Genomic DNA, 82,737 nt, shown 5'->3' with positions numbered 1-82,737 from the left:
GGCGTTGACTTTTGGCACGCTGTTGAGTTCTCAAGGAACGGACGCTTCCTTTGTACTCACCCTCTCGGGCTTTCCTCCGGGCGCTTCCCTTCGGTGTTTCTTTTTGTTCTTCGTTCTTGCGTTTCCGACTCTATCAGACTCTTTCGTGTCCGATTTTCCTCGGTGCCTTTCAGGTTTCCGCTCCTGCCTTTCGGCTTTCGCGTTTCCCTTTCCGGCGGTTCCGACTTTATCAGAAGTTTTCGGCCGGTCTTACCGGCTGGAGTTTCCGATTTATCGGGTGCGGCTTCTTGGCTTATGAGATTCAAGAAGCAGGCAGACTTTAACTGCCGCCGCTGGACTTGTCCAGCTCTAGGCAACTGTTCGAATCTACCTCCCCAGTCCCTCCGTGTCAACGGTTTTTCTGGGGCGTCGAGGACACTAGCAGGTCGGCAGGGGCCGACGCACATCACGCTGCAGTGGGGACCGTGGCGCTGCGTTCTGTGGGGTCCACGTCGCCTGTGGCGCCGGCTCGTGCCGCCCTGCCGCCCAGGACGTAGACGTATGCCAGGAAGGCCAGTTCGGCGGCGATGCCGATGCTGATGCGGGCCCAGGTGGGCAGGCCGGAAGGGGTGACGAAGCCTTCGATGGCGCCGGAGATGAACAGGACCAGAGCCAGGCCCACAGCCATGCCGAGGGCCGCTCTGCCCTCCTCGGCGAGGGCTGTCCGGCGTGAGCGGGGGCCGGGGTCGATCACGGTCCAACCGAGGCGCAGGCCTGTGCCCGCGGCCACGAAGACCGCGGTCAGTTCCAGGAGGCCGTGTGGGAGGACCAGGCCCAGGAAGGTGTCGAGGCGGCCGGCGTCGGACATCAGGCCGATGCCCACGCCCAGGTTCAGCATGTTCTGGAAGAGGATCCAGATCACGGGGAAGCAGAGGAAGGCGCCCAGGACCAGGCACATGGCCGCTGCTTGGGCGTTGTTCGTCCACACCTGGGCGGCGAACGATGCCGCTGGGTGGCTCGAGTAGTACGTCTCGTACTCGCCGCCCGGACGGGTGAGCTCGCGCAGTTCGCTGGGGGCCGCGATGGAGGACTGGACCTCGGGGTGCGTGGCTATCCACCAGCCGATGATCGCCGCGAGGACCGTCGAGAGCAGGGCCGTGGGGACCCACCAGTGACGGGAGCGGTAGACCGCTGCCGGGAAACCGTGGGTCAGGAAGTGCGTGGCGTCGCGCCAGGAAGCGCGGCGGGTGCCTGTCACCGCACTGCGCGCGCGTGCCACGAGGTGGGTGAGGCGGCCGGTGAGCTGCGGGTCCGGGGCGCTGGACTGGATCAGCGAGAGGTGTGTGGCCGTGCGTTGGTACAGGGCGACGAGTTCGTCGGTCTCGGCTCCGTTGAGGCGGCGCTGGCGGCGCAGCAAGGCATCGAGTCGGTCCCACTCGGCTCGGTGGGCGGACACGAAGACGTCGAGGTCCATCAGGTGGCTGCTCCTCGTACTGCGGCGCGATGCTGCCTCAGCTTGGCAGACTGGCCGTTCCGAGGGCAGGGCAGGGAAGGGCGGCTGGCGTGAGTGAGCTTGTGACGGGCGAGGCGGTGGCGCTTGAGCTGCGGCCGGCGAAGCTGCCGAGTCGGGGGCTCGCCGTACTGATCGACTTGGTGGTGGCGTGGGCGGTCTACCTGGGGGTGACCGTGGGGATCGTGGCCTCTACGTCCTCGTTGGACGACGCGGCGGCCGCGGCGGTCGCCGTCGCCAGCTTTGTGCTGATCCTGGTCGGCGGGCCGATCGCGGTGGAGACGCTCAGCCATGGGCGGTCGCTGGGCAAGATGGCGTGCGGGCTGCGGGTGGTGCGGGACGACGGGGGGCCGATTCGTTTTCGGCACGCGTTGGTGCGGGGTGCGGTGGGGGTCGTCGAGATTCTGCTGACGTTCGGGGTCGTCGCGTGCATTGCTTCGCTGGTGTCCGCGCGGGGGCGGCGGCTTGGGGATGTGTTCGCGGGGACGCTTGTCGTGCGGGAGCGGGTGCCCGCCGCGCATTCGGCGTTCATTCCTCCGCCGCCGCCTTGGCTTGCGGGGCGGTTCGCCGAGCTTGATCTGTCCGGTGTGCCCGAGGGGCTGTGGCTGGCGATCAGGCAGTACCTGACGCGGATGGGGCAGTTGGATCCGCAGGTGGGCTGGGCGATGGCGGAGCGGCTTGCGGGGGATCTCGCGGAACGTACGGGGGCACCGGCTCCGCAGGGGATCCCGCCCGCTGCGTATCTGGCCGCGGTCGTGCAGGAGCGGCAGGCGCGGGACGCTCGGCGGGCGTTCGGCGGGGGTGGGAGCGGGAACGCGGGGGCGGCTGGTCCGGGGTACGCGATGCCGACGGGCTACGCGGTGCCTGTGCCGGGTGTCTCCGCGCCTGTGGCGTATCCGGGCGGCGCCGTGCCGCCGGGGCCTGATTACCCGGCCCAGCCCGCTCGTCCGGCCCAGCCCGCTCGCCCGGCCGGCCCGGGCTCCGGGCAGCAGGATGCGGAAGCCTCGCCTCCCGGCACCGGGTTCGTGCCGCCCGCATAGGGCCGGGGTCAGGCGAACGCCGAGGGCGGGGATTCGAGGTTCTCGAGTTCGATGCCGGGGGCGGACAGGACCACGTCGCCGGTGATGTGGATGGCGTGCTGTTCGCCGGTGTCCAGGGCTGTGACCTGGTATTCGTCCACGACGAGCGGGCCGTTGTCAGTGGTGTGTGCTTCGCTTTTCAGCAGGGCCCAGGACTGGTCGAGGGTGCGGGGGGCGAGGACCGGGTCGGTGAAGGCGACGAGGCGGACGCGGGTCGCGGGGGAAGCGGGGGTGAGGCGCAGCAGGCGTGTGGTCGCGATGAGGAAAGCGGGGGATGTGCCGGTGAAGGCGTGGGCGGGGGCGTTGTCCTCGGTGGCGTGGGTGCCGGTGGGGTCGGTGCGTACCCACGTGACGCCGTCGATCGCGGCGGCGCGGATCTGCCAGTCCCCCGCGTGAAGTTCGAGGCGGATGGGACGGCCTAGTTCGTCGAGGGCGAGGTCGACGGAGCCGGTGGGATCGCCCGAGGGGGCGGTCCGCTGCGAGACGTAGCGCCAGCCGGAGGGGCCGGGGGCGCAGTGGAAGTGTTCTTCACCGAGGGGGGTGTGGTCGTGCGTGTCGTGAAGCGAATAGTGGCCGCGGGGCATGGGGCTCGGTCCTTGTCGGGGGCGGGTTCCGGGCGTCGGGCTTCGGGTGGGCCCAGCTGGGGTCAGGTGGGGTAATTCTGTCGGCGGGCCATGTCGGGCATGCGTCGTCGGGTGCGCCTCGTCGAGTGGGCGTCGTCGGGCGGGCGTCGTCCAGTGGGCATCGTCCAGTGGGCGTCATCTAGTGCGCATCGTCGAGTGGGCATCGTCCAGTGGGCACGTCCAGTAGGCGTCGTCGGGTGCGCATCGCCGAGTGCACGTCGTCCAGCGGGCGTCGTCGAGTGGGCGTCATCCAGTAGGCGCCGTCGGGCGGGCAACGCCAAGTGCACGTCGTCCAGTGAGCGTCGTCGAGTGCGCGTCGTCGAGTGGCGTGTCGCTGGTGTGGTGTCTTCCGCTCGCCGCTTGTGCCATGGTCCGCCCCGCGGTGGGCGGTCATGACGGCTCGCTCCTGCGCCCGCGTCTGCCTCTGCCTGTGCCGCGCGTCCCCGTCTGCCGTGTCCGCGTCCGCCTCTGCCGCGTCCCCGTCCGCCGTGTCCGTGTCCGCCTCTGCCGCTTCCCCGGCTGCCGGGCCGGCGCCCGCATGGGCGCAGGCCCCCGTCCTGGTGGGCGAGGGCCTGCGGTGAGCGTGGTGCCGGGGCCGTGCCCCGTGCGGCTCGGTCAGTAGCGGTAGTGGTCCGGCTTGTACGGGCCCTCTACCTCGACGCCGATGTACGAGGCCTGCTCGGGGCGGAGCGTCGTGAGCTTCACGCCGAGCGCGTCCAGGTGGAGGCGGGCGACCTTCTCGTCGAGGTGCTTGGGGAGCACGTAGACGTCGGTCGGGTACTCCTCCTGCTTGGTGAACAGCTCGATCTGGGCCAGGGTCTGGTCCGCGAAGGAGTTGGACATCACGAAGGACGGGTGGCCCGTCGCGTTGCCCAGGTTCAGGAGGCGGCCCTCGGAGAGGACGATGAGGACCTTGCCGTCGGGGAACGTCCAGGTGTGGACCTGCGGCTTGACCTCGTCCTTGACGATGCCGGGGATCTCGGCGAGGCCGGCCATGTCGATCTCGTTGTCGAAGTGGCCGATGTTGCCGACGATCGCCTGGTGCTTCATCTTGGCCATGTCCGAGGCCATGATGATGTCCTTGTTGCCGGTCGTCGTGACGAAGATGTCGACCTTGTCGACGACATCGTCCAGCGTCGCGACCTGGTAGCCGTCCATCGCCGCCTGCAGTGCGCAGATCGGGTCGACCTCGGTGACGATCACGCGCGCGCCCTGGCCGCGCAGGGACTCGGCGCAGCCCTTGCCGACATCGCCGTAACCGCAGACGAGGGCGGTCTTGCCGCCGATCAGGACGTCCGTGGCGCGGTTGATGCCGTCGATCAGGGAGTGGCGGCAGCCGTACTTGTTGTCGAACTTCGACTTCGTCACGGCGTCGTTCACGTTGATCGCCGGGAAGAGGAGGGTGCCGTCGCGGTGCATCTCGTACAGGCGGTGGACGCCCGTCGTGGTCTCCTCGGTCACGCCGCGGATCTCCGAGGCGAGCTGGGTCCACTTCTGCGAGCCCTCGGTGATGGTGCGGTTGAGGACCTGCAGGACGACGCGGTGCTCGTCGGACTCGGCGGTGTCCTCGGACGGGACCTTGCCGTCCTTCTCGTACTCGACGCCCTTGTGGACGAGCATGGTGGCGTCGCCACCGTCGTCCAGGATCATGTTCGGGCCGCCGGTGGGGGTGTTCGGCCAGGTCAGCGCCTGCTCCGTGCACCACCAGTACTCCTCCAGGGTCTCGCCCTTCCAGGCGAAGACCGGGATGCCCTGGGGGTTGTCCGGGGTGCCGTTCGGGCCGACGGCGATGGCCGCGGCCGCGTGGTCCTGGGTCGAGAAGATGTTGCAGGAGACCCAGCGGACCTCGGCGCCCAGGGCGACCAGGGTCTCGATGAGGACGGCGGTCTGCACGGTCATGTGCAGCGAGCCCATGATGCGGGCGCCGGCCAGCGGCTGGGTGGCGGCGAACTCCTTGCGGATCGACATCAGGCCGGGCATCTCGTGCTCGGCGAGGGTGATCTCCTTGCGGCCGAAGTCGGCCAGGGAGAGATCGGCGACCTTGAAGTCCTGGCCGTTGATGAGAGTCGACATTGGTGAGCTGCTCCTCGTGGGATTGTTCGAGGGTGGGTGGACATGGCTGACCTGCGACGACGGCGCGGAGAAGCACCGGCACGCAGCAGCGCAGTCCGTCGGAGGCCCTCTCTCCCTCGGACGGCACCCGTGCAGGCACCGCCCGACCGCCATCAGCAGCGACGTCTGGCTCGGTCACAAAGCTACACCGATTGGCCCAGCGAGCCCCAGCCCGCCTCCCCGGGCGTCCGCGCGGGCGGGGCAGCTGCGGAGGAGCTGTGGAGAGGCCCACAGACCTGCCCATCTGGGACCTTTGCGCTTTTGAACCTGTGCTCAGGTGTTGCAGGATGCCTTGAGATCGGGAACATTTGCGCGATCTTGTTTGACGAAGGTGTTAGGAGATCCACGTGACCCATCCGGCCGATCCCCCCATAGGCGGGAGCGAGGGCGAGCGGAAGAAGCTCAAGCTGCTCGCGGTGACCGCCTGTCCGACCGGTATCGCCCACACGTACATGGCGGCGGAGAAGCTCTCGCAGGCGGCGGAGAGCCTCGGCATCGACATGAAGGTGGAGACGCAGGGCTCCATCGGTGCCGAGAACGTACTGACTGACAACGATGTCAGGGATGCTGACGGCATCATCATCGCCGCCGACAAGGACGTCGACCGCGGCCGATTCGTGGGCAAGCGCGTGCTGTCCGTCGGGGTGTCCGAGGGCATCAGCCACCCCGAGCGGCTGATCGAGCAGGTGCAGAGCGCGCCGGTGCACGGCGGAGGCGGTGGCGGCGGGGCCGCCGAGCCGCTCTCCAGCGGTGGCGGGGGCGGCAAGGAGCGGAGCCTCGCGTACAAGGCGCTGATGAACGGCGTCTCGTACATGATTCCGTTCGTCGTGGTCGGTGGTCTGCTGATCGCGATCTCGCTGTCGCTCGGCGGGCACACGGACCCCCAGGGCGGGCTCGTCATCCCCGACGACACGTTCTGGAAGCACGTCAACGACATCGGTGTCATCGGCTTCACGCTGATGGTGCCGATCCTCTCCGGCTATATCGCCTACGCGATCGGCGACCGGCCCGCACTCGTGCCGGGCATGATCGGCGGCTGGATCGCCAACACCGGCGAGCTGTACGACTCCAAGGCGGGCGCGGGCTTCATCGGGGCCATCGTGACCGGCTTCCTCGCCGGTTATCTGGTGCTCTGGATCAAGAAGGTCAAGGTCCCGAAGTTCGCCCAGCCGATCATGCCGATCATCGTGATCCCCATCGTCGCGACGACGGCACTCGGGCTCTTCTTCATCTACGTCATCGGCAAGCCGATCGCGTGGGTCTTCGAGCATCTGACCGACTGGCTCAGCGGCATGACCGGGACCAGCGCGATCCTGCTCGGCGCGATCCTCGGGCTCATGATCGCCTTCGACATGGGCGGTCCCGTCAACAAGACAGCGTTCCTGTTCGGCGCGGGACTCATCGCGACCGGCAACCAGACCGTCATGGGCATGTGCGCCGCCGCCATCCCCGTCATGCCGCTCGGGCAGGGCCTCGCGACGCTGATCCGCAAGCGCCTCTACAGCGAGCAGGAACGCGAGACCGGTCTGGCCGCCTTGTTCATGGGCTTCTTCGGCATCTCGGAGGGTGCGATCCCCTTCGCGGCCGCGCGGCCCGCGCAGGTCATCCCGGCGAACATGCTCGGTGGCGCCGTCGCCGGTGCGATCGCCGGTCAGGCGGGCGTCGAGGACGCGGTGCCGCACGGCGGTCCGATCGTGGCGGTCCTGGGTGCCGTCGGCGGCGTACCGATGTTCTTCATCGCGATCGCCATCGGCTCCGTCGTCACGGCGCTGACCACCGTCACCCTGGTCGACATCAGCGAGCGCAAGCGGCGCGGGGCGCCGGTCGTCGACGTGCCGGGCGGGCCCGAGCCGGTGCTCGCGGGAGTGGGCGCGGGGGCCGTCGCCACAGGCGGTGCCGGCACCCTGCAGAAGGCGCCCGCGCCCGCCCCCGCGGCGACGGCCGCCCCCGAGACCGAGAAGGCCGGGAAGGCCGAGCAGGCCGAGGACGAAGTCCTCTCCGGCTATCTCACCGAGCAGACCGTGAAGGTCCAGCTGGACTCCGCGGACAAGGACTCGGCGATCCGTGAGATGGCGAACCTCCTTGCCTCCACCGGCAAGGTGAACGACGTCGAGGAGCTCGTGCGGACCGCTCTGCGCCGCGAGGCCCAGGGCACCACGGGGCTCGGCGAGGAGATCGCCATCCCGCACGCCAAGACCGATGCGGTGACCTCGCCGGTCGTCGGGTTCGCGCGGTCGGCCGAGGGCATCGAGTGGGGTGCGCTCGACGGTACGAAGGCCAAGCTCATCTTCATGATCTCCGTGCCGGAGGCGGCCGCGGGCGACGAGCACCTGCGGATTCTCGCGCTCCTCTCGCGCAAGCTGATGGACACCGGCTTCCGGGAGCGGCTGACGGCGGCGCCCGACGAGGCGGCGGTCATCGAGGTGCTGCGCGAGGTCCAGTAGCCGCGACTGTCCTTACGTCGATGGGGCCCCGCACCTGCACGGTGCGGGGCCCCATCGGCGTACGTACTCAGAAGATCCGTCGTACTCGGAAGGTCAGTGACCGCCCGGCGACTTCGCCGGGTTCGTGCCCTCCGCGGCCGCCGTCTCGTCGTAGATGTCCGGCTCCAGGTAGATCACGCGGGCGATCGGGACCGCCGCGCGGATGCGCTCCTCGGCTGCGTTTATGGCGACGGCCACCTCGGCGGCCGTCTCGTCGTGCCGCACGGCGATCTTGGCGGCGACGAGGAGCTCCTCGGGGCCGAGGTGCAGCGTGCGCATGTGGATGACGCGGGTGACCGTCTCGCCGTCGACCAGGGCCTTCTCGATCTTCTCCACGTCCTCCACGCCCGCGGCCTCGCCCAGGAGCAGGGACTTGGTCTCGGCGGCGAGGATGATCGCGATCAGGATGAGCAGGATGCCGATGCAGAGGGTGCCGATGCCGTCCCAGACGCCGTCGCCCGTCGCGAGCGCGAGGCTGACGCCGACGAGGGCCAGGATCAGACCGACCAGCGCGCCGAGGTCCTCCAGGAGCACGACCGGCAGCTCGGGGGCCTTCGCACGGCGGACGAACTGCGTCCACGTGAGGTTGCCGCGCGTGTGGTTCGACTCCTTGATGGCCGTACGGAAGGAGAAGCTCTCGGCGATGATCGCGAACACCAGGACGCCGACCGGCCAGTACCAGGCCTCGATCTCGTGCGGGTGCTTGATCTTCTCGTAGCCCTCGTAGATCGCGAACATGCCGCCGACCGAGAAGAGCACGATGGAGACCAGGAAGGCGTAGATGTAGCGCTCGCGCCCGTACCCGAACGGGTGTTGCGGGGTCGCCTCGCGCTGCGCCTTCTTGCCGCCGAGGAGCAGCAGCCCCTGGTTGCCCGAGTCCGCGAGCGAGTGCACGCTCTCGGCGAGCATCGACGACGAGCCACTGAAGATGAACGCGACGAACTTCGCCACCGCGATCGCGAGATTCGCGGCGAGTGCCGCGACAATCGCCTTTGTTCCGCCTGACGCGCTCATGTGTGCCCGTTGTCCCTTCGCCTGCGTACGTTCATGACCCACCGCCGGCTTCACTGCCGACCGGGCGGTGCTTTGCCCGCCCTTTGCGGTGGGTCATTGTTGCAGCACGCGGCTCTGGTGGTGAGTCAGGCCACCACAGTGGCACGGAAGAGCGTGCCGACTCCGGACACTTCGACCTTTTCGCTCGCGGGGACGAAAACGGACTGTCCGGGCGTGAGTTCCCCTGCGTCGCCCACCCGGACCGAGCCCGCCACGCAGAGCAGGATCTGCGGCGTGGCAGCGGTGAGGTCGTGCGGTGCCGATCCATCGGCGAGGACGAAGCGGGAGAGGCGGAACTCGTCGATCGGGGTGTCGTAGACCTCTTCGCCGTCGGGCGATGCCTCGGGGCGCAGGACGCCGGGGTCGGTCGCCTCGAAGCGGACGATGCGCAGGAGTTCGGGCACGTCGACGTGCTTGGGGGTCAGGCCGCAGCGCAGCACGTTGTCCGAGTTCGCCATGATCTCGACGCCGAGGCCGTCGAGGTAGGCGTGCGGGACTCCGGCGCCGAGGAACAGGGCCTCGCCGGGCTGCAGTCGGACGTGGTTGAGGAGCATGGCGGCGATGACGCCCGGGTCGCCGGGGTAGTGGTGCGCGATGCCCGCGTACGGGGCGTAGGCGCCGCCCAGGCGTCCGGCGGCCTCGGTCACCTCGGTGACGGTCGCGGCCATCTCCTCGGGGTCCGCGGTCAGGACGGCCGTCAGGACCTCGCGCAGCGCGGCCTCCTGGGGCTTGGCGTGCAGCAGATCGACGTACGGCTTCAAGGAGTCGACGCCCAGACCGGCCAGCAGATCCGCGGCTTCGACGGGGTCGCGGAAGCCGCAGAGGCCGTCGAACTCCGTGAGGGCGCAGATCAGTTCGGGCTTGTGGTTGGCGTCCTTGTAGTTGCGGTTCGGGGCGTCGACCGGGACGCCGGCGCGCTCCTCGTCCTCGTAGCCCTCCCTCGCCTGCTCCAGGTCGGGGTGGACCTGGAGGGAGAGCGGGGCGCCCGCGGCGAGGAGCTTGAGGAGGAAGGGCAGGCGCGGGCCGAACTTGGCGACCGCCGCCCTGCCGAGCTCGTGCCCCGGGTCCTCGTCGATCACCTCGTCGAGCGGGCCGCGCCCGGTGCGCGAGGGTGCGCCGGGGTGGGCGCCCATCCACATCTCGGCCTGCGGTTCACCGGTCGGCTCGACGCCGGTGAGCTCCGCGATGGCGGTGGTGGAACCCCAGGCGTAGGGGCGGATGGTGTTGGTGAGGCGGTCCACGGAGGGGTTCTCCCTTACGTACGTACGTGATGCGAGGCGGGGCCTGCTGTCATGACCGGGCTGGGGTCATGATCCGTCCCTCGGGGCGAGCGCCAGGTAAACGGCGGCGAAATCCGTGACGGCGATCAGCTCCGCGAGGGTCTCGAGCTCGTCGCCGTCCTCCGGCTCCAGCTCGCTGATCGCGATGTCGTGGCCGTGGGCGAGCTCGCGGGCCGCGGGCGCGGCGCTGAGCCCTCCGGCGTCCACCGGGCGGTCGCGGAGCAGGACGACGCGGGCGCGCAGCTGCTGGGCGTCCTCGACGCGGTCGCGGAAGAAGTCGTCGCCGTCGCCGCCGCTCGGGGCGAGGTTGCCGGAGAGCAGGGCGCCGTGCGCGGGCAGCGACTCCGGGAGCTCACCCGCGACCGCGGGGTGCCCGGCGAGCTCGGCGAGCGTGGCGGCGAAACGGCGGCCCACGGGGCCCGCAAGCTGTCCCTCGGTCCAGATCACCGGGAGGGCTTCGGCGAGCTCGGCCGCGAGCGTCTTGGCGGGGTTGCTGTACGTCGCGACGACCGGGCCGCAGCGTTCGGCGACGTGGTCGAGGCGGTCGGCGATCTTCTCCAGGGTCTCGGCCGGTGCGGTGATCAGGCCGGTGCGGTCCAGGAGGATGAGCAGGGGGGTGAGCAGGGCCCAGAGGGTGGCGGGGGCGGACGAGGCGGCCTCGTCGTCCACGCGGCGCGCCTCGTAGCTCCCGGAGGCCCGCTCTCCGTCGTGCGGGGCTTCGTACTCCCCGTACGGAGAGGTGGCCATCGCGACCGTGAGGCCGTGCGAGCCCTCGACGCCCTCGGCGAGCGGGGAGCGGGCGGGGGCGACGGCCACGACCGTGCTGCCGCGGCGGTAGGCCTGCTCGGCGAGGAGTTCGAGGCCGGGTTCCGTGCCGTCCGGGGTGGCGATGAGCAGCAGGTCCAGGGGGCCCGCCCAGCCGGGGAGCGTCCAGCGCAGGGCGCCTGCCGCGGGGGCCACGCCCGTGGGGGCGAGGCGGATCACGGGGCAGCCCGTTCCGGCGAGGGTGCCGAGCAGGTCGGCCACGCAGGTGGCGGCGGTGCCGGGGCCCGCGATCAGGATGGCGCGGGGGCGGCCGTCCGGCTTGAGCTGCGTGAGCCCGGCCTCCGTCGCGTGCCGCACCGCTGTACGGACGCGGGCGCCGGCCTCTGCTGCGCCGCGGAGGAGGCCGCGGCGGTCGGCCACGGCGAGGGCCTCGGGGGCGTCCAGGAGGGATTCGTCGAGCATGGGATGGGGCCTCCGATTCGCCGGGCGACCTGTGCGGGGCGCGGGCTCATGCGCCGCGGGTCGCGCTTCTTGTCGTTGCGCGGGGCCTTGCGGGGCCTTTGCTGGGCCTTACGGACCCTGCGGCGCCCTGCGCAGGCTTGCGCCGGGCCGGGCGCGAGGGCCTGGCGCCGGCCTTGCGAGGCCCTTACGCGGGGCGGCGGGCCTCGTCGACGAGGAGGACGGGGATGCCGTCGCGGACGGGGTAGGCGAGGCCGCAGTCCTTGCCGTCTGCCGTGCAGACCAGCTCCGTGTCCGCCTCCTTGAGGGGGGCGTGGCAGGCCGGGCAGGCGAGGATCTCCAGGAGGCCGGCTTCGAGCGGCATGGGGTGGGTCCCTTCGAGCGGGTGGGGTGCGGAATGTCGCCTGGTCAGCCTACCGCTGGCCCCGGGGCCTTGGGTGTGTGTACTGGCTGGGGCTTCGCCCCAGGTCCCCTGGGTGGGGCCTGGGGTCGTTCTTCGGCTGTGGCCCGGTCGGCGACCGCTGGCCCCGGGGCCTTGGACGCGCGTACAGGCCGGGGCTTCGCCCCGGGCCCCCTGGGCGGGACCTCACGGTCGTTCTTTGTCCGCGGCCCGGTGGGCGTTTGTGCCCACCCGTTCCGCCGTGCGGAACGCCTGCCCACAAACGCGGGCGGTGGGCTTCTTCAATCAGCCCCTGATGATGGCCAGGGCTTCGTCACGGGCCCTTGTCATGGTGGCCTCGTCCCGCGCCTCGACGTTCAGCCGCAGCAGCGGCTCCGTGTTCGAGGCCCGGACGTTGAACCACCAGTCCGCCGCCGTCACCGTCAGACCGTCCAGGGTGTCGATCGTGACCCCCTCTGCGGCCTCGTACTTCGCCTTGATCGCCGCCAGGCGAGCCGTCTGGTCATCCACCGTGGAGTTGATCTCCCCGGAGGCCGCATAGCGGTCGTACTGCGCGACGAGCTCCGACAGCGGCCCCTCCTGACCCCCCAGCGCCGCCAGGACATGGAGCGCGGCCAGCATGCCCGTGTCCGCATTCCAGAAATCACGGAAGTAGTAGTGCGCCGAGTGCTCACCACCGAAGATCGCACCCGTCTTGGCCATCTCCTCCTTGATGAAGGAATGCCCCACCCGGGTGCGGACCGGCGTGCCGCCGTTCTCCCGCACCACCTCGGGCACCGACCACGACGTGATCAGATTGTGGATGACCGTGCCCTTGCCGCCGTTGCGCGCCAGCTCACGCGACGCCACCAGAGCAGTGATCGCCGAAGGGGAGACCGGATCACCGCTCTGATCGACGACGAAACAGCGGTCCGCGTCACCATCGAAAGCGATACCCAGGTCCGCGCCCTCCTCCCGCACCCGCTTCTGCAAGTCCACGATGTTGGCCGGGTCCAGGGGGTTGGCCTCATGGTTGGGGAACGTGCCATCCAGCTCGAAGAACATCGGCACCAGCGTGAGCGGCAACCCCTCAAAGACCGTCGGCACCGTGTGCCCGCCCATGCCGTTGCCCGCATCCACCACGACCTTCAGAGGGCGGATGGACGTCAAGTCCACCAGACCCCGCAGATGCGCCGCGTAGTCCTTGAGGGTGTCCCGCCCGGTCAGCGTGCCGGGCGTGGCCGCCGCCTCCGGGGCACCCGCCTGCGACCAGCCCTCCACCAGAGCCCGGATCTCCGCCAGACCGGTGTCCTGACCCACCGGAGCCGCACCCGCACGGCACATCTTGATGCCGTTGTACTGCGCGGGATTGTGCGAGGCCGTGAACATCGCACCCGGCAGATCCAGCGCACCCGACGCGTAATACAACTGGTCCGTCGAACACAGGCCGATCTCCGTCACATCCACACCCAGCGCCGCCGCCCCACGCGCGAAAGCCCGCGAGAGACCCGGCGACGACGGCCGCATGTCATGCCCCGTCACGATCGCGTCCGCACCCGTCACCCGCGCGAAGGCCGCACCGAACAACTCGGCCAGCGACTCGTCCCACTGATCCGGGACCACCCCGCGCACGTCGTACGCCTTCACGATCTGGGACAGATCAGCAGTCACGGCCAACCCTCTCTGCAGGTTCTGCGAGTTCAGCGGATTTCGGTGAGCACCAGTCAAGTGCTCGTCGGTCACCCCAAACTACCCGCAACAACTGACAACCAGCTGTGAGCGCCGCCAAGCTCCGTCATGCTCCCCCCACGGCAAGCATCCAGCCGGTCACGGCAGCATCCAGCCGAGTACGACCGTGCTCTGTCCCACCACGATCAGACACATCACCAGCAACAGGCCGAGACTCCAGGGCAGCACCTTGCGGAGCAGATCGCCCTCCTTGCCCGCGAGGCCGACCGCCGCGCACGCGATCGTCAGGTTCTGCGGGGAGATCATCTTGCCGAGCACACCGCCCGAACTGTTGGCGGCCGCGAGCAGTTCGGGCGAGAGCCCCGACTGCTGAGCCGCCGTCACCTGGAGCGCGCCGAAGAGCGCGTTGGCCGAGGTGTCGGAGCCGGAGACCGCGACGCCGAACCAGCCGAGCACCGGCGAGAGGAAGGCGAGCCCCGCGCCCGCCGCCGCCACGAAGTGGCCGATGGTGGCGGCCTGCCCGGACAGGTTCATCACGTACGCGAGCGCGAGCACGGAGGTCACGGTCAGGATCGCGAACCGCAGTTCGTGCACGGTCGCGAGCCATTCCTTCACCGCCACGCGCGCGTGCACCCCGATGACGGCCGCCGTGCCCACACCGGCGAGCAGCACGAGCGTCCCGCCCGTCGCCACGAGCGGCAGCGAGAAGACATTGCCGCCGACCGGGTCCCCGTCGGGACCGGCGACGTTCAGGAAGGGCCAGTCGAAGGTCTGCGTCGCCTTGGCCAGGAGGTCCTTCACCGGCGGGATCTGGGCGACCGAGAAGATGGCGACGATGAGCGCGTACGGGGCGTAGGCGCGCAGGATCTCGGGGCGCGGGTCGTCGTGGTCCAGGTCCTCGCTGCGTACGCCGGTGAGGACCGCGACGCGTACGGGCTCAGCGGCGGGTTTGCGCGCGCTGGGCACCGCCACCAGTGCGCCCGCGCCCGCCAGCGCCGCCCCGATGTCGGCCAGCTGGGCGGAGACGTAGTTGGACGCGGCGAACTGCGCGGCGGCGAAGGCGAATCCGCACACCAGGGCGGGCACCCAGGTCTCGCGCAGGCCGCGCCGCCCGTCCACCAGGAACACCAGGAGCAGCGGCACGACCAGGGCTAGCAGCGGCGTCTGGCGGCCGACGACCGAGGCGACGGTGTCCAGCGGGAGCCCGGTGACCTGCGCGAGCGTCACCACGGGGGTGCCCATGGCGCCGAAGGCGACGGGCGCGGTGTTGGCCACGAGGGCGACGACCGCGGCCTTCACGGGGTCGAAGCCGAGCGCCACCAGCATCACGGCGGAGATCGCGACGGGCGCCCCGAAGCCGGCGAGCGCCTCCAGGAGCGCCCCGAAGCAGAAGGCCACGACGAGCGCCTGGATGCGCGGATCGTCCGAGAGCCGCCCGAAGGAGCGGCGCAGGATGTCGAAGTGCCGGGTGCGGACGGTCATCCGGTACACCCACAGGGCGTTGACGACGATCCACAGGATGGGGAAGAGCCCGAAGAGTGCGCCTTGTGCGGCACCGGAGGCTGTCTGACCGATCGGCATCCCGTACGCGCCCCAGGCGACCAGGGCGGCGACGCCGAGTCCGATGAGGCCCGCGTGGTGCGCCTTCATGCGGACCACGCCGAGCAGGACGAGGACGGTGAGGAGGGGCAGGGTCGCGATGAGGGCGGACAGGCCGAGCGAATCGGCCACGGGCTCCAGCTGCTGCACGTACACGGACGGCTCCCCGGTTTCCGTGATGCGGAAAGTGATCTCTCACGAGTGGGGGAATGGTCGTGTCGACGACATGGGCACGTCAATGGGTCGTGCGCGAGAAGTCGTTAAGAAGTCAACGACAGGGGTCTACGTAAGCGACAGGGGCCCTACGGAGAGGCAGGGATCAGGATCAGGAATCCGGTGAGCGCAACACCCGCAGATGACCGCGGCGCGCGACCTCCATCGGGTCCGCCCTGCGCGCACCGCCGCCCGCCTCCGCCGCGCGCTCCTGCGGGCGGGCCGCCTCGCGCACCGCGTTGGCGAGCGCTTCGAGGTCGTCGCCGCTGGGGCGGGCGGGACCGGAGGCGTCGGCGAGGCGGACGACCTCCCAGCCACGGGGCGCGGTGAGGCGCTCGGAGTGCTCGGCGCACAGGTCGTAACAGTGGGGTTCGGCGTAGGTGGCGAGGGGGCCGAGGACCGCGGTCGAGTCGGCGTAGACGTACGTCAGCGTCGCGACGGCGGGACGGCCGCAAGCGGTGCGCGAACAGCGACGTACAGGGCTCACGATGTTGGACGGTACCGCACTCTTGAGCGGGCCGCGACGACTCCCCGGGAGGTCACCCCACCGTGTCGTGCTGTGATCCCCGCCACGGCCCGTTCGCGCGACGCCTCGCTGACCTGCGGTGACACAAGGGGCCTGGGTGACCAGTGGTGTTGAATCCGGTCACCACTTGGCGCAAATCCCGTCATTCATCGCGAGATCGACGGTCCTGGAGAGATCCGAAATCGGGCCCGAGCCTGGCCGGAATGGTCATCGGGCGACATGCCGCGCGCCACGCGGAATCCGCACGGAAGCCGTACGGAAGGCAGGCCGAAGCTGTGCGGAAACGCCGATCTCGAGGACTACTCTTCGTCAGTGATGGACGACCCCGTACAGCCCCGCACCGCAGACCCGAGGCCCCGCCGCCGCGACCGCCACGGCCGGGGCATGCGCGGCCCCGTGGCACCGCCCCAGGTGCCGCTGTCCGCCAGCCGCGCCGAGGTCTTCACCGACCTGGTGCAGGACTCCGTGGAGCGGATCGAGCGGCGGTGGCCGCAGCTGAGCGAGATCGAGTTCCTGGTGCTCGAGGTTCCCGCGCTCGGGCGGGGCGGAGGTTCGGGCGAGGACGACTGGAGCGATGACGTCGTGCCACTGGGGGGCACGATCGAGGCCTCCGACGGGCGGCCCGCCCGGGTGGTCATCTACCGGCGCCCGGTGGAGATCCGGACCAAGGGGCGCGACGAGCGGGCCGCGCTCGTCCACGAAGTGGTGGTCGAGCAGGTCGCCGAGCTCCTCGGCCTCTCGCCCGAGTCGGTGGACCCGCGGTACGGGGAAGACTGACCCTCCCTGGGAGGACTGCCCCCTCCCCGGGAAGACCGGGATTCCCGTCCTCTCCCGGGAAGACCGGGACTCCCCCGCCTCTCCCGGGAAGACCGTCTCTCCCCCGCCCGGCCTACTTCTGCAGCACCTTCAGATCCTGTTCCGCCTTCGGCACCGAAACGGTGCCCCTGTCGTCCGGCAGGGTCTGGACGGTGAACATCGGGACGCCGTCCTCCGGCTCCTCCAGCATGCGCGAGGCGTAGACCTCGGCCCCCGACACCGGCTCCACCGTGAGTGCGTACGTGCCCTTGAGGCCGCTCGGGACGGGAGGCTTGACCCCCAGCGTCGTGCCGCCCTTGACCGTGTACGTCTTGCTCGTCGACGAGCCGCCCTCGCTGCCCTCCGACGCCGTGACCTTGACCTTGCCGGTCTTGCCGGGGGCGACGAGCGACAGCGTGGAGCCCTTGGCGCGGTTGTCGGCCGCCGTCGCGCGCGTGCCGATCGTGTTCGTGGCGGGGATGAACGCCGTCTCCTGGTCGGCGCCCTTGCCACGGGTGACGCGCAGGGCGGCCACCACCGGTGCGGCGTCCTCGGTCGGCGTCAGGATCAGTGATCCCGGCTCGCCCTTTGTGACGTCGCCGAGGTCGACGGCGGTCGTCATGCCGGACTTCACGTGCAGGTTCGCGTGTCCGGCCGGGCTGATCGAGCCGGTGGGCGACGCCAGTTGGACCTTCAGGTCGGCGTCGTCGGCGCCGGGCGCGAAGGCCACCAGACGTACCGACGTGGCGTCCTTGGGGATGCCGGGCAGGACCAGGCGGCTCGCGGGGTCGGCGGACGCGGGCAGCCAGTCGCCGCCGAGCTTGTCATCCGACGACTGCACGGCTGCGGCGACCCGGCCGCTGCGCGCGGTCACGTGCATCGTGAGGTTGGTCTGCTCCTTGGGCGAGAGGGTGGACAGCAGGACCGGGACGCTGGAGTGCGGCTGGACCTGGATCGCCTCCCCCACCTCGGTCTTGAGGGCGCCGTCCTTGCCGTACAGCTCGACGTCGACGACGGCCGCCGAGTCGTCCGGGTTGGTCAGGTGGACGTAGTCGCTGCGGTCCTTGTCGGTGCTCGCGCCCGGGAACCAGAAGTCCGTGTCGGGTGCCGTGCAGTTGGCGCCCTGGAGGCCGCGTCCGCTGCCCACCGAGTACTTGGTGGTCTGCTGGACGGTCCAGCCGGGGGCCAGCCGGCCGTCGGCGGTGCCGAGGAGCGCGGGCGACTCCCCGCCGGACTCCTCGCCGGTGACGGGCTTGCCCGGTGCCTTCGGGGTCAGGAAGGGCTTGACGGCCTTCTTCTTGTCCTTGCCGCCGTGCTTCGGAGCGTCCGTCAACTCCTGCGTGGCAGGCAGCAGCTCGGCCTTGCCCGCGTCGCCGGAGTCCGTGCCCTTGGGCGTGAACGCCGTGTACGAGGTCTCGGCGAGGTCGGACGAACTGGGCACCGGGCAGAGCAGGCTGGTGCGCTCGACGGGCAGCCGCGCGGCCGCCTTCGCGCCGTCGTCGCCGCTGCCGTCGGGCGCGTTGGCCGCGGCGAATCCGGTGACGGCGGCGAGCGCGGCCGCGACGGCGATCAGGGACTGGGTCGTGCGGTTCACTGCTGGCTCCCGTCGGGGCGCTCACTGTCGGTGCCGTGCGGCGGCTGCGGGGGCTGTGGCGGCATCGGGGGCTGCTGCCCGTACGTGGCGTCGAACGACTGCCCGTACTGCTCACCGCCCTGCTGCGCGCCTCCGTAGGCGTACGGGTCGTACTGGCCGCCCTGGTAGGGGTCCTGGTACGCGGCCTGGTCGTAGCCACCCGCCGGGTACTGCGCGTCCTGGTACTGCTGCTCGCCTTGGTACGTGCCGTACTCGGCGCCCGCGTGGGCGGGGGCCTCCCACTCGTCGTACGACTGCTGCTGGGGCACGGCGGCGAAGGCCTCCTCCTCCGGAGGAGGGGGCACCGCACCGGCGGTGTCGTCCTGCCCGGCGGCCGCCTGCGCGGCCTCCTGCTCGGCCTGTGCGGCCCGCAGCCTGCGCGCCCTGCGCCCCTCGCCCTCGACCGGCTGGGCCGGGATGACGGGCTCGTCCGGCAGGTCGTCGTCCACGTCGCGGCGCCGTCCCGGAAGGGCGAGGACCACCAGGACCACGGCCAGCGCGCCCTGTGCCCACAGCCATCCCGTGTGGCTCGCGGGCGATTCGTAGGCGACGTCCAGGCGGCCGCCCGTGGCGGGCAGGTCGAAGCCCTGCGCCCAGCCGTCCAGCGTGGTCCTGGTCAGCGGGGTGCCGTCCAGGGTGGCCGTCCAGCCGTCGTCGGCCGCGTCGGCGAGCCGCAGGGTGCGGCCCTCGTCGCCGGCCGGGATGTTCGTGTGCAGCTCGACGGGGCCCGCGGCGACCGGCAGGGGGTCGCCGGACTCGGGCACGATCGCGGCGCGCGAGACCTGGCGGTCCACGCGCCACAGGGCGCTGCCGTCCTCCTGGCTGAGCCGGGTGAGGCCGGGCGTGGAGTCCAGGGTGCGGCTCATCTGGCGGGGTGCGCCGTCGCGTACGAGGACGTAGCGAACGGCGAAGCCGCCGAGCTGGTCGGCCTGGTCGGCGCCGGAGCCCGCGAGGAGCCTGGCGACGATCTTGTCGAGGTGCTGGTTCGAGCCGCCCGCGTCGGCGAGCTCGGCGTCACCGAGCCGGGCACCCGATCCGCGCACGAGGGTGTACGCGACCTGGGCGGCCGAGTCGCTGTCCAGGACGAGCGTGCGGGCCTGGTCCTGCGTGCCGCTCTCCTCGGCGACGAACGCGGGCACCTGCACCGGGTCGCGCCGCTCCAGGGGGCCGTCGGCGCCGCGGATCATCCACCCCGCGGCGACGAGCAGCGGTCCGGCGGCGGCCGCGAAGGCGATGAGGACGGCCACCGGCTGACGCCACCCGAAGCTCTGCTCGGCGACACGCGTGCGTGCGCCGTCGGCACCGAGCGCGGCGGCCGCCAGGAGCGCGATCCCGTACCCGAGGGTCGCGGGGCCTGCCCACGCCGAGCCGTTCGAGAGCGCCGCGAAGACGAGCGAGACCAGTGCGACGACCCAGGCGGTGCGGACGGCGAGCTGCCGCTCGGTGCGAAGGAGCGCGGCCAGGGCGGCGAGCACGATGCCGATGAGCAGCAGCCCGTCCACCGTCCCGGGACCGCCGGGGCTGCCCCCGAGCAGGTCGAGGCCGGTCGCGGAGCCGGCGGCGAACTCCAGGCCCGCCTCTCCGAAGAAGCCGAAGGGCAGCAGCGAGAGCGACCAGGGCGCGAGCATCAGGAGCGGGGTGCCGAGCGCGGCGAGGAAGCGCAGGCCGTACGCCGTGATGTCGCCCCTGCGCACCACGAGGAGCGCGAGGCCGAGCACCAGGGCGATCGGCCACATGATCGGCGTGAAGGCGGTGGTGAGCGTCAGGAGCAGGGCGAACGCCCAGGAGGCGCGCCAGCTCCCGCGCGAGCCCTCCGAAGAGGTCAGCCCGCTCGCTGCGATGCCCGCGCGCGCCATCAGCGGCAGCAGGACCGCCAGGACGGCGGTGCCGATGCGCCCGCCCGCGAGCGCGCCCGTGGCGGCCGGCAGGAAGGCGTACGCGACCGAGGCCCAGGCGCGCAGCAGGCGCGACTCGACCAGCGGCCTCGATGCGAAGTAGGCGGCGAATCCCGCGAGCGGCACCGAGCCGACGAGGAGCACCGTGACAGCGAGCCCGGTGGACCCGAACAGCAGGGAGCTGAGCCCCGCGACGAGCGCGAGGTAGGGCGGCGCCGACTGCGTGCCGCCGGTCCCCACGGGGTGCCAGGCGTCCAGATAGCGCGACCAGAGGGCGGAGGAGTCGCCGGGTGCGGGAAGCAGCGCGCCGCCCGCGAGGGCACCGCCGCCGAGGAGTTCGCGGCAGGCGATGAGCGAGACGAACAGGAGCACCACGAAGAGCATCGGCCCCGGCTTGCGGGCCATGCGCTTCAGCCGTGCGAACTGCTCGACCTGAAGGAAGTCGGCGTCGTCACCGCCCGGTCCGGACTCGACGCCGCCGTGCCGTCCCGCGCCGGTGACGGCCTCGGGGTCGGAGCGGCCGACGACACTGCCCGCGACCTGTTCGACGGTGGCGCGCACGGTGGCGCCCGGCGGCGGGAACAGCGGCCGCATCTCGGCCGGTTCGAGCGCCGACTTGCCGCGCTGCTTGCGGGCGCTCGCGATCCGTCCGGGCCGCAGCAGCGTCCCCAGGAGACCGGCGACCTCGTCGACGGCCTGGCCGGGAACCTTGCCGACCAGATACGCGACGGTACGCAGCAGGGTGCCCACCACGAGCCGCAGGAGCACCCAGGGCAGCACGGCCGTACGGGCGTTGACGAGCAGGGTGTAGGCGGCGCCCGCCTTGTCCACGCGGTGCGGCGACGTCGACGTACGCCCGACGCAGTCGACGGTGCGGCGCTCGCGCGAGGAGGCCTCGGCGTGCCGCACGACGGCTTCGGGGGCGATGAGGACGCGGTGGCCCGCGTTCTGCGCGCGCCAGCACAGGTCGACGTCGTCCCGCATGAGCGGCAGGCGCCGGTCGAACCCGCCCAGTTCGGCGAAGACGTCACGGCGGATCAGCATGCCCGCGGTGGAGACCGAGAGGACGGGCCGTACGTGGTCGTGCTGGCCCTGGTCCTGTTCGCGGCGGTCGATGCCGGTCCAGCGGCGGCCGCTGTTGGCGATGGAGACGCCGACCTCGAGGAGCTGGCGGCGGTCGTACCAACCGCGCAGCTTGGGGCCGACGATCGCGACGTCCTTGCCGACCTCGCGTTCGTTCTCCACGACGCGCAGCAGTTCGGCGAGGGCGCCCGGCTCGGGCGCGCAGTCGTCGTGCAGCAGCCAGAGCCACTGCTCGGGCTCGCCGTGCGGCAGTTCGGGGAGGTCGTAGGCGTCGTCGCGCCAGGACCGGCTGACCGGGTCCCAGCCGCTGGGGCGCTTCAGATAGGGCAGCTCTTCCGGGGTCAGCACGCCGGCGGTGCGGTTCGCCTCGTCGACGGCGGTGCCGAAGCCGGAGCGCCGGGCCAGGTGCAGGACGCGGTCGGGGCCGAGTGCCTCGGTGACCAGGCGGGCGGAGTCGTCCGCGCTGCCGGTGTCCGCGGCCACGGCGTTCTGCACCGGGCGCTCCTGGCCGAGCAGGCCGGCCAGGGCGTCGGGCAGCCAGCGGGCGCCGTCGTGGGAGACGATCACGGCGGTGACGACGTGCCGCGGGAACTCAGGGGCGGCAGCGTCGTGGTGAGCGGCTGCCGAATGGCTGTGCACGGACATCGAGGTACGGGCCCCGGTTCGATGGACTGCGGTGGACGCCTGCGCTTCATGGGGGCGCCGGGGCGTCTCGGACGGGGCCCCACACTAACGGCTGGCATCACAACAGCCCGCCGCCTGTGGATAACCCACGGGCGACGGGCCGTTCCTTACGTAGGGGTGTGTGCCGTTTGGTCGGGCGGATGGTCGGGCGGAACCAGCTGGTGTTCAGACGGCGGCCTTCTTCAGACGGCGGCGTTCACGCTCCGAAAGGCCGCCCCAGATACCGAACCGCTCGTCGTTCGCCAGTGCGTACTCAAGGCATTCCGAGCGAACCTCACAGGCGAGGCAGACCTTCTTGGCCTCTCGCGTGGAGCCGCCCTTCTCGGGGAAGAAGGACTCGGGATCGGTCTGGGCGCACAGCGCGCGCTCCTGCCAGCCGAGTTCCTCGTCCGCGTCCTCGACCAGCAGTTCCTGAACCAGCTCGGTCATGTGCGCCCCTCGTCTGTCTGTGCGTCCCCGTGGTGCTTGCCGTTACCGATTTCGGCTGAACGACACGAGTGAAATTACAAGTGTGCCGATCCGGGCCAGTCAAGCCGAGATCTGCTATTGGGTCCCTTATTCACCCTGCGGAACCAAGGTAATGCGGAAAGTGTTCAAATCGGCATAAACCCTGACACTTGCCAGCGGCCCATCCCGAGGTACCCCGTGGCGCCCTCATCAGGGAAGGACGTCACGGAGATCGATCCCGTTGCGGCCGGTCCACCGAAGCGAAGGGGATCACATTCGGGTCACGGGTTCACGCCGGGGTTTACGCGCCGGTTGAAGCGCGATGTGTCCCGTGTGCTCACTGCACAAACCTTTCCCCTGACAGAACAACCGGATGAGGTGAAACATATCCCACATACCGGACATAGAGTTGACAGGGAAGGTGTGAGCCGCTGTCCTAGTGGGCATGCTCGCAAACTTGGCACTCTCGACGACCCGCACCAGCGGGCTCCTCGGTGCTGTCCACGCGCGCTGTCGCTGTTCCTGTTCCAGCTGTTGAGGCATACCGCTTCCAGCTGTTGAGCCCGCTCCGGCGCCGTATCGCCGCCCGAGCCGCTTTCCCTTCTCCGGCCTCGCAGCCCCCTTCTGTTCCCTCGCATTTGCTCCCTAGCGACTCCTGACACTCACGTTGAGGAACCACCGCACCATGAACAGCGACAGCGACCTCCAGATCGCCGGCGACATCCTCGAAGTCACCCACCTCCTGCAGCCCGCCCGCGAGCACCCGGCCACCGTGGCCGAGTTCGTCGGCCTGGCCCGCACCATCGCGGCCGACCGCGCGCAGTGGTCCCACCTCGTCGAGTACGACGCGACGAGCCGCTGGTACCACCGCCTGCGCACCGGACCGGGATACGAGGTCTGGCTGCTCTCCTGGGTGCCGGGACAGGGCAGCGGTTCGCACGACCACGGCCGCTCGTCCGGCGTACTGACGGTCCTGGAGGGCGAACTGACGGAGCGTACGGAGCGCGGTCAGCGCGCGCTCGGCGCCGGGGCGCAGCGCGTGTTCGCGCCCGGGTACGTCCACGACGTGGTCAACGACTCCCTGGAACCGGCCGTCAGCCTGCACATCTACTACCCCGGCCTGACCGACATGCCGATGCACGCGGCGCAGTGCGGCGTGCGGGCCACCGCTCCGGCGGCCGGAGATGTCGTAACCGCCTGACGCGCTGTCGTACCTGCCTGACATGCTTGGGCTCATGCGCATTGTGGTCCTGGCCGGCGGTATCGGCGGCGCCCGTTTCCTCCGCGGGCTCAAGAAAGCCGCGCCTGACGCGGACATCACGGTCATCGGCAACACCGGTGACGACATTCACCTGTTCGGCCTGAAGGTCTGCCCCGACCTCGACACCGTGATGTACACCCTCGGCGGCGGCATCAACGAAGAGCAGGGCTGGGGACGTACGGACGAGACGTTCAAGGTCAAGGAAGAACTCGCGGCGTACGGAGTCGGTCCCGAGTGGTTCGGGCTCGGCGACAGGGACTTCGCGACGCACATCGTGCGGACGCAGATGCTGGCCGCCGGATTCCCGCTCAGCGCGGTGACGGAAGCGCTCTGCGAGCGCTGGCAGCCGGGCGTGCGGCTCATCCCGATGTCGGACGACCGCGTCGAGACGCATGTCGCCGTCACGGTCGACGGCGAGCAGAAGGCCGTGCACTTCCAGGAGTACTGGGTGCGGCTTCGGGCCTCCGTGGACGCGCACGCCATCGTGCCCGTCGGCGCCGACCAGGCCAAGCCCGCGCCGGGCGTCCTGGAGGCGATCGCCGAAGCGGACGTCGTGCTCTTCCCGCCGTCCAACCCCGTGGTGAGCGTCGGGACGATCCTCGCCGTGCCGGGCATCCGCGAGGCCATCGCCGACGCGGGCGTGCCCGTCGTCGGGCTCTCCCCCATCGTCGGGGACGCTCCCGTGCGAGGCATGGCCGACAAGGTGCTCGCCGCGGTGGGCGTGGAGACGACGGCCGCCGCGGTCGCCGAGCACTACGGAAGCGGGATGCTCGACGGCTGGCTCGTCGACACCGTGGACGCGGGGGTCGTGGAGCGGGTCGAGTCGGCCGGGATCCGGTGCCGGGCGATTCCGCTGATGATGAGCGACATCGACGCGACCGCCGAGATGGCGCGTGCGGCGCTCGCCCTCGCGGAGGAGGTGCGGGCGTGACCTCTTCCGGGACGGCGACTTCCGGGGCCGGGACGTCTGGGGCCGGGGCTTCGCCTTCGTACCGCGTGTGGGCCGTTCCCGGGCTGCCCGAGGTGCGGCAGGGGGACGACATCGCCAAGCTGATCGCCGCCACGGAACCGGGGCTCGCCGACGGTGACGTCCTGCTCGTCACCTCGAAGATCGTCAGCAAGGCCGAGGGGCGGATCGTCGGGGCGAGCGACCGCGAGGCGGCCATCGACGCCGAGACCGTGCGGGTCGTGGCGCGGCGCGGGACCCTGCGCATCGTCGAGAACCGGCAGGGCCTCGTGATGGCCGCCGCCGGTGTCGATGCCTCCAACACTCCTGCCGGGACCGTCCTGTTGCTGCCCGAGGACGCCGACGCCTCGGCGCGTGCGGTGCGGGACGGACTGCGGGACGCGCTGGGTGTGGACGTGGGGGTCGTGGTCACGGACACCTTCGGACGGCCCTGGCGCAACGGCCTGACGGACGTCGCCATCGGGGCGGCGGGCGTGCGCGTGCTCGACGATCTGCGGGGCGGGACCGACGCGTACGGCAATCCGCTGAGCGCGACGGTCGTGGCCACGGCGGACGAGCTGGCCGCCGCGGGTGATCTCGTCAAGGGGAAGGCCGGGGGGCTGCCGGTCGCGGTGGTCCGCGGGCTGCCGCACGTCGTCGGGGAGTCCGGTGAGGCCGGGGAGACCGACGAGGGGGCCCGGGTCATGGTGCGGAGCTCCCGTGACGACATGTTCCGGCTCGGCACGTCCGAAGCCGTCCGGGAGGCCGTGACGCAGCGGCGGACCGTGCGCGAGTTCACGGACGAGCCGGTGGACCCCGGGGCCGTGCGGCGGGCCGTGGCGGCGGCGGTGACGGCGCCAGCGCCGCATCACACGACGCCGTGGCGGTTCGTCCTCCTTGAGTCGAAGGAGTCGCGGGTGCGGTTGCTCGACGCGATGCGGGAGGCGTGGGTCGCCGACCTGGAGCGGGACGGGAAGTCCGCCGAGTCCGTCGCGAAGCGGGTGCGGCGGGGGGATGTGCTGCGCAAGGCGCCTTATCTGGTGGTGCCTTGTCTGGTGACGGACGGCTCGCACACGTATGGGGATGCGCGGCGTGACGCCGCCGAGCGGGAGATGTTCGTGGTCGCGGCCGGGGCCGGGGTGCAGAACTTCCTCGTCGCCCTTGCCGGGGAGCGTCTTGGGTCCGCCTGGGTCTCGTCGACGATGTTCTGCCGGGATGTCGTACGGGACGTGCTCGGGCTTCCGGGGTCGTGGGATCCGATGGGGGCGGTGGCTGTGGGGCATGCGGCGGCTGAGCCCGTCGCTCGGGCCGAGCGGGATGCGGAGGACTTCGTCCTGTTGCGGTAACCCGACTCGCCGGGGCGTCGGGCGGGGCGCCGGGCGCTTCTCTTTCGGCTCTCTTTCGGCCGCGGGTCCGTGGGGGCTGGTCGCGCAGTTCCCCGCGCCCCTTACGGGGGCGCCCCGTGCGGGGGCACCCCGTGCCCTGCGGTCCTACAGCGCCCCGATGTCGGTCTTCGGCATTTTCGGCTGTCTGCGGGCCGGGGTGCGGCCGCTCAGGAGGATCAGGCGGGCCGCTCGGTGGCGCTGGCCCGCGTAGGGCTCCAGGAGGCGCAGCATCTCCTCGTCGTCCGCCGTGCGGTCGCCTGCCAGCGCGTAGCCGATGATTCCCGGCAGGTGGAGGTCGCCCACCGTGACCGCGTCCGGGGCGCCGTTGCTGCGCTGGATCGTCTCCGCCGACGTCCAGGGGCCGATGCCCGGGATCAGCTCCAGGCGGGCCTGGGCTTCGGGCGGGGACATCGTCGCCGCCTCCTCCATGCGCGCGGCCACGCGTGCCGCGCGCAGGATCGTCGACGCGCGTTTGTTGTCCACGCCCGCCTTGTGCCACTCCCAGGACGGGATCAGGGTCCAGGTCCTGGGGTCCGGCATGACGTGCAGGCGGAGCTGGGCGGGGGCCTGGCCCGGTGCCGGTTCGCCGTACTTGCGGACCAGGAGGCGCCAGGCGCGGTAGGCCTCGTCCGTCGTGACCTTCTGTTCCAGGATCGACGGGATCAGGGACTCCAGGACCAGGCCCGTGCGGAGCAGGCGGAGGCCGGGGCGGCGGTGCGCTGTTGCTGCGAGCAGGCGGTGGCGGGGGGTGAAGTCCTCCGGGGTGTCCGACTCGCCGAGCAGCTGCGGGAGTTGGTCCAGGAGCCAGGTGGCTCCTGGGCCCCAGGCTTCTGCCTCCACCGTGTCCGCGTGGAGGGCGACCCTGAGCGTGCCGGGGCCCTCCGGGGTGCGGCTGGCCCGCCAGGCCGAGCCGTCGGGGGTCACGCGGAACGTGGGGTCCGCGGGGCCCCTTCGGAGGGGGCCGAGGGTCAGGCCCAGGTTCAGGGGGTGGGGTGGGGTCCACGTGCGGGTGTGAGTGTGGGTGCGCGCCGCTGTGGGTTGGCGGGGCATGCCCTGGGGGATCGCCGTTTCGCCGCCGCGCACTGTGGTGCGGGTGGGGCGGGGGGCGAAACGGGATGACATCTGTACGAGGGTAGGGGCTTTTTTGTCCCCTACCCCGCCCCTTCCCGAAAACCCGCTCCGGCGCGGGGGCCTTGCGTGCCGTCGATCACCGGCTCCGCCGAGTTCGTCCTCAAACGCCGGACGGGCTGAGAACCCAGCCCCCGCCCCAGCCGAAAACCCGCCGCCCCAGAGCCTTGCGCGCCGCCATCACCAGCCCCGCCGAGTCGTCCTCAAACGCCGGACGGGCTGAAAACCCAGCCCCCGCCCCAGCCGGGGACCGCGTAGCCCAGCCGGCGAAAGAGCTACTGGTCCGACGAGAACCGCACCGCCCCCGCCGGCAGCCTCGCCCCGCACCACACCCGTACTCCGTCGCGCAGTTCGTTGTCGGCGCCGATCTCCGCGCCGTCGCCGATCACCGCGCCCGCCAGGACCGTGCGTGCGCCCACCTTCGCGCCCGCGCCGATCAGTGAGTCCGTGATCACCGCGTTCGGTTCGATGACCGCGCCCGCCAGGACCGTGCTGCCGTCCACCCGTGCGCCCTCGCCGATCACCGCGTCGTCGCCGACCACCGTGCCGCCCGTGAGCTTCGCGTCCGGGGCGACCGTGGCGGTCGGCAGGACCAGGCGGTCGCCGCAGCGGCCGGGGATCGCGGGGGACGGGGCGCGGCCGAGGACCAGGTCGGCGGAGCCGCGTACGAAGGCCTGGGGTGTGCCCAGGTCCAGCCAGTACGTCGAGTCGACCATGCCCTGGAGGTGGGCTCCGGATGCCAGGAGGTCGGGGAACGTCTCGCGTTCCACCGAGACCGGGCGGCCTGCCGGGATCGTGTCGATGACCGAGCGCCGGAACACGTACGCGCCCGCGTTGATCTGGTCGGTGACGATCTCCTCGGGGGTCTGCGGCTTCTCCAGGAAGGCCTGCACCCTGCCCGTCGCGTCGGTCGGCACGAGGCCGTACGCGCGGGGGTCGTCGACCTTCGTGAGGTGCAGGGAGACGTCCGCCCCCGACTCCTCGTGCGTGGTGACCAGGGCACGGATGTCCAGGCCCGTGAGGATGTCGCCGTTGAAGATCAGGACCGGGTCGTCGGGGCCCGAGCGCAGGCGCGATGCCACGTTGCGGATCGCGCCGCCCGTGCCGAGGGGCTCGGTCTCCGTGACGTACTCGATGTGGAGGCCGAGCGCCGAGCCGTCGCCGAAGTACGGCTCGAAGACCTCGGCGAGGTACGAGGTCGCCAGGACGATGTGCTCCACGCCTGCCGCGCGGGCCCGCGCCAGCTGGTGGGTGAGGAACGGGACACCCGCCGCCGGAACCATCGGTTTGGGGGTGTGCACCGTGAGCGGACGCAGCCGGGTTCCCTTGCCGCCGACCAGGAGGATCGCTTCTGTCACCTGTCGTCTCTGCTTCCTGCTGGGGCCGGCCGAACTTGAGTCGCGGCCGGCCAGTGTATGCAGATGGCTTTGCAGATCGTGCAGTGCGCTTTGCGGGTCGTGCGGTGTGCCGTGTGGTACGGGTCGTGCGGTGCGGCCCCGCCTCAGAGGCCCGGTGCCGCCCCGTCTCAGAGGCCCGGTGCGGCGCCGCCTCAGCGGCCCCCCTCAGCGGCCCTGGAAGCGGGCCGAGGTGGACCGGGCCTTGCCCAGCTTCTTGTACAGGCGGCTGCCGGGGCATTCCGTGGCGAAACCGTCACGGTGCCCGGAGATCACATGGAGCCGGACGTTCTTGCCCTTCCTGTACAGATTGCCACCCCCGGACTTCAGATATGTCATTCCTCGCGGGTTCGCGCCGTACAGGCCGAGCTTCCAGGCGGTCAGCCGGGCGATGGCGTTCACGGCGGCCGCGGGCGGTTCGGAGTAGCCGAAGCTGCCGAGGACGGCGATGCCCATGCTGTTGGTGTTGAAACCGAGAGTGTGGGCCCCGAGGACGGGCTTGGCCACACCTCCGGCACGTCCTTCGTAGATGTTTCCGCACTTGTCGACCGCGAAGTTGTAGCCGAAGTCACGCCAGCCGCTGCTCTTGACGTGGTAGCGGTAGATGCTGCGCAGCACGGAGCCCGCCTGTGAGCAGCGGTAGTTGTTGCCGGACGCGCTGTGGTGCACGAAGGCGGCCTTCACGGACTTGGTGTACCCGAAGTTCTTCTCGCGGAGCTTCTCGTCCGCGCCCCAGCCCTTGCGCGTGATGATGCGCGGCCGGGGGCCCACGTAGGGCCTCGCCTTCCCCACGGAGTCCTCCGGGCCGCCGCGGGCCGCGATCAGGTCGTCCTGCGTCTCCTTCCTGCTGAGCGCGGGGATGGCGGACGCGCCCATCGGGGCGAGGTCGGCGTTGACCGCGGAGGAGGCCGCGGTCTCGGCGGTCAGGGCCGTGGTGCGGGGGCCTTCGGGCACGGAGCCCTGCGGGGGCGGCTCGGCGCCGGGGTCGACGAGTTCGAGACGCAGGCCCGCCGGAAGGGCCTGCCCCGCGGGAGATCCCGCGCTCGCGCGGTGCTGCGGCGCCTCTCCTCGTACGCGGATCTCGACGCCGTCCGAGTCGCCGACCCACAGCGGCGCCGTGGAGCCGCGGACCTTGCCCGTGGCGCGCTCCGGGTCGTCCGGGTCGGCCGCGTGCTCGTGGTTGTGGGTCTCCACGGGCTGCCAGTCGGACCAGCTGCCGGTGCCGCTGGCCCGCGTGCGGACCTGGACGCTGCCGAGCAGTTCGTCGTCCGGGTCGTCCCAGATGACGCCGACGAGGGAGAAGGGCCGGACATCGCGCTGGAGCAGGCCCTGTTCGCTGGACGCGCCGCCGCCGACGGAGCGGTCGGAGCCGAGTGGGGTGAGCGGGAGTGACTGTGTGCTGCCCGGGACCGATGCCGCGGATCGCCCGGCCGGCGGCTGAGCGTCCGGGGTCGCGGCGCGGGCGCCGGACGACGGCAGGGTGAGGGGAAGGGCCAGGGCGGCCGCGCACGTGACGCCGATCGAGGAAGCTAGAAATCCACGCATACGATTGATAGTTGGCATAGACGGACAATTCTGTCCATTGGGGAATTGACGGACCGTCGGTTCATGTCCGCCGAACCGGTGGCCCGCACTCCCCCGCCACGCCCGGGGGGCGCAAGGGCACCCGCGTACCCTTGCGCCCGTGAACGCCACCGACCGCACCCCTGCCGACCTGCTGCGATCCGCGCTCGCCGCGGACCCGGGCCGCCCGCTGATCACCTTCTACGACGACGCCACGGGCGAGCGCGTCGAATTGTCCGTGGCCACCTTCGCCAATTGGGTGGCCAAGACCGCCAACCTGCTCCAGGACGATCTCGCCGCACAGCCCGGCGACCGGCTCGCGCTGCTGCTTCCCGCGCACTGGCAGACGGCGGTCTGGCTGCTCGCCTGTTCGTCCGTCGGTGTCGTCGCCGACGTGGGCGGCGATCCGGCCGGCGGAGACCTCGTCGTCAGCGGGCCCGACTCGCTCGACGCGGCGCGGGCCTGCTCCGGGGAGCGGGTCGCGCTCGCGCTCCGGCCGCTCGGCGGGCGCTTCCCGCAGGCCCCCGAGGGCTTCGCGGACTACGCGGTCGAGGTGCCGAGCCAGGGCGACCGTTTCGCTCCGTACGCTCCCGTGGACCCGGACGAGCCCGCGCTCGCCGTCGGCGGCGCCGGTGAGCTGACGGGTGCCGAGCTGGTGGAGCGGGCCCGCGCCGATGCCGGGGCACTGGGGCTCGCGCCCGGCTCCCGGCTGCTCTCGGGGCTGTCGTACGACACCTGGGAGGGCCTGAGCTCCGGCCTGTACGCCCCGCTGGCGGCGGGCGGCTCCGTGGTGCTCTGCCGCAACCTGGACCAGCTCGCCGACGACGGCCTCGCCAAGCGCGTCGAGGACGAGCGGGTCACCGCCACCGCCAAGTAGCCGCCCGTCCCCGGTCGGCCCTCCCCGCCGCTCCCCCGCCGCTCCCCCGCCGCCCCTCGCCGTCCCCCGTTCGGCCCACACGAGCCCCTGGCCCGCAGGCCCCCGGCGTCACGCCGGTCCATGGTCGTAGGAGCGCACCATGCACCGACGTCGCTATGAGGGGTGGCCGTACACGTGTCCGACACCGCAGGCACGCCCGCCGGACCGGACCGACCGGACCCGGACGGCGCCCCGCCTGAGCCGCCCACGACGTACGCACCCGGCGCGGGCTCCAGCCCCACGGGTGCGGGCGTCGCCCGGCGCAGGCGGCGCTGGCTGCGCTGGACGGCCATGGGGGCTGCCGGGCTCGTGCTGGCCGCCGCGGGCGCGGGCTGGGCGGTCTACAACAAGCTCGACGGCAACATCACCGAGGACACCGACGCCGCCGCGGAGCTGGCGCGCTACGAGAAGGAGCGCCCCACACCGCTGGTGCACGACGCGCAGAACATCCTCCTGATCGGCTCCGACACCCGCTCGGGCCGGGGCAACAAGAAGTACGGCCGCGACAAGGGCACCCAGCGCTCGGACACCACGATCCTGCTGCACCTCGCGGCCGACCGGCAGAGCGCGACCGCGGTGTCGATCCCGCGGGACGTGATGGTGGACATCCCCAGCTGCCGAAAGTCCGACGGATCGCGGACGCGGGCGCAGTTCGCGCAGTTCAACTGGGCGTTCCAGTTCGGCGGGACGGCCTGCACCATTCGTACGATCGAGAAGATGACGAAGATCCGCGTCGACCACCACATGGTCGTGGACTTCGCCGGGTTCAAGGACATGGTCGACGCCGTCGACGGCGTACAGGTCTGTCTCAAGGAACCCATCAACGACGCCGACGCCCATCTGAAGATCGCCGCGGGCAAGCAGACCCTCAACGGCGAGCAGGCGCTCGGCTACGTGCGCGCCCGGAAGAGCATCGGCAACGGCAGCGACACCGACCGGATGGACCGCCAGCAGCAGTTCCTCGCCGCACTCGTCAACAAGGTGCAGAGCAATGACGTCCTGCTCAATCCGGCGAAGCTCTATCCGGTTCTCGACGCGGCCACTTCTTCGCTGACCACGGACCCCGCGCTGGCGAGTTTGCGTGGTTTGTACGAACTGGTGCGCGGCATGCGCAACATCCCCACAGAACAGGTGCAGTTCCTCACCGTGCCCCGGCGGTCGTATGTCTACGACGCCAATCGGGATGAACTCGTCGAGCCCGCGGCGGAGGAACTCTTCACGCGACTCCGAACGGACGCACCCCTCCAAGTGACGCGCAAGGAGCCCGAAACCGCGCCCGTCGACGAGCAGGCGGAGGGGTACGACGACTCCGAGGACCACGACGGCTCCGAGAGCGACGAGAAGCCGGACGACCCTTCTCATACGCCAAGCCCCGCTCCCACATTCCGCGGCAACACGGCCGCGGGTACGACCTGCGAGTAAAGCCATCCCCAAGCGCAAGACCGCCCGCACAAAGAAATAGGGCGTATTGCCCAGTTGTAGGGGAGTGGAATTTGTCACCGGCGTCGTTCGACGCCGAACTGGCCGGATAGTGTGAGCGATCCGGTGCGCCGGGCCCTTCCGGGCTGCGCACCGCTGGATGACTGACCGAGCGTCTTTCTTGAGGGGGGAAAGGCGCCGCGTGGCCCCGACGGAGGACGCAGCTAACCGTGGACGCGCAAGGCCGTGGGCGGGCGGAGAACATCGACCCCGCAGACCAGTGGGTGCTCAACCCGAACACCGGCGATTACGAACTGCGACTGAGCCCTTCCGCAGGGCAGTCGGCAGTGCCAGGACCGCGCAGATCGTCGCGGTCCTCGACCCGCCAGGGAGCGCGCGGCCGCGATGGCCGACGCGACGAGCCCCGTGACGAACAGCGCGAGGTGCCGCCTCAGCGCAGACGCCGCAATCCGCAGCCGGAGGCGGCGGGCGGGCGGCGCAAGCAGAAGCCGAGGAAGTCCAAGGGCAAGAAGGTCCTGATGTGGACGGGCGGCACGCTCGCCTTCGTCGTCGTCGCGGCCTCCGCGGGTGCGTATCTCTACTACCAGCACCTCAACGACAACATCACCTCGGTCGACGCCGACGGTGCCGGAACCGGCGGCTTCAGCAAGGACCGCGCCATCAACATCCTGGTGATGGGCACGGACAAGCGCAGCGGCAAGGGCAACGAGAAGTACGGCGACAAGGGAAGCGTCGGCCACGCCGACACGACGATCCTGCTGCACGTCTCCAAGGACCGCACGAACGCCACCGCGTTGAGTATCCCGCGCGACATGATCACGGACATCCCGGACTGCCCGACGAAGCAGGAGGACGGCAGCGAGAAGGTCATCCCCGGCACGCAGGGCGCCCGCTTCAACGAGAGCCTCGGCCAGAGCGACCGCACACCGAGCTGCACCATGCGTACGGTCACCGAGATCACCGGCATAAAGATGGACCACTTCATGGTGGCCGACTTCAACGCCGTGAAGACGCTCTCCAGCGCGGTCGGCGGCGTGGACGTCTGTCTCGCCAAGGACATCGACGACCCGGACTCGCATCTGAAGCTGCCCAAGGGCAAGCACACGATCGAGGGCGAGGACGCGCTGGCGTTCGTCCGTACGCGGCACTCCGTGGGCACCGGCGGCGACTTGAGCCGGATCGAGCTGCAACAGCAGTTCCTCAGCTCGCTGATGCGCAAGCTCAAGTCGAACGACACGCTGACCAACCCGAAGAAGATGATAGATCTCGCCGAGGCGGGCACCGAGGCGCTCACCGTCGACTCCACGATCGCGGACATCATGAAACTCCGTGACCTGGGCATGGAGCTCGGCAAGCTCGACATGAAGAACCTGAGCTTCGCGACCGTGCCCGTGATCGACAACCCGGCGGAGAAGGTCCACACGACGGTTGTCCCGGACGAGGCCAAGGCCGACCAGCTCTTCTCCATGATGCGCGCCGACGAGTCGCTGACCGCGGTGAAGAAGAAGGAGAAGAAGGAGAAGGCCGCGGTCGCCGCCCGCCTCAAGGGCAGCAAGTCCGAGGCTTCCGAGGTGCGGGTCAACATCTACAACGGCAGCGGGAAGACCGGCGCCGCTCAGGCAACTCTCACGTACTTGCAGAACACTGAGGGCATGTCCAAGGCAAGCCAGCTCGGCAACGCGCCGTCCGACCTCAAGAAGACGACGCTGGAGTACGCCCCCGACCAGGCCGATCAGGCCCGGCGCCTCGCCGACGTCATGGGGCTCTCCGGCTCCGCGATGAAGCCCGGCAAGAGCGAGAAGAACTCGCAGGGGCTCCCCGCCATCAAGCTGACGCTCGGCAGCGACTTCAAGGGGGCCGGGGTGCCCATCAGTACCCCGTCGAAGGCGCCGGAGGGCATCCAGAAGGTCGAAGCGGACAAGACTGTGTGCGCCAAGTGACCTGAAGCGGCCATTCTGCGTCTGACTAGGCGCAGGATGGCCGTAATTCGGGGTAGCGCGGGGAGCGCGGGGAGGGGCAGGGGATGGGGAAAAGCAGCGTGCGTGGGGAGGGGGCGCGACCACGCGCCCCGCACGCAAGTGATCATGGCTTGGAAGAAGGCCCGCCGCACGAGGGAGGGGAGCCCTCGGCGGACAGCGGGCACCACAGGCGCAGGCATGGGGGTGGTGGCGGCCGGACTCCGCGTCCAAGACGCCGGATACTCCGCTGGTCGGCGACGATTCTCTCGGTGCTGATACTCGGAACGGCCGGCGCCGGATATCTCTACTACCAGCACCTGAACAACAACCTGGAGACCGACGACCTGAACCTCGGCGACCACCGGGCCCCGGAGCCCACGCCGAACGCGGCGGGCCAGACCCCGCTGAACATCCTGCTGATCGGTTCGGACGCGCGGGACTCCAAGGAGAACCAGAAGCTCGGCGGCGCCAAGGAGACGTTCGGGGGCACACCGCTCGCCGACGTCCAGATGCTCCTGCACCTGTCGGCCGACCGCACGAACATGTCGGTCATCAGCATGCCGCGCGACACGCTGCTCGACATTCCCAAGTGCACCGACCCGGACGACGGCAAGGTCTACGAGGCGTCGACGCAGCGGACGATGACGAACCAGTCGCTCGGCCGCGGCGGCCCCGGCTGCACGGTCGCCACCTGGGAGAAGCTCACCAACATCCGCATCAACCACTTCATGGAGGTGGACTTCTCGGGTGTGGTCTCCATGGCCGACGCCATCGGTGGCGTACCGGTCTGCGTGGACGCCAACATCCACTCGCGCGACAGCCAGGGCCACGGCTCCGGCCTGAAGCTCGAGAAGGGCACCACGTACGTCAAGGGCGAGCAGGCCCTGCAGTGGCTGCGCACCCGCTACGGCTTCGACGGCGGCACCGACATCAGCCGGGCCAAGGCCCAGCACATGTACATGAACGCACTCGTGCGCGAGCTGCGCGAGAACGCCAATCTGGGCAGCCCCAACAAGCTGCGCAAGCTCGCCGAGACGGCCACCAGCGCGCTCAAGGTCGACGACGGCCTGGGCAGCGTCAAGGCGCTCTTCGACCTGAGCAACGAGCTCAAGAAGGTCTCGCCGGAGCGGACCACGATGACGACCATGCCCTTCGAGTACGTGGGCGCGCGCGTGATCCCCAAGCCGGGCGACGCCGAGCAGCTCTTCCGCCTCGTACGCGACGACATCTCACTGGACGGCAAGGGCAAGAAGAAGCCCGCCAAGGAGAAGGTCTCGGACGATCCGGCGGCCGACGACGGCGAGATCGCGGTGCAGGTGCAGAACGGCACCCGCACGGACGTCGAGCCCCCGGTCAGCGGGCGCGCGAGCACGGTCACCCAGATCCTGGCGGGGAAGGGCTTCGCCAAGGCGGCGGCCGACACGACGACCGTCCTCGCGCAGGAGAAGACCGTCGTCAAGTTCCCCAGCGCCGATCTGGAGGGCGACGCCCAGCGGGTCGCCAAGTCCCTTGGCATGAAGCTGAGTTCTGTGAAGAAGTCGACGGACGTCTCGGGGGTCACCCTGGTCGTCGGTGCCGACTGGCGGGAGGGGAACGCCCCTCCCAAGTCGAAGCAGGACGACAAGACGCCGGATTCGGCCGAGGCGCTCAACGGCTCGGACAAGAAGGCGTGCATGCACGTGGATCCGAACTTCACCTGGAAGTGAGCCCGGCCCACGGGAGATGAGCCCGGCCCACGCGAAGTGGGCCGGGGCTCGTCCGGCTGTGCTCAGGCCTCGCTGAGGACGGCAGGCCGCCGGGAGGCGATGACCCTCTTGGCGAGCGAGCGCGGGCTGGTCAAGAAGCCCCAGCCCCACGACATGTGCATGGTCGCGAGGGCCACCGGGATCTGCAGGCGCGCCTTCAGCCCGAGCCCCTTGCCCGCGGGCAGCGAGCCCGCGGTGATCGCCGCGACATAGCCGGCGGGGACGACGAAGCCCCAGGGCGTGACGAGCGCGCCCACGACGACGCCTGCCGCGATCGCGCAGACCGCGGTCGGCGGGGCGAGGTAGCGCAGGTTGATGGAGCCCTCGTGGTACCGCGCGACGACGTGCCGCCAGCGGCCGTAGTCCTTGTACTGCTTGGCGAGCGCCTTCACGCTCGGCCGCGGGCGGTACTGCACCTTCAGCTCGGGCGAGAACCAGATGAGCCCGCCGGCCTCACGGATGCGGAAGTTCAGCTCCCAGTCCTGGGCGCGGATGAACTCTTCGTTGTAGCCGCCCTGCTGTTCGAGGGCCTCGCGGCGGAAGACACCGAGGTAGACGGTCTCCGCCTGCTGGGCGGCGCCACCGGTGTGGAAGGCCGCGTTGCCGACGCCGATCTTCGACGTCATGGCGGCGGCGACCGCGTGCTCCCAGTCGTTCTCGCCCTCGGCGTGCATGATGCCGCCGACGTTCTGCGCGCCGGTCTCCTCCAGGAGGCGTACGGCCGTCGCGATGTAGCCCTGCGACAGGATGCCGTGGCCGTCCACGCGCACCACGATCGGGTGACTCGACGCCTTGATGGCGGCGTTCAGGGCCGCGGGCGTGCGCCCCGTGGGGTTCGGGACGGTCTGCACCTTCGCGCGGTGGCCCGCGGTCTCGGCGACCAGTTCGGCGGCGATCTCGTCCGTCCGGTCCGTGGAGGGACCGAGCGCGACGACGACCTCCATCTCACCGTCGTACTCCTGCTCAAGGATCGCTGAGACGGCAGCACGCAGATGCCGTTCCTCGTTGAGCACCGGCATGATCACGGATACGGCAGGAAGCTGCACGTCGGGCGTCGCGTTCATCGGCGCCACGTTACCGCGAATGGGGGACACCGGCGCGCGCCGCCCGGCCTGCTGCCCCGGGTCGCAGATCGTATGGGCCTACGGTTCTCGCATTCCCCGGCCCATCGCGGGTCCCCCTACCCCGTCCCGGACAGGCCCGTCACCGCGGAGGTGTCCCTTCACGTGCCCACACCGCCCCGCCGCTCCCCCACCCCGCCGCCGCGTGGCCCGCGCCCGCCACGTGCGAGGCAGCCTGTGCAGCAGCCCGCGGGGCGGCCGGTCAAGCAGCGCAGGCGGCCACGCTGGGCCATGCGGGTGGCGACCACGTTCTCGGTGACCGTGCTCGCGGCGGCCGGGATCGGGCACGGTGTGGTCACCAGCCTCGACACCGAGATCAGCCGGGTCGACGCCTTCAAGGACATGAAGAACCGGCCCAAGGGCGGCAACGGCATGAACGTGCTGCTCGTCGGCACCGACGGCCGCGACAAGATCACCAAGGCCGAGAAGCAGAAGTACCGCCTCGGCGGAGCGCCCTGTCACTGCACGGACACGATCATGATCGTGCACCTCTCGGAGGACCGGGACCGCGCCAGCGTCGTGAGCCTGCCCCGCGACAGCTACGCCGAGATGCCCGAGCACGTCGACCGGAACTCCGGGGACAAGCACAAGCCGCACCCGGTCAAGATGAACGCCGCGTACGCGGAGGGCGGCCCCAATCTGACCGTGCGGACCGTCGAGAACATGACGAAGGTCAAGATCGACCACTACATGGAGGTCGACTTCACCAGCTTCATGAAGACCGTGGACGTGCTCGGCGGCGTCGAGATCTGCACGGCCCGCCCGCTGAAGGACTCCTACACGGGGCTCAATCTCCCCGTCGGCACGCACAAGCTGAACGGCGGTGCCGCGCTGCAGTACGTCCGCACACGGCACGTCGACGGCACGTCGGACCTGGGGCGGATGCAGCGCCAGCAGCGGTTCCTCGCGGCGCTCATCTCGAAGGCCACCAGCAGCGGGGTGCTGCTCAACCCGCTGAAGTTCCGCGACGTGTCCAGGACGCTGCTCGGCTCGGTCCGGGCCGACAAGGGCTTCGGCACGAACGAGATGCTCGCCCTGGGGCGGGCGATGCGCGGCTTCTCGCCGTCGTCGTCGGAGTTCACCACGGTGCCGCTGCGCAGCAAGGGCGTCCTTGTACCGGGCATCGGGTCGACGCTGAAGTGGGACCCGCAGAGGTCAGCGAAGCTCTTCAAGGCGCTGCGCGAGGACCGCCCGCTCGCCGCGCACGGCGCCAAGCGCAAGGCGATCGTCGACGTGTCGCCGCAGCAGATCCGGGTGCAGGTCGACAACGCCGCGGGCACTCCGGGCCTGGGCAAGCGGGTCGACAGCGCACTGCGGTCCACCGGCTTCCGCACGACGCGGGCCCCGGGCAACTTCGTGGGCAAGCCGCTGCCGCGCACGGTCGTCGCGTACGACCCGCGCTGGGACCGCTCGGCGAAGTCCCTGGCGACGGCGCTGCCCGGCAGCCAGATGCGGGCGGTGAAGGGTCAGGGCGCCACCCTGAAGGTGTTCGCGGGCCAGGACTTCAAGCAGGTCAGGCCGGTGCGCGCGGAGGACGCCTACCAAGGCGAGTTCGGGGCGCTGACGGGCGACCAGGTGGTGTGCCAGTCGTAGGGCGGACGAGCCGTGGTGGGCGGCGGGACGAACGAGCGGGCGCTCAGTCGTCCAGGCCCTCGGCGGCGCGCGCCTGCCGCAGTTCCTTGATGGCCCGGCGGCGCGCGAGGCGGTGCGTGCGCCGGATCTGCGCCTCCTGATACCGGCGCCGGTCCCGCTCGGTCTCCGGAAGCACCGGCGGCACGCCCCGCGGCTTGCCGTCCGCGTCGACGGCGGCGAAGACGAGGTACGCCGAGCCCACCTGCTGCGCGGGCGTCGACTCGTTCCAGCGCTCGGCGAGGACTCGGACGCCGACCTCCATGGAGCTGCGCCCGGTCCAGTTCACCTGCGCCTTCACATGGACGAGGTCACCGACCCGCACCGGCTCCAGGAAGGCCATCTCGTCCATGGACGCGGTGACCGCGGGCCCGCCCGAGTGCCGTCCCGCGACAGCCCCCGCCGCGTCGTCCACCAGTTTCATGATCACGCCGCCGTGCACCGTGCCGAGGAGGTTGGTGTCGCCGTGGGTCATGATGTGGCTGAGAGTCGTGCGGGATGCCGAGGTCGGCTTGCCCGGAATCTCCGATTCCGTGCCAGGGGCCAGGTCTGTCATGGGCTCTACCTTAAGTCTGAGGAATGTCCCGGCCGCGCCCCGCGGCTTTGCATCAGGTCTGCAACAGCCCTGAACCGAAATCCCGCCTGCCCTGTGAGGCGCATAGGCAGAGACGGCACACTGGGCCACATGAGCGATTGGCCTGACGACCAGGGCAACGGCCGAGGATACGGCCGTGGCAGCGGGAGCGCGCAGCCTGAGGGCGCCCGCAGGATGCGGCATGTCCAGCGCGGCGGCCCGTCCGGCCGACCGGGCCAGCAGCAGGCGGGAGGCGTCCCCCAGCAGCAGCCGTACGACGACGGGTACGGCCAGCCGTACGGCGACGCGCGCGACGACATGTTCGAGCCCCGCAACTCCCGCCAGGACGGCTACGACAGCGGCTACAACACCGGCCAGGTCTACGGCTCCCCGAACGGCCAGGGCAACGGCGCGGGCCAGGGCGGCGACGACGGCTACGGAACCCGCGCGCCGCGCCCCGCACCGAACTGGCGCCGGCGCATCAAGATCGGCTCGATCACCCTCGTCGTGGTGCTGCTCGCGGTCTCGATCGGCACGTATTTCTGGGCCGACTCCAAGCTCAAGCGCGAGGTCGACCTCTCCAAGGTCATCGAGCGCCCCGAGGGCGGCGCGGGCACGAACTACCTGATCGTCGGCTCCGACAGCCGCGAGGGTATGTCCGACCAGGACAAGAAGGACCTCCACACGGGCTCCGCCGAGGGCAAGCGCACGGACTCGATGATGATCCTGCACGTCGCGGACGACGGCGGGAACACGATGATCTCGCTGCCCCGCGACTCGAACGTGACGATCCCCTCCTTCAAGGGCGCCGAGTCCGGCAAGCTCTACCCGAACCAGGGCCGCCAGACGAAGCTCAACGCGGCGTACGCGGAGGACGGCCCCGAGCTGCTCGTGCGCACCGTCGAGTACAACACCGGCCTGAAGATCGACCACTACGCCGAGATCGGCTTCGGCGGCTTCGCCAAGATCGTGGACGCGGTCGGCGGCGTCGAGATGGACATCCCCAAGGGCTTCAAGGACGAGAAGTCCGGCGCCGACTTCGAGGCGGGCAAGCAGACCCTCGACGGCAAGCAGGCCCTGGCCTTCGTCCGCACGCGCTACGCCCTGCCGGGCAGCGACCTGGACCGCACGAAGAACCAGCAGAAGTTCCTCGCGGCCCTGGCCAACCAGGCGGCGACCCCGGGCACGGTCATGAACCCCTTCAAGCTCTACCCCACGATGGGCGCGGGCCTGGACACGCTGGTCGTCGACAAGGACATGGGCCTGCTCGACGTGGCGTCCATGTTCTGGGCGATGAAGGGCGTCACGGGCGGCGACGGCAAGTCCATGAACATGCCGCTCGCGGGCTCGACCGGCGGCAACCTCCTGTGGGACAAGGCCAAGGTCAAGCAGATGGTGAACCAGCTGAACAACGACGAGAAGGTGACCGTCTCGGGCGGCTGAATCGTCTCCTGAACACCTCGAAGGGGCCCCGTCGGCCGATCGGCGGGGCCCCTTCGCGTGCTGCGGCCACGGCCTCGTACCCCGAACGCTTCGCCCGCCGTGAAGCCGCGGCTCCCGCGTGTCACGGTTGACCGGACTGCCACCCTGAAGTCCGGAGCACTGCCATGGCAGACCTGCAGGTCGAACTCAACACCACCGCCGAAGCCGGAGAGCTGGACCAGCCCTCCGTACGGCCCCCCGAGCCACCGCCCATATCCGACGCGCCACCCCGGCCGGAGCCGGCGCCCGCACCGGACCCGCTCGGGCGGGCCCACGCGCTGCTCGCAACGCACCCCGTCGCCGACGGCTACAGCGGACTGCCCTGGACGCTGCGCGGGCTGCCCTGGTACGACCTGGAGCTCGGCGACAGCGCCGTGGACGCCGATGTGCCGCGGCTGCGTGAGGGGGGTGTGGGGGCGCAGTTCTGGTCCGTGCACGTCCCGGAGAGCATCACCGGTGACCGCGTGCTCGGCGCGACCCTCGAACAGCTCGACCTCGTCAAGCGCGTCGTTGGGGGCCACTCCGACGGGCTGCGCCTGGCCCGCACGGCGTCCGAGGTGGCCGACGCCCGCCACTGCGGCCGCATCGCCACCCTGATCGGCCCGGCGCGCGCCGAGGCGATCGGCGACTCGCTCGCCACGCTGCGCGCGCTGCACGACCTCGGTCTGTGCTCGCTCACACTCTCCGGTACGTCATGGACGGGCCCCCAGGGTCTGACCCCGTTCGGCGAGGAGGTGGTGCGCGAGCTGAACCGGCTCGGGGTGCTCGCCGAGCTGTCCGGCGCCACCGAGGCCACGGCGCACCGCGTGCTCGCCGTCTCCAAGGCGCCGGTCCTCTTCGCCCGGTCGGGGGCCCGCGCGCTGCGGGACGCCCCTGAGAACCTCCCGGACGACCTGCTCACCGCGCTCGGCGCCGCCAAGGGCCTGTGCCTGGTGCCCCTGGCGGCCGAGCAGACGGGTTCCTCGATCCGTGAGGTGGCGGACCACCTCGGGCACGTACGCCGTCTCGCGGGCCCGGAGTGCGTGGGCCTCTCGGGGATGTACGACACCTCGGCCGCGCACCCCGACGGCCTGGCCGACGCCTCGCGCTATCCGCACCTCGTCGCCGAGCTCATCGACCGCGACTGGCCTGAGGCCGACCTCGCGCGCCTGACGTGGGGCAATGCCCAACGGGTGCTGCGCGGGGCCGACTTCACGGCACGGGCGACGCGGGAGAGGCGGCGTCAGCAGGCGGCGGGCTAGCCTTCGTCGATCCGGCAGAGGCAGAAGGGATGCCCTGCCGGATCGGCGTACACGCGGAAGTCGCGCTCGCCGTCGCCGTCGTCGAGGTCGAGCGGTTTGGCGCCCAGGGCCAGTACGCGGTCCTGGGCGCGCTCGATGTCCTCGACGGCAGGACCCACGTCGAGGTCGAGGTGGATCTGCTGCGAACCGGCGTCCCCCCGCGGCCAGTCGGGCGGGCGGAACCCCGGGGCTTCCTGGAAGCAGAGGCGCAGGCCGCCGGGCGTGTGCAGGGTGACCCAGTCGTCCTCGTCCGCCTCGACGGTGCCGCCCAGCAAGTGGGCGTAGAAATCCGCCAGTTGACGGGGATCGGGACAGTCGAGGACGACATTGCGCATACGCGCCACGGGTGTCATACGTGCTCCTTCCTCAGCTGACGCAGAGACAGAACGGGTGCCCGGCCGGGTCGGCGTACACCCGGAAACTGCGCTCGCGGTCCTCGGCGTCGAGCACGGTGGCGCCGAGCGCGAGCACCTCCTTCTCGACGGCGTCCAGCTCCTCCTGCGGCAGATGCAGGTCCAGATGGAACTGCTGCGAGTGCGTCGCCGCCGGCCACTGCGGCGGTACGTGGCCGGGCGCGGCCTGGAACGCGAGCGGCGTGCCGTCCTGGCCTTCGAGGTGGGCCCAGCCGTCGCCGTCGTCCTTGGGAGTGCCGCCGATGACGGCCGCGTAGAAGGTGGCGAGCGCGAGGGGGTCGGGGCAGTCGAGTACGACGTAACCGAGTTTGGCGAGGGGCATGACATTCTCCTCGTTCGCAGGCGGGTTACCAATAGACCCTATCCACAGGTAACGGTTACTGCATACTCCCGCACTAGAGGTAACGTCGCAAGCATGAATGACAGAGCACCTGCTCCAGGAGGCCTCGCGCTGGTCCAGGCGCTGGTGAACACCCTGGACCTGGAGTCGGGCGCGGACGCGCTGGACACGGCGGAGGGCCGCGCGCCGTTCGCCCTGTCGCCGGGCGCGGAGGTGACGGCGGCGCGGGAGCTGCGGGAGTCGCTGCGGGTGGCATGCCTGGCCCACGCGGGACACGGGCCGCACACCGATGCGCCCGAACTCTCCCAACTCCTTTCAGGCGCACCGCTGTTGGTCCGGGTCGACACGCAGGACGGCTCGGCGTCACTCACTCCGGCCGACCCGTCACCCCTGGTGTCACGGGTGGCGGCAGCCATCGCGGAGGCGGTCACCACCGGAACGTGGAACCGCCTCAAGGCATGCGAGGCCTCGGACTGCCACTGGGTGTACTACGACCGAAGCCCGGCAGGCCGCAGCAGATGGTGCGACATGGGCGTATGCGGCGCCCGAGCCAAGATGCGGGCGTACCGAGCACGCAAATCGCCGCCGCCCGAACAGCGCTGACGCCGGAAGGCACCACGCACCCACGCTCGGCAGCGCACGCGAACGGACATACCGGCGCGGCCCCGCACCCAAAACGAACCAGCACCGCGCCCGGCACCCACGCACCGGCAGCCGACGCGCGTGCGAACCAGGTCAGGCCAAGCACAAGGCCTCAGGCCGAGCGCAAAACCTCAGGCCGAAGGCCGCCCCATCGCCCGGTAAGTCCACCCGGCCGCCCGCCACACCGCCGGATCCAGCGCGTTGCGCCCGTCCAGGATGAGCCGCTCCGACGCCACCTCGCCCAGCGCCTCCGCATCCAGCTCTCGGAACTCGCGCCACTCCGTGAGGTGCAGGACCACGTCCGCGCCCCGGACCGCGTCCACGGCGCTCTCCGCGTACGCCAGAGTCGGGAAGAGCCGCCCCGCGTTCGCCATCCCCTTGGGGTCGTACACCGTGACCTGGCCGCCCTGGAGATGGATCTGCCCGGCGACGTTCAGCGCGGGCGAGTCACGGACGTCGTCCGAGTCCGGCTTGAACGTGGCACCGAGCACCGCGACCCGCTTGCCCAGGAAGGACCCGCCGCCGAGCGCCTCGCGCGCCATCTCCACCATCTGCCCGCGCCGCCGCATGTTGATCGAGTCGATCTCCCGCAGGAAGGTCAGCGCCTGGTCGGCACCCAGCTCCCCGGCCCGCGCCATGAACGCCCGGATGTCCTTGGGCAGACAGCCGCCCCCGAAGCCGATCCCGGCCCGCAGGAACTTCTTGCCGATCCGGTCGTCGTACCCGAGCGCCTCCGCCAGCTTCACGACGTCACCGCCCGCGGCCTCGCACACCTCGGCCATCGCGTTGATGAACGAGATCTTCGTGGCGAGGAAGGAGTTGGCCGCCGTCTTCACGAGCTCGGAGGTCGGGAAGTCCGTCACGACGAAGGGCGAGCCCTCGCCCACAGGACCCGCGTACACCTCACGCAGGAGCTTCTCGGCGTGCGCGCTGCGTACGCCGACGACGATGCGGTCCGGGTGCAGCGTGTCCTGCACGGCGAGGCCCTCCCGCAGGAACTCCGGGTTCCAGGCGAGCTCGGCCTCGGCGCCCGCCGGAGCGGCGGCGGCGAGCTCGCGCGCGAGCCGCTCCGCCGAGCCGACCGGCACGGTCGACTTGCCGACGACGAGCGCGGGCTTCGTCAGATGCGGGGCGAGCTGCGCGAAGGCACTGTCGACGTAGCTCATGTCGCAGGCGTACTCGCCGTGCTTCTGCGGGGTGTTCACGCAGACGAAGTGGACGTCACCGAAGGCCGCGACCTCCGCGAAGTCCATGGTGAAGCGCAGCCGCCCGCTGGAGCCCTCGATCCCGGCGACGTGCTTGCGGAGCAGCTCCTCAAGACCGGGCTCGTACATCGGGACCTCGCCCCGCTGCAGCATCTCGATCTTCTCGGGCACGACGTCGAGGCCGAGCACCTCGAAGCCGAGCTCGGCCATGGCCGCTGCGTGCGTAGCGCCGAGATAGCCGGTGCCGATCACGGTGATCTTGAGGGCCATGCGGTGCTCCAGGGGTCTACGGCGTCAGTGCGGTGCCCGAGCATAGTCGGGCCTCTGGCAGGGCACGTTTCCGGCATTGCCACCCGTCGGCTGCCCGCTGTCGGCAAGCTCACGTATCCCTCACGTGAGCCGCCCTCTAAAATTTGGGTTACTTAACGGTAATTAGCATCCTTGGAGCGTGAGAGACCTTGGCCGGATCGGCTGATTTCGACCTGTACCGCCCGTCCGAGGAGCACGACATGCTCCGCGACGCGATCCGTTCGCTCTCCGAGGCGAAGATCGCGCCGTTCGCCGCCGCGGTCGACGAGGAGGCCCGCTTCCCGCAGGAGGCGCTCGACGCCCTCGTCGCCTCCGACCTGCACGCCGTGCACGTACCGGAGAGCTTCGGCGGCACGGGCGCCGACGCGCTCGCCACCGTCATCGTGATCGAGGAGGTGGCCCGCGTCTGCGCCTCGTCCTCGCTTATCCCGGCCGTGAACAAGCTGGGCTCGCTCCCCGTGATCCTCTCCGGGTCCGAGGAGCTGAAGAAGAAGTACATGACGCCGCTCGCCAAGGGCGAGGGCATGTTCTCGTACTGCCTCTCCGAGCCGGACGCGGGTTCCGACGCGGCCGGCATGAAGACGAAGGCCGTCCGTGACGGGGACTCCTGGGTCCTCAACGGCGTGAAGCGCTGGATCACGAACGCGGGCGTCTCCGAGTACTACACGGTGATGGCCGTGACCGACCCGACCAAGCGCTCGAAGGGCATCTCCGCCTTCGTCGTCGAGAAGTCGGACGAGGGCGTCTCCTTCGGCGCCCCGGAGAAGAAGCTCGGCATCAAGGGCTCGCCGACCCGCGAGGTCTACTTCGACAACGTCCGCATCCCCGCCGACCGCATGATCGGCGAGGAGGGCACGGGCTTCGCCACGGCGATGAAGACCCTGGACCACACCCGCATCACGATCGCGGCCCAGGCGCTCGGCATCGCCCAGGGCGCGCTCGACTACGCCAAGGGGTACGTCCAGGAGCGCAAGCAGTTCGGGAAGCCGATCGGCGACTTCCAGGGCGTGCAGTTCATGCTCGCGGACATGGCGATGAAGATCGAGGCCGCGCGTCAGCTGACGTACGCGGCGGCGGCCAAGTCGGAGCGCGGCGACGCGGACCTCACCTTCCAGGGCGCCGCCGCCAAGTGCTTCGCCTCGGACGTCGCGATGGAGGTCACCACGGACGCCGTCCAGCTGCTCGGCGGCTACGGCTACACGCGTGACTACCCCGTCGAGCGCATGATGCGCGACGCGAAGATCACGCAGATCTACGAGGGCACGAACCAGGTCCAGCGGATCGTGATGGCCCGCAACCTGCCGTAGCCCGGCACCACATCTGTCGCCCTCCCCCTGCCACAGGGGGAGGGCGATCGTGCTTTCCGGAGTGTCAGTCCTTGGGCTGGGCGAGGACCGGCGGGCTGCCCCACGGGAGTTCCAGCGCCGCCCGCAGCGCGCGGACCGCCTGCTCGCCGATCCGGTCGACGAGCTCCTGCTCGACGCGGCGCAGGACCAGTTCCGCCCTGCGGTGCGTGCGCGCGCCCTCCTCGGTACGGCGGATCAGCCGCTGCCGCGCGGATGCGGGGTCGGGGACCTGTTCGAGCAGGCCCGCGGCGACCAGGCCGTGCACCGCCTGATGGGCGGTCTGCCGGGTGACGCCCATCCGGCGCGCGAGCTCGGACACGGTGGTGCCCTCCGCGTCCAGGACGGCGAAGAGGCCCGCCTGCGTCGGGGACACCGGGGCCTCCCCCGCCTCCTGCAGAGTCGCGAGGAGCGCGTCCTCGAACCAGCGCCGGGCGTCGCCGAGCAGTTGCGGGAGGTTGCGGCCGGTGGCGTGCATGTCGAGAGCCTATGCGCCGACGGCTTGCCCGACCCCTCCACGTTATGTCAGGCTGCCTGACATTCCAACGTCGCTCCACACCCCCGGGAGAGCCATGACCATCGAGTACGCAACCCGCTACCGGCGCTCCTCACGCATCCCCGCCGAACCGGGCAAGCCCTACGTCATCGAGAAGGGCGAGGGCGATCGCGCCCATCTGTTCGGCGACCTGATCACCATCTACGCGGGCGGCGAGCAGACCGAGAACGCCTTCAACTTCTTCACCGTCGAGGGCCCCAAGGGCAACGTCATCCCCGCCCACCTGCACCCGGACACGTACGAGGTCTTCTACGTCACCCAGGGCGCCGTCCGCCTCTTCGTCGAGGACCTCGAAGGCGAGCAGCAGGAGAAGCTCCTCACCCCCGGCGACTTCGGCTTCGTGCCCAAGAACTGCCCGCACGCCTACCGCATGGAGCGCCACCACAGCCAGGTCGTCGGCGTCGCCGCCGGGCCCGGCGGCACCTTCGAGCGGTTCTTCGAGACCCTCGGGGCGCCCGCCGAAGGGCTCGGCCTGCCTCGCGAGCCCGTCGTGCCCGCGCCCGACAAGTTCGCGACCGTCCCCGAGCAGTACGACGTGCGCTTCCTGCCCGAGCACCAGTGGCGCACCCGGTGAGCTCCGCGGACCCGGTCCTGCGGGCCCTGATCGCCGCGCCCCACCCGGACGTGGCGCCCCTGCCGCCCGCCGCACGCCCGGCGCCGGACCTGCGGCTGCTGCGCGGCGTCCCGTACGGCGAGGTCGACGGCGGCCGCCCGCTGGAGCTCGACCTCTGGCTGCCGGACACCGCGGACGCGCCCCTCCCCCTGGTCCTCTTCGTGCACGGCGGCGCCTGGCGGCGAGGGCGCCGTGACGACATGGGGATGGCGACCCGGCACTGGAATCCGGGCCCCCTGGCGCGCATCGCGGCAGCGGGCTTCGCGGTGGCCTGCGCCGACTACCGGCTCAGCGGCGAGGCCCGCTTCCCCGCCCCGCTGGACGATCTGCGGGCCGCACTGCGCTGGCTCGAGCTGCGTTCACCGGAGCTCGGCGTCGACACCGCGAGGACGGTGGTGTGGGGCGAGTCCGCGGGCGGGCACCTGGCCTCGCTCCTCGCCCTGGACCCCGCGGTCAGGGCCACCGGCGCCGTGATCTGGTACGCCCCGAGCGACCTCACCCTCCCCCGCGGCCCGTTCGACCCGCACAGCGCCACGACCCCGGAGGCCCTGCTGCTCGGCGCCGCCCCCGCCACCGTGCCCGAGCGGGCCCGCGCGGCCAGCCCCGCCGCGCACGTCCACCGCGCCGCCCCGCCCTTCCTCCTGGTCCACGGCGAGCGGGACACGATGGTCCCGGCCACGCACAGCGAGGCGCTCGCCGCCGGGCTGCGGGACGCCGGGGCCGCACGCGTCGAGCTGCGTACGGTGCCGGGCGCCGACCACGGCTGGCACGGCCTGCCCGATGCCGAGGTCGAGGACGTGTTCGCCCACTCGCTGCGGTTCGCGCGAGGAATCGTGGCCTGAGAACGCGAAGGGCGGGGGCGGCCGATCGGCCGCCCCCGCCCTTCGCCTCAAGTGGCGTACTCAGCCGTCCAGTTGCTGAAGCGTCGCGTTCGAAGGGCCGCGCCGGGACTGCACGTCACGCGCCACGTCCTCCGCGGCGCCCAGGACGCGGACCGCGTTCCGCCACGTCAGCTTGGCCAGGTCCTCCTTCGCCCAGCCGCGGGTCAGGAGCTCCGCGATCAGGTTCGGGTAGCCCGCGACGTCGTCCAGGCCGTCCGGCGTGAACGCCGTGCCGTCGTAGTCGCCGCCGATGCCGATGTGGTCGATGCCTGCGACCTCGCGCATGTGGTCGAGGTGGTCGGCGACCGTCGCGGCCGTGGCGACGGGACGCGGGGTCGACTGCTCGAAGGCCGCGTGGACCTTCATCGCCTCCGGCTTCGTGTCCAGGTGGTGGAAGCCGTGCGCCCGCATGTTCTCGTCGGCCGCGGCCGTCCAGTCGACCGCCGCCTGCAGCACGAACTTCGGCACGAAGGTCACCATCGCGACGCCGCCGTTCGCGGGCAGGCGCTCCAGGACGTCGTCCGGGATGTTGCGCGGGTGGTCGCACACCGCACGCGCCGAGGAGTGCGAGAAGATCACCGGCGCCACCGAGGTGTCCAGGGCCGCCCGCATCGTCGTCGCCGCCACGTGGGAGAGGTCCACGAGCATGCCGCTGCGGTTCATCTCGCGTACGACCTCATGGCCGAACGCGGAGAGGCCGCCGACCCCGGGATCGTCCGTCGCCGAGTCCGCCCACGCGATGTTGTCGTTGTGCGTCAGCGTCATGTAGCGGACGCCGAGCGCGTGCAACGCCCGCAGCGTGGCCAGGGAGTTGTTGATGGAGTGGCCGCCCTCGGCGCCCATCAGGGACGCGATGCGGCCCTCTGCCCGCGCCTGCTCCATGTCCGCGGCCGTCAGCGCGCGCCGCAGGTCCGCGGGGTAGCGCGTGAGCAACTGGTCGACGCAGTCGATCTGTTCGAGCGTCGCGCTCACCGCCGCGTCGCCCGTCAGGTCCGTGCGGACGTACACCGACCAGAACTGCGCACCCACCCCGCCCGCCCGCAGGCGCGCGATGTCCGTGTGGAGGCTGCCCGTCTGGTCGGCGGCGATGTCGAGGCGGTCGAGTTCGTACCCCGCCTTCTCGCGCAGCGCCCAGGGCAGGTCGTTGTGCCCGTCGACCACCGGGAAGTCGGCGAGAAGGGCGCGTGCGTCGTCCAGAGAGGCACTGTCCGGGGAGGTCATGCCGCTCACTTTCCCGAGCCGAAGCCGAAACCGGAACCCGCGCCTTCGACCTTGGCGCGAAGCCGCTTGCCCTTCTCCGTGGCCTGCTCGTTCAGCTCCTGCTGGAACTCCCGCATACGGCCCAGGAGTTCGGTGTCGTGCGTGGCCAGGATGCGCGCCGCCAGCAGACCGGCGTTGCGCGCACCGCCCACCGAGACCGTCGCCACCGGCACGCCCGCGGGCATCTGCACGATGGACAGGAGGGAGTCCATGCCGTCCAGGTACTTGAGCGGGACGGGCACGCCGATCACCGGCAGCGGGGTCACCGACGCCAGCATGCCGGGCAGGTGCGCGGCGCCGCCGGCCCCCGCGATGATCGCCTTGAGGCCGCGGTCCGCCGCTTCCTCGCCGTACGCGACCATCTCGCGCGGCATGCGGTGCGCCGAGACGACGTCGACCTCGTAGGGGATCTCGAACTCGTCGAGGGCCTTGGCCGCGGCCTCCATGACCGGCCAGTCGGAGTCCGAGCCCATGACAATGCCAACTACAGGTGCGGTCATTCGGTGATCGTTCCTCTGAGGTAGCCGGCCGCGTGACTTGCGCGCTCGAGCACGTCGTCCAGGTCATCGCCGTAGGTGTTGACGTGGCCGACCTTGCGTCCCGGCTTCACGTCCTTGCCGTACATGTGGATCTTCAACTGCGGGTCACGCGCCATGCAGTGCAGGTAGGCCTGGTACATGTCCGGGAAGTCGCCGCCCAGGACATTGGCCATGACCGTCCACTTCGCCCGCGGGCGCGGGTCGCCGAGGGGGAGGTCGAGCACCGCGCGCACGTGGTTGGCGAACTGGGACGTGATCGCCCCGTCCTGCGTCCAGTGGCCGGAGTTGTGCGGGCGCATCGCCAGCTCGTTCACCAGGATGCGGCCGTCGCGCGTCTCGAAGAGCTCGACCGCCAGGTGGCCGACCACCCCGAGTTCCTTGGCGATGCGCAGCGCCAGCTCCTGCGCCTGGCCCGCGAGGTCCTCCGAGAGGTCGGGGGCGGGCGCGATCACCGTGTCGCAGACGCCGTCGACCTGCTGCGACTCGACGACGGGGTAGGCCACTGCCTGGCCGTGCGGCGAGCGCACGACGTTCGCCGCGAGCTCTCGTACGAAGTCGACCTTCTCCTCGGCCAGGACGGGGACACCGGCCCGGAAGGGGTCTTCGGCGTCCTCGACGGAACGTACGAACCACACCCCCTTTCCGTCATAGCCGCCACGCACCGTCTTGAGGATCACGGGGAAGCCGTCGCCCTCGGCCGCGAAGGCCGCCACGTCCGCCGGATCGCGCACGATCCGGTGGCGTGGGCACGGAACGCCGATCTCCGTGAGCTTCTCGCGCATCACGCCCTTGTCCTGGGCGTGCACCAGCGCGTCGGGCCCCGGACGCACGGGGATGCCGTCCGCCTCCAGGGCCCGTAGATGCTCGGTGGGTACGTGTTCGTGATCAAAAGTGATCACGTCGCAGCCCCTCGCGAACTCACGCAGCGTGTCGAGGTCGCGATAGTCGCCGATGACGACATCGCTGACGACCTGCGCCGCGGAATCCTGAGGGGTGTCACTGAGGAGCTTGAATCTGAGGCCGAGGGGGATGCCCGCCTCGTGGGTCATGCGGGCAAGCTGACCGCCGCCGACCATGCCGACTACCGGGAACGTCACACCCCCAGGGTATCGGCCTGTATCAGCCACGTGGGAACGGCCGGTTTCCGTGCACCGCACGGGCTCTGTCGTCACAGGGCCGCCACAGTGTGGAGGCGTCCACGCGCGGCCGGTGGGGGTCGCTGGTTAGCATGGCTGGGTTGACGCGACCGAATCACCACTACGTCGACGAGGCCAAGAGACCGAACGAATCGACGACGGGGGTTGGGGCGACCACCATGACGGAACGTGGCGCACTACGAGTGCGACTGGAGCAGCTCGCGCGCGAAGTAGCCAAGTTCGGGGCCGTGGGGGCGCTGGGCACGCTGGTCAATTTCGGCGTGTCCAACCTGCTGTGGCACACGACGGACCTCCAGGCCGTGCGCGCGAACGTGATCGCCACGGTCGTGGCCATCGCCTTCAACTACGTGGGTTTCCGTTACTTCACGTACAAGGACCGTGACAAGAGCTCCCGCACCAAGGAGCTCACGCTGTTCCTGATGTTCAGCGCGGTCGGCCTGGTGATCGAGAACGGCGTCCTGTACGCGGCGATCTACGGCTTCGACTGGGACAGCCCGCTCCAGCGCAACATCTTCAAGTTCGTGGGCATCGGCATCGCGACCTGCTTCCGCTTCTGGTCCTACCGCACCTGGGTCTTCAAGACGCTGCCCGCGCGCGAGGCCGTCGCCCGTGCGGAATCGTTCCTGGAGGACGGGACCACGGCCGCGGACACCGCCGAGAAGCGCCCCGCCGTACGAGGCACCCGCTAGCCCTGCCCGCCGGGCCCCTGCGGCCTAGCGCACCGTCTCCTCGGGCTCCTGGGCCCGCTTGTGCGGCGGCGTACGCGACAGGAAGAGCCCGAACACCGGCGGCTTCGTCTGCAGCATCTCCAGGCGGCCTCCGTCGGCCTCGGCCAGATCCCGGGCGACCGCGAGGCCGATGCCCGTCGAGTTGCGGCCGCTGATGGTCCGCTCGAAGATCCGCGCGCCGAGGTCGGCGGGGACACCCGGGCCGTCGTCCGTGACCTCGATGACCGTCTGGTTTCCCGTGACGCGGGTGCGCAGGGCCACGGTGCCGCCGCCGTGCATGAGCGAGTTCTCGATGAGCGCCGCGAGGACCTGCGCGACCGCGCCCGGCGTGCCCACGGCCCGCAGATGCCGCTTGCCCGAGCTGACGATGGCACGGCCCGCGCTGCGGTAGGCGGGGCGCCACTCCTCCAGCTGCTGCTTGATGACCTCGTCCAGGTCGAAGGAGACGGCGGAGCCGGTGCGCGGGTCGCGCGAGTTCGTGAGCAACCGCTGCACGACGTCGGTGAGGCGCTCGACCTGCGCGAGCGCGATCGTGGCCTCCTCCTTCACCGTGTCCAGGTCATCGGTGACGGTGATCTCCTCAAGGCGCATGGAGAGGGCCGTCAGAGGCGTACGCAGCTGGTGCGAGGCATCGGCGGCGAGCCGTCGCTCGGCGGTCAGCATCCGGGCGATCCGCTCGGCGCTGCCGTCCAGGACGTCCGCGACACGGTCGAGCTCCGGCACCCCGTACCGCTTGTGGCGGGGCCTCGGGTCGCCCGAGCCGAGGCGCTCCGCGGTCTCCGCGAGGTCGGTGAGCGGCGAGGCCAGGCGGTTGGCCTGGCGTACGGCGAGGAGTACGGCGGCGATGATCGCGAGCAGGGCCACGGCGCCGATGATCAGTAGGGTGCGGCCGACCTCCTGGGTCACCGCGGTGCGCGGCTCCTCGACGGTGACCTTCTCGCCCTCCTCGCCCTTGGCCGTGTCATGGATGACGTCACCGGTGGGGCGGCTGCCGATCTCGATGTCGGGGCGGCCCGGGATCTCGATGAGGGCGTAGCGGTCGGGGTCGACCGCGGCCACGTCACGCAGGATCTCGGCGTTGATCTTCTCGTCGCTGATGAGCCGGCTGTCGACGATGCTGGCCAGGCGCAGGGCCTCGGAGGTGACGCGCTCCTGGGCGCTGCTGCTGATGGTCCTCGTCTCGACGATGACGAGGCTCACCCCGAAGACCGCGATGACCACGAGGACTACGGCGAGGGTGCTGTTGATCAATCGGCGGCGCAAGATGCCCTCCCGGGCGGGGTGCGGATTCCACCAGTGTCCCGGATGGGGCCCCGTCAGGGGCGCGGGGAACTGCGCGAGCAAGCGAAGTGATCCCGCACCCGCCCGGGAAGCCGTCGGATGGCAGACGCGTCTGCGGGGTTCGGACCACTGGCCTCTACAGGCCGTCGACGGCTGGCCGCGCAGTTCCCCGCGCCCCTGACGGGGCGATGCCCCTAACTCTTCTCGAAGCGGAAGCCGACGCCCCGCACGGTGGCGATGTACCGCGGGTTCGCCGCGTCGTCGCCCAGCTTCTTGCGCAGCCAGGAAATGTGCATGTCCAGGGTCTTGGTGGACGACCACCACGTGGTGTCCCAGACCTCCCGCATCAGCTGGTCGCGGGTGACGACCCGCCCCGCGTCGCGGACCAGGACCCGCAGCAGGTCGAACTCCTTGGCTGTGAGCTGGAGCTCCTCCTCGCCCATCCAGGCGCGGTGCGACTCGACGTCGATGCGCACGCCGTGCGTGGCCGGTGCCTGCTGGGGCTCGGCCGCGCCGCGCCGGAGCAGGGCCCGGACCCGGGCGAGCAGCTCGGCGAGGCGGAAGGGCTTGGTGACGTAGTCGTCGGCGCCCGCGTCCAGGCCGACGACGGTGTCCACCTCGTCGGCGCGGGCGGTCAGGATGAGGATCGGCGCCGTGTGCCCCTCGGCACGGAGGCGGCGGGCCACCTCCAGACCGTCCATGCCGGGCAGCCCCAGGTCGAGTACGACGAGGTCGACGCTGCCCTGCAGCCCGGCGTCGAGGGCGGTCGGGCCGTCCTCACGCACTTCTACCTCGTAGCCCTCCCTGCGCAGGGCACGGGCCAGCGGCTCCGAGATGGACGCGTCGTCCTCGGCGAGCAGTACACGGGTCATGGGGTGATGGTAGTCCGCGCCGGACGACCGTCGTGGGGTGATCGCCCGCTGATGGTCGACGCCTGCGGCTATGCGGTGCGATCCTGAGGATCACCTTCAAAAGTGGGCTGCTGGTTCCACCGCAACCTGTGATCCATCTCTCAAGTCCTTCCATATGCCGCACTGTCGTGGCGTATGGTGACCCAACGCCTGATGCACTATGCAAGGACCTTTGGCCCACTGTGCGGCCTTAGGTCTCTTTTATGTGCGGGCCGGCTTCTGCCAGCCTTGAAAGGAATGACCTGTGGTCGGGCCCTGAGCGTGATGACGCGCCAGGGCGTGGATCCCGGAGTCGCCGTACCAGCGCCCTCCTCGACACGGAGCGCGAAACTCCCCCCGGGCGTGGGGGTGTGGACGGTACGACCCCGGTGCCGACCGCCCCCCACCGGGCGCGCACACGCTCCTGCCGCGCGTCCCGAACCCACGAGGATCGACCCATGGCGTCCAGCCTGACGAAGGACTCCGCCGGTACCCCCGGCTCTGAGAAGACCTTCTTCGGCCACCCCCGCGGACTGGCCACACTCTTCATGACCGAGATGTGGGAGCGCTACAGCTTCTACGGCATGAAAGCACTGCTCCCGCTCTATCTGATCGCCCCCGGCGGCATGAACATGAGCGCCACGACGGCGACGGCGATCTACTCCGTCTACATGTCGATGGTCTACCTGCTCGCCATGCCCGGCGGCTGGATGGCCGACCGATTCTGGGGACCGCGCAAGACGGTCGCCATCGGCGCCGTCGTCGTCATCCTCGGCCACATCACGCTCGCCCTGCCGAGCTCGGCCACGTTCTTCGCGGGCCTCGGTCTCGTCGCGCTCGGTTCCGGCCTCCTGAAGGCCAACATCTCCGCGATGGTCGGCCACCTCTACGACGGCCCGGAGGACCCGCGCCGTGACGGTGGCTTCACGCTGTTCTACATCGGCATCAACGTGGGCGCCTTCCTCGCCCCGCTGACCATCGGCACCGTGGGCGAGAACGTCAACTGGCACTTCGGCTTCGCGCTCGCCGCGATCGGCATGGCCCTGGGCCTCGGCCAGTTCATGCTCGGCTCGCGCCACCTCAGCGCCGAGAGCAGTGTCGTCTCGCAGCCCGCGACGCCGCAGCAGCGCGCGTCCGCCCTGCGCAACGGCCTGATCTGGCTGATCGTCGCGGTCGCGCTCTACACGTTCCTCGGTGTGACCGGCAACTTCGCCGACTGGGCCCTGATGCCCCTCACCATCGCCGGTCTGGTCATCCCGGTCACCGTCCTGGTCCGCATGAAGCGCGACAAGGAACTGACCACGCTGGAGCAGTCCAAGCTCTCCGGCTACGTCTGGTTCTTCATCGTCGCCGCCGTCTTCTGGATGATCTACGACCAGAACGGCTCGACCCTGTCGATCTTCGGCGAGCACTCGACGACGAACAACCTGCTCGGGTTCGACTTCCCGACCTCCTGGTACCAGTCGCTGAACCCGATCTTCATCATGGCGCTGGCCCCCGTGGTGGCCTCGGCGTGGCTGTGGCTGAACAAGCGGGGCAAGGAGCCGAGCACGGCGGTCAAGTTCGCCTCCAGCCTCACGCTGATCGGCATCTCCTTCCTCGTCTTCCTCATCCCGCTGATCGACACCGCCAACAACGGCGGCAAGGTCAGCCCGATGTGGCTGGTCGCGATCTACTTCATCCAGACCGTCGGCGAGCTCTGCCTCTCCCCGGTCGGCCTCTCGGTCACCACGAAGATGGCCCCGGCGAAGTACACCGCCCAGATGATGGGTGTCTGGTTCCTCGCGGTCACCGCGGGCGACTCCGTCACCGGCCTGCTGACCTCCCCGCAGCTCGGCATCGACCTGAACAACTCGGGTGCGGTCGCCGTCGAGGCGGTCATCGCGGTCATCGCGGGCTTCGGCATCTGGATGAACCGCAAGAAGGTCAAGGAACTGATGGGTTCCGTGAACTGACGTCCGCGACGCCCCCAGTGGGCCGGTAGACGTACGAAAGGGCCGCCGCACCCGTGAGGGTGCGGCGGCCCTTTCCGTTCGTCCGCTCGCGTCCGTTCGTCCACTCGCGCGAACAGAGGATCGTTCGCTAACCCGTGGTGGTGACGCGGAACGTTTCTGTGCCGGCGGCGGGGCCCGCCGGTGGAGCATCTGGCCATGCGTCGTACATTGCCGGTCCTCGCCCTGTGTGTGGCGTTGTTGTCGTCCAGTGCCGCCGTCGAGGCCGCACCCGAGCCGTTGCCGGGCAAGACCTTCTCGTACGGGGGGCACGCGCGGCAGAACATCACCGTGTACGGCGACCGGTCCGGGCGTCCCGCCCTGATGATCCTGCACGGCGGCTCCTGGGTGCGGGACACCGACTGGAGCGGCCGTGCACGGTGGTTCGCGGCACGCGGGTTCACCGTGTACGACACCGACTACCGCCTCGCCACCGACGCCGCCTGGCCCGCCCAGCGCGACGACGTGCTCGCGGCGCTGCGGTGGGTGAAGCGGCGCGGCGGCGCCACGCCCCTGGTGCTCGGCTCGTCCGCGGGCGGGCATCTCGCGGTCAGCGCGGGGGCCTACGGCGCCGGACGCAAGCGGGTGCGTGGCGTGGTGGCCCTCTCCCCCGTCGCGTCGCCCTACCGCGCCTGGGCGGACGGCGGGACGCGTGCCGCCTCTCCGGGACAGCGCAAGCTGCGGGGGACGGCGGAGCTGCTCGCGGGGTGCGTGCCGGACCGGGCCTCCGAGCGGTGCTGGAAGAAGTGGGTCGACCTGGTGGCCAAGTCGCACGCATCGGGATCGGACGACCCGCCCATGCTGCTCACGCACTCGGCGGCGGACTTCGTGCCGGTCGCGCACTCCACGGACCTCGCCCTCGCTCAGACGAGGGCGGGCCTGAAGGACGCCACCGTGCGTATCGAGCCGGGCGCGGCGCATGGGGGCGAGCTCCTGAGGGATCCGGGCCTCGCCCAGGCGGTCCTGCGATGGCTGCGGCAGCGCGTTTGACGGGGCGTCCAGGGGACGCCCCTTCAGGGGCGCGGGGAACTGCGCGAGCAACCAAGGACAAGCCGCACCCGCCAGGAGACCGCCGGAGGCAGCCGCGTCTGCGGGTCCGTCGTGGCTTGTCGCGCAGTTCCCCGCGCCCCTTACGGGGCTTCAGCGCAGGCCGTTCCTTCGCCTCGGGAGGAACGTGAACACCGCGCCGCCCAGCAGGATCACGGTCCCGGCGACAAGCCCGAGCGCACGCAACGCCCCGTTGTCGTCCGCGCCGGTCTCCGCGAGGTCGCCGCCACCGCCCGCGGCGGAGCCGCCCGCAGAGCCGTCGCCGGAGCCACCGGCGGAACCGCTGCCCCCGGCGGCGCCACCCGGCTGTGCCGCCGTGTCGATCTCCAGCGAGACATCGGCCTTGGTCGGGGTGCAAGTCGTCGTCGTCCCCAGTGCCTTGACCGTCAGGACGCCCGGCGAGAGCGTCGACTTGCCGTCGGCGCCCGGCTTGTAGGTGCCGGTCAGGTCAGGGATCGTCATCGGGTCGCCGGACTTGATGGGGTCCTTGTTGGTGGGGCCCTCGACGTGCACCGTGCCCTTGTCCGCGCCGCCCAGCTTGACCTCCATCGACGGCTTCACCGAGTCCGCGGGGATGTCGGCGGGGCTGTCCATGACGGACTTCTTGAACTCGACGGTGAGGCCGTAGTTCCCGCCGTCCTTCTTGGCGTTGATCTGGACGGGGGACGTGGCGTCCTTGTCACCGATGGGCGTCTTGCACTTGTAGGGGGTCTGGACTTCCTTGCCGGGGAAGTCGGTCTTGCCACCGTCGTCGCCACCGGTGGAGCCTCCGGAGGTGCTGCCACCGGACGTGGAGCCGCCCGAGGTGCTCCCGCCCGACGTACTGCCACCCGAGGTACTGCCACCCGACGTGGAGCCGCCGGACGTGGAGCCGCCCGAACTGCCGCCGCCGTCCGTCACCTTGATGGTCGCGCCCGCCTTGACCTCTTCCTTCGGCGTGCACTTGGTGTCGGTCGAGATCGGCTTGCTGACATTGATGTTGTACGCGCCCGGGGTGAGCGTGACGTCGCCCGCCTTGGTCAGCTTCAGCTTGCCCTTCATGTCGGACAGGATCATGGGGCTGTTCTTCTTGATGGGCGGATTGACCCGCTCGCCCGTCATCGCCAGGTCACCGGTCTGGCCGCCGCCCAGCTTGATGGTGCCGCTCGGCTTCACCGTGTCCTTGTCCAGGTCGAGCACGTCCGGGTTCTTGGACGCGGCCGTCGTCGTCTTCCATACGACGTCGACCTCGTCGCCCACCTTCGCGGTGGCCGGCGCGGTGATCTCCACCTCCGTGGTGCCCTGCACGGGCGGAAGCCCTGAGATCGCGGGCGGTATGCACTCCGTCTTGTACGCCACACCGGCCGCCTGCGCGGGGCCCGCGCCCAGCAGGATGCCCGCCCCGCCCAGCAGGAGCGAGACCGAGGCCGCGCCCGCTCTCCGTCGTGTGCTGATCACGTGTTTCCCTTCGTCGTCGGGCTGTTCTCTGACGGTGCGGAGAGCTGTCCGGCGGGTGGGGTCCCTGCGCCGGGGTCTGTGTCAGGGGTGAACCACGGGAGGGTGCCCGTGTTCGTGGCGGCGTCCTTGCCGGACTCACGAGGCGGTTTCGTACGTGGCGTACGAGCCGCTTCGTCCGCCGCGACCGCCCCCTGGGGCAGCCTCAACTTCGGTATCCGGTCGGTGAGTTCGGAGATCCTGCCGGTACGGTGACGCCCCGCGGGGCGGGAGCCGCGTCCCCCTCGGCGGCGGTTCGGGCGGAGCTTGTCCACCACCGCCATGCCGATGCGGAAGACGGCGGCCGGCACGACGACGCAGAGCAGGACCCAGAAGACGGTGACGCCCCAGGGGCGGCCGACGCCCCAGGGCTGCTCGGCGAGCACCTTGCCGCCGAACTTCAGGGAGACGAGGTAGTTGCCGTGCGCCCCGGCCGAGAGCTCGACCGGGAGCTTGATCTGGGCCTTCTTGCCGGGGGCGATGGTGCCGCGCCACTGCTGTTCCTCGAACTGCGGGGCGAACACGCCGTGGGAGGTGCCCACTTGGAAGACGGGGTCCTTGACGGGGGCCGAGCCGACGTTGCCCACGGTGAAGACGAACTTGCGGGACGGCGGGGCGCCGAACCACGTCAGTACGCCGCTCGAACCCTCGAGCTCGGTGTCGGTGAGGACGGAGAGCTTCCCGCCGCCCTGCTGCTTGGGCAGGGGTTCCACGGGGTGGCCCGCGACCTTGAAGCGGGCGTCCGCCTGGGCCTTGTCCCCCGTGACCGTCGCCACGTGGACCACGCAGGGGCAGGGCTTGGGCGGCTCCGCCACGGGGAGCTTCTTGCTGAAGGCGCCCTTGCCGTCCGTGGTGACGGCGCGGCCGGTGTCGTTGGCGCAGGAGTTCGTGCCGCCGGGTACGCCCCTGGCCGGCGTTGACTGGCCGCAGACGAGCATCATCAGGAGGGCGTTCGGCCGCCATCCCTTGCCCGTGACGGTGATGTCGCCCCCCTTGCCCGCCTCGGCCTTGGAGAGGGTGACGGTCGGCTTCTCGGCGGCGGTGGCCCGGCCCGCCGGGAGGAGCAGGAAGGCGAGTACCGCCAGCACGGCGGCCGCAGCCATGGATGTCGTGCCGCCTCGTCGGGTGCCGTTCACAGTTGCTCGCCCCTTCCCGTACCCACTCCCGCCAACTCCAGCTCCGTACCGCCCTGTTCGGGTTCGTCCCGTGGTGGGTCCCCGGAGCCTCTACGCCTGCGCACGCACCACACGGCCGCCACCGCGAGCCCCAGCACCCCGGCCCCCACCCCCGCCACCGCGCCCCACGGCACGAAGCGGGCCGACGTGGTCGCCTCGTCGTGGGCCCCGCCCGGCGCCTTCACCGTGAGGGTGACCTCGACGGAGTCCAGGGCGGGAGCGTCGGTCCACGGTTCCGTCAGGGTGACCCTGCGGCCGGGGAGCAGCTCCACCGGAAGCGTGCGGGGACCCCGGTCGAGCAGCGGGCCGAAGACGCCCTTGGCGTGGACCGTGAGCCGGGGTGTCAGGACCGTGTTGCCGCGGTTGACGACGTCGTACGAGATGCGCTCGCCCTCGGCCCTGACGCGCTCGACGGTCAGCGCGGACAGCGTGGGGCCGCTCACCCGCAGATGTACGCGGACCCCGGCGTCACGGCCGCCCTCCCGCGCGACGATCGCCCCGGGGTGGTCGCCCGGCACGGCGCCCTCGGGGACGCTCACGCTGAACGGCACCTCGGCGCGGGTGCGCGGCGGCACCTTCACCTTGCGCTCGGCGAAGGTGATCCAGGAGCCGGTGTCCTTCGGTCTGCTGCGTTTCAGGGAGTACGCGCCGCCCCGGGTGTTGTCCGCGTCCGCGCCGCTCAGCTCCACCGTGCGCGGCTTCGACCCCGGATTGGTGACCGTCACCGTGTCCTGGAGGACGGAGCCGGGCGTGCCCTCCACGTAGAAGTAGGGCCGCCCGTCCTTCGCGGGCCGCGTCCCTCCTCCCGCGGAGGGCGCGACGGACCACGCTCCCGAGTCGTCGGCGGACGCCGAGGTCGCCGGCGCCGCGCCCGTCACCAGTAGGGCCACGGTGAGGGCACGTGCAACGGACAGCAGCGACGGCATCGGCGGCTCCTGGATCTTCGTACGCGTTGTACGCGTCGTACGCGGAGGTCGGGCAGGGACGCGCGCGGTCACCGCGTCCCTGCGACGCCGCGCACCGCGCCTAGCGCGACCGTGCCGCCTGGTTCCTGCGGGTCAGCCAGAGCGCGCCCGCCGCGCCCGCGAGCAGCACCGTGCCGCCGAGGGTGCCGAGCGCGATCGCGGAGTCCGCGGGGCCGGTCTGCGGCAGCTCGTCGCCTCCGGAGGGCGCGCTGGCCGAGCCGCCGGAGCCGCTGTCGTCGCTCGATCCGCCGGAGCCTCCCGTGGTGCCGCCGCCGCCCGATCCCTTCACGTCGAGCGAGAGCGAGGGCTTGGGGCTGTTGGACGGCGTGCACGTCGTCGTCGTGCCGAGCGCCTTGATCGTCAGGACACCGGCGGTGAAGGTGACCTTGCCGCTCTTCTTGGGCGTGTACGTCCCCGACAGGTCACTGATCTTGATGGGGGTGTTGGCGGGGATCGCCTTGTCGTTGGGCGCCCCGGAGACCGGCACCGTGCCGCTCTCCGCGCCGCCCAGCTTGATGAGCGCGCTCGGCTTCATCGCGCCCTTGCCCAGCTCCACGGGGCTGGAGGAGACGCCCTTCTGGAAGGACATGGTGAGTTTGTAGCCGCTGCCGCTCTTGACGCTCTTGATATCGATCGGCGAGACCGCGCCCTTGTTCCCGATGGGCGTCTTGCACTGGTAGTTGACGTCCTGGACCTCGGCCTGCGCGGCGGGGGCGGCCATCAGCACCGCCGAGCCGGCCAAGGCCGTGGCGAGCGCGAGCACAGCCGTTCGTTTCTGGTACGACACCTCGAGTTCCCCTCATGCCGGTCGTGGCGTGCCGCGGTGCGGATTTACTGACGGCACATCAGATTGGGCGCTCAAGGTACGCCCGGGGCCTTGTCGAGGGAAGACAAAGAACGCGCCGGATCTCAGTGATCCGGCGCGCATACGAACCGTGGGTAACCCAAGGGGGAACTGAGCGGGCCCTACACGGGCGCGCTCAGCTCTGCCCATACCGTCTTGCCCGAGACCCCCGGGGTACGGACGACTCCCCAGTCCAGGCAGAGCCGCTGGACGATGAACATCCCGTGCCCGCCGGGCCTACCGGCGCGGTGCGGGGTGCGGGGTGCGGGCTGGCCTGCGCCACGGTCGGAGACCTCTATCCGCAGCACCTTGCTGTCGGAGGAGAGCCAGAGCTCGTCGGGGCCCTCGGCGTGCAGGCACGCGTTGGTCACCAGCTCGGACACGACGAGGAGGACGTCCTCCGCCGCGGCCCGCTGATCGGCGCCCGCCGCGGGCAGCCAGCCCCACGCCTGCAGCGCCTGGCGTGCGAAGTCCCGGGCGAGCGGCACTATGCCGCTCGCGCCGGTCAGGCTCAGCCTGCGGACCTGGCGCCCCTGACGACCCGTGGCCGCCGGAGCGGCCTGGTCCACGGGAGCGTCCGCGACGACGGTCTCGTACTCCGGACCGCGGTCGCCCGGCGAGCAAGGCCGGGTGGTGCTCATCAGCGCTTCACCTCACCGACAAGAGGACTCTGGACAAGGAACTGGACAAGTAGCGGGACTCCAAGAGGATCATCGGCTGCTCGGCCGTTCCTGCTGTTGATTTGGCAACGATTGATGCGTGGACCGCTGTCGACGGATCCAGGGTGTCTCCTGCCCGGCCGAACCGTGAGAACACCCACTTATTCGACGCAACCCATGTGACGCTGGTAACGCGGTGATCACATAGAGACAACTGGCACGTAACTCTTCAGTACGCTCCGTCAGCGGGCCGTCCGGTCAGTCGGTCAACGCCGCTTCGAGCGTGTCGTGGACAGTGAAGACCGCCTCGGCTCCCGTGATCTCGAAGACTCGGGCCACCACCGGCTGCATCGCGGCCAGATGCACTCCGCCCCCCGCGGCCTCGGCCTTGAGCCGAGCCCCCAGCAGGACATTGAGTCCGGTGGAATCCATGAACTCCAGGCGCGAACAGTCGACGACAAGGCGCGAGAAGCCGTCGTCGAGGCAGGCCTCGAGTGGTTCACGCAACACATCGGCCGTGTGGTGATCCAACTCACCTGCCGGAGTCACGACAACGCTCGGGCCCTCGGCCCGGACTTCGACCAGAAGCCGGCCACCCTGCGCGCTACCGACTGTCCCGCGGTCCATTCCGTCACTCACTTCCGACCGTCGTGGCTGTTGATGACGCCCCTGAACATTACGCCTTCCACACGCGCTCGGGTACCCGAACATCCCCCCGGAATCGGACATTTCGCCTCAGAACGCACTTGCGACCGGGCTGTGGAAACGGGTAGGGGTAGAAGAGACAGTAATCAACACGGACGGCTTTGGAGGCGCCGCACACCGCAGTGCACGTATTGGCATCGGCAGCCATATGCCGAGAACGATGGAGGACACCATGTCACCCCGGCTCGACGAATCGCGCACTGACCGAGCGACGTCGACACTCTCACCGAACCGTATCGAGACCGAGATCCCGGGTCCCCGCACGGAAGCCACGCCGGACAACGTCCCGGCCCTGACGGCCGTACCGGAGGCGGAAGCCCTTGAGGGGCTCGCCGATCTGCCTGAGATCCCGCCGTTCGACGAGGTGGGACCGCTGGATGCGAGGGCTCTTTCCAAGACCCTCTTCGAACGCCTCGAGTCGCTCGAGGAAGGCACGCACGAGTACGCGTACGTGCGCAACACTCTCGTCGAACTCAACCTCGCCCTGGTCAAGTTCGCCGCCTCCCGGTTCCGCTCGCGCAGCGAGCCGATGGAGGACATCATCCAGGTCGGCACCATCGGCCTGATCAAGGCGATCGACCGCTTCGAGCTCAGCCGCGGCGTCGAGTTCCCCACCTTCGCGATGCCGACCATCGTCGGCGAGATCAAGCGCTTCTTCCGCGACACGAGTTGGTCGGTGCGCGTCCCGCGCCGCCTCCAGGAACTCCGACTGGACCTCGCCAAGGCGGGCGACGAACTCGCCCAGCAATTCGATCGCGCCCCCACGGTGGGCGAGCTCGCCGAGCGCCTGGGCATCTCCAACGACGAGGTCGTCGAAGGCATGGCGGCGTCCAACGCCTACACGGCGAGCTCGCTGGACGCCCAGCCCGAGGAGGACGACTCCGAGGGCGCGCTCGCGGACCGGATCGGCTACGAGGACCACGGACTCGAAGGCATCGAGTACGTCGAGTCGTTGAAGCCGCTGATCGCCGAACTCCCGCCGCGTGACCGGAAGATCCTCTCGCTCCGCTTCGTCGCCAACATGACGCAGTCGGAGATAGGCGAAGAGCTCGGCATCTCACAGATGCATGTGTCGCGACTGCTGTCGCGGACTCTCGTGAAGCTGCGCAAGGGATTGACCGTCGACGAGTGAGGTTGCTCGCCGCTCGGCGTTTTTTCGGGTCCCTGGACCGTCGCTTCGCGGCGGATCACTCCCACCCACCCACCCGTCTGCCCCGCGTCCTGGGGCAGGCGGGTGGGTTGTTTCCGTCCCCGGTCAATCGCTCTCCCGCGCCGCCCCGAGAGCGGCGATGACGTTCTGGTACCCGGCACGGCACTGCGCATGCATCTCCCGAGGCGGCGTTGTTTGCCCGGCGGATCGCCGGGCACGGTCGGTCGTACCATCCACGCCGCCGATGCGCGCGAGCGCCGAAGGAGAAACGGTCTATGACAAAGGGCGAACCGGTCACCAAGAACCCCGACAAGGGCTATGTAGCGCTTCTTGGCTGGAGTCTCAACGCGGTGGAAGCCCTCGACCGGTTCGACAGGAGATATGTCGTCGTGGCGCCGGAATGGGCCGAGGAGTACTGCGTCGACCACGACATCCCCTTCGTGCCGTGGAATTTCGAACGGCTCAACGACCGCTCCATGGAGATCGCCGAGACCCTTCAGAAGGAGGGGGTCGACGTCGCGATCCCGCTCTACGAGGAGACGGTCGAATGGGCGGGGGCGATCAACTCCGTCCTCCTCGACAACCCGCGGCTGTACGGCCAGGCCATGCTGCTGCGCGACAAGGCGCTGATGAAGCGCCGCGCACAACTCGGCGGAATCCGGGTGGGAATCTTCGAGGAGGCCCACGACCGGGACGACGTGACCCGCTTCCTCAAGCGCGTCAATCAGACCCTGCTCAAGCTGGACGGCGACCCGAACGACCCGATCCATCTCAAGGCGTTCGACAAGGCGGGATGTCTCGGGCACCGCGTCATCCGCACCCCTGACGAGGTCGACACGATTCCGGACGAGGAATTCCCGGTTCTCATGGAATCCCACCTCGACGGCTGGGAGTTCGCGGTCGAGGCGTGGGTGCACAACGGGAAGATCAAGTTCCTCAACATCTCCGAATACGTCACGCTGGGATATTCGGTGTTCGTGCCCGCGACCCCCGAACTGGAGCGGTACCGACCGCAGATCACGGCACAGATCGAGAAGCTCATCAAGACGTTCGACATCGAGTTCGGCTTCGTGCACCCGGAGTATTTCGTCACCAGCGACGGCGAGATGTACTTCGGCGAAGTCGCCTACCGGCCGCCGGGCTTCAAGGTGTTCGAGCTGCTGGAACGGGCATACGGCTTCAATGCCTACCATGGGCTTGTCCTGGCCTTCGACCCGAAGACGACCGAGGAGGAGATCGACGCCTTCTTCCCGCGTGAGGTCGTCGACGCGTCCGGGATCGCAGGCTGCTTCGGTGTCTACCCGCGCCGCCGCGTCGTCAGCGAACTGGAGATCCCGGAGGAGACCGAGGACGACGACTACTACGAGTCGCACGACCTCTCGACGCCACTTGAGGAGACGGTCACCAAGAGAACCGCGTTCGGCACCCACTGGGGCCTGGTGTACTTCTTCGGTGATGACCCTTACCGGATGCGCGACCTGCTGAAGAAGCAGGAAGAGCTCGACTTCTACGTCTGACGGCCCGTGGACGCAGGAGGCCAACCCGAGGGAAACGCTTTGAAACCGACCGTCGACGTCAACCGTGCGGCCACGACGCTGGACAAGCGCGTGGCCTCACTCGACGACGCCATCCAGGCCATGGCCGAAACCCGCGACTTCGGCAAGCACACGAAGCTGCGGCGGCTCCTGGAAGCCTTGCGGCGGGTGCTCGTGCAGCCGGGCGGCGCCGCGGCGGTCCAGGCCAGGGCGCAGGCCCTTGAGGAAGCCGGGCTCTTCCACGAGACGGACTGGGCGTCACCGGAGATCCTCGTCCCGGCGCTGGTCGGCCCCGGCCTGCACAGCGGCAACGCGGACACCGTCGTCATGGAGGCGACCAGTGAGCTGCGGATGCTCGCCGTCGCCCGCGGCGACTTCGTACACCCGACCCTGCCCGCCGACGACGCCCGCCAGTTCCTCTCCCAGGTCCTTGCCACGAACCTGGATCTGCTGTTCGGCCCGCCCAGCGAGGCGGAGCGGACCCAGCAGGGCAGGACCGCACAGCTCATCCGGGACCTGTTCCGCCACCTCGCCGAAGAGATCGGTTACGACAGCGTCCTGGACAACCTGGTCGACGAGATCTGGCGGATCCTGCGCCAGCGTCCGATCCAGGTCGAGGCGGTGCAGGCCCTGATCACCCGGATCGCGGTCTACCGCAACGACCCGGACGTCGCTCTGGGCGTCTCGTCGGGGCAGGGCATCGACCGGCTCATCACGAGCCTGTTCGGGACCACCGAGGCGTGCCGGGACGACCCGGGCATCGACGTCTTCCGCTCCCGGCTGGAGGCGATGGACACCGGCGGCCTGCAGTACGAGGCGACGGGGTTCGCGCGGGCGATGCACGACACCGGCCTGGTCTCGCCGTACCACGCGGAACTGCTCAGGTTCCTGCTGCGCGAGAGCGACTACCTCGTCGGTGAGGCGCTCGGTCTCTCCGACACCGGCCGGAACTGCCTGATGCGCTACAGCCAGCTGGTGCACCGGCTGATCGAGGTGGCCGTGCACCCGCAGACCGCGCAGAGCGTCTACGGCCTCGCGCTGCTGCTCGACCGCGGCATCCTCTACGAGCCGCCGGTGGTGCCCGCGCTGTGGCGCCAGCTGTCGCTCGAGCTCTCCCCGGCCGCGCGGGAGCGGCTGACGACGGTGTTCGGCGATGTGCCGGGGCCGCGGGCGCGGCTGGTCGCCGGGGTGCTCTCGATGCTGGGCCAGCCGCTCGGCGTCGGCCAGGGCGACAACCCCACCTGCCAGTCGGCCCGCGCGCTGTCGATGTGGTCCTACAACGACCCGGACTACCTGCTGCAGATGGTGGTCTGGGCGGCCCGCGACGACGAGATCCTCATGCACTTCGAGGGGCAGCCGATCTCGTCGAAGGACAGCGCGACCGGCGTCGCGAGCACGCCCCCGATGGACCTGGACCCCGTGTCGCTGCTCGTGGTGCCCCACCTGGACCGGATCTACGCCGAGATGGGGCGGCGCTGCGCCGAGCGGCCAGGGGACCCGCACCGGTGGATCAACCCCGAGTTCCACGGCTGGTGGGCGGCCCGCGGGTTCCACATCAACGTCGACGTCGCGACCGGGAACCTGGTCGGTCTCGACGAGTTCCTGCGGCAGTTCCACACCAGCTACCACCCGTCGTACAACGGCGAGCAGCCGCTGATCCATCCGCAGCCGGCCGGCGTCGCCGTCACCGACAGCGCGGCCCGCTACGTCGGCTGGCACGCGATCACGATCCTGCGGGCCGCGCCGGACCCGCAGGACGTCATGCGGGTGTACTTCTTCAACCCGAACAACGACAGCGGCCAGGACTGGGGCGACGGCGTCGTCGTCTCCACCGCGGGCAACGGCGAGCGGTTCGGCGAGGCCTCCCTGCCGTTCGACCAGTTCGCCTCGCGGCTCTACATCTTCCACGCCGACCCCCTGGAGCACGGCGAACCGGAGCGGGTGCCCGCCGAGGACATCGCGCGGATCATCGGCTACATCGAGCGCAGCTGGGGCGACGACCGGCTGCCCGCGGGGACCCTGCAGGCCCTCGAAGGGCCTCCCCCGCGCGTCAGCTGACGCGGATGCCCCGCTGCCACACCTCGCTCACCAGCGGAACGCCCGGCCGGTAGGCCAGGTGGACGTGGCTCGGGGCGTCCAGGAGGGCCAGGTCGGCGCGGGCGCCTTCGCGTACGACGCCGATGTCCGTGCGCCGCAGGGCCGCCGCGCCGCCCGCCGTGGCGGACCAGATCGCCTCGTCCGGGGTCATGCCCATGTCCCGTACCGCCAGGGAGATGCAGAACGGCACGGAGGACGTGAAGGACGAGCCCGGGTTGCAGTCCGTGGAGAGGGCCACCGTCACGCCCGCGTCCAGGATGCGGCGGGCGTCGGGCCACTCGGCGCGGGTGGAGAACTCGGCGCCCGGGAGCAGTGTCGCCACCGTGTCGCTGTTCGCCAGGGCGTCGACGTCCGCGTCCGTGAGGTGCGTGCAGTGGTCCGCCGATGCCGCGTCCAGCTCCACGGCGAGCTGTACGCCGGGGCCGTAGGAGAGCTGGTTGGCGTGGATGCGGGGGTGCAGGCCCTTCGCCTTGCCTGCGGTCAGGATCGCGCGGGCCTGGTCGCCGTCGAAGGCGCCCTTCTCGCAGAAGACGTCGATCCAGCGGGCGTGCGGGGCGCAGGCCTCCAGCATGGGTCCGGTGACCAGGTCGACGTAGGCCGCCGGGTCCTCCGTGTAGTCCGGGGAGACGATGTGGGCGCCGAGGTACGTGACTTCCTCGGTGTGGCGGGCCGCGATCCTCAGTGCGCGGGCCTCGTCCTCGGTGTTGAGGCCGTAGCCCGACTTCGTCTCGAACGTCGTCGTGCCCTGGCGCAGAGCCTCCGCCAAGTAGTGCGTGAGGTTCGCCTCCAGCTCGGCGTCCGTGGCTGCTCGGGTCGCCGCCACCGTCGTGCGGATGCCGCCCGCCGAGTACGCGCGGCCCGACATGCGGGCGTTGAACTCCTGGGTGCGGTCGCCCGCGAAGACCAGGTGGGAGTGCGAGTCGACGAAGCCGGGGATGGCGGCGCGGTTGTGTGCGTCGTGGGTGGTGTCCGCCGCGGGGGCCTTGGCGGCGGGGCCTACCCAGGCGATGGTCTCGCCGTCCAGGACCACGGCTGCGTCCGTGAGGAGGCCCAGGGGGGATCCGTCCCCCTGCGAGGGGTCGTTCGTCACGAGGCTGGCGATGTTGGTGATGAGGGTGGTGGGCATGGCTGGCTCCGGGAGGTGAGGTTTGGACGGGTCTTTTCCCCAACCCCGCCCCTTCCCGAAAACTCGCTGGGCGCGAGGGCCTTGGCTGCCACGGCCGGGCCGGGAACCTGCCGACGGGATGGGCGGCAACCGCGGGGTGTCGGGTGGGCGGGCGGGAAACATCCGCCGCGCAGCGGCGGTTCGGTCCGGCGTCAATCTCGCAGCGCCGCCACCGCCTCCGCCAGCGCCCCCGGCACGTCCGGCACCAGGTCATGCTCCCCGTCCCGTACGACATGGCGGCCGCCCACCACCGTGTGGCGGACGTCCGTCGCCGTTGCCGCGAAGACCGCCGTCTCCGCCGCCAGGCGCGGCAGCGGGCCCGCCGTGCGGACCGAGTCGAGCGCGATCGTGGCGAAGTCGGCCAGCGCGCCGACCTCGATCACGCCCGCCTCCGACCAGCCGAGCGCCGCATGCCCGTCGGCCGTCGCCGCCCGCAGGAGCGCCGCCGCCGTCCAGTGGCCGCGCGTGTGCGAGCGCAGGCGCTCGTTCAGCTCCATGGCCCGCGCCTCTTCGAGGATGTCGATCACCGCGTGGCTGTCGCTGCCCAACGACAGGGGGCTTCCCGCCCGTTGCAGGCGGACCGCGGGGCCGATGCCGTCCGCCAGGTCGCGCTCCGTCGTGGGGCACATGCACGTGCCCGTCGTCGTGCGGCCGAGCAGCGCGATGTCCTCGTCCGTGAGGTGCGTGTTGTGCACGCCCGTCGTGCGGGAGCCGAGCACGCCGTGGTCCGCCAGGAGACGGGTGGGAGTGCGGCCGTGCACCGCCTGGCACGCCTCGTTCTCCGCCGTCTGCTCGGAGAGGTGCACGTGGAGGGGTGCGCTGCGGGCCGAGGCCCATTCCGCCACCACTCCCAACTGCCGTGCGGGCACTGCCCGTACGGAGTGGATCGCCGCACCGATGCGTGCGTGGGCGCGGTCCTTGAGCTCCGAGGCCCGCTGCGCCCATGCCTCCGTCGTGCCGTCGGAGAAGCGCAGCTGGTGGCGGTTCGGGGGTTCGCCCCGCGTTTCCGTCAGGAGTCCCGACGCCACGTACGCCGTGTCCAGGAGCGTGATGCGGATGCCCGCGTCCGCCGCCGCCTGGATCAGCGCCTCGCCCATCGCGTTCGGGTCGGAGTAGGCGACGCCGCCCGGCCCGTGGTGCAGGTAGTGGAACTCGCCGACCGTGGTGATGCCCGCCAGGGCCATCTCCGCGTACACCGCCCTGGCCAGCGCGTGGTACGTCTGTGGCGTCAGGCGGTCCGCCACCGAGTACATGACCTCGCGCCACGTCCAGAACGTGCCCGAGCCCACCTGGACCGTGCCGCGCAGCGCCCGGTGGAAGGCGTGCGAATGGGCGTTCGCGAGGCCGGGGAGCGTCAGGCCGCGCAAGACCGTCGCGCCGGGCGGCGGCGCGTCGACGCCCCTGCGGACGGCCGTGATCCGGTCCCCCGTCACCTCCACCGCCACGCCCGGCTCCACCGTCGGGTCGAGCCAGGCATGCTCCAGCCAGTAAGTCCGAGTCGTCACCTGCACGCCAGCCCTTCCAGTACGTCGGCCAGTGCGGTCACCCCGGTCAGGCAGTCGTCCTCGGCGGCGAACTCGGCCGGGGAGTGCGAGATGCCCGTGGGGTTCCGTACGAACAGCATGGCGGTGGGGATCGATTCGGACAAAATACCCGCGTCGTGTCCGGCGCCCGTGCCGAGGACGGGGATCGCCCGCTCCCCGCCCAGGATCGCGCCGAGCTCGTCCCGCAGGGCGTGCTCGAACTCGACGACCGGGGTGAACGACTCGCGTACGACGTCCAGGTCGATGCCGTGCCGGTCCGCGTACTCGCGGGCAGCCTTCTCGATGCCCGTCACGACCGTGTCGAGGGTGGACTGGTCGGCAGCCCGCGAATCCAGCCAGCCCCTGACCAGGGACGGGATGGCGTTGACGCCGTTCGGCTCGACGGAGATCTTGCCGAAGGTGGCCACCGCGCCCGCCAGTTCGGCCTCCCTGCGGGCCGCCAGGACCGTCTCCGCGTACGTCAGCATCGGGTCGCGGCGGTCCACCAGGCGGGTGGTGCCCGCGTGGTTGGCCTCGCCCCTGAAGTCGAAGCGCCAGCGGCCGTGCGGCCAGATCGCGGACGCGATGCCCACGGGGTCGCCGGAGAGGTCCAGGGCCCGGCCCTGTTCCACGTGGAGCTCGACGAACGCGCCGATGCGGGCGAGGCGTTCGGGGTCGGGGCCGATGGCCTCGGGGTCGTACCCCGCGGCCTCCATCGCCTGCGGCAGCGTGATCCCGTCCGCGTCGGTCAGCTCGTACGCCTTCTCGCGCGTGAGCTTGCCCGCGGTCAGCCGTGAGCCCACGCAGGCCAGACCGAAGCGGGCACCCTCCTCGTCGCCGAAGTTGGTGATGGCGAGGGGACGGCGGAATGCCACCTTCCGTGCGCGGAGTTCGTCGAGCGCCGCGAAGGCGGAGACGACCCCGAGCGGGCCGTCGAAGGCGCCGCCGTCCGGGACGGAGTCCAGGTGGGAGCCGGTGACGACCGCGTCGCCCCGGGACGGGTCACCGAGCCAGGCCCACTGGTTGCCGTTGCGGTCGACCTCGTGGTCGAGACCGCGTGCCTCCGCCTGCGCCTGGAACCACAGGCGGCACTCGGCGTCGGCGCCGGTCCATGCGGAACGGCGGTAGCCGCCGGAGGCGTCGCTGCGGCCGATGGGCCGCAGCGAGCGCCACATGGCGTGGAACGTGTCGCTCACGCGGTGCCTTCCTCGCGCATCGGGATCCGTACGCCCTTCTCGTCCGCCACCGACTCCGCGATGTCGTAGCCCGCGTCCACGTGCCGGATGACGCCCATGCCGGGGTCGTTGGTCAGGACGCGGCGGATCTTCTCGCCCGCCAGCTTCGTGCCGTCGGCGACCGAGACCTGGCCCGCGTGGATGGAGCGGCCCATGCCGACGCCGCCGCCGTGGTGGATGGAGACCCAGGAGGCGCCGGACGCGACGTTCACCATGGCGTTCAGGAGCGGCCAGTCGGCGATCGCGTCGGAGCCGTCGAGCATGGCCTCGGTCTCGCGGTACGGGGATGCCACCGAACCGCAGTCGAGGTGGTCGCGGCCGATCGCGAGCGGGGCGGCGAGGGTGCCGTTGCCGACCATGTCGTTGAACATGTCGCCCGCCTTGTCGCGCTCGCCCTGGCCGAGCCAGCAGATGCGCGCCGGGAGGCCCTGGAAGTGGACCCGCTCGCCCGCCATCTTGATCCAGCGGTGCAGGGACTCGTTCTCCGGGAAGAGGTCGAGGAGCGCCTTGTCCGTCTTGTGGATGTCCGAGGCCTCGCCGGAGAGCGCCGCCCAGCGGAACGGGCCCTTGCCCTCGCAGAAGAGGGGGCGGATGTAGGCCGGGACGAAGCCGGGGAAGGCGAACGCGCGGTCGTAGCCCGCCAGTTGGGCCTCGCCGCGGATCGAGTTGCCGTAGTCGAAGACCTCGGCGCCCGCGTCCATGAAGCCGACCATCGCCTCGACGTGCTGGGCCATCGACTCGCGCGCGCGGGTGGTGAAGCCCGCCGGGTCCTTCGCCGCGGACGACGCCATGTCGTCGAAGTCGACGCCGACGGGGAGGTACGCGAGCGGGTCGTGGGCCGAGGTCTGGTCCGTGACGATGTCGATCGGGGCGCCCTCGGCCAGCATCCGCGGAAGCAGCTCCGCCGCGTTGCCGAGCAGGCCGATGGAGAGCGGACGGCGGGCGTCGCGCGCCTCGACGGCCAGCTGGAGCGCGTGCTCCAGGGAGTCGGCCTTCACGTCCAGGTACTTGTGCTCGATGCGGCGCTCGATGGCGCGCGGGTCGACGTCGATACAGATGGCGACGCCGTCGTTCATCGTGACGGCCAGCGGCTGGGCGCCGCCCATGCCGCCGAGCCCGGCGGTGAGGGTGATCGTGCCGGCGAGCGTTCCGTTGAACTTCTTCGCGGCGACGGCGGCGAACGTCTCGTACGTGCCCTGGAGGATGCCCTGTGTGCCGATGTAGATCCACGAACCGGCGGTCATCTGGCCGTACATGGTGAGGCCGAGCTGCTCCAGGCGCCGGAACTCCTCCCAGTTCGCCCAGTCGCCCACGAGGTTCGAGTTGGCGATCAGGACACGCGGGGCCCACTCGTGGGTCTGCATGACGCCGACGGGGCGTCCTGACTGGACGAGCATCGTCTCGTCCTGCTTGAGGGTCTTGAGCGTGCGCACCATCGCGTCGAAGGAGCGCCAGTCGCGGGCCGCCTTGCCGGTGCCGCCGTAGACGACGAGCTTGTCGGGGTGCTCGGCGACCTCGGGGTCGAGGTTGTTCTGGAGCATGCGCAGGGCGGCTTCCTGCTGCCATCCCAGGGCGCTCAGTTCCGTACCGCGCGGTGCCCGTACGGGGCGGGGTCCTGACATGGCGATGCCTCCTAGCGTGACGCTCTGCTGGTGAAGATCAGTTGCGCTGCTCTGCTGTGACCTTGTTATTCACATCCTGCGACGTTGAATAGAGCTAGTCAATACGTTGACAGGGCAGCGGGAGCGCGTCACGGATGATTGGCTGGAACGTATGAGCGATCAGGGCACGGAGACCGCACACGCATCCGAGGCGGCATCCCAGGCGGGCACGGACCCGGAAGCCGCCACGCGACGCCTTACGGCGGTGGCTCCACCGGAGGCTCCCCCGGCGGACGCGGACGCCGCTTCGATGGCGGATTCCGCGGCCCGGCGCGACCAGGCCGTCCGCGCCGCCGTCGAGCAGGGCATCCTCGACCCCGCGTCCCCCGTCGTCGGCCTCCTGGACGTCACCGGCATCCGCGCGTCCGCCACCGCCCTGCGCGCCGCCTTCGAGGCGGTCACACCGCCCGGCACGCCCGTCCTGCACGCCTTCGCGGTCAAGGCCTCACCCCTGGTGCCGGTCCTGCGGCTGCTGCGCGACGCGGGCATCGGCGCCGAGGTGGCGAGCCCCGGGGAGCTCGCCCTCGCGCGGGCCGCCGGCGTGCCGCCCACGCACACCGTCCTCGACTCGCCCGCGAAGACCCCGGCCGAGCTGCGCGAGGCCCTCGCGCTCGGCATCGCCGTGAACGCGGACAACCCGCAGGAGCTCGCCCGCATCGACGCGATGACCCGCTCCGCGCCCACCCGCTCCCCCATCGGCCTGCGCGTGAACCCGCAGATCGGCGGCGGCTCCATCGGCGCCCTGTCCACCGCGACGGCGACCTCCAAGTTCGGGGTCGCGCTGCGCGACGAGGGTGCCCGCGAGTGGATCGTCCAGGCGTATCTGGACCGCCCCTGGCTGACCCGGCTGCACGCCCACTCCGGGTCGCAGGGCATGCCGCTCGAGCTGATGGTGCGGGGCGTGTCGGCGACGTACGAACTGGCCGAGGAGATCAACGAACGGGCCGGCCGGCAGCAGATCGACACCATCGACATCGGCGGCGGCCTGCCCGTCAACTTCGGCTCGGACGAGGAGAGCCCGACGCACGCGCAGTACGCGCGCCGCCTGAAGTCCCGCGTCCCCGGCCTGCTCGACGGGCGGTACGGCCTGGTCACCGAGTTCGGCCGCTCCCTGCTCGCCAAGCACGGCACGATCCTGGCCCGCGTCGAGTACGCCAAGTCGGCGGGCACCCGGCCCATCGCGGTGACGCACGCGGGCGTCCAGGTGGCGGCGCGCACGGTGTACGCGCCCGCGTCCTGGCCGCTGCGGATCGCCGCGTTCGACGCGAAGGGCCGCCCCAAGAGCGGACCGCCCGTCGGCCAGGACATCGCGGGCCCGGCCTGCTTCGCGGGCGACCTGCTCGCCGAGAACCGTCCGCTGCCGCTGCTCGAACAGGGCGACTACGCGGCGGTCCTGGACACGGGCGCGTACTACTTCGCGCACCACTACTCGTACAACAGCCTTGCGCGGCCCGGGATCTACGGCTTCGCGGCGGGAGCGGCCGGGTCGGCGGAGCAGGTCACCTTCGCCACGGTGCGGGAGCCGCAGACCCTGGAGGAGATCGTCGCGGAGTCGGGGGGCGAGCGGCGGGACGCGCTGCGCGACCTCTGAGCCGCTCCGGTCCTCACCCTGAAGTTCCTCTGAGGTTCCTCAACTCCCGCATTGTCACTGCCCTCACGGGGCAGATGGTCCCTCCAGGCACACCCTCGGGGGAGATGATCCTGTGACGACGTCCGACACGCCCACCACCACTCCACCACCCGCCGAAGAACCCGCGCTGAAGCGCGCGATCGGCCCCAAGCTCCTGATCCTCTTCGTCATCGGCGACATCCTCGGCACCGGCATCTACGCCACCACAGGCAAGGTCGCGGGAAAGGTCGGCGGCGCGCTGTGGCTGCCGTTCGCGATCGGCTTCGTCGTGGCGATCCTGACGGCGGCGTCGTACGTCGAGCTGGTCGGGAAGTATCCGAAGGCGGCGGGCGCCGCCCTCTACACGCAGAAGGCCTTCAAGGTCCCGTTCCTCACCTTCATCATCGCCTTCATGGTGATGTGCTCGGGCCTGTCGTCGGCGAGCGCCGCGGCCCGCGCCTTCAGCGGCGACTACCTCGGGGAGCTGACGAGCAACGCGCTCCCGCCGACGCTCGTCGCGATCCTGTTCATCCTCGCGCTCGCGGCGCTGAACCTGCGGGGCGTGGCCGAGTCGGTGAAGACGAACGTGGTCCTCACGCTCGTCGAGCTGACGGGCCTGGCCATCATCCTCGCCATCGGCGCGTACGCGGTCCTGAGCGGGGACGGTGAACCGTCCCGCCTGACGGACTTCGAGGCCGGGGGCGACGGCACGGCCTACGCCCTGATGACGGGCGTGCTCGGGGCGACCGCGCTCGGCTTCTTCGCGTTCGTCGGCTTCGAGGACTCGGTGAACATGGCCGAGGAGACGAAGGATCCGACGCGTACGTTCCCGCGGGCGATCTTCATCGGGGTCGCGGTGACGGGCACGATCTACGTCCTGGTGGCGCTGGTGTCGTCCCTGCTCGTGGACTACAAGGTGCTTGAGGGATCGAGCGGCCCGCTCCTCGAAGTGGTGAAGGCGGGCGGCATCGACTTCCCGCACAAACTCTTCGCCCTGATCGCCCTGTTCGCGGTCACCAACTCCGCACTGATCAACATCATGATGGCCTCCCGGCTCTGCTACGGCATGGCCAACGAACGCATCCTGCCGCGCGCGATGGGCCGGGTGCTGCCCAGCCGCCGCACGCCGGTGGTGGGCATCGTCTTCGTCTCGGTCCTGGCCATCGGCCTGGTGTCGACGGGCGAGATCGAGGGCCTCGGCGACACGACGGCGTTCCTGCTCCTGTGCGTGTTCGCGGTGGTCAACATCGCGGTCCTGGTCCTGCGCAAGGACCGCGTGGACCACGAGCACTTCCGTACGCCGACGGTGCTGCCCGTGCTCGGTGCGATCACCGCCCTGATCCTGGCGAGTCCCCTGGCGGACCGGCCCGCGGAGGTCTACATCCGGGCAGGGGTGCTCGTGGCGATCGGCATCGTCCTGTGGGTGGTCAACAAGGTGGTGATGAAGACGCAGGGCGAGGCCTGATCAGGCGCTCACGCGCTGCGGGCGGCGCCGGGCGCCGCCCGGGGCGGCGTCTCCCGCGGACAGGCCGGTGGAGCGGTAGCCCTTCACGCCCTTGCCCGCGGGAGCTCCGGCGCGGCGGCCGAGCCAGTCGACGCGCACCCACAGGAGCGCGTCGAGCTCCCGCTCGCGCCGCCCGAGCCAGGCGGCCTTGCCCCAGAGCCCGGCTCCCGCTCCGGCCATGACCATGCCGCCGGCGGCGGGAATCACGGCGGAGCTCCCCAGAGCGGCGAGGAACCCGGCAGCGATCCACCACCGGTGGGCGCGGCGCCAGTTGCGTACGGTGACGGCGCGGTCCTGGAGGATGTCCTGCTTGGCGGCGCGGGTGGCCTCGCCGGTGAGGGCGGTGTACTTCTTCCGGCGGCCGTACGTGACGGTGGCCGCCGTGAGGATGAACAGGGCGGCCCCGGTCAGCACGCCGATACGCCGCCCGGTGACCCCGCCCGGCAACACCCCCACCCCCGCGGCGAGAACCCCGGCCCACCACAAGGGCAGGGCCCCCGCCCGCACCACCACGGAAACCCTGCCAAGCCCTTGCCCACCGCGCCCCACGTCACCCTCCCTGGCCGTCTGCCGCTGCTGTGGCGCAGGAGGTTAGCGGGGGAATCTGAGGGGACGGTGAGAGCCTGAGGGACGGACGCCTCAGGGCAGGATCGTGAAGCCCTGCACGTGCCGTGGCCGGACGGCGGAGAAGTGACGGCGGTCGAGCGTCGCCACTTCGGCGAGACGCAGGCGCTCGGCGACGGCGACGACGGAGGCGTCCACGGTGCCGAGGGGGAAGTCGGCGTACTTGCGGACCAGTTCGGCGATGCGCACATAGTCCTCGGCGGCAAGCTCGACCGCTTCCAGAGTCCCTGCCGCGAACAGGTCGAGGAAGACGGCTTCGTTGTCGGGGCCGAGCCTGCGCTCGATGAGCTGGGCGGTCTCGACGACCACGGGAGCGGGCGCCAGCAGACGCCCGCGCAGGGAACTGACGTGCGCCACGCACTGCGCGTGATCGTCGTCGTCCTCATCGGCGATCGCGTAGAGGACACCCGTGTCCAGAAGGTGGCACTTCACCGGGTCTCGTCGCTCCACTCCGCGATCAGCTCACGATGCCTGCGTGCCGTATCCGTGTGACCTGACCGCCCCATCCCGGCGAACGCGGCGAACCCCGGCCGCTCGATCGCCGGAGGCAGAGCGTCCGCGTCCTCCGCGAAAGGCGCGATCTCCGGGTCGGCGTCCACGACGACCCGGAGGTGCCGCAGTTTCTCCGGTGGCAGCCGGTCGATCAGGTGCTTGAGGTGCTCATAGTCCTCTGCAGCGGTCATTCTCCGAGCGTACGCCGAAGGGTCATCCCCCGGCCGCGGTCACCGGGCGTTCACCCTTGGGAGCCCCTCACTCCACGAACAACCCCCGAGCCGCCGCCCCCGCGTCGAACTCCTCCAGCCGCGCCTGCGCGTCCGGAAGTCCGTCGCACATGGCTTCCAGGAGCACCCGGCCGAGGAGCATCGGCGCGCACGCCGTGTCGAAGGCGAGGCCCGTGCCGACCGCTGCCGGGAGCAGGAGGTCGGAGTGGGCCGCCACGGGGGCGAACGCCGAGTCGGCCACCGTGACCACCGAGAGGCCCGCCCCCTGCGCGTAGGCCAGCGCGTCCACCACCTCCCGCGGGTGGCGGGGCAGCGCGAAGCACAGGAGCGCCGAGGCCCCGGCCCGTACCGCCGCGTCGATCCGGTCCGCCAGCATCGTGCCGCCCGCGTCGAGGAGGCGTACGTCGGGGTGGACCTTCGCCGCGAAGTACGAGAAGCCGTACGCCTGGGACGCGGCGGCCCGCAGCCCGAGGACGGGCAGGGGGCGGGACGAGGCGAGGATCCGCCCCGCGCGCTCCACCGGCGCCGGGTCCGCGAGGACCTCCGCCAGGTTCCGGAGGTTCGCGATCTCCGCCTCGACCGCCTGCTGGTACTCGTTGAGGGAGGCCTCGCCCGCCGCCTCCGCGGGCGCGAGCTCCCGCAGGTGCCGCCGCAGCGCCGGATAGCCGTCGAAGCCGAGCGCCACCGCGAAACGCGTCACCGAGGGCTGGCTCACCCCGGCGAGCTCCGCCAGTTCGACGCTGGACAGGAAGGGGACGTCCGCCGCCCGCCGCACCATGCAATGCGCGATGCGCCGCTGCGTGGGCGTGAGACGGTGCCCCTCGAAGAGCACTTGCAGCCGCGCCGCAGGACTGTCACTCATACCGTTCCCCTCACAACACCCTGACTCTCAAAGGCCGTTCCGCCCACGGACCCGAGGTCCAGCCACAGTTCGGTGAACCGGTCGAGCAGCCCGGCCGCCGCCGTCACATCATCCGTCAACGGCCGGTCGGCCAGCTCCGCGTCCAGGACCGCGTCCGCGAGCTCGAAGGCCCGGCCGACGGGCAGCTCCGGGTCGATCCGCATGTCCCGCTGCCTCAACGCCCTGATGGCCGCGACCAGTTCGCAGCCGACCACCAGGCGGTACGCCTCGCACGCCCGCAGCGTCTGCCGCGCCGCGAGCGAGGCGAAGCTGGCCTGTTCCTCCACGCCTCGGGAGAGCACCGCGTGGCCGAGCGAGGCCGGCGCGGAGAAGGCCCGCAGGTCGCCGAGGGCCGCGCCGGCCGCGTACTCCAGGATCATCACGCCGGACGACGCCGGTTCGCCGTCCGCAAGGAACGGGCGCAGGCGGGTGAAGCCCGGTTCGTTCAGGGTCGAGAGGCGTGAGGTCGACAGGCGCGCCGCCTGGGTCACCGCGAGCCTGAAGTGGTCGAGGGACAGGGCGAGTTGGGCCATGTAGAAGCCGCCGTGGTGGTACGCCGCCATGTCCTCCGCCGAGATCAGCGGGTTCTCGGCGGCCGCGTTGATCTCGACCGTCAGGACGTCTTCGAGCGCGTCCGCCGCGTCGTGCGCGGGGCCGTGGATCTGCGGCACGCAGCGCAGGCCGTACGGGTCCTGGATGCGGCCGAGCGGCGGCGTGGGGCGATCGGGGGCGCCCAGGATCTGCCGCATCCGTTCGGCGACCGCGTAAGAGCCCGCGTGGCGCCGCGCCTCGTGCACGGGCAGCGCGTACGCCTCGTAGGAACCGTCGACCGCCATCAAGGTCAGCGCCGCCACCACCTGCGTGGCCGCGACGAGCCCGCGCAGTTCGTGCAGGGCGAGCGCGGACTGGCCGAGGGTGAGGGCGTTGCTGCTGATCAGGGCGAGGGCGTCGTTGTTGTCGAGGGGCTGCGGGGCGGGGGCGGCGCCCGCACCCTGCCAGGGGTGTTCGCCCGCGAGGGCGAGGCCCATCTGCGCGAGCGCGGCGATGTCGCCGGTGCCGACCGAGCCGAATTCGTTGACCTTCGGGTACGCGCCCGTCTCCAGGGCCTCGCAGAGCGCCGTGACGACCGTCGGGCGCAGGCCCGCGCCGCCCGCGAGGAGCTGGTTGGCGCGGACCGCGAGCATCGCGCGCACCTGCCGCGCGGGCAGCTCGTCGCCGATCGCCCCGGCATGGCTGCGCAGCAGGCGCAGGCCGTGGTCGGAGGCCGCCTCGGTCGGCACGGACTCGTTCCGGTTGGCGCCCACGCCGGTGGAGCGGCCGTAGACGCGACCCCAGGACGCGATCTCCCGCGCCGCGTCCCAGGAAGCCTCCACGCGCTTCATGCCGTCCGTCCCAGGAACGGGCTTTGCGGTGGATTCGGCCATACGTACGACATCTGCGACCATCAGTCCGCGGCCGTCCAGGACGACGACCGAGCCGCTGTCGTCAGGTGCTCTGCCGGTCGCCCTGTCCGCGATACGAGACGACATCACTCGTAATTCCTCCTCAACCCGGACGCTCCGTCTTGCCCTGCGACCACTCGTAACCAGTGATTTACGCCGGGGCGTGGACAAGCTATTGACAATCTATTCAGTCAACGAGAACTCTGCATGACGATATACAGCCGGGCAAGGGACTCCTCATGATCCAATTCGACACGGTCCACAAGCGCTTCCCGAACGGCACAACCGCGGTCGACGACCTCACACTTGAGATGCCGGAAGGGGGCGTGACCGTCCTCGTCGGATCTTCCGGTTGCGGCAAGACGACGACGCTCCGCATGATCAACCGGATGGTCGATCCGACCTCCGGGACGATCAGGGTGGGCGGCAAGGACGTCCTGGAGCAGGACGCCGCCGAGCTGCGCCGCTCCATCGGGTACGTGATCCAGCAGTCCGGGCTCTTCCCGCACCGCACCGTCCTCGACAACATCGCCACCGTGCCGCTGCTGCTCGGCTGGGGCCGCAAGAAGGCGCGGGCGCGGGCAGCGGAGCTCCTGGACACGGTCGGCCTCGCCGCCGACGCCGGGAAGCGCTACCCGCACCAGCTCTCCGGCGGCCAGCAGCAGCGCGTGGGCGTGGCCCGCGCACTGGCCGCCGACCCGCCGGTACTCCTGATGGACGAGCCGTTCGGCGCGGTCGACCCCGTGGTCCGCACCCAGCTCCAGGACGAACTCCTGCGCCTGCAGCGGGAGTTGAACAAGACCATCGTCTTCGTCACGCACGACATCGACGAGGCGGTCAGGCTCGGCGACCGCATCGCCGTCTTCCGCACCGGCGGCCACCTCGTCCAGTGCGCGAGCCCCGCCGAGCTCCTGGCCCGCCCGGCGGACGACTTCGTCGCGGACTTCCTGGGCGCCGAGCGCGGCCTCAAGCTGCTCTCCCTGACCACGCTGGCCGACGTCCCCAAGGCCCCGGCCCCCGAGGGCGGCGCCTGGACGCTGCGCCTGGACGCGGCAGGGGCTCCGGTCTCGTGGCGGCACAAGGACGGCGACGCGGCGGACGTCCCCGTACGCCCCCTGCGGGACACGGACTCGCTCCTGTCGGCTTTGAACGAGTCGATAGCCGCCCCGAGCGGCCTGGTGGCCCGAGTCGACGCCGAGGGCATCCTGACCGGGGTGACGTCCCGCGACGACATCCACGACCACGCGGGGACAGCCCACGAGCAAGGCCGCGAGGGCGCCCCGTCAGGGGCGCGGGGCTCTGACATGTGCGGCTCCGCCGCGCGGGCGCGAGCAACCCAGGACGGCGGCCCCGAGGCAGAACCCACGGAAACCACCCCTGGCCCCGCTACTGCAAAGCGCACAGCGTGAGCGTCGACTGGTCGTGGATATCCGACCACACCGACGACCTCACCACCCTCACGCTCTCCCACCTGCAGGCCGCCCTCACCGCCGTACTCCTCGGCCTGCTCATCTCGCTCCCCCTGGCCGTCGTCGCACACCGCGTGCGCCCCCTGCGCGGACTGCTCCTCGGCCTGTCGAACATCCTCTTCACCATCCCGTCCATCGCCGTCTTCGTGCTGCTCCTGCCGGTCAGCGGGCTCACCCGCACCACCACCGTCATCGGCCTGACGATCTACACGCTCGTCGTGCTCCTGCGGAACACCGTCGAGGGCCTGGACTCCGTCCCCGCCAAGACGAAGGAAGCCGCGAAGGCCATGGGCACCCGGCCCCTGCGCACCCTCCTCACCGTCGAACTGCCCCTCGCACTGCCGGTGATCATGGCGGGCGTACGGATCGCGACGGTCATGGCGATCTCCCTCGTCTCCGTCGCGACCTACATCGGCGACGGCGGCCTCGGCCAGCTCTTCACGGACGGGTTCCAGCGCAACTTCCCCACCCCCGTCATCGTCGGCGTCGTCCTGACCCTGCTCCTCGCGCTCGTCGCGGACGCGCTGCTCGTCACCCTCCAGTACGTCCTGACGCCCTGGACCCGCCGCAAGAGGAGCGCGTGACATGTACGAACTCTTCAAGGACCTCGGCGCCTGGCTGGTCAGCGGCGAGCAGTGGGCCGGTTCCGACGGCATCGGGCACCGCCTCGCCGAGCACCTCCAGTACTCGCTGCTCGCGACCCTCATCGCCGCCGCCATCGCCCTTCCGGTCGGCCTGCTCATCGGGCACACCGGGCGCGGCGCGTTCCTCGCCATCAACCTCTCCAGCTTCGGGCGCGCGCTGCCCACGGTCGGCCTCGTCGTGCTGGTCTTCCTCGCGAGCGGGCTCTCGATGTGGCCCGTCTACATCGCGCTCGTCGCCCTCGCCGTGCCGTCCATCGTGACCAACACGTACGCCGGGATGACCGCCGTCGACCCGGAGGTGCGGGACGCCGCGCGCGGCCAGGGCATGCGCT

71 protein-coding genes (1 of these 71 only partly in view) are annotated in these 82,737 nt (G+C 70.8%); 29 read left to right on the top strand and 42 right to left on the bottom strand.

Annotated features, from left to right (window positions below; all coding sequences use genetic code 11):
* Positions 1-298 (top strand): hypothetical protein (locus tag AC07AG_RS22500; protein WP_478757025.1); only part of this gene is annotated, 298 nt, incomplete at its 5' end.
* A gap of 147 nt (positions 299-445) precedes the next feature.
* Here AC07AG_RS22500 and AC07AG_RS22495 read toward each other — a convergent pair.
* A complete protein-coding gene (locus AC07AG_RS22495) occupies positions 446-1,453 on the bottom strand; it encodes a stage II sporulation protein M (protein WP_478757023.1) in 1,008 nt (335 codons plus the stop codon).
* Positions 1,454-1,542: 89 nt separating this feature from the next.
* Here AC07AG_RS22495 and AC07AG_RS22490 point away from each other — a divergent pair, with 89 nt between their 5' ends.
* On the top strand, positions 1,543-2,529 hold the full coding sequence (locus tag AC07AG_RS22490; RefSeq protein ID WP_478757021.1) for an RDD family protein: 987 nt from the start codon (positions 1,543-1,545) through the stop codon (positions 2,527-2,529).
* A gap of 8 nt (positions 2,530-2,537) precedes the next feature.
* Here the strand turns inward: AC07AG_RS22490 and AC07AG_RS22485 are convergent, their stop codons facing one another.
* Positions 2,538-3,152, bottom strand: a complete 615-nt coding sequence (locus AC07AG_RS22485; protein WP_478757019.1) for a hypothetical protein — start codon at positions 3,150-3,152, stop codon at positions 2,538-2,540.
* A 654-nt stretch (positions 3,153-3,806) separates the two neighbouring features.
* Positions 3,807-5,264, bottom strand: a complete 1,458-nt coding sequence (ahcY, locus tag AC07AG_RS22480; protein ID WP_478757017.1) for an adenosylhomocysteinase — start codon at positions 5,262-5,264, stop codon at positions 3,807-3,809.
* A gap of 386 nt (positions 5,265-5,650) precedes the next feature.
* On the opposite strand from ahcY, the gene AC07AG_RS22475 reads away from it, so the two are divergent.
* The gene (locus AC07AG_RS22475) at positions 5,651-7,747 is read left to right on the top strand and encodes a fructose-specific PTS transporter subunit EIIC (RefSeq protein WP_478757015.1); all 2,097 of its coding nucleotides are present in this window, start codon (positions 5,651-5,653) and stop codon (positions 7,745-7,747) included.
* A 93-nt stretch (positions 7,748-7,840) separates the two neighbouring features.
* Here the strand turns inward: AC07AG_RS22475 and AC07AG_RS22470 are convergent, their stop codons facing one another.
* From AC07AG_RS22470 to AC07AG_RS22440, 7 genes are all read right to left on the bottom strand, one after another.
* The gene (locus tag AC07AG_RS22470; protein ID WP_478757013.1) at positions 7,841-8,800 is read right to left on the bottom strand and encodes a cation diffusion facilitator family transporter; all 960 of its coding nucleotides are present in this window, start codon (positions 8,798-8,800) and stop codon (positions 7,841-7,843) included.
* Between the two features lie 125 nt (positions 8,801-8,925).
* On the bottom strand, positions 8,926-10,080 hold the full coding sequence (manA, locus tag AC07AG_RS22465; RefSeq protein ID WP_478757012.1) for a mannose-6-phosphate isomerase, class I: 1,155 nt from the start codon (positions 10,078-10,080) through the stop codon (positions 8,926-8,928).
* 66 nt (positions 10,081-10,146) lie between these two features.
* Positions 10,147-11,346: an SIS domain-containing protein gene (locus AC07AG_RS22460; RefSeq protein WP_478757010.1), complete on the bottom strand. Its 1,200-nt coding sequence runs from the start codon at positions 11,344-11,346 to the stop codon at positions 10,147-10,149.
* Between the two features lie 184 nt (positions 11,347-11,530).
* Entirely contained in the window at positions 11,531-11,707 is a 177-nt protein-coding gene (locus AC07AG_RS22455; RefSeq protein WP_249589554.1) for a Trm112 family protein, read from the bottom strand.
* 321 nt (positions 11,708-12,028) lie between these two features.
* Positions 12,029-13,393, bottom strand: coding sequence for a phosphomannomutase/phosphoglucomutase (locus AC07AG_RS22450; RefSeq protein ID WP_478757009.1), 1,365 nt, complete (start codon positions 13,391-13,393; stop codon positions 12,029-12,031).
* 156 nt (positions 13,394-13,549) lie between these two features.
* Positions 13,550-15,166: an L-lactate permease gene (locus AC07AG_RS22445; RefSeq protein ID WP_478757007.1), complete on the bottom strand. Its 1,617-nt coding sequence runs from the start codon at positions 15,164-15,166 to the stop codon at positions 13,550-13,552.
* A gap of 169 nt (positions 15,167-15,335) precedes the next feature.
* The gene (locus AC07AG_RS22440; protein WP_030793262.1) at positions 15,336-15,710 is read right to left on the bottom strand and encodes a DUF3499 domain-containing protein; all 375 of its coding nucleotides are present in this window, start codon (positions 15,708-15,710) and stop codon (positions 15,336-15,338) included.
* A 354-nt stretch (positions 15,711-16,064) separates the two neighbouring features.
* Here AC07AG_RS22440 and AC07AG_RS22435 point away from each other — a divergent pair, with 354 nt between their 5' ends.
* Positions 16,065-16,526, top strand: a complete 462-nt coding sequence (locus tag AC07AG_RS22435) for a metallopeptidase family protein (protein WP_249589551.1) — start codon at positions 16,065-16,067, stop codon at positions 16,524-16,526.
* 112 nt (positions 16,527-16,638) lie between these two features.
* Here AC07AG_RS22435 and AC07AG_RS22430 read toward each other — a convergent pair whose 3' ends face one another.
* The 3 genes from AC07AG_RS22430 to AC07AG_RS22420 form a co-directional block, all read right to left on the bottom strand.
* Positions 16,639-18,138 (bottom strand): DUF5719 family protein, encoded by a 1,500-nt coding sequence (locus AC07AG_RS22430; RefSeq protein WP_478757005.1) that lies wholly within the window; start codon positions 18,136-18,138, stop codon positions 16,639-16,641.
* Positions 18,135-21,800, bottom strand: a complete 3,666-nt coding sequence (locus AC07AG_RS22425; protein ID WP_478757004.1) for a glycosyltransferase — start codon at positions 21,798-21,800, stop codon at positions 18,135-18,137. The genes AC07AG_RS22430 and AC07AG_RS22425 overlap by 4 nt, the downstream gene beginning before the upstream one ends.
* A gap of 204 nt (positions 21,801-22,004) precedes the next feature.
* Positions 22,005-22,268 carry a WhiB family transcriptional regulator gene (locus AC07AG_RS22420; RefSeq protein WP_016642094.1) on the bottom strand — a complete coding sequence of 88 codons (264 nt, stop codon included), beginning with the start codon at positions 22,266-22,268 and terminating at the stop codon, positions 22,005-22,007.
* Positions 22,269-22,971: 703 nt separating this feature from the next.
* Here AC07AG_RS22420 and AC07AG_RS22415 point away from each other — a divergent pair.
* The 3 genes from AC07AG_RS22415 to AC07AG_RS22405 are packed head-to-tail and all read left to right on the top strand — an operon-like array spanning position 22,972 to position 25,839.
* On the top strand, positions 22,972-23,487 hold the full coding sequence (locus tag AC07AG_RS22415) for a cysteine dioxygenase (protein ID WP_478757002.1): 516 nt from the start codon (positions 22,972-22,974) through the stop codon (positions 23,485-23,487).
* 34 nt (positions 23,488-23,521) lie between these two features.
* Complete coding sequence (cofD, locus tag AC07AG_RS22410; protein WP_478757000.1) at positions 23,522-24,478, top strand: 2-phospho-L-lactate transferase; 957 nt, start codon at positions 23,522-23,524, stop codon at positions 24,476-24,478.
* Positions 24,475-25,839, top strand: coding sequence for a coenzyme F420-0:L-glutamate ligase (locus AC07AG_RS22405; RefSeq protein ID WP_478756998.1), 1,365 nt, complete (start codon positions 24,475-24,477; stop codon positions 25,837-25,839). The genes cofD and AC07AG_RS22405 overlap by 4 nt, the downstream gene beginning before the upstream one ends.
* A 144-nt stretch (positions 25,840-25,983) precedes the next feature.
* Here the strand turns inward: AC07AG_RS22405 and AC07AG_RS22400 are convergent, their stop codons facing one another.
* The 3 genes from AC07AG_RS22400 to AC07AG_RS22390 form a co-directional block, all read right to left on the bottom strand.
* A complete protein-coding gene (locus AC07AG_RS22400; RefSeq protein ID WP_478756996.1) occupies positions 25,984-27,000 on the bottom strand; it encodes a DNA-3-methyladenine glycosylase family protein in 1,017 nt (338 codons plus the stop codon).
* Positions 27,001-27,281: 281 nt separating this feature from the next.
* Complete coding sequence (manB, locus tag AC07AG_RS22395) at positions 27,282-28,364, bottom strand: mannose-1-phosphate guanylyltransferase (protein WP_478756994.1); 1,083 nt, start codon at positions 28,362-28,364, stop codon at positions 27,282-27,284.
* A 204-nt stretch (positions 28,365-28,568) separates the two neighbouring features.
* The gene (locus AC07AG_RS22390) at positions 28,569-29,945 is read right to left on the bottom strand and encodes a peptidoglycan recognition protein family protein (RefSeq protein ID WP_478756992.1); all 1,377 of its coding nucleotides are present in this window, start codon (positions 29,943-29,945) and stop codon (positions 28,569-28,571) included.
* 139 nt (positions 29,946-30,084) lie between these two features.
* On the opposite strand from AC07AG_RS22390, the gene AC07AG_RS22385 reads away from it, so the two are divergent.
* The 4 genes from AC07AG_RS22385 to AC07AG_RS22370 all read left to right on the top strand — a co-directional run bounded on the left by AC07AG_RS22385 (position 30,085) and on the right by AC07AG_RS22370 (position 35,983).
* Entirely contained in the window at positions 30,085-30,840 is a 756-nt protein-coding gene (locus AC07AG_RS22385) for a TIGR03089 family protein (RefSeq protein WP_478756991.1), read from the top strand.
* A gap of 174 nt (positions 30,841-31,014) precedes the next feature.
* Positions 31,015-32,301, top strand: coding sequence for an LCP family protein (locus tag AC07AG_RS22380; protein ID WP_478756989.1), 1,287 nt, complete (start codon positions 31,015-31,017; stop codon positions 32,299-32,301).
* Positions 32,302-32,528: 227 nt separating this feature from the next.
* Positions 32,529-34,259, top strand: a complete 1,731-nt coding sequence (locus tag AC07AG_RS22375) for an LCP family protein (RefSeq protein WP_478756987.1) — start codon at positions 32,529-32,531, stop codon at positions 34,257-34,259.
* Positions 34,260-34,342: 83 nt separating this feature from the next.
* Positions 34,343-35,983, top strand: a complete 1,641-nt coding sequence (locus AC07AG_RS22370) for an LCP family protein (protein WP_478756985.1) — start codon at positions 34,343-34,345, stop codon at positions 35,981-35,983.
* Between the two features lie 62 nt (positions 35,984-36,045).
* Here the strand turns inward: AC07AG_RS22370 and AC07AG_RS22365 are convergent, their stop codons facing one another.
* Positions 36,046-37,086, bottom strand: a complete 1,041-nt coding sequence (locus AC07AG_RS22365; protein ID WP_478756983.1) for a glycosyltransferase family 2 protein — start codon at positions 37,084-37,086, stop codon at positions 36,046-36,048.
* Between the two features lie 162 nt (positions 37,087-37,248).
* On the opposite strand from AC07AG_RS22365, the gene AC07AG_RS22360 reads away from it, so the two are divergent.
* Positions 37,249-38,736: an LCP family protein gene (locus AC07AG_RS22360; protein ID WP_478756981.1), complete on the top strand. Its 1,488-nt coding sequence runs from the start codon at positions 37,249-37,251 to the stop codon at positions 38,734-38,736.
* Positions 38,737-38,779: 43 nt separating this feature from the next.
* Here the strand turns inward: AC07AG_RS22360 and AC07AG_RS22355 are convergent, their stop codons facing one another.
* Positions 38,780-39,328 (bottom strand): acyl-CoA thioesterase, encoded by a 549-nt coding sequence (locus AC07AG_RS22355; protein ID WP_351163175.1) that lies wholly within the window; start codon positions 39,326-39,328, stop codon positions 38,780-38,782.
* Between the two features lie 129 nt (positions 39,329-39,457).
* On the opposite strand from AC07AG_RS22355, the gene AC07AG_RS22350 reads away from it, so the two are divergent.
* Entirely contained in the window at positions 39,458-40,789 is a 1,332-nt protein-coding gene (locus AC07AG_RS22350; protein WP_478756978.1) for an LCP family protein, read from the top strand.
* A 164-nt stretch (positions 40,790-40,953) separates the two neighbouring features.
* Complete coding sequence (locus AC07AG_RS22345) at positions 40,954-42,069, top strand: dipeptidase (RefSeq protein ID WP_478756976.1); 1,116 nt, start codon at positions 40,954-40,956, stop codon at positions 42,067-42,069.
* On the opposite strand, the gene AC07AG_RS22340 is transcribed toward AC07AG_RS22345, so the two are convergent.
* Together AC07AG_RS22340 and AC07AG_RS22335 are read right to left on the bottom strand one after the other, a co-directional pair.
* Positions 42,066-42,461 carry a VOC family protein gene (locus AC07AG_RS22340; protein ID WP_478756975.1) on the bottom strand — a complete coding sequence of 132 codons (396 nt, stop codon included), beginning with the start codon at positions 42,459-42,461 and terminating at the stop codon, positions 42,066-42,068. The two genes, AC07AG_RS22345 and AC07AG_RS22340, sit on opposite strands and share 4 nt — an antisense overlap.
* A gap of 13 nt (positions 42,462-42,474) precedes the next feature.
* Positions 42,475-42,843 carry a VOC family protein gene (locus AC07AG_RS22335; protein ID WP_478756973.1) on the bottom strand — a complete coding sequence of 123 codons (369 nt, stop codon included), beginning with the start codon at positions 42,841-42,843 and terminating at the stop codon, positions 42,475-42,477.
* 93 nt (positions 42,844-42,936) lie between these two features.
* Between AC07AG_RS22335 and AC07AG_RS22330 the strand changes: the two genes are divergently transcribed.
* Positions 42,937-43,464, top strand: coding sequence for a CGNR zinc finger domain-containing protein (locus tag AC07AG_RS22330; protein WP_478756971.1), 528 nt, complete (start codon positions 42,937-42,939; stop codon positions 43,462-43,464).
* A 170-nt stretch (positions 43,465-43,634) separates the two neighbouring features.
* Here the strand turns inward: AC07AG_RS22330 and AC07AG_RS22325 are convergent, their stop codons facing one another.
* Positions 43,635-44,978: a UDP-glucose dehydrogenase family protein gene (locus AC07AG_RS22325; RefSeq protein ID WP_478756969.1), complete on the bottom strand. Its 1,344-nt coding sequence runs from the start codon at positions 44,976-44,978 to the stop codon at positions 43,635-43,637.
* 188 nt (positions 44,979-45,166) lie between these two features.
* On the opposite strand from AC07AG_RS22325, the gene AC07AG_RS22320 reads away from it, so the two are divergent.
* A complete protein-coding gene (locus AC07AG_RS22320; protein ID WP_478756967.1) occupies positions 45,167-46,324 on the top strand; it encodes an acyl-CoA dehydrogenase in 1,158 nt (385 codons plus the stop codon).
* 64 nt (positions 46,325-46,388) lie between these two features.
* Here AC07AG_RS22320 and AC07AG_RS22315 read toward each other — a convergent pair whose 3' ends face one another.
* Positions 46,389-46,838 (bottom strand): MarR family winged helix-turn-helix transcriptional regulator, encoded by a 450-nt coding sequence (locus AC07AG_RS22315; RefSeq protein ID WP_478756965.1) that lies wholly within the window; start codon positions 46,836-46,838, stop codon positions 46,389-46,391.
* Positions 46,839-46,932: 94 nt separating this feature from the next.
* Between AC07AG_RS22315 and AC07AG_RS22310 the strand changes: the two genes are divergently transcribed.
* Positions 46,933-47,490, top strand: a complete 558-nt coding sequence (locus AC07AG_RS22310) for a quercetin 2,3-dioxygenase (RefSeq protein WP_478756964.1) — start codon at positions 46,933-46,935, stop codon at positions 47,488-47,490.
* On the top strand, positions 47,487-48,371 hold the full coding sequence (locus AC07AG_RS22305; RefSeq protein WP_478756963.1) for an alpha/beta hydrolase fold domain-containing protein: 885 nt from the start codon (positions 47,487-47,489) through the stop codon (positions 48,369-48,371). Before AC07AG_RS22310 ends, AC07AG_RS22305 begins: the two co-directional genes overlap by 4 nt.
* 60 nt (positions 48,372-48,431) lie before the next feature.
* Here the strand turns inward: AC07AG_RS22305 and AC07AG_RS22300 are convergent, their stop codons facing one another.
* From AC07AG_RS22300 to AC07AG_RS22290, 3 genes are read right to left on the bottom strand one after another with little or no spacing between them, the layout of a single operon-like run.
* A complete protein-coding gene (locus AC07AG_RS22300) occupies positions 48,432-49,631 on the bottom strand; it encodes a dipeptidase (protein ID WP_478756962.1) in 1,200 nt (399 codons plus the stop codon).
* A gap of 5 nt (positions 49,632-49,636) precedes the next feature.
* Entirely contained in the window at positions 49,637-50,170 is a 534-nt protein-coding gene (purE, locus tag AC07AG_RS22295) for a 5-(carboxyamino)imidazole ribonucleotide mutase (protein ID WP_478756960.1), read from the bottom strand.
* Complete coding sequence (locus AC07AG_RS22290) at positions 50,167-51,285, bottom strand: 5-(carboxyamino)imidazole ribonucleotide synthase (protein ID WP_478757084.1); 1,119 nt, start codon at positions 51,283-51,285, stop codon at positions 50,167-50,169. Before AC07AG_RS22290 ends, purE begins: the two co-directional genes overlap by 4 nt.
* A 239-nt stretch (positions 51,286-51,524) precedes the next feature.
* Here AC07AG_RS22290 and AC07AG_RS22285 point away from each other — a divergent pair, with 239 nt between their 5' ends.
* Positions 51,525-52,055 carry a GtrA family protein gene (locus AC07AG_RS22285; RefSeq protein ID WP_478757083.1) on the top strand — a complete coding sequence of 177 codons (531 nt, stop codon included), beginning with the start codon at positions 51,525-51,527 and terminating at the stop codon, positions 52,053-52,055.
* 24 nt (positions 52,056-52,079) lie between these two features.
* On the opposite strand, the gene AC07AG_RS22280 is transcribed toward AC07AG_RS22285, so the two are convergent.
* A complete protein-coding gene (locus AC07AG_RS22280) occupies positions 52,080-53,357 on the bottom strand; it encodes an ATP-binding protein (RefSeq protein WP_478756958.1) in 1,278 nt (425 codons plus the stop codon).
* A 212-nt stretch (positions 53,358-53,569) separates the two neighbouring features.
* Entirely contained in the window at positions 53,570-54,247 is a 678-nt protein-coding gene (locus tag AC07AG_RS22275; RefSeq protein ID WP_190083462.1) for a response regulator transcription factor, read from the bottom strand.
* A gap of 476 nt (positions 54,248-54,723) precedes the next feature.
* Here AC07AG_RS22275 and AC07AG_RS22270 point away from each other — a divergent pair, with 476 nt between their 5' ends.
* Together AC07AG_RS22270 and AC07AG_RS22265 are read left to right on the top strand one after the other, a co-directional pair.
* On the top strand, positions 54,724-56,220 hold the full coding sequence (locus AC07AG_RS22270) for a peptide MFS transporter (protein ID WP_478756956.1): 1,497 nt from the start codon (positions 54,724-54,726) through the stop codon (positions 56,218-56,220).
* Between the two features lie 195 nt (positions 56,221-56,415).
* Positions 56,416-57,246, top strand: a complete 831-nt coding sequence (locus AC07AG_RS22265; RefSeq protein ID WP_478756954.1) for an alpha/beta hydrolase — start codon at positions 56,416-56,418, stop codon at positions 57,244-57,246.
* A 150-nt stretch (positions 57,247-57,396) separates the two neighbouring features.
* On the opposite strand, the gene AC07AG_RS22260 is transcribed toward AC07AG_RS22265, so the two are convergent.
* From AC07AG_RS22260 to AC07AG_RS22235, 6 genes are all read right to left on the bottom strand, one after another.
* The gene (locus AC07AG_RS22260; RefSeq protein ID WP_478757081.1) at positions 57,397-58,737 is read right to left on the bottom strand and encodes a hypothetical protein; all 1,341 of its coding nucleotides are present in this window, start codon (positions 58,735-58,737) and stop codon (positions 57,397-57,399) included.
* Positions 58,737-59,879: a hypothetical protein gene (locus tag AC07AG_RS22255; protein WP_478756953.1), complete on the bottom strand. Its 1,143-nt coding sequence runs from the start codon at positions 59,877-59,879 to the stop codon at positions 58,737-58,739. Before AC07AG_RS22255 ends, AC07AG_RS22260 begins: the two co-directional genes overlap by 1 nt.
* 29 nt (positions 59,880-59,908) lie before the next feature.
* Complete coding sequence (locus tag AC07AG_RS22250) at positions 59,909-60,877, bottom strand: hypothetical protein (RefSeq protein ID WP_478756951.1); 969 nt, start codon at positions 60,875-60,877, stop codon at positions 59,909-59,911.
* A 100-nt stretch (positions 60,878-60,977) separates the two neighbouring features.
* Positions 60,978-61,703 (bottom strand): LPXTG cell wall anchor domain-containing protein, encoded by a 726-nt coding sequence (locus AC07AG_RS22245; protein ID WP_478756950.1) that lies wholly within the window; start codon positions 61,701-61,703, stop codon positions 60,978-60,980.
* Positions 61,704-61,882: 179 nt separating this feature from the next.
* The gene (locus AC07AG_RS22240; RefSeq protein WP_478756948.1) at positions 61,883-62,401 is read right to left on the bottom strand and encodes an ATP-binding protein; all 519 of its coding nucleotides are present in this window, start codon (positions 62,399-62,401) and stop codon (positions 61,883-61,885) included.
* Positions 62,402-62,677: 276 nt separating this feature from the next.
* Complete coding sequence (locus tag AC07AG_RS22235) at positions 62,678-63,046, bottom strand: STAS domain-containing protein (protein ID WP_361049546.1); 369 nt, start codon at positions 63,044-63,046, stop codon at positions 62,678-62,680.
* Positions 63,047-63,296: 250 nt separating this feature from the next.
* Between AC07AG_RS22235 and AC07AG_RS22230 the strand changes: the two genes are divergently transcribed.
* From AC07AG_RS22230 to AC07AG_RS22220, 3 genes are all read left to right on the top strand, one after another.
* Positions 63,297-64,256 (top strand): RNA polymerase sigma factor SigF, encoded by a 960-nt coding sequence (locus AC07AG_RS22230; protein ID WP_478756946.1) that lies wholly within the window; start codon positions 63,297-63,299, stop codon positions 64,254-64,256.
* Between the two features lie 293 nt (positions 64,257-64,549).
* Complete coding sequence (locus tag AC07AG_RS22225; RefSeq protein WP_478756944.1) at positions 64,550-65,791, top strand: ATP-grasp domain-containing protein; 1,242 nt, start codon at positions 64,550-64,552, stop codon at positions 65,789-65,791.
* 39 nt (positions 65,792-65,830) lie between these two features.
* On the top strand, positions 65,831-67,867 hold the full coding sequence (locus tag AC07AG_RS22220) for a hypothetical protein (protein WP_478756942.1): 2,037 nt from the start codon (positions 65,831-65,833) through the stop codon (positions 67,865-67,867).
* On the opposite strand, the gene hutI is transcribed toward AC07AG_RS22220, so the two are convergent.
* The 4 genes from hutI to hutU all read right to left on the bottom strand — a co-directional run bounded on the left by hutI (position 67,860) and on the right by hutU (position 73,451).
* Complete coding sequence (gene hutI, locus AC07AG_RS22215) at positions 67,860-69,032, bottom strand: imidazolonepropionase (protein ID WP_478756941.1); 1,173 nt, start codon at positions 69,030-69,032, stop codon at positions 67,860-67,862. The genes AC07AG_RS22220 and hutI overlap by 8 nt on opposite strands.
* 191 nt (positions 69,033-69,223) lie before the next feature.
* The gene (locus AC07AG_RS22210) at positions 69,224-70,576 is read right to left on the bottom strand and encodes a formimidoylglutamate deiminase (RefSeq protein WP_478756939.1); all 1,353 of its coding nucleotides are present in this window, start codon (positions 70,574-70,576) and stop codon (positions 69,224-69,226) included.
* Positions 70,573-71,769 (bottom strand): allantoate amidohydrolase, encoded by a 1,197-nt coding sequence (locus AC07AG_RS22205; RefSeq protein ID WP_478757079.1) that lies wholly within the window; start codon positions 71,767-71,769, stop codon positions 70,573-70,575. Before AC07AG_RS22205 ends, AC07AG_RS22210 begins: the two co-directional genes overlap by 4 nt.
* A 17-nt stretch (positions 71,770-71,786) precedes the next feature.
* Positions 71,787-73,451 carry a urocanate hydratase gene (hutU, locus tag AC07AG_RS22200; protein ID WP_478756937.1) on the bottom strand — a complete coding sequence of 555 codons (1,665 nt, stop codon included), beginning with the start codon at positions 73,449-73,451 and terminating at the stop codon, positions 71,787-71,789.
* A 289-nt stretch (positions 73,452-73,740) separates the two neighbouring features.
* Here hutU and AC07AG_RS22195 point away from each other — a divergent pair, with 289 nt between their 5' ends.
* Positions 73,741-75,081: a type III PLP-dependent enzyme domain-containing protein gene (locus AC07AG_RS22195; protein WP_478757078.1), complete on the top strand. Its 1,341-nt coding sequence runs from the start codon at positions 73,741-73,743 to the stop codon at positions 75,079-75,081.
* Positions 75,082-75,193: 112 nt separating this feature from the next.
* The gene (locus AC07AG_RS22190) at positions 75,194-76,564 is read left to right on the top strand and encodes an APC family permease (RefSeq protein ID WP_478756936.1); all 1,371 of its coding nucleotides are present in this window, start codon (positions 75,194-75,196) and stop codon (positions 76,562-76,564) included.
* On the opposite strand, the gene AC07AG_RS22185 is transcribed toward AC07AG_RS22190, so the two are convergent.
* The 5 genes from AC07AG_RS22185 to AC07AG_RS22165 all read right to left on the bottom strand — a co-directional run bounded on the left by AC07AG_RS22185 (position 76,565) and on the right by AC07AG_RS22165 (position 80,379).
* Complete coding sequence (locus tag AC07AG_RS22185) at positions 76,565-77,152, bottom strand: hypothetical protein (RefSeq protein WP_478756934.1); 588 nt, start codon at positions 77,150-77,152, stop codon at positions 76,565-76,567.
* A gap of 90 nt (positions 77,153-77,242) precedes the next feature.
* Positions 77,243-77,659 (bottom strand): type II toxin-antitoxin system VapC family toxin, encoded by a 417-nt coding sequence (locus tag AC07AG_RS22180; RefSeq protein ID WP_478756932.1) that lies wholly within the window; start codon positions 77,657-77,659, stop codon positions 77,243-77,245.
* Complete coding sequence (locus AC07AG_RS22175) at positions 77,656-77,910, bottom strand: hypothetical protein (protein WP_478756931.1); 255 nt, start codon at positions 77,908-77,910, stop codon at positions 77,656-77,658. Before AC07AG_RS22175 ends, AC07AG_RS22180 begins: the two co-directional genes overlap by 4 nt.
* 67 nt (positions 77,911-77,977) lie before the next feature.
* Positions 77,978-78,811, bottom strand: a complete 834-nt coding sequence (locus AC07AG_RS22170) for a MurR/RpiR family transcriptional regulator (RefSeq protein WP_249589500.1) — start codon at positions 78,809-78,811, stop codon at positions 77,978-77,980.
* A complete protein-coding gene (locus tag AC07AG_RS22165) occupies positions 78,808-80,379 on the bottom strand; it encodes an aromatic amino acid ammonia-lyase (RefSeq protein WP_478756929.1) in 1,572 nt (523 codons plus the stop codon). Before AC07AG_RS22165 ends, AC07AG_RS22170 begins: the two co-directional genes overlap by 4 nt.
* Positions 80,380-80,531: 152 nt before the next feature.
* On the opposite strand from AC07AG_RS22165, the gene AC07AG_RS22160 reads away from it, so the two are divergent.
* The 3 genes in view from AC07AG_RS22160 to AC07AG_RS22150 are tightly spaced (at most 1 nt apart) and all read left to right on the top strand, a layout consistent with a single transcriptional unit that may run on beyond the window.
* Complete coding sequence (locus AC07AG_RS22160; RefSeq protein WP_478756927.1) at positions 80,532-81,701, top strand: ABC transporter ATP-binding protein; 1,170 nt, start codon at positions 80,532-80,534, stop codon at positions 81,699-81,701.
* The gene (locus AC07AG_RS22155; RefSeq protein WP_249589497.1) at positions 81,698-82,345 is read left to right on the top strand and encodes an ABC transporter permease; all 648 of its coding nucleotides are present in this window, start codon (positions 81,698-81,700) and stop codon (positions 82,343-82,345) included. The genes AC07AG_RS22160 and AC07AG_RS22155 overlap by 4 nt, the downstream gene beginning before the upstream one ends.
* A 1-nt stretch (position 82,346) precedes the next feature.
* Positions 82,347-82,737, top strand: the 5' portion of a protein-coding gene (locus AC07AG_RS22150) for an ABC transporter permease (RefSeq protein ID WP_478756925.1). It continues 281 nt past the right edge of the window; only the first 391 of its 672 coding nucleotides appear in the window; its start codon is at positions 82,347-82,349; its stop codon lies beyond the right edge, outside the window.

It is taken from the genome of Streptomyces sp. NPDC044044 (assembly GCF_056434405.1).
Note: the sequence above shows the minus strand (reverse complement) of the source record. Positions and strands in the feature narration are given on the sequence as shown.

What these genes read in the sequence shown, in the direction of transcription:
- AC07AG_RS22495 (WP_478757023.1), bottom strand. Translation starts at nt 1,453, where the DNA reads ATGGACCTCGACGTCTTCGTGTCCGCCCACCGAGCCGAGTGGGACCGA.
- AC07AG_RS22485 (WP_478757019.1), bottom strand. Translation starts at nt 3,152, where the DNA reads ATGCCCCGCGGCCACTATTCGCTTCACGACACGCACGACCACACCCCC.
- ahcY (WP_478757017.1), bottom strand. Translation starts at nt 5,264, where the DNA reads ATGTCGACTCTCATCAACGGCCAGGACTTCAAGGTCGCCGATCTCTCC.
- AC07AG_RS22470 (WP_478757013.1), bottom strand. Translation starts at nt 8,800, where the DNA reads ATGAGCGCGTCAGGCGGAACAAAGGCGATTGTCGCGGCACTCGCCGCG.
- AC07AG_RS22460 (WP_478757010.1), bottom strand. Translation starts at nt 11,346, where the DNA reads ATGCTCGACGAATCCCTCCTGGACGCCCCCGAGGCCCTCGCCGTGGCC.
- AC07AG_RS22455 (WP_249589554.1), bottom strand. Translation starts at nt 11,707, where the DNA reads ATGCCGCTCGAAGCCGGCCTCCTGGAGATCCTCGCCTGCCCGGCCTGC.
- AC07AG_RS22435 (WP_249589551.1), top strand. Translation starts at nt 16,065, where the DNA reads ATGGACGACCCCGTACAGCCCCGCACCGCAGACCCGAGGCCCCGCCGC.
- AC07AG_RS22425 (WP_478757004.1), bottom strand. Translation starts at nt 21,800, where the DNA reads ATGTCCGTGCACAGCCATTCGGCAGCCGCTCACCACGACGCTGCCGCC.
- AC07AG_RS22420 (WP_016642094.1), bottom strand. Translation starts at nt 22,268, where the DNA reads ATGACCGAGCTGGTTCAGGAACTGCTGGTCGAGGACGCGGACGAGGAA.
- AC07AG_RS22415 (WP_478757002.1), top strand. Translation starts at nt 22,972, where the DNA reads ATGAACAGCGACAGCGACCTCCAGATCGCCGGCGACATCCTCGAAGTC.
- cofD (WP_478757000.1), top strand. Translation starts at nt 23,522, where the DNA reads ATGCGCATTGTGGTCCTGGCCGGCGGTATCGGCGGCGCCCGTTTCCTC.
- AC07AG_RS22400 (WP_478756996.1), bottom strand. Translation starts at nt 27,000, where the DNA reads ATGTCATCCCGTTTCGCCCCCCGCCCCACCCGCACCACAGTGCGCGGC.
- AC07AG_RS22390 (WP_478756992.1), bottom strand. Translation starts at nt 29,945, where the DNA reads ATGCGTGGATTTCTAGCTTCCTCGATCGGCGTCACGTGCGCGGCCGCC.
- AC07AG_RS22370 (WP_478756985.1), top strand. Translation starts at nt 34,343, where the DNA reads ATGGGGAAAAGCAGCGTGCGTGGGGAGGGGGCGCGACCACGCGCCCCG.
- AC07AG_RS22365 (WP_478756983.1), bottom strand. Translation starts at nt 37,086, where the DNA reads ATGAACGCGACGCCCGACGTGCAGCTTCCTGCCGTATCCGTGATCATG.
- AC07AG_RS22355 (WP_351163175.1), bottom strand. Translation starts at nt 39,328, where the DNA reads ATGACAGACCTGGCCCCTGGCACGGAATCGGAGATTCCGGGCAAGCCG.
- AC07AG_RS22350 (WP_478756978.1), top strand. Translation starts at nt 39,458, where the DNA reads ATGAGCGATTGGCCTGACGACCAGGGCAACGGCCGAGGATACGGCCGT.
- AC07AG_RS22345 (WP_478756976.1), top strand. Translation starts at nt 40,954, where the DNA reads ATGGCAGACCTGCAGGTCGAACTCAACACCACCGCCGAAGCCGGAGAG.
- AC07AG_RS22340 (WP_478756975.1), bottom strand. Translation starts at nt 42,461, where the DNA reads ATGACACCCGTGGCGCGTATGCGCAATGTCGTCCTCGACTGTCCCGAT.
- AC07AG_RS22335 (WP_478756973.1), bottom strand. Translation starts at nt 42,843, where the DNA reads ATGCCCCTCGCCAAACTCGGTTACGTCGTACTCGACTGCCCCGACCCC.
- AC07AG_RS22330 (WP_478756971.1), top strand. Translation starts at nt 42,937, where the DNA reads ATGAATGACAGAGCACCTGCTCCAGGAGGCCTCGCGCTGGTCCAGGCG.
- AC07AG_RS22325 (WP_478756969.1), bottom strand. Translation starts at nt 44,978, where the DNA reads ATGGCCCTCAAGATCACCGTGATCGGCACCGGCTATCTCGGCGCTACG.
- AC07AG_RS22315 (WP_478756965.1), bottom strand. Translation starts at nt 46,838, where the DNA reads ATGCACGCCACCGGCCGCAACCTCCCGCAACTGCTCGGCGACGCCCGG.
- AC07AG_RS22310 (WP_478756964.1), top strand. Translation starts at nt 46,933, where the DNA reads ATGACCATCGAGTACGCAACCCGCTACCGGCGCTCCTCACGCATCCCC.
- AC07AG_RS22300 (WP_478756962.1), bottom strand. Translation starts at nt 49,631, where the DNA reads ATGACCTCCCCGGACAGTGCCTCTCTGGACGACGCACGCGCCCTTCTC.
- purE (WP_478756960.1), bottom strand. Translation starts at nt 50,170, where the DNA reads ATGACCGCACCTGTAGTTGGCATTGTCATGGGCTCGGACTCCGACTGG.
- AC07AG_RS22290 (WP_478757084.1), bottom strand. Translation starts at nt 51,285, where the DNA reads ATGGTCGGCGGCGGTCAGCTTGCCCGCATGACCCACGAGGCGGGCATC.
- AC07AG_RS22285 (WP_478757083.1), top strand. Translation starts at nt 51,525, where the DNA reads ATGACGGAACGTGGCGCACTACGAGTGCGACTGGAGCAGCTCGCGCGC.
- AC07AG_RS22275 (WP_190083462.1), bottom strand. Translation starts at nt 54,247, where the DNA reads ATGACCCGTGTACTGCTCGCCGAGGACGACGCGTCCATCTCGGAGCCG.
- AC07AG_RS22270 (WP_478756956.1), top strand. Translation starts at nt 54,724, where the DNA reads ATGGCGTCCAGCCTGACGAAGGACTCCGCCGGTACCCCCGGCTCTGAG.
- AC07AG_RS22265 (WP_478756954.1), top strand. Translation starts at nt 56,416, where the DNA reads ATGCGTCGTACATTGCCGGTCCTCGCCCTGTGTGTGGCGTTGTTGTCG.
- AC07AG_RS22255 (WP_478756953.1), bottom strand. Translation starts at nt 59,879, where the DNA reads ATGGCTGCGGCCGCCGTGCTGGCGGTACTCGCCTTCCTGCTCCTCCCG.
- AC07AG_RS22250 (WP_478756951.1), bottom strand. Translation starts at nt 60,877, where the DNA reads ATGCCGTCGCTGCTGTCCGTTGCACGTGCCCTCACCGTGGCCCTACTG.
- AC07AG_RS22240 (WP_478756948.1), bottom strand. Translation starts at nt 62,401, where the DNA reads ATGAGCACCACCCGGCCTTGCTCGCCGGGCGACCGCGGTCCGGAGTAC.
- AC07AG_RS22235 (WP_361049546.1), bottom strand. Translation starts at nt 63,046, where the DNA reads ATGGACCGCGGGACAGTCGGTAGCGCGCAGGGTGGCCGGCTTCTGGTC.
- AC07AG_RS22230 (WP_478756946.1), top strand. Translation starts at nt 63,297, where the DNA reads ATGTCACCCCGGCTCGACGAATCGCGCACTGACCGAGCGACGTCGACA.
- AC07AG_RS22225 (WP_478756944.1), top strand. Translation starts at nt 64,550, where the DNA reads ATGACAAAGGGCGAACCGGTCACCAAGAACCCCGACAAGGGCTATGTA.
- hutI (WP_478756941.1), bottom strand. Translation starts at nt 69,032, where the DNA reads ATGCCCACCACCCTCATCACCAACATCGCCAGCCTCGTGACGAACGAC.
- AC07AG_RS22205 (WP_478757079.1), bottom strand. Translation starts at nt 71,769, where the DNA reads ATGTGGCGCTCGCTGCGGCCCATCGGCCGCAGCGACGCCTCCGGCGGC.
- hutU (WP_478756937.1), bottom strand. Translation starts at nt 73,451, where the DNA reads ATGTCAGGACCCCGCCCCGTACGGGCACCGCGCGGTACGGAACTGAGC.
- AC07AG_RS22195 (WP_478757078.1), top strand. Translation starts at nt 73,741, where the DNA reads ATGGCGGATTCCGCGGCCCGGCGCGACCAGGCCGTCCGCGCCGCCGTC.
- AC07AG_RS22175 (WP_478756931.1), bottom strand. Translation starts at nt 77,910, where the DNA reads ATGACCGCTGCAGAGGACTATGAGCACCTCAAGCACCTGATCGACCGG.
- AC07AG_RS22170 (WP_249589500.1), bottom strand. Translation starts at nt 78,811, where the DNA reads ATGAGTGACAGTCCTGCGGCGCGGCTGCAAGTGCTCTTCGAGGGGCAC.
- AC07AG_RS22165 (WP_478756929.1), bottom strand. Translation starts at nt 80,379, where the DNA reads ATGTCGTCTCGTATCGCGGACAGGGCGACCGGCAGAGCACCTGACGAC.
- AC07AG_RS22160 (WP_478756927.1), top strand. Translation starts at nt 80,532, where the DNA reads ATGATCCAATTCGACACGGTCCACAAGCGCTTCCCGAACGGCACAACC.